The organism is Anabaena sp. UHCC 0187 (assembly GCF_009712035.1).
Classification (GTDB): Bacteria; Cyanobacteriota; Cyanobacteriia; order Cyanobacteriales; family Nostocaceae; genus Dolichospermum.
Genome location: NZ_VILB01000004.1, coordinates 1 through 115,343 on the forward strand (window position 1 = coordinate 1; position 115,343 = coordinate 115,343).

99 protein-coding genes and 3 tRNA genes (1 of these 102 running past the window's edge) are annotated in these 115,343 nt (G+C 37.4%); 56 read left to right on the top strand and 46 right to left on the bottom strand.

Annotated features, from left to right (window positions below; translation table 11 throughout):
• Positions 1 to 279: 279 nt before the first annotated feature.
• Both FJR11_RS03730 and mnmE read right to left on the bottom strand, forming a co-directional pair.
• Entirely contained in the window at positions 280 to 1,356 is a 1,077-nt protein-coding gene (locus FJR11_RS03730) for a site-specific integrase (protein ID WP_168502384.1), read from the bottom strand.
• Positions 1,357 to 1,596: 240 nt separating this feature from the next.
• Positions 1,597 to 2,991 carry a tRNA uridine-5-carboxymethylaminomethyl(34) synthesis GTPase MnmE gene (gene mnmE, locus FJR11_RS03735; protein ID WP_168502385.1) on the bottom strand — a complete coding sequence of 465 codons (1,395 nt, stop codon included), beginning with the start codon at positions 2,989 to 2,991 and terminating at the stop codon, positions 1,597 to 1,599.
• 121 nt (positions 2,992 to 3,112) lie between these two features.
• Here mnmE and FJR11_RS03740 point away from each other — a divergent pair, with 121 nt between their 5' ends.
• Both FJR11_RS03740 and FJR11_RS03745 read left to right on the top strand, forming a co-directional pair.
• On the top strand, positions 3,113 to 3,313 hold the full coding sequence (locus FJR11_RS03740; protein ID WP_168502386.1) for a hypothetical protein: 201 nt from the start codon (positions 3,113 to 3,115) through the stop codon (positions 3,311 to 3,313).
• 254 nt (positions 3,314 to 3,567) lie between these two features.
• The gene (locus FJR11_RS03745; RefSeq protein WP_168502387.1) at positions 3,568 to 4,401 is read left to right on the top strand and encodes a DUF4007 family protein; all 834 of its coding nucleotides are present in this window, start codon (positions 3,568 to 3,570) and stop codon (positions 4,399 to 4,401) included.
• A gap of 23 nt (positions 4,402 to 4,424) precedes the next feature.
• Here the strand turns inward: FJR11_RS03745 and FJR11_RS23385 are convergent, their stop codons facing one another.
• The gene (locus tag FJR11_RS23385; RefSeq protein ID WP_217358207.1) at positions 4,425 to 8,438 is read right to left on the bottom strand and encodes an Eco57I restriction-modification methylase domain-containing protein; all 4,014 of its coding nucleotides are present in this window, start codon (positions 8,436 to 8,438) and stop codon (positions 4,425 to 4,427) included.
• An 11-nt stretch (positions 8,439 to 8,449) separates the two neighbouring features.
• Between FJR11_RS23385 and brxL the strand changes: the two genes are divergently transcribed.
• Positions 8,450 to 9,454 carry a BREX system Lon protease-like protein BrxL gene (gene brxL / locus FJR11_RS03770; protein ID WP_168502549.1) on the top strand — a complete coding sequence of 335 codons (1,005 nt, stop codon included), beginning with the start codon at positions 8,450 to 8,452 and terminating at the stop codon, positions 9,452 to 9,454.
• Positions 9,455 to 9,485: 31 nt separating this feature from the next.
• On the opposite strand, the gene FJR11_RS03775 is transcribed toward brxL, so the two are convergent.
• The 7 genes from FJR11_RS03775 to pstS all read right to left on the bottom strand — a co-directional run bounded on the left by FJR11_RS03775 (position 9,486) and on the right by pstS (position 15,004).
• Positions 9,486 to 10,103: a 2OG-Fe(II) oxygenase gene (locus tag FJR11_RS03775; RefSeq protein WP_168502388.1), complete on the bottom strand. Its 618-nt coding sequence runs from the start codon at positions 10,101 to 10,103 to the stop codon at positions 9,486 to 9,488.
• Positions 10,104 to 10,219: 116 nt separating this feature from the next.
• Positions 10,220 to 10,291: transfer RNA gene (locus FJR11_RS03780), tRNA-Cys, on the bottom strand.
• 121 nt (positions 10,292 to 10,412) lie between these two features.
• Positions 10,413 to 11,009: a chromophore lyase CpcT/CpeT gene (locus tag FJR11_RS03785; protein ID WP_168502389.1), complete on the bottom strand. Its 597-nt coding sequence runs from the start codon at positions 11,007 to 11,009 to the stop codon at positions 10,413 to 10,415.
• Between the two features lie 78 nt (positions 11,010 to 11,087).
• A complete protein-coding gene (pstB, locus tag FJR11_RS03790) occupies positions 11,088 to 11,867 on the bottom strand; it encodes a phosphate ABC transporter ATP-binding protein PstB (protein ID WP_168502390.1) in 780 nt (259 codons plus the stop codon).
• 24 nt (positions 11,868 to 11,891) lie between these two features.
• The gene (gene pstA / locus FJR11_RS03795) at positions 11,892 to 12,773 is read right to left on the bottom strand and encodes a phosphate ABC transporter permease PstA (RefSeq protein ID WP_168502391.1); all 882 of its coding nucleotides are present in this window, start codon (positions 12,771 to 12,773) and stop codon (positions 11,892 to 11,894) included.
• Between the two features lie 45 nt (positions 12,774 to 12,818).
• Positions 12,819 to 13,811, bottom strand: a complete 993-nt coding sequence (pstC, locus tag FJR11_RS03800; protein ID WP_168502392.1) for a phosphate ABC transporter permease subunit PstC — start codon at positions 13,809 to 13,811, stop codon at positions 12,819 to 12,821.
• Between the two features lie 152 nt (positions 13,812 to 13,963).
• Entirely contained in the window at positions 13,964 to 15,004 is a 1,041-nt protein-coding gene (pstS, locus tag FJR11_RS03805; protein ID WP_168502393.1) for a phosphate ABC transporter substrate-binding protein PstS, read from the bottom strand.
• Between the two features lie 324 nt (positions 15,005 to 15,328).
• Between pstS and FJR11_RS03810 the strand changes: the two genes are divergently transcribed.
• From FJR11_RS03810 to FJR11_RS03825, 4 genes are all read left to right on the top strand, one after another.
• Positions 15,329 to 17,128 carry an aspartate kinase gene (locus FJR11_RS03810; RefSeq protein ID WP_168502394.1) on the top strand — a complete coding sequence of 600 codons (1,800 nt, stop codon included), beginning with the start codon at positions 15,329 to 15,331 and terminating at the stop codon, positions 17,126 to 17,128.
• Positions 17,129 to 17,349: 221 nt separating this feature from the next.
• Entirely contained in the window at positions 17,350 to 18,639 is a 1,290-nt protein-coding gene (locus tag FJR11_RS03815; RefSeq protein WP_168502395.1) for a glucose-1-phosphate adenylyltransferase, read from the top strand.
• A gap of 68 nt (positions 18,640 to 18,707) precedes the next feature.
• Positions 18,708 to 19,163 carry an AAA family ATPase gene (locus FJR11_RS03820; RefSeq protein WP_168502396.1) on the top strand — a complete coding sequence of 152 codons (456 nt, stop codon included), beginning with the start codon at positions 18,708 to 18,710 and terminating at the stop codon, positions 19,161 to 19,163.
• Positions 19,164 to 19,337: 174 nt separating this feature from the next.
• Positions 19,338 to 20,318: a DnaJ C-terminal domain-containing protein gene (locus FJR11_RS03825; RefSeq protein WP_168502397.1), complete on the top strand. Its 981-nt coding sequence runs from the start codon at positions 19,338 to 19,340 to the stop codon at positions 20,316 to 20,318.
• Positions 20,319 to 20,480: 162 nt separating this feature from the next.
• On the opposite strand, the gene FJR11_RS03830 is transcribed toward FJR11_RS03825, so the two are convergent.
• The 3 genes from FJR11_RS03830 to FJR11_RS03840 all read right to left on the bottom strand — a co-directional run bounded on the left by FJR11_RS03830 (position 20,481) and on the right by FJR11_RS03840 (position 22,331).
• Entirely contained in the window at positions 20,481 to 21,029 is a 549-nt protein-coding gene (locus tag FJR11_RS03830) for a peroxiredoxin (protein ID WP_168502398.1), read from the bottom strand.
• Between the two features lie 53 nt (positions 21,030 to 21,082).
• The gene (locus tag FJR11_RS03835) at positions 21,083 to 21,694 is read right to left on the bottom strand and encodes a peroxiredoxin (protein WP_168502399.1); all 612 of its coding nucleotides are present in this window, start codon (positions 21,692 to 21,694) and stop codon (positions 21,083 to 21,085) included.
• Between the two features lie 199 nt (positions 21,695 to 21,893).
• The gene (locus FJR11_RS03840) at positions 21,894 to 22,331 is read right to left on the bottom strand and encodes a hypothetical protein (RefSeq protein WP_168502400.1); all 438 of its coding nucleotides are present in this window, start codon (positions 22,329 to 22,331) and stop codon (positions 21,894 to 21,896) included.
• A 329-nt stretch (positions 22,332 to 22,660) separates the two neighbouring features.
• Between FJR11_RS03840 and FJR11_RS03845 the strand changes: the two genes are divergently transcribed.
• The 3 genes from FJR11_RS03845 to FJR11_RS03855 all read left to right on the top strand — a co-directional run bounded on the left by FJR11_RS03845 (position 22,661) and on the right by FJR11_RS03855 (position 28,146).
• Complete coding sequence (locus FJR11_RS03845; RefSeq protein WP_371417447.1) at positions 22,661 to 24,667, top strand: amylo-alpha-1,6-glucosidase; 2,007 nt, start codon at positions 22,661 to 22,663, stop codon at positions 24,665 to 24,667.
• A 303-nt stretch (positions 24,668 to 24,970) separates the two neighbouring features.
• Positions 24,971 to 26,347: a hypothetical protein gene (locus tag FJR11_RS03850; protein ID WP_168502401.1), complete on the top strand. Its 1,377-nt coding sequence runs from the start codon at positions 24,971 to 24,973 to the stop codon at positions 26,345 to 26,347.
• A 257-nt stretch (positions 26,348 to 26,604) separates the two neighbouring features.
• Positions 26,605 to 28,146: a tetratricopeptide repeat protein gene (locus tag FJR11_RS03855; RefSeq protein ID WP_168502402.1), complete on the top strand. Its 1,542-nt coding sequence runs from the start codon at positions 26,605 to 26,607 to the stop codon at positions 28,144 to 28,146.
• 247 nt (positions 28,147 to 28,393) lie between these two features.
• On the opposite strand, the gene FJR11_RS03860 is transcribed toward FJR11_RS03855, so the two are convergent.
• The gene (locus FJR11_RS03860; RefSeq protein WP_168502403.1) at positions 28,394 to 29,191 is read right to left on the bottom strand and encodes a 7-carboxy-7-deazaguanine synthase QueE; all 798 of its coding nucleotides are present in this window, start codon (positions 29,189 to 29,191) and stop codon (positions 28,394 to 28,396) included.
• Positions 29,192 to 29,388: 197 nt separating this feature from the next.
• Between FJR11_RS03860 and FJR11_RS03865 the strand changes: the two genes are divergently transcribed.
• The 6 genes from FJR11_RS03865 (at position 29,389) to FJR11_RS03890 (ending at position 34,383) form a co-directional block, all read left to right on the top strand.
• Positions 29,389 to 30,438, top strand: a complete 1,050-nt coding sequence (locus tag FJR11_RS03865; protein WP_168502404.1) for a sugar transferase — start codon at positions 29,389 to 29,391, stop codon at positions 30,436 to 30,438.
• A 368-nt stretch (positions 30,439 to 30,806) separates the two neighbouring features.
• The gene (locus FJR11_RS03870) at positions 30,807 to 32,078 is read left to right on the top strand and encodes a WcaI family glycosyltransferase (protein WP_168502405.1); all 1,272 of its coding nucleotides are present in this window, start codon (positions 30,807 to 30,809) and stop codon (positions 32,076 to 32,078) included.
• A 180-nt stretch (positions 32,079 to 32,258) separates the two neighbouring features.
• Positions 32,259 to 32,696 (top strand): ribosome silencing factor, encoded by a 438-nt coding sequence (rsfS, locus tag FJR11_RS03875; protein WP_168502406.1) that lies wholly within the window; start codon positions 32,259 to 32,261, stop codon positions 32,694 to 32,696.
• Between the two features lie 5 nt (positions 32,697 to 32,701).
• Positions 32,702 to 33,202: a CGLD27 family protein gene (locus FJR11_RS03880; protein WP_168502407.1), complete on the top strand. Its 501-nt coding sequence runs from the start codon at positions 32,702 to 32,704 to the stop codon at positions 33,200 to 33,202.
• Positions 33,203 to 33,292: 90 nt separating this feature from the next.
• Positions 33,293 to 34,246 (top strand): asparaginase, encoded by a 954-nt coding sequence (locus FJR11_RS03885; protein ID WP_168502408.1) that lies wholly within the window; start codon positions 33,293 to 33,295, stop codon positions 34,244 to 34,246.
• A 60-nt stretch (positions 34,247 to 34,306) separates the two neighbouring features.
• Positions 34,307 to 34,383: transfer RNA gene (locus FJR11_RS03890), tRNA-Met, on the top strand.
• Between the two features lie 222 nt (positions 34,384 to 34,605).
• Here FJR11_RS03890 and FJR11_RS03895 read toward each other — a convergent pair.
• From FJR11_RS03895 to FJR11_RS03905, 3 genes are all read right to left on the bottom strand, one after another.
• Positions 34,606 to 34,920, bottom strand: a complete 315-nt coding sequence (locus FJR11_RS03895) for a helix-turn-helix transcriptional regulator (protein ID WP_168502409.1) — start codon at positions 34,918 to 34,920, stop codon at positions 34,606 to 34,608.
• Between the two features lie 71 nt (positions 34,921 to 34,991).
• Positions 34,992 to 35,312: a DUF5615 family PIN-like protein gene (locus FJR11_RS03900; protein WP_168502410.1), complete on the bottom strand. Its 321-nt coding sequence runs from the start codon at positions 35,310 to 35,312 to the stop codon at positions 34,992 to 34,994.
• Between the two features lie 2 nt (positions 35,313 to 35,314).
• Positions 35,315 to 35,530, bottom strand: coding sequence for a DUF433 domain-containing protein (locus tag FJR11_RS03905; RefSeq protein ID WP_027404792.1), 216 nt, complete (start codon positions 35,528 to 35,530; stop codon positions 35,315 to 35,317).
• Positions 35,531 to 35,893: 363 nt separating this feature from the next.
• On the opposite strand from FJR11_RS03905, the gene FJR11_RS03910 reads away from it, so the two are divergent.
• Positions 35,894 to 38,242: a dynamin family protein gene (locus FJR11_RS03910; protein ID WP_168502411.1), complete on the top strand. Its 2,349-nt coding sequence runs from the start codon at positions 35,894 to 35,896 to the stop codon at positions 38,240 to 38,242.
• A gap of 152 nt (positions 38,243 to 38,394) precedes the next feature.
• Here the strand turns inward: FJR11_RS03910 and FJR11_RS03915 are convergent, their stop codons facing one another.
• The 3 genes from FJR11_RS03915 to FJR11_RS03925 form a co-directional block, all read right to left on the bottom strand.
• Positions 38,395 to 39,600 (bottom strand): aspartate aminotransferase, encoded by a 1,206-nt coding sequence (locus FJR11_RS03915; protein ID WP_168502412.1) that lies wholly within the window; start codon positions 39,598 to 39,600, stop codon positions 38,395 to 38,397.
• 121 nt (positions 39,601 to 39,721) lie between these two features.
• Complete coding sequence (locus tag FJR11_RS03920; RefSeq protein WP_168502413.1) at positions 39,722 to 40,870, bottom strand: iron-containing alcohol dehydrogenase family protein; 1,149 nt, start codon at positions 40,868 to 40,870, stop codon at positions 39,722 to 39,724.
• 216 nt (positions 40,871 to 41,086) lie between these two features.
• On the bottom strand, positions 41,087 to 41,611 hold the full coding sequence (locus tag FJR11_RS03925; protein ID WP_168502414.1) for a Ycf51 family protein: 525 nt from the start codon (positions 41,609 to 41,611) through the stop codon (positions 41,087 to 41,089).
• 207 nt (positions 41,612 to 41,818) lie between these two features.
• Between FJR11_RS03925 and FJR11_RS03930 the strand changes: the two genes are divergently transcribed.
• From FJR11_RS03930 to FJR11_RS03945, 4 genes are all read left to right on the top strand, one after another.
• Entirely contained in the window at positions 41,819 to 42,310 is a 492-nt protein-coding gene (locus FJR11_RS03930; RefSeq protein ID WP_168502415.1) for a hypothetical protein, read from the top strand.
• A gap of 187 nt (positions 42,311 to 42,497) precedes the next feature.
• Positions 42,498 to 43,148, top strand: coding sequence for a pentapeptide repeat-containing protein (locus tag FJR11_RS03935; RefSeq protein ID WP_168502416.1), 651 nt, complete (start codon positions 42,498 to 42,500; stop codon positions 43,146 to 43,148).
• Between the two features lie 380 nt (positions 43,149 to 43,528).
• The gene (locus tag FJR11_RS03940) at positions 43,529 to 44,353 is read left to right on the top strand and encodes an SDR family oxidoreductase (protein ID WP_168502417.1); all 825 of its coding nucleotides are present in this window, start codon (positions 43,529 to 43,531) and stop codon (positions 44,351 to 44,353) included.
• Between the two features lie 20 nt (positions 44,354 to 44,373).
• Positions 44,374 to 45,300, top strand: coding sequence for an alpha/beta fold hydrolase (locus tag FJR11_RS03945; RefSeq protein ID WP_168502418.1), 927 nt, complete (start codon positions 44,374 to 44,376; stop codon positions 45,298 to 45,300).
• A gap of 35 nt (positions 45,301 to 45,335) precedes the next feature.
• On the opposite strand, the gene FJR11_RS03950 is transcribed toward FJR11_RS03945, so the two are convergent.
• Entirely contained in the window at positions 45,336 to 46,229 is an 894-nt protein-coding gene (locus FJR11_RS03950; RefSeq protein ID WP_168502419.1) for a bestrophin family protein, read from the bottom strand.
• A 113-nt stretch (positions 46,230 to 46,342) separates the two neighbouring features.
• On the opposite strand from FJR11_RS03950, the gene FJR11_RS03955 reads away from it, so the two are divergent.
• Entirely contained in the window at positions 46,343 to 49,984 is a 3,642-nt protein-coding gene (locus tag FJR11_RS03955; RefSeq protein ID WP_168502420.1) for a hydantoinase B/oxoprolinase family protein, read from the top strand.
• Positions 49,985 to 50,066: 82 nt separating this feature from the next.
• On the opposite strand, the gene FJR11_RS03960 is transcribed toward FJR11_RS03955, so the two are convergent.
• From FJR11_RS03960 to FJR11_RS03980, 5 genes are all read right to left on the bottom strand, one after another.
• Positions 50,067 to 50,456, bottom strand: coding sequence for an IS630 transposase-related protein (locus tag FJR11_RS03960; RefSeq protein WP_168502421.1), 390 nt, complete (start codon positions 50,454 to 50,456; stop codon positions 50,067 to 50,069).
• Positions 50,457 to 50,515: 59 nt separating this feature from the next.
• Positions 50,516 to 51,487 carry a hormogonium polysaccharide biosynthesis glycosyltransferase HpsE gene (hpsE, locus tag FJR11_RS03965; RefSeq protein ID WP_168502422.1) on the bottom strand — a complete coding sequence of 324 codons (972 nt, stop codon included), beginning with the start codon at positions 51,485 to 51,487 and terminating at the stop codon, positions 50,516 to 50,518.
• 10 nt (positions 51,488 to 51,497) lie between these two features.
• Positions 51,498 to 52,127, bottom strand: a complete 630-nt coding sequence (locus tag FJR11_RS03970; protein ID WP_168502423.1) for a bifunctional 2-polyprenyl-6-hydroxyphenol methylase/3-demethylubiquinol 3-O-methyltransferase UbiG — start codon at positions 52,125 to 52,127, stop codon at positions 51,498 to 51,500.
• A 196-nt stretch (positions 52,128 to 52,323) separates the two neighbouring features.
• The gene (locus FJR11_RS03975) at positions 52,324 to 52,701 is read right to left on the bottom strand and encodes an STAS/SEC14 domain-containing protein (protein WP_168502424.1); all 378 of its coding nucleotides are present in this window, start codon (positions 52,699 to 52,701) and stop codon (positions 52,324 to 52,326) included.
• A gap of 202 nt (positions 52,702 to 52,903) precedes the next feature.
• Complete coding sequence (locus FJR11_RS03980; RefSeq protein ID WP_168502425.1) at positions 52,904 to 53,278, bottom strand: hypothetical protein; 375 nt, start codon at positions 53,276 to 53,278, stop codon at positions 52,904 to 52,906.
• Between the two features lie 596 nt (positions 53,279 to 53,874).
• Between FJR11_RS03980 and FJR11_RS03985 the strand changes: the two genes are divergently transcribed.
• The 9 genes from FJR11_RS03985 to FJR11_RS04025 all read left to right on the top strand — a co-directional run bounded on the left by FJR11_RS03985 (position 53,875) and on the right by FJR11_RS04025 (position 65,971).
• On the top strand, positions 53,875 to 54,717 hold the full coding sequence (locus FJR11_RS03985) for a YaaW family protein (protein ID WP_168502426.1): 843 nt from the start codon (positions 53,875 to 53,877) through the stop codon (positions 54,715 to 54,717).
• Entirely contained in the window at positions 54,699 to 56,042 is a 1,344-nt protein-coding gene (locus FJR11_RS03990; protein ID WP_168502427.1) for an O-antigen ligase, read from the top strand. Before FJR11_RS03985 ends, FJR11_RS03990 begins: the two co-directional genes overlap by 19 nt.
• An 87-nt stretch (positions 56,043 to 56,129) precedes the next feature.
• On the top strand, positions 56,130 to 56,612 hold the full coding sequence (locus FJR11_RS03995; RefSeq protein ID WP_168502428.1) for a chemotaxis protein CheW: 483 nt from the start codon (positions 56,130 to 56,132) through the stop codon (positions 56,610 to 56,612).
• Positions 56,593 to 57,876, top strand: a complete 1,284-nt coding sequence (locus tag FJR11_RS04000; RefSeq protein WP_168502429.1) for a protein-glutamate O-methyltransferase CheR — start codon at positions 56,593 to 56,595, stop codon at positions 57,874 to 57,876. The genes FJR11_RS03995 and FJR11_RS04000 overlap by 20 nt, the downstream gene beginning before the upstream one ends.
• A 50-nt stretch (positions 57,877 to 57,926) precedes the next feature.
• Positions 57,927 to 59,786, top strand: coding sequence for a methyl-accepting chemotaxis protein (locus FJR11_RS04005; RefSeq protein ID WP_168502430.1), 1,860 nt, complete (start codon positions 57,927 to 57,929; stop codon positions 59,784 to 59,786).
• Positions 59,787 to 59,805: 19 nt separating this feature from the next.
• Entirely contained in the window at positions 59,806 to 60,600 is a 795-nt protein-coding gene (locus tag FJR11_RS04010; RefSeq protein ID WP_168502431.1) for a chemotaxis protein CheW, read from the top strand.
• Positions 60,601 to 60,648: 48 nt separating this feature from the next.
• A complete protein-coding gene (locus FJR11_RS04015; protein ID WP_168502432.1) occupies positions 60,649 to 63,360 on the top strand; it encodes a hybrid sensor histidine kinase/response regulator in 2,712 nt (903 codons plus the stop codon).
• Between the two features lie 24 nt (positions 63,361 to 63,384).
• Positions 63,385 to 64,425, top strand: coding sequence for a chemotaxis response regulator protein-glutamate methylesterase (locus tag FJR11_RS04020; protein ID WP_371417449.1), 1,041 nt, complete (start codon positions 63,385 to 63,387; stop codon positions 64,423 to 64,425).
• Positions 64,426 to 64,459: 34 nt separating this feature from the next.
• A complete protein-coding gene (locus FJR11_RS04025; protein ID WP_168502434.1) occupies positions 64,460 to 65,971 on the top strand; it encodes a response regulator in 1,512 nt (503 codons plus the stop codon).
• A 141-nt stretch (positions 65,972 to 66,112) separates the two neighbouring features.
• Here FJR11_RS04025 and FJR11_RS04030 read toward each other — a convergent pair whose 3' ends face one another.
• From FJR11_RS04030 to FJR11_RS04040, 3 genes are all read right to left on the bottom strand, one after another.
• Positions 66,113 to 66,418 (bottom strand): hypothetical protein, encoded by a 306-nt coding sequence (locus FJR11_RS04030; protein ID WP_168502435.1) that lies wholly within the window; start codon positions 66,416 to 66,418, stop codon positions 66,113 to 66,115.
• Between the two features lie 290 nt (positions 66,419 to 66,708).
• Entirely contained in the window at positions 66,709 to 67,116 is a 408-nt protein-coding gene (locus FJR11_RS04035; protein WP_168502436.1) for a hypothetical protein, read from the bottom strand.
• Positions 67,117 to 67,153: 37 nt separating this feature from the next.
• Positions 67,154 to 67,414 carry a MoaD/ThiS family protein gene (locus FJR11_RS04040; RefSeq protein WP_168502437.1) on the bottom strand — a complete coding sequence of 87 codons (261 nt, stop codon included), beginning with the start codon at positions 67,412 to 67,414 and terminating at the stop codon, positions 67,154 to 67,156.
• A gap of 87 nt (positions 67,415 to 67,501) precedes the next feature.
• Between FJR11_RS04040 and FJR11_RS04045 the strand changes: the two genes are divergently transcribed.
• The gene (locus FJR11_RS04045; RefSeq protein WP_168502438.1) at positions 67,502 to 68,833 is read left to right on the top strand and encodes a Rieske 2Fe-2S domain-containing protein; all 1,332 of its coding nucleotides are present in this window, start codon (positions 67,502 to 67,504) and stop codon (positions 68,831 to 68,833) included.
• Between the two features lie 43 nt (positions 68,834 to 68,876).
• On the opposite strand, the gene FJR11_RS04050 is transcribed toward FJR11_RS04045, so the two are convergent.
• The 5 genes from FJR11_RS04050 to FJR11_RS04070 form a co-directional block, all read right to left on the bottom strand.
• Complete coding sequence (locus FJR11_RS04050; RefSeq protein ID WP_168502439.1) at positions 68,877 to 69,482, bottom strand: J domain-containing protein; 606 nt, start codon at positions 69,480 to 69,482, stop codon at positions 68,877 to 68,879.
• 104 nt (positions 69,483 to 69,586) lie between these two features.
• Positions 69,587 to 70,180 (bottom strand): ATP-dependent Clp protease proteolytic subunit, encoded by a 594-nt coding sequence (locus FJR11_RS04055; protein ID WP_015083128.1) that lies wholly within the window; start codon positions 70,178 to 70,180, stop codon positions 69,587 to 69,589.
• Positions 70,181 to 70,309: 129 nt separating this feature from the next.
• Positions 70,310 to 70,972, bottom strand: a complete 663-nt coding sequence (locus FJR11_RS04060; protein ID WP_168502440.1) for an ATP-dependent Clp protease proteolytic subunit — start codon at positions 70,970 to 70,972, stop codon at positions 70,310 to 70,312.
• Between the two features lie 546 nt (positions 70,973 to 71,518).
• On the bottom strand, positions 71,519 to 71,920 hold the full coding sequence (locus FJR11_RS04065) for a type II toxin-antitoxin system HicB family antitoxin (RefSeq protein WP_168502441.1): 402 nt from the start codon (positions 71,918 to 71,920) through the stop codon (positions 71,519 to 71,521).
• Position 71,921: 1 nt separating this feature from the next.
• On the bottom strand, positions 71,922 to 72,158 hold the full coding sequence (locus tag FJR11_RS04070; RefSeq protein ID WP_168502442.1) for a type II toxin-antitoxin system HicA family toxin: 237 nt from the start codon (positions 72,156 to 72,158) through the stop codon (positions 71,922 to 71,924).
• A gap of 367 nt (positions 72,159 to 72,525) precedes the next feature.
• On the opposite strand from FJR11_RS04070, the gene FJR11_RS04075 reads away from it, so the two are divergent.
• The 5 genes from FJR11_RS04075 to FJR11_RS04095 all read left to right on the top strand — a co-directional run bounded on the left by FJR11_RS04075 (position 72,526) and on the right by FJR11_RS04095 (position 76,285).
• Positions 72,526 to 73,782 (top strand): VWA domain-containing protein, encoded by a 1,257-nt coding sequence (locus FJR11_RS04075; RefSeq protein ID WP_168502443.1) that lies wholly within the window; start codon positions 72,526 to 72,528, stop codon positions 73,780 to 73,782.
• Positions 73,779 to 75,059, top strand: a complete 1,281-nt coding sequence (locus FJR11_RS04080) for a VWA domain-containing protein (protein ID WP_168502444.1) — start codon at positions 73,779 to 73,781, stop codon at positions 75,057 to 75,059. Before FJR11_RS04075 ends, FJR11_RS04080 begins: the two co-directional genes overlap by 4 nt.
• Before the next feature lie 79 nt (positions 75,060 to 75,138).
• The gene (locus FJR11_RS04085; RefSeq protein WP_168502445.1) at positions 75,139 to 75,471 is read left to right on the top strand and encodes a hypothetical protein; all 333 of its coding nucleotides are present in this window, start codon (positions 75,139 to 75,141) and stop codon (positions 75,469 to 75,471) included.
• Positions 75,468 to 75,896: a HEPN domain-containing protein gene (locus tag FJR11_RS04090; RefSeq protein WP_168502446.1), complete on the top strand. Its 429-nt coding sequence runs from the start codon at positions 75,468 to 75,470 to the stop codon at positions 75,894 to 75,896. Before FJR11_RS04085 ends, FJR11_RS04090 begins: the two co-directional genes overlap by 4 nt.
• On the top strand, positions 75,893 to 76,285 hold the full coding sequence (locus FJR11_RS04095; protein WP_168502447.1) for a VOC family protein: 393 nt from the start codon (positions 75,893 to 75,895) through the stop codon (positions 76,283 to 76,285). The genes FJR11_RS04090 and FJR11_RS04095 overlap by 4 nt, the downstream gene beginning before the upstream one ends.
• A 46-nt stretch (positions 76,286 to 76,331) precedes the next feature.
• Here FJR11_RS04095 and mrdA read toward each other — a convergent pair whose 3' ends face one another.
• Complete coding sequence (gene mrdA / locus FJR11_RS04100; RefSeq protein ID WP_168502551.1) at positions 76,332 to 78,110, bottom strand: penicillin-binding protein 2; 1,779 nt, start codon at positions 78,108 to 78,110, stop codon at positions 76,332 to 76,334.
• Between the two features lie 82 nt (positions 78,111 to 78,192).
• On the opposite strand from mrdA, the gene FJR11_RS04105 reads away from it, so the two are divergent.
• The 11 genes from FJR11_RS04105 to FJR11_RS04155 all read left to right on the top strand — a co-directional run bounded on the left by FJR11_RS04105 (position 78,193) and on the right by FJR11_RS04155 (position 89,070).
• Positions 78,193 to 79,329, top strand: a complete 1,137-nt coding sequence (locus FJR11_RS04105; RefSeq protein ID WP_168502448.1) for an ABC transporter ATP-binding protein — start codon at positions 78,193 to 78,195, stop codon at positions 79,327 to 79,329.
• Positions 79,330 to 80,412, top strand: coding sequence for a spermidine/putrescine ABC transporter substrate-binding protein (locus FJR11_RS04110; protein WP_168502449.1), 1,083 nt, complete (start codon positions 79,330 to 79,332; stop codon positions 80,410 to 80,412).
• Between the two features lie 129 nt (positions 80,413 to 80,541).
• The gene (locus FJR11_RS04115; RefSeq protein ID WP_168502450.1) at positions 80,542 to 81,432 is read left to right on the top strand and encodes an ABC transporter permease; all 891 of its coding nucleotides are present in this window, start codon (positions 80,542 to 80,544) and stop codon (positions 81,430 to 81,432) included.
• A gap of 51 nt (positions 81,433 to 81,483) precedes the next feature.
• Positions 81,484 to 82,719: a nucleotidyltransferase family protein gene (locus tag FJR11_RS04120; protein ID WP_168502451.1), complete on the top strand. Its 1,236-nt coding sequence runs from the start codon at positions 81,484 to 81,486 to the stop codon at positions 82,717 to 82,719.
• A 214-nt stretch (positions 82,720 to 82,933) separates the two neighbouring features.
• Positions 82,934 to 83,386 carry a PqqD family protein gene (locus FJR11_RS04125; RefSeq protein WP_168502452.1) on the top strand — a complete coding sequence of 151 codons (453 nt, stop codon included), beginning with the start codon at positions 82,934 to 82,936 and terminating at the stop codon, positions 83,384 to 83,386.
• Between the two features lie 80 nt (positions 83,387 to 83,466).
• Positions 83,467 to 84,555 carry a serine kinase gene (locus tag FJR11_RS04130; RefSeq protein ID WP_168502453.1) on the top strand — a complete coding sequence of 363 codons (1,089 nt, stop codon included), beginning with the start codon at positions 83,467 to 83,469 and terminating at the stop codon, positions 84,553 to 84,555.
• A 3-nt stretch (positions 84,556 to 84,558) separates the two neighbouring features.
• Positions 84,559 to 85,311, top strand: coding sequence for a glycosyltransferase (locus tag FJR11_RS04135; RefSeq protein ID WP_168502454.1), 753 nt, complete (start codon positions 84,559 to 84,561; stop codon positions 85,309 to 85,311).
• A gap of 60 nt (positions 85,312 to 85,371) precedes the next feature.
• Positions 85,372 to 86,061, top strand: a complete 690-nt coding sequence (locus tag FJR11_RS04140; protein ID WP_168502455.1) for a glycosyltransferase family A protein — start codon at positions 85,372 to 85,374, stop codon at positions 86,059 to 86,061.
• Positions 86,062 to 86,074: 13 nt separating this feature from the next.
• Positions 86,075 to 86,968: an SDR family NAD(P)-dependent oxidoreductase gene (locus FJR11_RS04145; RefSeq protein WP_168502456.1), complete on the top strand. Its 894-nt coding sequence runs from the start codon at positions 86,075 to 86,077 to the stop codon at positions 86,966 to 86,968.
• Between the two features lie 33 nt (positions 86,969 to 87,001).
• A complete protein-coding gene (locus FJR11_RS04150; protein ID WP_168502457.1) occupies positions 87,002 to 87,946 on the top strand; it encodes an SMP-30/gluconolactonase/LRE family protein in 945 nt (314 codons plus the stop codon).
• A 2-nt stretch (positions 87,947 to 87,948) separates the two neighbouring features.
• Positions 87,949 to 89,070 carry a nucleotidyltransferase family protein gene (locus FJR11_RS04155; RefSeq protein WP_168502458.1) on the top strand — a complete coding sequence of 374 codons (1,122 nt, stop codon included), beginning with the start codon at positions 87,949 to 87,951 and terminating at the stop codon, positions 89,068 to 89,070.
• 45 nt (positions 89,071 to 89,115) lie between these two features.
• On the opposite strand, the gene FJR11_RS04160 is transcribed toward FJR11_RS04155, so the two are convergent.
• The 8 genes from FJR11_RS04160 to FJR11_RS23730 form a co-directional block, all read right to left on the bottom strand.
• Positions 89,116 to 92,790, bottom strand: a complete 3,675-nt coding sequence (locus FJR11_RS04160; protein ID WP_168502459.1) for a hybrid sensor histidine kinase/response regulator — start codon at positions 92,788 to 92,790, stop codon at positions 89,116 to 89,118.
• Between the two features lie 139 nt (positions 92,791 to 92,929).
• Complete coding sequence (locus tag FJR11_RS04165) at positions 92,930 to 97,333, bottom strand: GAF domain-containing protein (protein WP_168502460.1); 4,404 nt, start codon at positions 97,331 to 97,333, stop codon at positions 92,930 to 92,932.
• 122 nt (positions 97,334 to 97,455) lie between these two features.
• Positions 97,456 to 97,929 (bottom strand): chemotaxis protein CheW, encoded by a 474-nt coding sequence (locus FJR11_RS04170; protein ID WP_168502461.1) that lies wholly within the window; start codon positions 97,927 to 97,929, stop codon positions 97,456 to 97,458.
• 64 nt (positions 97,930 to 97,993) lie between these two features.
• A complete protein-coding gene (locus tag FJR11_RS04175; RefSeq protein WP_168502462.1) occupies positions 97,994 to 98,359 on the bottom strand; it encodes a response regulator transcription factor in 366 nt (121 codons plus the stop codon).
• Positions 98,360 to 98,739: 380 nt separating this feature from the next.
• A complete protein-coding gene (locus tag FJR11_RS04180) occupies positions 98,740 to 99,951 on the bottom strand; it encodes a response regulator (protein ID WP_168502552.1) in 1,212 nt (403 codons plus the stop codon).
• A gap of 474 nt (positions 99,952 to 100,425) precedes the next feature.
• Positions 100,426 to 101,352 carry an N-acetylmuramic acid 6-phosphate etherase gene (gene murQ, locus FJR11_RS04185; RefSeq protein ID WP_168502463.1) on the bottom strand — a complete coding sequence of 309 codons (927 nt, stop codon included), beginning with the start codon at positions 101,350 to 101,352 and terminating at the stop codon, positions 100,426 to 100,428.
• Positions 101,353 to 101,428: 76 nt separating this feature from the next.
• Complete coding sequence (locus FJR11_RS04190) at positions 101,429 to 101,848, bottom strand: DUF3110 domain-containing protein (protein ID WP_168502464.1); 420 nt, start codon at positions 101,846 to 101,848, stop codon at positions 101,429 to 101,431.
• A gap of 530 nt (positions 101,849 to 102,378) precedes the next feature.
• Complete coding sequence (locus FJR11_RS23730) at positions 102,379 to 102,513, bottom strand: hypothetical protein (RefSeq protein ID WP_256366768.1); 135 nt, start codon at positions 102,511 to 102,513, stop codon at positions 102,379 to 102,381.
• 138 nt (positions 102,514 to 102,651) lie between these two features.
• On the opposite strand from FJR11_RS23730, the gene FJR11_RS04195 reads away from it, so the two are divergent.
• Positions 102,652 to 108,081 carry a translocation/assembly module TamB gene (locus FJR11_RS04195; protein WP_168502465.1) on the top strand — a complete coding sequence of 1,810 codons (5,430 nt, stop codon included), beginning with the start codon at positions 102,652 to 102,654 and terminating at the stop codon, positions 108,079 to 108,081.
• 167 nt (positions 108,082 to 108,248) lie between these two features.
• Here FJR11_RS04195 and FJR11_RS04200 read toward each other — a convergent pair whose 3' ends face one another.
• Both FJR11_RS04200 and psbN read right to left on the bottom strand, forming a co-directional pair.
• A complete protein-coding gene (locus FJR11_RS04200) occupies positions 108,249 to 108,524 on the bottom strand; it encodes a hypothetical protein (protein WP_254444679.1) in 276 nt (91 codons plus the stop codon).
• Positions 108,525 to 108,732: 208 nt separating this feature from the next.
• Positions 108,733 to 108,870 (bottom strand): photosystem II reaction center protein PsbN, encoded by a 138-nt coding sequence (gene psbN, locus FJR11_RS04205; RefSeq protein ID WP_168502466.1) that lies wholly within the window; start codon positions 108,868 to 108,870, stop codon positions 108,733 to 108,735.
• Between the two features lie 474 nt (positions 108,871 to 109,344).
• Here psbN and psbH point away from each other — a divergent pair, with 474 nt between their 5' ends.
• The 3 genes from psbH (at position 109,345) to pth (ending at position 110,600) form a co-directional block, all read left to right on the top strand.
• Complete coding sequence (gene psbH, locus FJR11_RS04210) at positions 109,345 to 109,548, top strand: photosystem II reaction center phosphoprotein PsbH (protein WP_168502467.1); 204 nt, start codon at positions 109,345 to 109,347, stop codon at positions 109,546 to 109,548.
• Positions 109,549 to 109,698: 150 nt separating this feature from the next.
• On the top strand, positions 109,699 to 109,959 hold the full coding sequence (locus FJR11_RS04215) for a TatA/E family twin arginine-targeting protein translocase (RefSeq protein ID WP_168502468.1): 261 nt from the start codon (positions 109,699 to 109,701) through the stop codon (positions 109,957 to 109,959).
• Positions 109,956 to 110,600, top strand: a complete 645-nt coding sequence (pth, locus tag FJR11_RS04220) for an aminoacyl-tRNA hydrolase (RefSeq protein ID WP_168502469.1) — start codon at positions 109,956 to 109,958, stop codon at positions 110,598 to 110,600. Before FJR11_RS04215 ends, pth begins: the two co-directional genes overlap by 4 nt.
• A 71-nt stretch (positions 110,601 to 110,671) precedes the next feature.
• Here pth and FJR11_RS04225 read toward each other — a convergent pair.
• Positions 110,672 to 110,743, bottom strand: a tRNA-Gly gene (locus tag FJR11_RS04225).
• Positions 110,744 to 110,977: 234 nt separating this feature from the next.
• Between FJR11_RS04225 and FJR11_RS04230 the strand changes: the two genes are divergently transcribed.
• From FJR11_RS04230 to FJR11_RS04245, 4 genes are all read left to right on the top strand, one after another.
• Positions 110,978 to 111,853: an Npun_R2479 family HD domain-containing metalloprotein gene (locus tag FJR11_RS04230; protein WP_168502470.1), complete on the top strand. Its 876-nt coding sequence runs from the start codon at positions 110,978 to 110,980 to the stop codon at positions 111,851 to 111,853.
• Positions 111,854 to 111,970: 117 nt separating this feature from the next.
• A complete protein-coding gene (locus FJR11_RS04235) occupies positions 111,971 to 113,413 on the top strand; it encodes a TM0106 family RecB-like putative nuclease (protein ID WP_168502471.1) in 1,443 nt (480 codons plus the stop codon).
• A 33-nt stretch (positions 113,414 to 113,446) separates the two neighbouring features.
• Positions 113,447 to 114,631, top strand: coding sequence for an esterase-like activity of phytase family protein (locus FJR11_RS04240; protein WP_168502472.1), 1,185 nt, complete (start codon positions 113,447 to 113,449; stop codon positions 114,629 to 114,631).
• A 301-nt stretch (positions 114,632 to 114,932) separates the two neighbouring features.
• Positions 114,933 to 115,343 carry the 5' portion of a serine/threonine-protein kinase gene (locus tag FJR11_RS04245; protein ID WP_168502473.1) on the top strand. It continues 1,239 nt past the right edge of the window, so 411 of the gene's 1,650 nt are visible here — the first part of the coding sequence; the start codon lies at positions 114,933 to 114,935; its stop codon lies beyond the right edge, outside the window.

Consider the following 115,343-nt stretch of genomic DNA (forward strand, 5'->3'; position numbering starts at 1 on the left):
GGGTTCTTATCTATTCCTCCTGTGCAGACTAAGGCTTATTTGCAGGGAATCTAACCTTTTGTAGACGCTAGAGAAAGTATCATTAAGACTCTCAGAGGCAATCCTTAATGCGATTTCTGGGGTCTCTTTGAGGTAAGTGTCAACTAGCGTTATAAGTCTCACAGTTGAAGATAACTCCTCTATGCAAGCCTCTATGTCTTCGGCCATTTCTATAAGAATTGGGTCTTCCATTTTCTGTTTCCTTATTTAAGGTTCTAGAGAAAAAAGAGAAATATGAGATCATAATTCAGGTAGGTGAGATTTCTTCACAGAACCCAGATAATGATCTAAAAGCACTTTAGGGTTATGCCCAGTAATTGAAGCAACCTCAGCCACAGTTAACCCGCTATCAACACAGTGGCTAACAAATGTATGCCTAGTGGTATATAAAGCCCTATGTTCAATATTTAAAGCCTTGAGAGTATTTCTCCAGCATCTTTGACTTAGGGTGTGGTCATCTATCGGTAGACCTTTTAAAGAAGTAAATACCAACTCATCCTTACCTCCTTTAGGTCTTTTAATTAACATTTGATAAACATTGTTGTTAATTGGTACAACCCTATATTTACCAGTTTTAGTAGTCTTGCGCTCCCTCCTGTTGCTACTACCTTTACTTCTGCCTAGAGATTCATAGATGTGCAGCTCTCTTTTGGTCAGATCAATATTCTTCCACTGCAAACCTATAGCTTCAGAAGTTCTAAGCCCTGTGTTGAAAAGTAGAAGTATAAAGTCATGATAGATGGAGTAATGTTTACTATCTCGAAGATAAGCCAGTATCCTTGTGACCTCAGCTTTTGTGAATGGTTTAGCCATTGGAGTTTGAGGAACCTTTACTTCTAGTTCCCCAAATATGTCTCTTCGAGTTGCTTGCAGAATAGCTAGATATCTTTTTCTACTAGAGGGTTTTAGTTCTCTAGTATCCGATAGCCATTTCATAAAAGCTTTGGCATCTACTTTAGTCTTAATTTCCTTCCCATAAGCTTTAATCAGCTTTATTAAAGCAAAATCAGCATTGTTATAGGCTTCTACAAGACGCTCTTCAAGTAAGGAAACCAAGGGAGGGAAGTTCGGTTCAGCAGGCTTTGAGTCACCATTACCGGAGTAAGTGATTCCTTGTAGCCACAAGTTGTACCTATTAAGACTGGTATCAAACTGATTTAAAAGGCAATCCTGGTATATTAACTTACCACAATACTCTAGCCTTGCCCTTTCTACTTTATCAGACCACTTTCCCCAAGTTAGGGAATAATCTTTTTCTTGGTAAGTCCACCTCAGCAGGCATCTATTACCATTCTTTCTGACTTTAAGTTCTTTCATTACCCTCTATGCAAGTTTATGCAAACTGCATGAAGGCACTTCTATTCAACTAACCAAAGAATCAGGCTTCTAGCTCTTAAACCCTCTTAAACCCCTCAATGCCATTGAGGTGCGCTACCAACTGCGCTATAACCCCGAAAAATCATAACTCCACCATGATAGCACAGATCACCGGAATTAAGTCAAGAGGTTTGGGGAAAAATGGGAAATTTATTTTCAGTCACAGCTAAAGCCTAGCTATTATTTCCCGATACAGAACCTACTGAAAATCCGATCTAAGACTGATTCTGTGACTTCTTCACCGGTGATTTCTCCCAATGCTTGAATTGCTCCTCTTAAATCAATTGTCCAAAAATCTAAGGGTAATTTGTCGGTAATTGTAAATTGCACTTGTTCTAGATCAATCTTGGCTTTTGTTAAAGCTGCTGCTTGTCGTTGATTTATTGCTAAATCCATATCTGCGGCTTGGACTCTTCCCTGTTGAACTATTTCTAAAATCGCTATTTCTAAACTATCAATTCCTTGATTTATCGCTGCGGCTGTGACAATTTTAGATTTTGGATTTTGGATTTTGGATTTCAGGTTTTCTGTTTCTGCTGATGAAATTAGGTCAATTTTATTAATGACTAAAATTACCGGACGGTGTTTAACTTGTTCATAAATTTCTGCATCTGCTGGAGTCCAACCAGTGGCAGCATCTATAGTCAATAATACCAAATCAGCGGCACTAGCAGCCCGATGTGATCGCTCTACACCAATCTTTTCTACTTGATCTGCTGTTTCCCGTATCCCGGCTGTATCAAGCACCTGGATAGGAATTCCGCCCACAACTAACTGCGATTCTACCACGTCGCGAGTTGTTCCTGGTAAATCTGTGACAATAGCGCGATCGCTCTGACTCCAAGCATTTAATAAGCTGGATTTTCCCACATTTGGCCGCCCAACTATGGCCACTTTTAAACCAGTTCGCAGTAATTCACCTTTGTCTTTTGTGGCTAATAATTTGCTAATTTCCGCCGTCACTTGATCAATGTCTGCAATAATTCTTTGTTCGTCTAAAGGTGGTAAATCTTCTTCAAAATCAATTCTAGCTTCAATTTCTGCCAAAATATCTAAACAGTTAGCGCGTAATTTGCGGATAGGTTGGGCTAATTTACCCTGTAACCCAGCTAAAGCCGTTTGAGCAGCTTGAGGTGATTTTGCTCCCACTAAATCGGCGATACTTTCCGCTTGGGTTAAATCTAATCTACCATTTAAAAATGCTCTTAATGTAAATTCTCCCGGTTGGGCTAATCTTGCGCCATTTTCTAAGCATAATTGCAATACTTGTTGTACCGCCATAATTCCCCCATGACAATGGAACTCTACCACGTCTTCACGAGTAAAAGAACGGGGGGCGTTCATGATTAGCAATAAAGCTTCATCAATAATTTGCTTGGTTTGGGGTTGACGGATATAACCGTAAATAATGCGGTGACTTTGCCAAATTTGTCGCCCTGGGGCATAAAATAGGGTTTGAGCGATGGCCATTGCCTGATCACCAGAAACCCGCACAATACCTACACTACCTTGTTGAGGGACAACAGCAGTAGCGATCGCCGCAATAGTTCCAGTGTTAGCCAATAATTCCGACATGGACAGTTTTTGAGAAATTCAGAAGGGCGAGTCAAGCTTAATGTTAAACCCTTACAGTACAATAGTTTAAGGAAAAAATTAGGTAAAATTTTTATACACCTAAATTAGAGAGGAATTAACTGTGGAGCAAAAAATTAACTGTGCTGAAGCCTGTGTTAACGGCTGCGTTTTAGGTGATAAGTGTCCCAATATCGAGTTTAGAGAATCAACTTCAAAGTTTATTGAAGAAACTTCCCTAGACAAAATGCTAGAAATGGCTGAAGAAAGATTGCGGAAAAAAATGACAGAACCACCTAAATGGGTGTTTCCAGAAGATTCTTAATAACCTGGAATTTGGCTAGACAAGTTAACAACATCCGAAGTTATCAAGCAAAACATCGCTTTTGCTTGCACTTATTTTTATGCTCGACTATTTATAACGTTATAATAGACACTATACTAAAACCAGCACAAGCACTCAAACAGGTCTGAGAATATTACAATCTCAGTCAACGAAAACTAGCAGTTTTTAGAGTGAATTGACTTTTATTCAGTAAAATCACTGAAAATTTCATATTATTCAATACTTGATAGACTATGGCTAAGATGCAACTACATTTCAACGGTAATTTTCCTCTCAAAAAAGAAGAAATTAAGAGAATACTTGACGCTACTGCTGAGAAAGAAGGTTTAAAAGATTCTTTAGCAAATCTCATGACCAGAACAGGGTTAGGTAATGCAAAAGTTGGTAAAATTAAAAGTTGGTCAATTAGAGCAGGTTTAGTTAAAGATAATTATTTGAGTCCAGAAGGAAAAATAGTTTTAAAACATGATCCTTATTTAAAATCAATTACTACTGATTGGTTAATGCACTTTTATTTAAGTTTTGGTACTCAAGGTTTAAAGCAAATCCCAGAAAATCCTGCTGAATGGGGAGGGTGGACTTATTTTATTTATACTTTTCTTCCTGAAAATTCAACTTTCACTAAAAATGATTTATTTCAAAATAGTATTCCTATATTTGAAGAACTAGATAAAGAAATTCCTAAAAGAATTAAGTATATTTTAAAAGCATATACTCAAGAACAAGCATTAGCTAATTGTCAATTTATCAAAGAAATCAAACCAGATACATATCAAACAGGGAATTCTAAACTTCCTAATTCTTATTTGATAGGTTATTTCCTAGCTAAACTGTGGGAACGAGATTTTAACAAGGAAACTTCTGTATTAACTGATGATATTTTTTCCCAAAAGATGGGAATTATCCCCGTTTTAGGTATTCAATCTGAAACTTTACAACAACACCTGAATAGGATGGAATCTTTGGGAATTATTGAACAAAGACGCACAGTTTCACCTTATCAAATTATCCGTCGTTGGGATCAACCTATCAAATTATTAGAAAAAGCTTATGGTAACAATCAATAATTTATCATTTGTAGATATAAAACCTAGAGATTACCCTCAATGATCGCTTTTTCTGCTTCTGTTAACCCATACAACAAATAAACTATTTCATCAATTAAACAATCACATCTTTGCAGTTGCTGTTTGATTGGTAAGAGAATATTTAAACTTGATTGATATTCTTTACCTAATGTTTCCTGTTCTTTTCTGGTGGTAAGATCAATTTTGATTTTCTTCTTATTTTTCTTGAGAATATCAATTAATTCATCTAAGGTTAAATGATTATCTCCTTGTTTTTGTTTATAATAATCACCTAAATAATTTTGAATTTTCGATTTATTGGTAAGATTGTCAATTTCAGTACCGATTAATCTCTCTAACCATGTTAAAAAGCCTTTAATTTCTGTTTGTTTTTGTTTATTTAATTCTATCATTTGTTCGGCTAAATATGCGAGGAAATCATGAATTACATCTGCTTCTGATGGTTGTTGGTGGATATGATGGAAATTCTGTAGAAGTAATGATCCTAATTGGTGTAAACCAATTTGTATAAGTAAAGGATATAAAAAAACAATCACTAATTCTTTACTACTACTAAGGTGAAGAATAATGTGAGTAAGTAAGATATCAGCATTTTGATTATTTTGGAATTGTTGGTAAAGGTTAATTGTGTTTTCTAAATATTCTTGATGTTTTTCTGGGGGAGTGATAAAGGAGATTTTAGGAATTGGTATTCTCTTTAGTGTATTTTCAAAATATTCATAGCGATAATCTTTAGGTTTAGCAATAAAGCGATAACGATAATTGAGAAGGTTAGAATTAAGAAGCGCAAGGATAAACTTAATATCAAGTTCTACTTCAGGAATAGGAAAAATAACAGTTGTGTCAGTTAAACTAATGTATTCAGCTTTTTCATCAAGTGCAAATCTATTTTCTGGTGCAATATATGGGACAATTATTTTAGGTAGATGATATTTGTCTTTATGTAGAGGCCAAGTGTACTTAAACCATTCACAGTTTCTTCTAATATATGCTGCTCTAGATGTTAAAATATCCTTTTTTTCTTGTAAATACTTTCCAACTCCTTCATCACATTTTAATTCATCCAAATCATTAGGATAAATAATATACAAATCTCTAAAATCTAGACTATATTGTTTAATATCTTGATTTTTAATTAGATTTTTAATGCAATTAGATTCAATAGCATATTCTTTGACTGTTTTCTCATCTACTATAAAAACTTCGTTAGATCCAGTTTGCATTCCCTGTCCAATGAATGTTATTTCACCTAAAGGTATACAATTATCATCAATAATATCTATTATTTTTATATTCTTCAAATAGCCAAGATTCCAATTATCAGATTCCAGCTTTGATTGTTCAACTTCTGCAAAATCTTCAGATATAGAACTATTATCTAATAAATCTTCAACTTCTTGTAATTTGATTTCTCTTTCTAATTGAATAAAACGTACTATTTCTTCTAATTTATTGGTTTGTTGTGCTATTTTTTGTAAAACTGTTATACAGGTTTTAATACCCAGATTTTCAAATACTACAAAATTACCAAAATCAATAATTTCTTGAATGTGCGTATTTTGAAACAAGAAATTTCTTAAACTATTCGCAAAATGAGCTTCAAGAAAGTAGCGTGATGTAATAAAAGATGAATAACAGTTATTTTTTACAATATCAATTCCGCGTTTGAAGAAGAAATAGAATATATCATTTTTACCCATCCATATTTCAGGATAAGAAAGCCGCAAATAATCAGCGTTCATCTTTTCAGGGTTAGTAGTCATCGCATTTGTACCATAAACCCGTAAAAAATGATCAGCACGTTTCAAACCAAAATATTTAGAAACATAAATATCTAATAACCGTTTATAAGGTTTCGCAGCCTTATCAAATTCCTTAAATAACCTTTCGCTAGTTTCCACTTCCGCAAAAGTTGCATCACTTAACGTACTCACACCGCGCATAATTTCCGCAGCACGCAATAACCCCACAAATGGACCAGTTAATAAATTTAATTGAAAAGCAGATTGTTTTACTTGAAAACCAGATTGGCCACTTTTCTCTTGTTGCATTTTCGCTTCCGCTTCTTTTGCGGTTGTACCAATAAGCGAATTTCCACAACGTAAATGATGATCTAAAAAACTCAAAGGTGCGCCAATTGTAAAAGAATGTAACCATAAACTCACCTTTGCTAATTCTACCGCCATCGGGTTTAAATCAACACCATAAATACAGCGTTTCATTACCACCCTTTGTAAAAGTTGAGTGTCTTCTAATTTATTGACATCAATAGTAATTCCCTGTTGTTGCAAATTCTCTAAAATACTATTGCGGGTAATTTCTAACATCTCCAAAACAGGGTTATGTTCAGGATATTCATTTAAAATATTGATTAATTCATCAGTTAAAAAATCAACTGCTTCTACTAAAAAATGTCCGCTTCCCATTGCTGGATCACAAATTTTAATATCTAACAGTGTATTTTGTGCAGTTCTTTCTAAACGTTGTAAATCTTTTTGTAAACCGTTGCGACTTTGTACACCTAACCTACCATCCTTGAAATTTTCTTGAACTTGATTAATTTGCGTCATTAAATCAGCAAACCTTTGTTTTCTCTCTGCTAAAATTGGTTTGAGGGTATGACTAACAATATATTTAACAATATAATCTGGTGTGTAATAAGAACCTGTAGCTTTGCGTTCACCTTTATCATTTTCTAAATGGACTTTTACCGTATTTCCATCTTCAACAACTACTCGATATTCTAATAAACCTTCATAAATTGATCCTAATTGTCGCACACCTAAAAAGCTGTAGTCAATGGGTAATTTTTCAAACCTTGCTAATTTATCTAAAGCAGGTGCTAACACTGCATCTGATAATTGATGTTCATACAAAAAATGATTATCTGGATAATCTTTAATATCTTGGTTTTCATGAAAATCAAAATGAAATAAACCGCCATTATAACGAGGTACTTCTAAAGCTGCATCACCTCTATCCACTATTTCAAATAAACCTAATAAACTTCTATAAATTTTGGTGGAAGTTTGACTCAATGTTCTTTGTTTATCAACACTTTCCGCTATTTCTTGGGTAATTTTAATCAAACTATAATCACGGTAAGCAGTGTTTATTGGTAATAAATTTCTGGCTTCGGCATATAATAGAAATAATAATTTATATAAAAATGATAAAGTTGCCGCATAAACTTGTTTTTCTTGGATGGTTTTTCCCCTTCTTACTGCATCTGCAACAAAACCTCCTGCTAAGTCAGGAAATATCTGATCAAATACTAATGTTTTTAGTTCGTTTCCTACTTGAGTCGCGTAGGTTGTACTTCCTTCTCTGACTCGTTCTAAAAAGTTTTTATTATAGCTATCTTTTTCAAAAGCTGCACGTCTAAAAAATAACCAAAAATATTTAAAGTTTTCTAATTTATCTACATTTTCACTTTCTAATAATTCTACCAAATCAATGGGATAAAATTCTGTTGCAGTAGAAGACGCTAACCGATAATATAACCGCCATTCTCTCCCATTGGTTAAAATTCCCCAATCAACATTTGTACCTGTTAAATAACTGGAAATTTGAAAAGATGGGTTTTCATTTTTGAAAATATCCCGCTTATCATTAGCAGAAACTTTACTTAACTGTCTTTCCCAATATTTAGCTTCTGCTATGGCTAATACTTGAGTATAAAAAGCAGTTTCATTAGTTTGTAATGTGTAAGCAATATCTCTTGTTTCTGTGTTAGAAAATAAGGCATAATCAGGACGTTGGGATCTACCTTTTCCACGAGTGACTACTTGAGTAATGTATTTAAACCCTAATATTTTTAATACAGGTTTAATAAACTCTTCTTCTGTTTGGGATTCGTTTAATGTGGGTAAAATGGCTTTTTTGGCAAAATAGAGTTTATTTAATTGCTCAAATTCTGAGGTAATATCTAATTGCCATTCTGGTAATTCTTGAATCCGAAATTTTAAATAATGTTGAGAAAATAAGGGTTTATTGGGTTTTTGTGTATCTGTCATGATCCCGACTCCTGAACAATGGTAATTTTAAAGTATCTGTTACTGATTTTGATCCCTTCCAATCATCGGAAGTTGATCTACAAGAATATGTAGAATGTCATTCTCATTTTACCACAGAACAATGGCGAAATTTGATGTTTTGTTCAATGGGTTTTAATCCCAATCATCCGAGTTATAATTATCGAGCAAAAACCTGGATTTTAACTCGGTTACTTCCCTTAGTAGAATCTAATTATCACCTCATAGAATTAGCTCCGAAAGGAACAGGAAAAAGTTTTGTTTATGAAAATATTAATAATAAAGTTTCTGTAATTAGTGGAGGTAAAATCACTCCTGCTAAACTATTCATTGATGGTAAAACTAAATCAGTTGGTTTATTAGGTCGTTACGATGTAGTAGTTTTAGATGAAATTCAAAGTTTAACATTTGATAATCCTGATGAAATTATCGGACCATTAAAAACCTATCTTGCGAATGGAAGTTATAATCGTTCAGGGTTTTCTGATATTCCTATTTCTAGTGATTGTTCTTTAGTATTATTAGGTAATATTGAACTTGATGAATATCAACGTCCTAAAGATACATATAATTTAATGGCTAAGTTACCGAAATTCTTCTCAGAAACAGCATTTTTAGATCGGTTTGCTGGTGTTTTACCTGGTTGGGAAATTCCTAAATTTCAAAGAGATATGATTGCTAATCAAATAGGCTTAAAAATGGACTTTTTTGGGGAAGCATTATTATCTTTAAGAAAAGATGGGAGTTTTTACCAATATGCTCAACAACATACTCAATTTGATCATCATACTACCATTAGAGATCAACAAGCAATTCTCAAAACAGCATCAGGTTTTCTCAAATTACTTTATCCTCATCTTCAATTAACTTTACAAGATTATCAACGCGATTGTTTAGAACCTGCGAGAGAACTTCGTCAACAAATTCGTAATTTATTATATAATCTTGATGATGAATTTAAGCAATCTGAAAAAGATATTTATGTTGATATTAAATGATTTTTAAATTTAAAGACGAAAGCTAATAATACTAAGTCTTCCGTTGTTTTTTCCCATTCCCTTGATTAGCCCTAGATTCTAATGTAAACTGTGGTATTTCCTCAAGTTCATCTTCACTCAAACAATACTGTTCACACACAAGACTTAAGCGATTTCCCACAGTTGTCACTGCATTTACAGAATGAGTTAAATCACCCTGAAAGTAAATTAAAGAATTGGTTTGCGGTTTAACTTGTCCAACTTGGCGTTTTTGCGATTTTAGCACCAATTCTCCCCCCTCCATTTCCTCTGGTACGCGCACATAAAGCACGCTTACAAATGCAGGTGGTTCAACAGTTTTACAATAGGAACGCAAAGACCTGTCAATATGGGGGTCAACGCGCGAACCTGCTTTGAGGAGTAAAGGATTCAGATAAAAAGCATTACAATTAGGCAAAAGTGCCAAATCTAAATAAGGCTTGAAATAGGGAAATTTTTGGGTAACTTCTGCTAAACCCTGACGCTGAAATACTACAGAAAAGCCTTTAGTATTAATAAAATCTCGATTAAGGTTATTAATAGCAAAATAGGGACAAGCTTGGATTTCTCCCCACAAGTCCTGGAGATATTGAAGAGGAAAGGCGTTAGGATGTTGTTGATAGTATTTCACGGTCAGTTAAATTAATTCTCGTCTGATAGCGTAGCGTGGCGCAAGCCATATCAAGATTTACAGTTACTTCGACTTCGCTCAGTAACCGTATATTCTGACTCAGACAATATAAATAAAGGCGACACCCGGATTTGAACCGGGGGATGGAGGTTTTGCAGACCTCTGCCTTACCACTTGGCTATGTCGCCGCACTCACAATTACTAATAGTAGCACCATTTTTCCTAATTTGCACCATCTAGGAGAAATTTTTTTGAATATTCATTTTTTTCATGGACTGGACAGACCCAAAGCCTGTCCTCCCGTGAATCTTAGGGATTTAATTTCACCTCTTCGGCAAAATTCCCCCAGCGCGTAAAGTAAAATGGCCCTGCGACAGAACCCCAAATATGCTCATCTGTGTCGGGATTTCGCCCTCTGTCGCGGCTGATGAACTGTTCACCATCAAGTTCAAAATCACTATCTAAATAGGTTCTTTGCCCGTCACGGATGACAATGCAGCCCTTTCCAGGCTCGACTGTACCTTTGAACTTGTTACCAGTCCACTCTACAATCATGTTACAACCACAAAGCCTTTCCAAGCGATCGCTGGTTAACCTTTGCAACCTTGGTAAATCACGGGAAGCACCGTAAAAGTCTTTTTCTTCCTTGACAGTATAGTTTTCAATATGGATTTTATCCCCCACAGTCGTCAGATGTAACACCCGCACCCGATAGGGCTTATTCAGCATATAGTCATAAGCTTGTTCCACAAACAAACTTACTCCTGATAATACTCCCCAATCAAGGGGACGCATACATACACGAATATGGGCAAAAAAAGCCGGATTCTCGAAAACTTGGGCTTGATTGCTAAAATCAGCCGCCATCCACCGGGCTAAGGTAGTAATATCTGTAGAATGAGTCATACCAATTTTGGATTTTGGATTAGGAATCCTATTGATTTTAAATCCTGATTACCCTCAAACTACGCTTTTCTCATATATTTAACCGAAGCGTCCAGAAACATAGTCATGAGTCCGAGTATCTAGAGGACTACGAAAGATTTGACCAGTCTCCCCGAATTCCACCATTTGACCAATGCGACTTTCATCGGTACTAAAAAAGGCAGTAAAATCAGAAACGCGAGTTGCTTGCTGCATATTATGGGTAACAATCACAATTGTGAATTCTGTTCGCAATTTATGAATTAATTCTTCTACTTTCATAGTAGCGATCGGATCAAGCGCTGAACAAGGTTCATCCATTAGTAAAACCTTGGGTTTAACTGCTAAAGCCCTAGCGATACAGAGACGTTGTTGTTGTCCCCCAGAAAGACCTAAAGCCGATTGATTTAGCTTATCTTTAACTTCATCCCATAGAGCCGCACCTTTCAGGGCAGATTCTACAATTTCATCTAATACTACTTTCGGGTGTCTCCCGGCAATTCTTACACCATAAGCTACATTTTCATAAATGCTCATCGGAAAAGGATTTGGTTTTTGGAATACCATGCCAATTTCTCGACGCAGACGATTAATATTAATCCGAGAATCGTAGATATTTTGACCAAAAAATTCTATCCGACCTTCAACTTTGACTTTTCCTTCTAATTCACTAATTCGATTAATGGTTTTGATGAATGTTGATTTACCACAACCACTAGGACCAATTAACGCCGTAACTTGGTTTTTATAGATATCTAATGATATCCCTTCAATAGCTTTATAGTTTCCGTAGTAAAAGCTAAGATTTTTGACTTTGATAGCAGTGGTTAGATTACCCATGATTGAAGATACAAAAGAAAATTTTTAGTTAACCTTACTTTTCTTGGCAATTAAGCGAGACAGTAAGCTGAAAAACAAAACCAAAGTCAGGAGAATTATAGAAGTAGTCCACACTAATTGGTTTACTGCTGGGTCAGGATTATTATACAGATTAAAAATCAATACTGGTAACGAAGCAGTGGGACTCAATAAACTATCTGACCAATTCTGACTAAATAAAGCGGTAAAAAGTAGTGGTGCTGTTTCGCCAGAAGCACGGGCTATAGCTAAGGAAATACCCGTAGTAATCCCTGGGATAGCCGAACTAACAATAACACGAAAGGTAGTTTGAAAACGAGTTCCTCCCAAAGCTGCGGAAGCGAGACGCTGGGGAACGGGAATTAGCTTTAAAGCCTCTTCTGTTGTCAATACTATCACTGGTAGCATAATTACAGCTAAAGCAAAGCCCCCAGCGATCGCACTAAATCCCTTAGTTAGTAAAACAACTACACCATAAGCAAACATTCCCACGACAATGGAAGGAACACCTGTAATAATGCTAGTAATAAACCGAACATACTGTGTAAATGGATTGGTTTGACTAAATTCTGCTAAAAATATTCCTGTAATTACCCCCAGTGGAATACTGAGTGATGCACCGATACCTACCATAAGTATAGTACCAAGAATAGCATTAGCAAAACCATTTTCAATTAAAGGACTAAATAACATTTCTAGCTTGAAGCCAGAAAGTCCTCGTGACATAATTGCCCACAATATGGATAATAATGGCAGGAGTGCTAACGCCGTCAAACCAAAGGCAATCCCATTCATTAAGTATGTAAATACTTGCCTTGCCGTGGGTAAAGGCTGATATAATTCAGCCGCTATGGATTGATCTATTTCTGAATTGAGAGAATCGCTCATATTAATTTTAGTTATCAGTTGTCAGTGGGAAAAATCTGCTTTCTTTTATCTATTCTTTTTACCAACCCACTCCACTATTAATACAGCCATAATATTTATAGCTAAAGTTAAAGCAAATAAAATTAAGCCTAAATAACTTAATGATCCAATATGTAATCCTGCACCAGCTTCAGCAAATTCATTAGCTAAAATAGCGGGAATTGTATATGCTGGGTCTAGCAAAGATAAACTAATTTGAGCAGAGTTACCAATTACCATAGTTACGGCCATTGTTTCTCCTAAAGCCCTACCCAGAGATAACATGGCTGCGCTGACCATTCCCGAAAATCCTGCTGGTAATAAAACCCGAAAAACTGTTTCCCAACGAGTTCCCCCTAAAGCCATAGATGAGCTACGTAACTCTTTAGGAATAACAATTAATACATCGCGTGAAATAGCTGCCATCGTCGGCAAAATCATAATTGCCAGAATAATTCCCGCCGTCAACATATTATTAGCGGCTGGGTATTCGGTATTAAATAGGGGGATGAATCCAAAGTTTTTACCTAACCAATTTTCTAGGGGTTCGATAATGGGAATAAATACAAAAATTCCCCATAAACCAATAATGACGCTGGGGATAGCTGCAATTAATTCCACTACAAAAGCTAGGGTTGTTTTGACTGAATTGGGTAAGAAGTCTTCACTGGTGACTAAAGCTATGGATATGCCTACAGGTATAGTTAATAAAATAGCGATCGCACTACTTACTAAAGTTCCATAAATATAAGGTAATGCACCAAAAATTTCTGCGCCTGTATCCCAATCTTGACCCCATAAAAAGCCTAATCCAAATTCATTAATAGCTGGTTTTGCTTCTTTAAAAATCACCCAAGTCATCAGAAATAGGATGAGTACAGTAATACTAGCAAAGCTATATACTAGCCATGTAAATCCTTTGTCAAACCAAAAGTTAACGCCACCAGTGGATGTTAAATCAATATTTCCTTCACTTAAACTAGGCGAACTATCATCCTGAGATTGAAATAAATTAGCCATGATCAATAAAAAATTTATGGAAGTGGAAATTACCAACCTTCAGACAGAATTAAGAGCATTTTCTTTCTAGGAATACTCTAAGTTGAATTATACAAGGAGAAATCAGCGGAACGAATCGTTTATCCGTTCCCTATTCCCTTTCTTTTTGAAAATTATTTGACGGTGCTATTTACTGTATTTAGCACACGGTTTACAACATCACTAGGTATTTTAGTGTAGTTGAGGTCATCATTAAATTGTTGACCGTCTTTGAGAACCCAGTTAATCCATTTTTTCACAGCTTCAGCTTTCGCAGGATTGGAATACTGCTTGTAAACCATCATCCATGTTAGACCAACAATAGGATAACCTTGTCCTGGATCTCCTACAAATACACGGTAGTTAGCGGGAAAAGTTACATTGGATAAAGCTGCGTTAGCAGATGCTAAAGTAGGAGCTACAAATTCTCCCTTTTTATTTTGTATTGCTGCTGAATTTAGTTTGTTTTTAGTAGCGTAGTCATATTCAACATAACCAATAGATCCGGGGGTGCTTCTCACTAAAGCTGCTACTCCAGGATTACCTTTACCTTTGAGGGCGTTTGGTAAAGTCCATTTAGGTGCAGTATTAGCTCCAATCCTACCTTTAAAATAACCATTAATAGCACTTAAATGATTAGTAAAAATGAATGTTGTCCCACTACCATCAGCGCGAACCACAAATTTAATCGGTTGACTTGGTAGATTCACACCAGGGTTATCTGCTTTAATTTTTGGATCATTCCAGTTTTTAATTTGTCCAGAGAAAATTGCTGGTAATGTCGCTCTAGATAATCTCAGTTTGCTGACACCAGGTAAATTATAAACGACGGAAACAGCACCACCAGCAGTGGGGACTAAGATCACACCATTCTTAACTTTAGCGATTTCTGCATCTGTCATTGCTGCATCACTACCACCAAAGTCAACAGTTCCCGCAGTGATTTGACGAATACCACCACTACTACCAATTCCTTGGTAGTTAACTTTTAATTCGGGGTGTTTTTTCTTAACTTCACGAGCATATCTTTCGTAAAGAGGAGCGGGAAAAGTTGCTCCAGCACCGTTGATAGTTTGAGCTTGAGTAGTCGCACTCAACAATGGACTCAATGCAACAGCCCCAGTTATGACTGAAGTAGCAACAACACGATTCAAAATAGTGGATAAAAAAGCCATACTGCCTCTTAAAGTTATCAGAAATACTTATTTAGGGAATTACATCCTTGTATTAATTTGATTTTTAATTATTAATAATAGATTAAGGAAATGCTGCTATTAGTTTAAAATAAAATTAAAAATTGAATACTAGGCATGAATATATAAAATATCCTAGCAGTGCTATGTAAATACACGGTTTGCTAGGAATAGATAAAATTCTTGCCATGTTTAAGCGGATTAGTTTTTATTTATTTAACCATAAATACTTCCTTATCCCTAGATAGAATAAACAAACAAGGTGTATAAATTGGTTAAGATAATTCATCTATTAAAGAGAATGTTATGGCGCTCATAGTTCAAAAATACGGTGGTACATCTGTTGGTTCAGTCGAACGGATTCAAGCCGTTGCTCAAAGAGTTGAAAAAACTGTAAAAGCTGGAAACTCAGTAGTAGTAGTGGTTTCCGCTATGGGGAAAACCACCGACGGATTAGTTAAACTAGCCAATGATATCTCTAAAAATCCTAGCCGTCGGGAAATGGATATGCTGCTTTCTACGGGAGAGCAAGTTACCATTGCTTTATTAAGTATGGCATTACAGGAAATTGGCCAACCCGCGATTTCGATGACTGGCGCTCAGGTAGGTATTGTTACAGAAGCCGAACATAGCCGCGCTCGGATTTTAAATATTCAAACAGAACGCTTAATGCGGCAGATAAATAGCGGTAAAGTCGTTGTTGTTGCCGGGTTCCAAGGGATTAGCAGCACCGAAGAATTAGAAATTACTACTTTGGGGCGTGGTGGTTCTGACACTTCTGCGGTAGCTTTAGCCGCCGCAATCGGGGCAGATTTTTGTGAAATTTATACAGATGTACCAGGGATTTTAACTACAGATCCGCGCCTTGTTCCCGAAGCCCAATTATTAACAGAAATCACCAGTGATGAAATGCTGGAATTGGCGAGTTTAGGGGCGAAAGTATTACATCCTAGGGCTGTGGAAATTGCCCGCAATTATGGCGTTCCCTTGGTGGTGCGTTCTAGTTGGACAGATCAACCCGGAACTTGGGTAACAACGCCGCAAAGACAAGATAGAGCTTTAGTAAATTTAGAATTAGCCCGTCCTGTAGATGCGGTAGAATTTGATATTCAACAGGCCAAGGTGGCTTTATTGCGTGTTCCTGATAAACCAGGGGTAGCAGCCCAGTTATTTGGGGAAATTTCCCAGCAAAATGTTGATGTGGATTTAATTATTCAGTCTATTCATGAAGGTAATAGTAATGATATTGCTTTTACAGTCAATACATCAATATTAAAACGAGCAGAAGCCGTATCATCGGCTATAGCCCCCGCATTGAGAAATTATCCGACTTCAGATGAAGCGGAAGTTATAGTCGAGAAAGATACGGCAAAAGTTAGTATTGTCGGTGCAGGGATGATTGGTAGACCAGGGGTAGCAGCGCAGATGTTTAAAACCTTGGCTGCGGCTGGTGTGAATATTCAAATGATTTCTACCAGTGAAGTCAAAGTGAGTTGTGTCGTTGATGCTGTAGATTGCGATCGCGCCATAGCTGCCCTCTGTCACACCTTTGAAATCAACTCTTCCTCTACTTCCCTCGCCTCTCCTACCGCTGAATCTCCTGCTGTGCGTGGTGTCGCTTTAGACATGAACCAAGCCCGGATTGCAATTCGCCAATTAGCAGATCATCCAGGTATAGCTGCCAAATTGTTTGGATTTTTGGCAGAACATAATATTAGTGTGGATATGATCATTCAATCCCAACGTTGCCGAATAGTAGATGGTGTCCCGCGTCGGGATATTGCCTTTACTGTAGCGAGAATGGACGCAGAAAACGCCCAACAGAAATTACAACAAGTTGCAGCAGAGTTTGATTGGGGTGAAGTAGTATTAGATCGGGCGATCGCTAAAGTTAGTATAGTTGGTTCTGGAATGGTGGGACAACCAGGTATTGCCGCAAAAATGTTTACAGCTTTAGCCCAAAATCAAATCAACATTCAAATGATTGCTACTTCAGAAATTAAAATTAGTTGTGTTGTGACACAAGATGAAGGTGTCAAAGCTTTACAAGTCATTCACTCCGCTTTTGATTTAGCCGGCACTGAAAAATTTGTAGTCCCAGTGTGAACATAGGTAAATAGGTTTGCTGAAGTTCCCCAGGAACGGGGAAAAACTCTTCCCCAACCTTAGATTGTGTTGGAATATACTATTAATACATCAGTTCTATTTTCCCAAGTTGACCGCGAAATCCAAAATTCATCCCTAAGATTTTTTGATCCCCCTTACTCAGTTGCTACATACAGTCCTAAACTGTAGATGAGAGTTGAAAGGCAGTTGGGAGAAATTCTGTGAAAAAAGTTTTAGCAATTATTCTGGGTGGGGGTGCGGGGACTCGGCTTTATCCGTTAACTAAACTCCGCGCTAAACCAGCAGTACCAGTGGCTGGGAAGTATCGTTTAATAGATATCCCTGTTAGCAACTGCATCAATTCGGAAATATTCAAAATCTACGTTCTGACTCAATTTAACTCAGCTTCTCTGAACCGGCACATCGCCCGTGCTTACAACTTCAGTGGGTTCAGTGATGGGTTTGTGGAAGTGTTAGCAGCACAACAAACTCCAGAAAACCCCAACTGGTTTCAAGGTACGGCTGATGCTGTGCGTCAGTACATCTGGATGTTACAGGATTGGGATGTAGAGGAATTTCTAATTCTTTCCGGTGATCACCTCTACCGCATGGATTACCGGCAGTTTATCCAGCGGCACAGAGATACAAACGCTGATATTACACTTTCCGTAATTCCCATGGATGATCGTCGGGCCTCGGATTTTGGCTTGATGAAAATCAATGAATCGGGTAGGGTAATTGACTTTAGCGAAAAACCCAAGGGTGAAGATTTAGCGCAAATGCGTGTTGATACCACCATATTGGGATTGACAAAAGAACAAGCCGAATTACAACCATATATCGCCTCCATGGGGATTTATGTCTTTAAAAAAGATGTTTTAATCAAGTTGTTGAAACAATCTTTAGAACAAACTGATTTTGGTAAAGAGATTATTCCCGAAGCAGCTAAGGATCACAACGTTCAAGCCTTCTTGTTTGATGACTACTGGGAAGATATTGGGACAATTGAATCTTTTTATGAAGCCAATTTAGCGCTAACTAAGCAACCTCTCCCTCCCTTTAGCTTCTACGATGAAGCAGCACCAATTTATACTCGCGCTCGTTATTTACCACCCTCAAAATTGCTGAATTGCCAAATCACAGAATCTATGATTGGCGACGGTTGTATTTTGAAAGATTGCCGCATTCAACATTCAGTTTTGGGAGTGCGATCGCGGATAGAATCAGGATCTGTAATTGAAGAAACCCTGATCATGGGTGCTGACTATTACCAACCATCTGTGGAAAGACAAGGCAGCTTAGAAGGAAATGATATCCCCGTCGGTATTGGTACAGACACCATTATTCGCCGGGCCATCATTGATAAAAATGCCCGCATTGGTAACAATGTGAAAATTATCAATAAAGACAACATCCAAGAAGCAGAACGGGAAAAGCAAGGCTTCTACATCCGTAGTGGTATTGTCGTTGTTCTCAAAAATGCTACAATTCCCCATGAAACAATCATTTAGTTAGTCAGTTGTTCGTTGTTCGTTGTCCGTTGTTTTGCCACTGACCACTGACCACTGACCAATAACCAATGACTAAATTAATTTTGCTGATTGGTCTTCCTGGTAGCGGTAAATCTACTTTAGCAACGCAATTACTCAGAGAATGCCCCCAGATGCAGTTAATTTCTACAGATGTCATCCGGGGGCAACTTTTTGGTTCAGAAGCCATTCAAGGCCCTTGGCTGCTAATTTGGCGGGAACTGGAACGACAATTGCAACAAGCCATAACCGCAGATCAAGGGGTGATTTTCGATGCTACCAACGCCCAAAGGAAAAATCGCCGGGAAGTGATTACCCTCGCCCATGATTGTGGCTTTAGTCATATCACCGGGATTTGGGTGCAAACTCCAGTTTGGTTATGTTTGACAAGGAATCAAAACCGGATTCGTCAAGTTCCCGAAGATATAATTCTCCGAATGCACCGCCAACTCCGGGATGCTCCCCCTAGCCTAGAAGAAGGAATAGATGAGCTTATTTCTGTTTGATCATGGCAAGAGTACGGGAATTGCGCTGGTACATTCAGCAAGAACCACACTTGATTTTGGCGATTGTTTGTTAATTTAATATCAGAATCTTTTTGCCTGGCATTAGACCAAATAGAAAGTAAATCTCATATCTTAGCAGAAAACATAACGTAAATTTCTACAGGAGGCTGGTAGATGGCTGCAACCGACTTTAAAGACTATTATGCAATGTTAGGAATTAGTAAAACTGCCACCTCAGAAGAAATTAAACAAGCTTTTCGGAAACTAGCCCGCAAATATCATCCTGATGTTAACCCCAATAACAAACAGGCTGAAGCAAAATTTAAAGAAGTTAATGAAGCTTATGAGGTGCTATCTGATCCAGATAAACGCAAAAAATACGACCAATTTGGTCAATATTGGAAACAAGCTGGTCAAGGTTTTCCCTCTGGTGGTTCTGGTGTGGACATGGGTGGGGTTGATTTCGGTCAATACGGCAGTTTTAATGACTTTTTAACTGAATTATTTGGTGGCGCAGGGCCCCGCAGTGGGCGACAAAGTTACTCTTATCGTAGTTCCACAGGTCGAGCAGGTGGCGGTTTTAACGATTTTGGTTTTCAAGATGCTGGCGCTGGTGGCACACAAGATACAGAAGCTATTATTACTTTGACTTTCGCTGAAGCATTTTCTGGTGTCCAAAAACGCTTTAGTTTAGGAACTGAAACTATTGATGTGCGGATTCCTGGTGGTGCTAAAGCTGGTACTCGCTTACGGGTGAAGGGAAAAGGACAAATTAACCCCATGAATCAACAACGGGGAGATTTATATTTAAAGGTGGAATTACAACCCCATACTTTTTTCCAAATTGAAGGGGATAATCTCGTTTGCGAAGTGTTAATTACCCCTGATGAAGCCACATTAGGCGCGGCTATAGATGTACCAACACCCGATGGTCATGTTAATGTCAAATTACCGGCGGGAGTCCGTTCTGGTCAATCTCTGCGCCTACGTGGTAAGGGTTGGCCGATAGCTAAAGGTGGACGTGGTGATCAATTTGTGAAAGTAGCGATCGCTCCCCCAAAAGACCTCAGCCCCCAAGAGAGAGAATACTATGAAAAAATCCGGGCTATCCGTACTTATAATCCCCGCAGTCATTTGGAGAAAGTTAAATTGTAACTATCTCCTAAATTTATCCAGATAAAGACGGGAAATTTCCCGTCTTTGTCTTTGACTATGCCGTTCTTGCCATTAACATAGTTCTAAATCTTTCTATGATTTCTGGTGTCGCTTGGGTAGTTTGCCATGATGGACGGATAAGTAAGCGATCGCACCAAGCACTCAGTTTTGGATATAATTGAATTGCTCTAACAATCTTTCTATAGTGGCATTATGATCTAAAAAGGAAAATAAATGCCTGTAGATTAATCTCCCATCTTTATCTAACACAAATTGCGCTGGCAAAGGCGCTCCTAATGCTTGTCCAGTATTATAATTACGGAATGTATGGCAACTAGAATCACTTAATAATGGCATTTTTAAACCCAAATCTTGCACGATTATTTGACTTTGCTTTTTGTCGGTACTAGTAATTAATAAAACTTCAATTCCCCGATTTTTAAACTGTTCATAGTTCTCATTTAAAGCCTTAATATGGGGATAGCAAAATGGGCAATATTGCTTTTCTGTAAAAATTCTAGTAAAAGCCAGTAATACAGGTTGTTTACCGCGAAAATCAGATAATTTGACTACAGTATTCTTAGTAATATCCGATAATTTAAAATCCGGTGTTCCTACACCTAATCGGAAATTATCTAAGGCAGGTATGGGTAAAAAATTATGAAAAAATCGCTCATTAAATAAGCCTGTAAAATCAGTTGAAGTCAGCATAAAAAATAATTTGTAATTCGTAAAATTATTCCCGATTCCCAATTCCCAATTCCCTAAATAGCAGAGAAATAAATTTTAGACTTCACAGGATCAGGATTCATCGTTTTATCACCAGGTTGCCAATCAACAGGACAAACTTCATCAGCATGAGATTGCACATACTGAATTGCTTGTAAATTTCGCAGAGTTTCATCAACACTGCGACCAAAGGCTAGATTATTGATAGTAGCGTGTTGAATGATGCCATCTTTATCGAGAATAAATAAACCACGTAAAGCAATACCGGCTGCGGTATCAAGAACGTTGTAAGCAGCGCTAATTTCTTTTTTGATGTCAGAAACTAAGGGATAATTTAAATCACCCACACCACCGGATTTACGATCTGTTTGAATCCAAGCCAGGTGAGAAAATTCACTATCAACGGAAATACCAAAAAACTCTGTATTTAGTTTGCTAAATTCTTCATAACGATCGCTAAATGCTGTCACTTCAGTTGGACAAACAAAGGTAAAGTCTAAGGGGTAAAAAAACAGAACAACGTATTTACCGCGATAATCAGACAATTTAATGGATTTAAACTCCTGATCTACCACGGCTGTTGCTGTAAAATCGGGAGCCTGTTGACCAACGCGAAGCCATCCTTCTGTTCCATAGCTGAGAGTCATTAACCTAATTCTCCTTCAACTTCATACTTGTATTCATTATTCAGTGCAAGTATATCTACTAAGATTAACTTACGTGTTAATACTACTATTATTTAATTTTGAAAATCCCAGCGTCTTTAAACACTGAGATTCTTGGCTCAAGGACGGACTGGAAAACCCAGCGGGAAACCTTTTGAGTCTATATCCAATGCCTATTTAGCTAGTTATTAGCATACTTGCCAAGTATCTTAGCTAAGTCTGGTACCGCTTCTTCCACGTGTTTTTTAGCAGAATTACGGAATTTATCATAGGTTCCTCGGACAACTTGGCGCTTGGTATTCTTGATCCTTGCGTCAGTAACACCCAGCAGCGCGTCCGCAGTCTGAGAGCTATTAGCGATGAGATATTCTACTGGTTCGCCTTGCTTCATTCCTTCACTCCAAATGGGGTCAAGGGAGGTGAAGCATGGTGGTAGGAGGGATTCAACGACATCCGGGATATACCCTGGTTTAACGCCCTTAAGGGCAGCAAAGGCAGCTTTCAGGGCAATGCCGCTCACGCCTGACTTAGATGCTATCTGTAATTCTATCATCTTGCAGCAGTCTTCTACGATCAATACCTTGTTGTTAGAATTCAACATTTCGTCGCTCAGTCCCATCTCGATTCTCCTAAATATCAAATTGCTTGATTTATCAGTTTCTAATTAGTTTCACTTCTGACAACAATAGTTCCGCTAAAATAAGAGCATACAAAAATTTTGTCAACCCTAGCAAAATAACCTTCATTGATTAGTCATTAAGTAGCCATCATGAACTGTGTACACCATTACCCATGAAACAACTTCTTATTCCCCTCTCGAAGAGCGGGGAGGGGTTAGGGGAGGGGTCTTATTTTCAAGTCAGGTTTTGAAAAAATAGTCAAAACTTGATATGATCTATAGGTAATTTGCTCACAGCATTGGTTAATAATATTCAGGAAATTGCGGGCGTGAATATATCAGAATGGTTACTGACTAATGGCTTGGGTAGTTTTGCCAGTGGTACTATTTCTGATGTCCGTACCCGCACCTATCACGGTTGGTTATTTGCTACTACAAATCCACCGTCAGAGCGAAAACTTTTGCTTTCTCACTTAGAAGCAAGTTTAGAAGTTGGTGAAAGGGTAATAGCACTGGGAACAAATTTCTGGAGTAGTGGTGAAATTGATCCCCAAGGCTATAAAATGTTGTCTTCTTTCGAGCTTTATCCTCTTCCTAAATGGACTTGGGGTAAAGAGAATTGGCAGTTAACTAGACAGTTGATTATGCCCTATGGTTTGGTAGAAAAAGAGTCTAGTCCATCTATATCTTTTGACCAAAGGCTGTTAATTCAGTATCGGTATGAGGGGAAAGAATCAGCAGTTTTAAAGTTGCGGTTATTAATAGGAGATCGCGATTTTCATCACCAACAAACTCATAGCCAAGAATTACATTTTTCCCAATTATTGGGCAAACAAGAAGTTTGTCTACAAGCAATTAATTCTGACCAATTTGGTACACCTTGGCATCTCCGGTGGACACAAGGAGAGTATAAAGCGGATGCAGTTTGGTATTGGAATTATGGCTTATCAGAAGAGACAAAACGAGGATTAGGTGATCGGGAAGACCTTTACAGTCCTGGATATTTAACTGTTCATCTCCAACCAGGAGATACTGTCACCCTCGAAGCAAAAGTAGGTTTACCTAACTCCCTACAAACTATACTTTTACCCGAAAGCTTTGCAGAAGCAGTAGATAAAGAACAAGAAAGACTGACACAAATTTTTAGCCGAAGTCAAAATCAAGAAGAATCATTTCATTTTCTATCACCGACTAAACAGCAACTTATCAAAGCCGGTGATCAGTTTATAGTTTATCGCGCTTCCATTGCTGGTCCTACCATCATTGCTGGGTATCACTGGTTTAATGATTGGGGTAGAGATACCTTAATTGCCTTACCAGGATTGGCACTTGTTCCCCAGCGATTTGACTTAGCAAAAGGAGTGTTAAATACTTTTGGGCTTTATTGTCGTCATGGGCTAATTCCTAATGCTTTTCCTGATCGGGATGGCGAACCTTTTTATAATAGTATTGATGCTACTCTGTGGTGGATTGAAACTTTAGGGCTTTACTTAGAAGCAACCGCAGATTGGCAGTTTTTAGCCGCACAATTTCCCATTGCCCAGCAAATTCATAAAGCCTTTGTCGGTGGTACTCGCTATAATATCCAAGTTGATGCTATTGATGGGCTAGTAAGTTGGGATACCTACGGTGTAGCTTTAACTTGGATGGATGCTGTAGTTGATGGATTACCTGTTACACCCCGTCGCGGTAAACCAGTGGAAATCAATGCTTTGTGGTATTCAGCATTATGTTGGTTGAGTCAGTGGGCTGAAAAATTGAGTCAATTGGATGTTGGTGATGCTGTCCGTCTATCTAAACAGGGACAACGTTATGCTCAACAAGCAGAACAGGTAAAAGCCTCATTGCAACAATTTTGGCATCATCAGCTAGGCTATTTATACGACACCATTGAACCAGATGATCGCCGTAATTCCCAGATTCGTCCTAATGCAGTTTTAGCCTTATCACTACATCATTGCGGTTTTTCCCAATGTCAAGGACAACAGGTTTTGGATTTGGCAACTGCTAGGTTACTTACACCCTATGGCTTGCGTAGTCTTGATCCTCAAGATCCGCAATATATAGGTAAATATGAAGGCAGTCCTCACAAACGCGATCGCGCCTATCATCAAGGTACAGTTTGGAGTTGGCTAATTGGTGCTTATATCCGCGCTTGGCAACGTTTTTACCCAGAAAAGCCATTACCTTTTGACTGGCAACCATTATTAGATCACTTTCTCTATAGTGCTTGTCTTGGCTCAATTTCCGAAATTTTTGATGGTGATGCACCCCATCCACCCAGAGGGGCGATCGCTCAAGCTTGGTCTGTCGCTGAAATCATTCGTCATATTTAGCAAATCACGAATTGATGAGACAAAAACTTTAAATATCATGAATTTTCCTGTTGAAATTGTTCAGTTCGGAAGTTATTATGTATGGTAATAAGGTGCAATTCGTAAATATGAAGATAGTCTAAACAATAAAAATAATTCAAAAGACACAAATTCAGGAGTTAATCAATTTTGGTTTGAGCATTATTATTCTCCTTTCTCATGTTGATAATACTGTGGGATATTAACCTCATTGAGATAAATCTTGAATTCTTTGTTGATAAAATTTCTATTCAACTTTAACCGAGCCGAGTAAACAATAACAATATGTCTTACGTATCCCTTTTGAGAAACATACCAGAACTCCTCAGCCAACCAACGGGAATAGCTGCTATAGCCTCCCTTGGTATCCACGGTGCTATTGCTTTAATTGTGCCATTTATGCCAGCGAACTCTGGTGCATCTTCAAAGGCTGACTCAGCAAAACCCGTGGGAATCATGGAATTGAGTGCGGCTGATCAAAGCCGATTACCACAAGCCCCCAATACATCCCAGTTAGCATTGCAGCAACCTCAACTACCGCTACAGCAATCACTTCCGGGTTTTAATTTGGGCAACCCATCAACGATCTATCCTGCTGTACAACCAGAATTATCTAGTCAGCCAGTATTACCAGCTATTCCTAGCTCACCAACCAATTATAACCTCTCTTATCTGCCCAGCCGACAATCTATTCAGAGATTGACTGGTAACAATTTACAAACTCAAATTTCTAGATTACCAAGCAGAAGTACATATAATCCTACAACTTCTCCTTTTGTCCATGATCTAGATAGAAAAATCCGAGAAACCGAATCCCTAGGTATTAATAGGTTGCCAGAACTTCGGCAGAATAATGAAATCCCTGGAGAACCACTCATTAATCCATCCGCTGAACCTATTGATATTGGCAGTACAACAGTAGCGGGAATTTCACCACCACAAACAATCGAAGCAGAAAATAATGCCGTTAAAATTCCTCAAGGTGGGGAAAAATTAGCTCTTGCAGATACTTCTAGCAGAAAATTACCAGAAACCCTCCCCAGTCAGCAGGAATCAACAGGTAAAAAAACGGATCAATTACTGGCTAAACTGAACTCATACAACACTCTCAGACAAAATATTCGCCAAGAATATCCGAATGTCAAAGAAAAAGGGGTAATTCGTGAAACCATCTCTACAGATACATCAGAGATGGAAGGTACAGTTTTGGGTAGATTGGTTGTAGATCCAGATGGTAAAGTTTTAGATATTAAGTTCCAAGAAGGAACAGGATCTCCAAAATTACAATCTAAAGTTCGGGAATTTTTCAGCGCTAATCCACCTCAAGCAGATAAGCGGCTAACTAGTTCTTATTCTTTCCAACTGAAGTTCCAAAATAATCAGAATCCTTCTGGAGTGAGTTCTAAGATCAAACCTTTAGAAACTCCAAATGGTGAAAAAGTATTTACACCCCGAATACAACCGTCACAAACTCCAAATCCTGAAAAAGTATTTGTCCCCCAAGATGCTGAGAATCGCCCGGAAAGTCCATCAGCAAATACTCTTAATCCTGTGCCTTCAGCAACGCCAACCAATAATCCATCTACTGTATCTACTGAGTCTAATCAACAACTCATCCAAAAGTTACGTCAAATCAAGGAAGAGAGAAAAAATTCTCAATAATCATCTGTCAGAGGTTGTTTGAAAAGTATTAGATGAAACCGATAATATCGAGAAACCTAACCCCCCTTCCCCCTTCCCTAGGAGGGAATGGGGGTTTCAAAGCCTCTCCCCGCGTCGGGGAGAGGTTTGGAGAGGGGTTTATCTATACATTAAAAACTTTTCAAACATCCTCTCAGATGGTAAGGGGTAAAGTTAGCTTTATCAATTACCAATTCTGATAGATCCAAGTTAATTAAAAGACCGCAGAAATATCATAAATGGACTGGATTACCCTCCTGCGATCCCTACAGTCTGACTTTCTTAAAAGGTTAACATCTGGTTGTCTACTCCACTGTGAAATAGAAAGCCAACATAGTGAATTAACTATTATTTCCGGTGATAGATTAAAAACATTACGGGAATTTTGCTGGTTGATGGCGGAAAAATATAAACGCACTTCCCCAGTCCGTGACGTTTTTATTAATAATCTGAAAGGTAAATTAGGTGAAGAAGTTGTTAAAGAACGATTAGCTGATTTTATTACGGAAATAGATTATGAAAAACGCTTTGGTGGTGATGGTAAAAGTGATTTTACTCTCACCGCTAATTCTTTGGTAGGTGTTGAAGTCAAATCTCGTCACGGTAGTATTGATAGAGTGAGATGGTCAGTTAGTGCCGAAGAAGTGGAAAAGAATGCGGTAATTGTCTGTATTTTGATTCAAGAAGAAGTTAATGAAGCGCAATCTGCATATCACCTTTTTTTAGCTGGATTTCTGCCCACTCAAATGATTAAATTGAAAACTGGAAAAATTTCCTTTGGTATTAATCAATTATTATATGGTGGTGGGTTATTTTCCTATTTAGAACAGTTTCAAGTTTCCCAAAATTCTCATAAATCTTATTTATCTCAAAATCAATTTATTAAATCCGAATCTACTCCTTATTTAACTCTCGGTGATGAATATTTTCAAAAAGGGGAGTATGCAGCCGCAATTAATAGTTATAATCAAGCTTTACAGCTTAATAATCATGATGCTGAAATTTATTATAAACTAGGTTTAGTTAATTATCAATTAGGTGATTATCACACAGCAATTACTAATTATAGTCAAGCAATAACTATTAATATTAATTATGATAAAGCTTACAACCAAAGAGGTTTAGCACATTATCAAATAGGTAATTATCAAATAGCTATAGAAGATTACACCCAAGCCATTAGAATTAATCCTCATCTTGCTATTCATTATAAAAACCGTGCTGATGTTCGTTCTCATCTTGGTGATAATCAAGGGGCAATAGAGGATTATAATCAGGCAATTAAGATTAATCCTCATTATGCAACAACCCAGAAGAATAAACAAATAGCTCGTTATTTATTAGATAATCAACAGCAATTAAAGCAAGTAATCAATATTGATCCTGATGATGCTATAGGTTATAAAAATCGTGGATATAATCGGGCTGAATTAGGAGATTATCAAGGAGCAATTGCCGATTATAATCAAGCAATTAAAATTAATCCTGATTATATTGATGCTTATTATTATCGAGGTAATGCTCACTATGATTTAGGAAAATATGAAGCAGCAATTACCGATTATACCCAAGCAATTCAAATTAATTCTCACTATGTTGATGCTTATTACAATCGGGGAAATTCCCGGTTAGAAATTGCAGATAAACAGGGAGGAATTGAGGATTTTCATAAAGCAGCAAATTTATATTGGCAAGAGGGAAAATTGGCAAAATATAAAGATATACAAGCTAGAATTATAGAATTAGAAATAGAAGCATCTTTAGATATTTTAAATTTCTAACAATTACATTGGAGTCAGGAGTCAGGAGTCAGGAGTCAGGAGTCAGGAGTCAGGAAGAAAGAAGAAAGAAGAAATAAAGAAAGAAGAAGTTTCATGAATATCTACGGTATACTAATACGAAAAGTTGATACTTCTAATCTCCTTTTCTGTTGCTGGATCAGAAAAAGTTTAATGAAAATCAATTTACTCAATGGTAGATCAGAAATTCATAAACTTTATGCTTTTCTTGATGAAAACTTTTTAAATCCTACATCTGGGTTAACATTTTATGGGTTTGGGGAATCACACGCACGGATTTAACAAATCGCTTCATTAAAACTTGCCATTCTAAAACCTGCTCTGGAGTTGGTGCGAGCATGGCCACAGAACTAAATTGTTGAGAAGGCGTTAAAGGTGTCACAGGTTGTAAAAATACCGGAATATCCTGACTTACCTCCGCAACTAGTAAAGCTGCCCGTTCCAACTCTTCAACAACTGTACTTTGAGAGACAATTATTTTTACAAATACCTCTAACTTAGTGTTAGAGCATAGTTGAAGAAATTTTGTATGTTCTGCCCAATAAGTTTCACCACTTACACTGGGTAATTTCAAATCCATCCCCACAGAGTCTAAATAGGGGATAATTATTTCCAACTGTTCTGGGCGATGTCCGCCAGTTTCCAGATAAATTGGTAAACTAGTAAGTGATCGCACCGCTGGCAGAAATTCCGCCAAAAATGGTGCATGAAGCAAAGGCTCTCCTCCAGTTAAGCTAATGCTATCGTGGATGTATGGGAGGTTTTGTCTGGCAATCCATTCTAGTAATATAGGTAATTGAACAGGATTTGAATGAACTTCAAAATCCCGTAATCCAGGAGAACACTCAATTCGGCAAGTAGGGGGTGCATTCCAAGTATGGGCGCTGTCGCAAAAATGACAACGCAAATCACAAAAAGCAAAGCGAATAAAAATCTGACGTGTTCCGACGTTGAGACCTTCCCCTTGAATGGCAGAAAAAACTTCAATCAGGCGTGCAGTAGAGTTAACTTTATTTTTAGTAATCATATGATCATAGGAAGTAACGAGTTAATTCACCTATTCACAACGGCAAAAATCTTGGGCGTTTCTTCTATTGTGAAGCTTTCTTGGTGATATTCTCGCTGATCTTTAAAAATCTACCAACTTGTACTTCATCATACAGATTAAAAATAAGGTTAATTGTGTTTTTAAGACAAAATAACGTTTAGCAGATTAGATTGTAGATGGCAACTAAAGTGCAGAGCTTCATGAGTAGCCAACCCATATCAGTAGATTTTCCAATTACTTACCTAGAAGGCGCGGCAATCTTGCAGGTGCCAGTTCGGTTAACCGTGATTGAGGCTGTAAGTTTTAAACAAACTTGCCAAAACTTAATCCAAGCAGATTCACCACCGGGGCAAATTTTCATTGATTTCCAAAATACTACCTTTATGGATAGTAGTGGTTTAGGTTCTCTGGTGAGTAACTTTAAAAATTCTCAAGAAAAGGGAATTAGTATTGTACTGCGTCATGTCACGCCCCAAGTGATGGCAGTCTTAAATCTGACGGGACTAGATCAGGTGTTTCCCATTGAGTCTCTTCAGACTCTAGCACCAGTGCTAACGGATCAACCTCCAGATACAGGAAAAAATAATTCTCGAAAAGTAGATCCACTCCCTCAAACTCATCCTTCTGTGGCATCTTTGATGAAACGGCTGATTGATATTGTTGGATCATTAGTCGGGTTAGTAATTACATTTATTTTATTAATTCCCATAGCGATCTCCATTCAAATGGATGATCCTGGCCCAATTTTCTTTAAGCAAACCCGTTGTGGTTGGATGGGTAAGCGTTTTGCTATTTGGAAATTCCGGTCTATGTGTGTAGATGCGGAAGCTAGAAAATCCCAAATCAAAAACCAAGTAGAAGGTGCTTTCTTCAAAAATGACAATGATCCCAGAATCACTAAAGTCGGCAACTTCTTACGCCGTACCAGTCTCGATGAACTACCACAATTTTGGAACGTCCTTAAAGGTGAAATGAGTTTAGTCGGAACTCGACCACCTACGCCTGATGAAGTAGAACGCTATGAAGTCCCAGAATGGCAACGTTTAGATGTTAAACCTGGCATGACTGGTGAATGGCAAGTCAATGGACGCTCTAAAGTGCGGAGCTTTGAAGATGTGATTCGTTTAGACCTACAGTATCAGGAAAATTGGAGCTTAGTTTACGATTTAAAGTTAATTTTCAAAACGATAACCATTTTGTTTAATAAAAACAGTGGGGCTGTTTAGTTAATTTTTATTGCCTGGTCATAGGCATACTCAGTAAGCAGCGCTAGAATTTGCCTATTTAATTTACCCAAGCTTCCTTTTGGCTTGGGTTTATTTTTGTGGTTCATAAAATACAACAGCTTTCAGCGGTGAGCGGTGAGCCATAAAACCCTTGTGGTGCAGGCATCTTGCCCGCTACGGGTGTACCTGATTCATGCAAAATTTACTGTATCAAAATTTACTAAATCTTTAACGAAAAGTTACTGAAAATAAAAGAGTCTAAAAAGACAATATAATTATGTATACCTTACTCACTTAACAAGTGAGATTGAAAATTAAGTATTGACTTTCGTTAAACGAACCACCAGGGTATTCTGATAAATTTTGTTATGCGAATTTTAATTTACTCCTACAACTATCACCCCGAACCCATTGGTATAGCCCCACTCATGACTGAGTTAGCAGAGGGACTAGTCAAACGTGGACACCAAGTCCGTGTAGTTACAGCTATGCCTAACTACCCCGAACGACAAATTTATGAGGAATATCGAGGTAAATTTTATGTGGACGAAAATATTAATGGTGTGCAAATTCAACGTAGTTATGTATGGATTCGTCCCCAACCAAATCTTTTAGATCGAGTATTGTTAGATGCTAGTTTTGTTGTTACCAGTTTCTTTCCCGCCTTGATGGGTTGGCGACCGGAAATAATTCTTTTAACTTCACCATCTCTACCAGTCTGTATTCCTGCGACTTTCTTAGGCTTCTTACGTTCCTGTCCTGTAGTCCTCAACTTACAAGACATTTTACCAGAAGCAGCAGTGGCGATGGGTCTACTAAAAAATAAATTACTGATTAAAGTATTTACAGCCTTAGAAAAATTTGCTTACGCTTCTGCGAATAAGATTAGTGTCATTACCGAAGGGTTTGCTGATAATCTAGTCGCTAAAGGTGTACCAGCCCAAAAAATTGTGCAAATTCCCAATTGGGTTGATGTCAATTTTATCCGTCCCTTATCCAAGGAAGAGAATCCTTTCCGGGCTATACATAACCTCAAGGGGAAATTTGTAGTTTTGTATTCTGGTAATATAGCCTTAACCCAAGGTTTAGAAACTGTGATTCAAGCCGCTGCTAAACTGCGAGATATTCAAGATATTGCCTTTGTAATTGTGGGAGAAGCCAAAGGTTTACAGCGATTACAACAGGAATGTTTAAACTATGGTGCAGATAACGTTTTATTATTACCTTTTCAAGCCCGTCAAGAGTTACCACAAATGTTAGCTGCTGCTGATGTTGGCTTGGTGGTGCAAAAGAAAAATGTGATATCTTTCAATATGCCATCAAAAATCCAAGTGCTACTGGCCAGCGGTAGAGCCTTAGTAGCGTCTGTTCCTGAAAATGGCACTGCATTTAAAGCCATCAAAAAAAGTGGTGGTGGGGTGTTAGTTCCCCCAGAAGATCCTCAAGCTTTAGCTACAGCAATTTTGGATTTATCTCAAAATCCTGAAAAGGTGAAAGAATTAGGGGATAAAAGTCGCCAGTATGCGGTTGATTATTATGCTTTTGAGCAAACCTTAAATCAGTATGAGACATTATTTAACTCAATGACAGCAAATGGTAAAGCAATCAAGTCTTCAACCATCACCAAACAGGAAGTTTAACAAAATTTGGCAAATAAACATGAGGACTTATATAGCAGCCTGCATTGTGCAGATTGCAGTGTAGGATATGTTACTATTCAGAAAAAACCTATTCACACAATTGCAGTTAAGTTATTTGTTAGATATTTGTAAGTAAGTTGAACAAGTAGTTCCTTCCATGAAAAAAGCACTTGAGGTTGAATGACTGAATCTTTTTCCAGAAATTTCCCATTGACACAGAACCCTGTGAACAGACCTAAAACTGCCACAGAAGCTACGAGCCACAATTTAGCTCTAACCATTGCCGAAGCAGCTTTAGACCGCAAAGCTGTAGAAATTATCTTGCTCAACGTGGCAGAGATTTCTTCCCTGTCTGATTACTTTGTGATGATGACCGGTTATTCTAAGGTCCAAGTTAGAGCGATCGCTGACGCAATTCAAGGACAAGTTGACATTGACTGGCAACGACGACCGATTAGAACAGAAGGAAAAGCGGAAGGAACTTGGGTATTGCAAGATTATGGTGATGTTATCGTCCATATCATGATGCCAAGGGAACGGGAGTTTTATAATTTAGAAGCGTTCTGGGGACACGCGGAACGTATTTCCATACCAAGCTCCGATAATATTGGGGGTTAACCAGTATGACGCGATCCTCCCTGGAGAATTGCCCTGTTCCTACAGAACAACAACCGCTAAACGAGTACGAAGAGTTAAAAAATGCTTGGCTATTTCGGGATAGTACCTTAAGCTTAAGCCACTACACCAAGAAGATTTTTTGGGTTTGGGCTTGGTCTTGGTTGGTAGCCGGACCTGTAGCAGCAGCCAGTTTTCCGCCACAAAAACAGATTTTTAATTTTCTCCTTTGTGGATCTGGTGCTGCTAGTGTAGCTGTAGTGCTGGTATTGGTGCGTTTGTATTTGGGTTGGTTCTATGTGCGCGATCGCCTTTACAGTCCCACCGTATTCTATGAAGAATCTGGTTGGTACGACGGACAGACTTGGACAAAACCCCAAGCAGTCATTAGCCGCGATCGCTTAATTGTTACCTACGAAATCAAACCCATTTTCCAACGCTTGCAAATTACCTTTGCTGTCTTGGCTCTCACGTATCTTATTGGTACTATAGTTTGGCATTTCTTGTAAATAGTCATTGGTCATTGGTAAAACAACTGACAACTGACAACCGACAACTGACAACCGACAACTGACAATTCACAACATAGATATAAACCCATGATAATGGGAAAACGAACTCAAGCCGCAGCATTGGAAGTCCGGTTGCTGCGGGAAGGTATTATCGAATCTCGGCATATAGTCCAGGCTGTGGTTAGCGACGACAGGGGACGGGTACTTTCCGTTGCTGGTAACGCTGAAACTGCTACATTTGTCCGTTCTGCCCTCAAACCATTTCAAGCCCTGGCTGTCACCAGTACAGGCACAATGGAACGCTATGGTTTGAGCGATAGAGACTTAGCCATTATCACCAGTTCCCACAAAGGCAGCATGGAACAGGTGAGACAGGTATTTAACATCCTGTGGCGGGCAGATATTGACATAAATGCTTTACACTGTCCAATCCCTCAAGGCAAACGTAGCTCTCTAGAATATAACTGCTCTGGTAAACACGCGGGAATGTTAGCTGTTTGTCAGCAACGCCATTGGCCGTTAACTAACTACTTGGATCGTAAACACCCAGTCCAGCAGTTAATTATCTCCAAAGTAGCAGAATTGCTGCGAATGCCCGCAGAAGAATTTCTCACGGCCCATGATGACTGTGGCGCACCCACATATCTGATGCAGCTTAGTCAAATGGCCTCTTTATATGCTGTGTTGGCTTCTAGTAATAGCGTGGATATGGAAAGGATTGTTCGCGCTATGAACCATCATCCCACGATGGTAGCTGGAGATGGAGAATTCGATACAGAGTTGATGCGTTTAACTCCTAGCGAATTGGTTAGTAAATCTGGGGCGGAAGGGGTACAATGCGTTGGCAGACTTGGTGAAGGTATGGGATTAGCTATTAAGGTTATGGATGGCTCAAAACGCGCTAAATATGCCGTAGCTATTCACATCCTCCAACAAATGGGTTGGATTAGTCCCAGCATTGCCCAAAGCCTCTCCGAAAAGTTTATGAACCTAGGGAAATACAAGCGTTTGGAAGTAATTGGAGAATTATCGCTTTTGTAGTTGACAAACTTTTGACTTCGCGCTATATTAAAGGAGTCGAGAGAAACGCGACACAAGCGACGCGGGATAGAGCAGCCTGGTAGCTCGTCGGGCTCATAACCCGAAGGTCAGTGGTTCAAATCCACTTCCCGCCACCAAATGAAAAAAATGAGTCCCTGTAATCTGAAAAGGTTGCAGGGATTTGTTTTATGAAAAAAAGAAGTCATAATTTCATCTCGTTCCCAGTCTCTGACTGGGAATGCTATCACAGAGGCTCTGCCTCTACTATATCTTGAAGGCAGAGCCTTCTGTAATTCATTCCCATACAGAGTATGGGAACGAGAAATTAATTTGCTTTAACTGACTGCTATAGAAATCAACTACTCACAACAGGAACGAGGGGATAAAAGTCCGGAATTGAGGCGAAATTCTGCTAGGTATGTTTCTAAAATCTGAAATTGGGAAATATTCAAGCTGTAATAAATCCAGCGTCCTTCTTGACGGGAATTTACTAAACTTGCTTCTTTGAGGGTTTTGAGATGAAAAGAAAGTTTTGACTGATTTATTTTTAAAGCATCACATAAGTCACATACACATAGTTCGCGCTGACGCAGGAGTTCTATAACACTGATTCTAATGGGATCTGATAGGGCATGAAAACCCGATACTATTAAATTGTGAGTGGCAATTGGCATTATTTTAAATTGAAGCCTAATTTTTATCTTGTGTAGTGTGGTGCGCTATAGACATCACTTAATAAACTGAACTAGATTAGAGAAATTTCTTTATAATCACTAGATTCAGTTGTATTGATAATAGAACAAATTTTATCAACTTGTGTCCGAATTTTTGGCCATGAAGTTGACAGTAAAACAATAATTGCAATTTGGCGTTCGCTCAAATTCTGTTGATAACGCAAATTCTGATCCGTTGTAACAAGTATTTTATATCCTTTATTTTCAGCAGCTTTTAGTAAATCTCCATTTGATAAATTAGACCATCCTTCTTCATAAGCTGTTGTTACAGAATGGTTTATTAAATATTTTCGTAGTGGTACAGGAGTTCCCTGATCAAAAAGAATTTTCATATCTAAGCAGCTAATTTTTCAAGCTCATAATTAAGTACAGCTTCAACTTGCGATCTTTGCACAGGTGGAAACCATTCCAAAAATTCATCTACTGTTGCACCATCACGTAAATTTTCAAATAATGCAGCAACGGGAACTCTTGTTCCTCGAAATACCCATGCACCACTTACTTTATCAGGTTGTCTTTCTATAGCATCTAAAGTTTCCCATCCTTTCATCGCTTATTCCTCTTTGGTAAATGGAAAAGTTACACTTGGATTAATTATAAACTAGCAATTGTCAGAATCAGGATATCCAGGATTTGAGGATTTTCAGGATGTGATTGTTAAATGTTCCCTCAGTAAATTAGACTAGATTCTAGTCGGTTTTAACCGACTTTGGCTTTGAGACAGGGAATTTATTCCCTGGATTATTAAAATAATTTAATTTTTATGTATTTAATTTAAAAAAGTATCAGAAAAATTAATAAAACAAGTATTGACAATTACACTTAAACATAGTTGCATTGGTATTGTAAGCGTCTTGTTTATGTCCGTGTTTTCAATATTAGTTGTTTTTACTTTGATAGTTAAAGGGTTAATATGTCTTCCAAACAATTCCAATCAGCACATGGCAGTATTTACAAACTCGGTACAAGGCTTTTAAAATATATTGAGGAAATTCGCCAAAGTCGTCTTAGCGAAGGTGATGATACCAAAAGTTTAGAAAGTGTAGAAAATAATATAAATAAAGCATTAAACGCCCTAAAGGAACAAAAATATCAAGTAGCTGTTATTGCAGCTATGAAAGCTGGTAAAAGTACATTTCTTAACGCTGTTATTGGTGCAGATGTTTTAGCTAGTGAAACCGCAGCTTGTACTATTTGTCGTACTGATGTCCGTCACATTCCCTCTAATCAAGATTCCAGACTGTTAGAATATCAAGCAGGAGCAAGAAAACCCATTGTGATAGCTGAAGGGGATGAAGGAGAAATTCAACACAAATTTTTACTGAGAACCCGTAAAATTAGAGAAACCGGAAATCCTGATAATACCATCCGGTTTGAAATAGAACATCATATAGAAGCAATTAGTGGACTTTCTTCCCTTGATGGTTTTACCTTAGTAGATACACCTGGACCAAATGAATGGGAATCAGCTAATTTTAACACAGTTGCATTAAAACAAACAGCATTAGAAGCATTAAGAACTTGTAACGCCATTTTATTTGTTTTAAATTACGCATCTTACAAAGATAGTGCTGTTTCTGACTTATTTAAAGAGGTCTTAGAAAATCGCCAGGAAATTTTAGAACAGGAAAAAGGTAAGATTTACTTTATCCTTAATAAAGTTGATCAGAAAACTGAAAGAGATAGAGAAATTGAAGATGTAATTCAAGATTTACAACGGGAATTATCTAATTTTGGTTTTCCCAACCCCATTATTTATCCTGCAAGTTCCAGACAAGGATTATTAGCAAAATTAATTCAACAACAAAAAGCTACAGAAAGTCAAACCAAAGACTTTAAAAAATTCTTTAGTGCGAGATATGCAATTGAAGATGAAGAAGGAACTCAAACTATTCCAGCACCTCGGAAAATAGCACCACAAGCATTAATAGATAGTGGTATTCCTACTATTCAAGAAACAGTCATTGAAACTATTACTAAAAATGCAGGTTGGAATCTTTTGAGTGATGTTTTAGCAATAATTGATAAATCAGCTAAAACAGTTGAAGATACTCTCAACACAAAAATTAGTGGTTGGGAAATGGATATTGCATCATTAAAGAAAAAAATTGAAGAATACAAAAAACGTTCTGATAATGCTAGAAGTAAAGTAGAGAATGTAAAAAAGTCCGTAGATAGACAAAAACAAATACTCATCAATGGTTTTAGTCAAGGTATTGATATATTTGCAGAAGAAACTAAAGCAGAAATTCAATATCAAATTGATCAAATTGCTGAATCTCAATCTACAAAATTATCTACCACCCAAAAAGTGAAAGCTCATCGCTCACCAATTATGAAGACAAGTCAAAATATTGATTGGGGTAATATTGGTGATATTGTTGCTGATGTGGGAGGCGGTATTTTGGAACTTTTTAGTAAACGTTTGGGAAGTATATTTAAAGCAGGTGTAAAAGGAGGTACATCTTTACTGTCATCTCTTTCTAAAGAAACACCTCAAGTTTTCAATTCTTCTTCAAATGATGATATGGGTGAAATACAAAAAAATTCTGATCCATATATCATTAGAGTTCGCAGTAAAAATGAAGCTGAGAAGATTAGTAAAACAATTAATGAATCTTGCGCTTCTCTAATTCAAAAGTTCTGGTTAGATACTCAAGATACATTGGTAAGAGATGGTACTAATATTCGTGAAATTCTGGCTTTGAAAATTGAAAATGATATCCAAGAGATATCAAATGAACTATCTGATTATCTGGGGAAAGAATTACAAGTCAAATTAAATATTAATAAAATTCAATTTCCTAAATTTGAATTTCCCGGTATTGACGCAAGAATTAAACAACAGCAAGGAGTATTTAAAAGGACAAAAACAGAAGAGAAGAAAAAGTGTTGTTCTGAAGAAACTTACACTGTTAGTATTCCGTCTGAAGAAAAAGGAGAATTGCATGAAGTATATTTACGTGAAACAACAAAGTTAATTCATCAAAAAATTGATGAACAAGTTTTAAATAATCGAGAATTACTACAAAGGGTGATTGAAAAACAGATTGCAGATGATTTCAAAAAAGCGGAACAACAAATTAATGAGTATATTAAGAAATTTCAGGATGATTTTGATAGTCTACTAAAAAAAAGAGAGACAAAAGAAGCAGAATCAGATAAAATCATTAATAGCTTGAATCTGCAAAAAGAGAAATTGAATGAATATCTACAGGAATTAATATTAATTCGTCAATCTCTCAACAGTTGGAAACCTTAATCGTAAACCTGAAAACTGATTTTACTTACCTATGTCAGAAAATTTCAACTTGGAAAAAGCATTTTCTCTATATGTAAGATTATCACTAATTTAAACAGATTTGAGGTGATTGGTAATTGGTGATTTCCCCCTATCCCATATCACCTTAATGATCACGCAGAAACAGAAACTTCCGACTGATAGCAAATACCCGCTTCCTTGAATCTTTGTAAAGCTTCACCCAAGCGATCGCAATCTGCAATTAAACTAATTCTCACATAGCCTTCACCACCCACACCAAAGGCATTTCCAGGAGTCAGAACCACCCCAGTTTGCTGTAAAACATTTAAAGCAAAATCTGTAGAATTCATTCCCACCGGACATTTTATCCACAAATACATAGTTGCTTCCGTTTTGGGAATATTCCACCCCAATTTACCCAAACCATCAATTAAAAAATCTCGACGGGTGCGGTAACGTTGTTGAACTTCATGTAAATAAGAATCAGGGAGACTAAGGGCAGTTTCTGCTGCTGTTTGCAAAGCCGAAAAAATGCCATAATCTAAATTGGTTTTGAGAGTTCGCAAACCTTGGATAACGTGACGATTTCCCACCACAAAGCCAACGCGCCAACCTGCCATATTATAGGTTTTAGAGAGTGTGTGAAACTCTACACCAATCTCCTTTGCACCAGGAATTTCTAATAAGCTAGTGGGTTGATAACCATCAAAAGCTAATTCTGCATAACATAAATCATGGACTAAAAGGATTTCATACTTCCGCGCAAAGGCCACAATTTCTTCAAAAAATTCGCGGGGGGCAGTTGCAGCGGTTGGATTACTGGGATAATTGAAATAGAGGATTTTCGCTTTTCTGGCTACTTCGTCAGGAATAGCCGCTAAATCAATTAACCAATTGTTTTCTTCCTTGAGAATTAAATTATGGATAACTCCCCCAGCAATAATCGGACCACGAAAATGCACAGGGTAAGATGGTGAAGGTACTAATACAGTATCACCAGGATTAATATAGGCGATCGCTAAATGCCCCAAACCTTCCTTAGAACCGAGTAACGGTAAAGCCTCACTATCAGGATCAAGAGTCACACCATAACGGCGATGATACCATTGGGTAATAGACTTACGGAAACTAGCAGTTCCTTCAAATGGGGGATAACCGTGATTAGCCGGATTTTGCATAGCTGCTATGGCTGCATCTATGACTGGTTGAGGTGTGGGGCCATCAGGATTACCCATACCCAAATCAATTAAATCTAATCCCTGTTCTCTAGCCTTAGCTTTTAATTCGTCCAAACGGGCAAACACATAAGGCGGCAATTTTTGTATCCGTTCTGCGGGAGAAATCCAACTTAAACTCATTCTTTCACCTCGAAATAGGGAACAGGGAGGGGGCAGGGGGTAGGGAGCAGGGGGCAGGGGGCAGGGGGAAAATAATTTACCTATTACCCGTTACCAATCACCAATTACCCATTTTTAACTTTTAATTTTTAACTTTTAATTGATTTGGTGCAGTGGTGGAAACCATTGCGGCCATCAAATGTTCCAACGCTACGTTAAAGGGTAAACGGTGGATATCGGAATTAGGTTCTAAACTAATTTCTGCTGCTGTTTGTAACTCACCTAGAGTGATATTACCTAATCCCAAATCTGCTAATTTTTGGGGTAATCCAATCTCTGCATAGAATTTCAATAATTGCTGTCTTGCTGACGCTGCTAATTGATTTCCCTGGATCATTTCTTCTAACCGCAGTTGTACCAGGATACCATAAGCGACCTTTTCCCCGTGAATACTCCCATGTCCAGAAAGATGGGTTAAGCCATTATGGACTGCATGGGCGGCAACTGTGCGACATTGCGCCCCTCCTAGTCCCCCAATTACACCAGCTAGGAGTACAGTTGCATCTACAACTTGTTGCCAAACTTCGCTACCGGGAGACTGTAAAGCATCAGCAGACTTTTGTAATAAAATATCTCGTAAAACTCGCGCTTGTTGGACTGCGGCAATAATGAGAGTTTGTTGTAAATGTCCACTACTCACTGAGGCTTCATACCATTTAGCGATCGCATCCCCAATTCCTGCTATTAATGTTCTTTGGGGTGCAGTCTGAATTAAATCATAATCCAAAATTAGTAAATCAGGACAGCGAGATAAAGTCACATCATACAAAAACGCCCCCGTCTCTGAATAGACATTAGAAAGGGCAGTCCAAGCCGCACAGGTAGCCCCAGAAGTGGGAATGGTCACAACGGGTAATGTCAATTGGTGGGCGACTAATTTAGCCGTATCCAGGGCTTTACCACCGCCAATCCCGATAATCAGATCAGCTTTATGTTCTTTAGCCGCTTTGCGTAAAGTCTTCAAACTAACTTCACAACAATCAGCACCATAAGAAACCAAAATAGGATGCAATTCTGAAGATTGGAAAAGAGGTTGTAAACTCTCTTGACTCAGATTGAGAGTCTGATTTCCAGCAATAATTAACGGACGAGTTCCCAAATTAGCGACTTCACCCGCAATGGTTGATAACACACCCGCACCGCGAATCACTTTTCCAGGGGAAACAGAAAGGCTGAAGAATGAGTTAGGGGTTTGGGTAGATAAAGTTTCAGTAGAATGTTGATTAGGCATGATCTCTATTTTGCCAAAACTATTGATATTTCTTAATCAAATTTTAAAATAATCCTTATTGTATTGTATATAGCAAAAAAATTGTGTAATAGGGAACAGGGAAAAATATACAGCAGGAGGAAAGAGGTAGGGGAGCAGGGAGCAGGGAGCAGGGGGAAATAATTTGCCAATTACCAATTTACTGTCACCTGTCACCTGTCACCTGTCATCTGTTACCTATGAAGCTGTAGGTTTTGGTAATGAGGCAAACTTGTCTAGATAAACTTCTACTGCCATTGCTGGGTCTTCACGACTGACTAAAGTGCGGTTGACTTGACCCAAGTACAGGGGTACAGATAACCCGATTTCTGGGTGGATAATGGTGCGGGCGCGGACTGTTAATTGCTTGTTTCCACCGCTACCTAAGCGACCATAGGAATAAAGGTTACTAGCTGCTTGACGTAAAGTGGCTTCTAATTCTGTGGGAGTGATTTGTGGTGTGACTGCAATTACTGTTTGGTTAGAACCGTTGTCATAAACTAGGGTGTACTTGACAGCACCGGGAATAATTGTGCGACTCAGGGGAACGAGGGAAAGTGAAAATAACCCCCCTGTCAGTACCAGCATAAAGCCAGTTGCACCCACCAGCCGAAAGCGAAAGCCCCATTTGAGAATGAAAGCCAAGATTGTCAGAACTGCAAATACTATTGTCGCAATACCACACCATTCGGTGTATTGCAGAAAATTAGCTGTACTAGGCATAAGGTTTTAATTACGGACATTCCCATTTTACCTATTGTTTACACCAGTATTGCAGGACGGAATAAAAAAAGAAAGATTGTTAATTATTTTTAATTGCTTTTTATGAATCATTGCCATCTATAATAGCCGATTATGTTACCCTTTTTCCGATATTCAAGATTTGTGACAATTACCTATTAACAATGTTAAAAAAGTAGTAGTTTGATTATGGAAAATTCTCCAATTTTCTCGAAGTCTTTAAACTTTCAAGAAGATTATCCATGTCCAGTATGTCGCATTGGTAAAGTTTCTCAAATGCCGATGATGGAGTCAATGTATTGTGATTTTTGCAACGAAATTTTTACAATCAACTTAGAACTACAGCAAATCAAAATGCCTTCCAGAGAACCAGCATTAGTTTGGAAATGGAATGGATTTAAGTGGACACAATCCCAATTAGTTGGTGTAGATTTAGGTTGGGGTTATGGTTTAGCTGCCATGGCTTTTATTATTTTACCAACTACTTTAATCGGTGTTACCGCATATTATTTTCCCCCTCAGTCTCATGTTCCCCTTTCATGGATTCCATCTATTTGGACAGGGCTAACTTTTATATCGCACTTAGCAATTATTGTTTGGATTTTTATTGAAGTTTATCAGATTCCCTTTATAGCATATTGGCGAGGGATAACTCGCTGGCGAGATGAATTAATTAGGTAGAAAAATTTGGACAAACATGAGGAAATACTGGTATCAAAACCAAGCTGTAAATAATTTTGCGGTATGATCTTAATAAAGCAAAAGTCAGAGTTAAAAGGATAGCAGTAGCAATCAATCGTTATACTGAACAAATGACTGCATAAATCATCATTTGTTCAATTATTATATTAATATTCACGAATACACCATGACGAGCGAACTGGAGCGGTACTACAGAATCTTAGAATTAGAGCTAGGGGCCACACTCGAAGAAATTAACCAGGCTTATAAAGATTTAGTGTTTGTTTGGCATCCGGACCGCCTCCCCAAAGATAACCTGCGTTTGCAAAATAAAGCACAGGAAAAGCTAAAATCATTTAATGAAGCTCGTGATAAATTGCGCTCTTTACGAGATAAACAGCCTACTCCCTCTTATTCTCCACCACATCACACGGATAAATCCTCCTCTACCCATGCTTACTCACCACAGGCAAATTCAGATTTAAGTGGTAAAGATTTTAGCCGCGCCAATTTGAGTAATCGGGATCTATCAGGAAGAAACTTGAGTTATGCAAATTTAAGCGGTTCTAATCTCAGTGACACTTTTATGCACAAGGTGATTCTCAGAGGTGCGGATTTGTCAGAAGCCAATTTATTTAGAGCTAACTTACTGTTAGCAGATTTAAGAGATGCCAATTTACGCTCGGCAAATTTGATTGGTGCGGATCTTAGCGGTGCTGACTTGCGGGGTGCTGACTTGACAGGAGCGAGAATTCGTTCAGGCGATCGCCTGCTGGTAAAATTGATTGGTGCTAAATTAGCTGGAGCTATCATGCCTGATGGTATAATTCATACCTGAAAACAATTCCCAGGGCTAAAAAGCAAGTTAGCATTACCTATAATATACAAAACTTAGTAATATTGCTTGCTAACTAGATTACCAGTGAGTAACATAGTAGTTAATAGTCACTAAAAATAATAATATAGCCATGCTCCATGATCTGTGAGAGAATCTACTTCCTGCTCGTTGACTCCATAAGTCGAGTTTACATACAAAATAGGAATGCTATGTTAACAAAATTTAATTATTAATGTGGCTTCCTCCTAGCGTTATATAGCTAAATAGGCAGAAACAACAAGTTAAACTAATACCTATTAGTCAAAAAATCTGTATTCCTGTACTATTGATGATTGAGCGGTAATTGTTAAAAATAATTTATTTTAGTTCTATTAATGATCATGAACATTGCAATTATTGGCTGTGGTTATGTGGGTTATGCAGTTAGCAAATATTGGCAGTTAAACAGTAATTTCAAACTAACTGTAACTACAACTAGCCCAGAACGTATCCCCACCTTAGAAACAGTAGCACAAAGAGTTATCGTCACTTCAGGTAATGATTCAGAAAGTCTCAAAGCCGTATTAAAAAATCAAGAAGTTGTCTTATTAAGTGTTGGTGCAAAAAATGCAGATTCTTATGAAGAAACTTATATAAATACTGCTAAAACTTTAGTTTCTATTTTACCCCAATTCCCTAATATTCACCAAGTCATATATACAGGTAGTTATTCAATTTATGGAGATAGAAATGGTGTATGGGTAGACGAAGAAACTCCACCCGCGCCAGCTAATCGCAATTCTCAACTACTACGCAAAACAGAGGATATATTATTATCAGCAAATAATGATAATACCCGTGTTTGTATTTTACGTTTAGGGGGTATTTATGGACCGGGTAGAGAACTGGTAAAAATATTTGGTAGAGCCGCAGGAACAACCCGTCCCGGTAACGGGGAAGATATCACCAATTGGATTCATCTTGATGATATTGTTGGCAGTATAGAATTTGCCCGTGAGCATCGCTTACAAGGTATTTATAATCTTGTAGATGATAGTCATCTCACAAATAAAGAATTACTTGATAATGTGATGACAAAAAATAATTTACCTCATGTTACTTGGGATGCAGATAATAAAAATACCCGCCCATATAATGCCTGGGTGTCTAATCAAAAACTGAAAGATGCAGGATATAAATTTATTCATCCTCGCATAATTTTTTAGTTACTATTAAAATTGCCATCATGTCATCATCTACAGTCAGCAACAAAACAGCCTCTCCAACCCAGTATTATACTTGGGGAAAATACCGCTGTGCTTACGAAATTCATCAACCTCTCAATTCTCCTGCAACGGGCATTCCTTTACTTTTAATTCATCCCATTGGTGTCGGATTATCACGGCAATTTTGGCAGCGATTTTGCCGAGAATGGTATGATAAAAATCACCAAAATCCTATTTACAATCCCGACTTATTGGGATGTGGTGAAAGTGATATGCCAGCCTTAGCGCATACACCAATTAATTGGGCAAAACAGTTACAATATTTCTTGCAAACTGTGGTGAAACAACCCGTGATTATCGTCGTGCAAGGAGCTTTGTTACCAGTTGCCATTGAATTAGTGAAACTGGAAAAAGACTTAGTTTCAGGGTTAGTATTATCTGATCCTACATCTCGTCCCGTTATTACTAAAAATGCCCCTAAATGGCAACAAAAACTACTTTGGAGTATTTTCACATCTCCTATAGGTAATGCTTTTTTCCGCTATGCCCGTACCCGCAAATTTTTGTATTCTTTCTCGGTTGAAAAATTATTTGCTGTCCGTGAAAATGTTGATGACGAATGGTTAAATACGCTCATGGCAGATGCTAAAAACATGAAAGGGCGTTATGCGGTATTTGCTTTTTTAGCGAGATTTTGGCAAAGAGATTACAGTAGTGATATTGCCTCAATTCCCCAGCGAACATTATTAGTGGTGGGAGAACAAGCTCGCGGTATTAGTAAAGAAAGCAAACCAGAAGCTCCCGATGAAAGATTAGCATATTATCTGAATTGCTTACCTCAAAGTCAGGGAGTAAAAATCATTGGGAAAAATGTCATGCCCTATGAATATACTCAGGCATTCGTTGAGGCTATATCACCATTTATCGCTGCTATTTCCCATAATTAAGATGGGATTTTTAATGGCCATTGCTATTGAAAATTTCAGGATTTATGCACAGTAGGAGTTAAGCTGATTAAATCATCAATATTCCGTTTCATAGTTTTACAAATTGCGTCTAAAGGTAAGTCATTTTCATCATGTCCAAAGGGATTTTCTATTTCTAACCCAATGGCTTCAATCCCTAACAAAGTAAAGCTAATCAAAGCAGAAATTAACCCAGTCCACCAGCCAAGACTCTGGACTATTTGAAATGGTAAAAGGAAGCAGTATAGTAATAATAATTGTTTGAGGTGAATAGAATAAGCTAGAGGTATTGGTGTTTTTAAAATTCGTTCACAAGCACCTAAATTATCTACCAGCATATCCAATAATTTTTGCATAGATGCTAGTTGATAACTATTAATACAATTACGGTTATATTGCTGTTGTAAATAATCGCTAATCCAGAAAGCCACTTCTAAAGGAGGATTATTCATAATCTTGAGAGTGATATATTTAGAATCTGGCATTAATGCTTCTAAATCACTATTTATAGGTTCACCTCGTAAATGTAGTTTTGTGGATACTCCAAAAGCCACAAGTAAGTTTAAGGCATCAATTTTATTATCTTTATCTTCTGGTTCTTTTTCATCAATAGATACCCAAATTTGTCTGGCTAAATTACGGATAGTATTGACTATTGCACCCCAGCATTTTCTCCCTTCCCAAAAGCGGTCATAAGCTGTATTTGTGCGAAATACTAATAATAAACCTAAAACGATACTGGGAATAACAGTCCCTAAAATTGGTTGGGAAACGGGTACTTTAAAATGATAAAGTATAGAAATTAATACTCCAAAAGCACCACACAAAAGCACCCGTTTGTAAATAGCAGCAATGACTGAACCTTTGACTTGTAAAGCGATTTCAAACCATTGCGGTTTTTTCTCTACCATAAAATCCTCTAATATATTGAATATGAGATAAAATATACAGGCAACCGCTACACCTGCCAATACCTAATTAACGTTTTAAAATATTATAAATGTTGCAAAGGGTGTAATCTAACATGACTTGGGAATTTTGGATTGATAGGGGTGGTACATTTACTGATATTGTCGCTAAACGCCCCGATGGCAAGTTACAAATTTACAAACTATTATCCGAAAATCCCGAACGTTACACCGATGCAGCAATCCAGGGAATTCGGGAAATATTAGGCATTTCTGATCATGCAACTATTCCTGCTGAGGAAATCGCCGTTGTCAAAATGGGAACAACAGTAGCCACAAATGCCCTACTGGAAAAAAAAGGGGATAGAACAGTTTTAGTCATCACCAAAGGCTTTGGGGATGCTTTAAAAATCGCCTATCAAAACCGTCCTGACATTTTTGCCCGGCAGATTATTTTACCAGAAATGTTGTATGAGCAAGTCATTGAAGTAGAAGAACGTTATAGCGCCCAAGGTGAAGTATTAATAAATTTAAATTTAGATGATATTTATCCCCAACTGCAAAGAGCTTATCATAGCGGTATTCGTTCCTGTGCAATTGTGTTTATGCACGGTTATCGCTACACCAATCACGAAAAACAGGTTGCTAACCTAGCGAAGAACATTGGCTTTACTCAAGTTTCCGTATCTCATGAAGTTACTCCGTTAATGAAATTAGTGAGTCGGGGTGATACAACGGTAGTTGATGCTTATTTATCGCCGATTTTACGAAGATATGTCAATCAGGTAGCGAGTCAGTTGGGAAAAAACGTCACTCTCCAGTTTATGCAATCTCATGGGGGCTTAACTGACGCGGAAACTTTTCTTGGTAAAGATAGTATCTTATCTGGCCCTGCGGGGGGCATTGTTGGGGCGGTGCAAACTAGCCTTATGGAAGGATTCCATAAAATTATTAGTTTTGATATGGGTGGTACATCTACGGATGTAGCTCATTACAATGGTGAATATGAACGCACATTAGAAACAGAAGTAGCTGGAGTGAGATTGCGGACTCCAATGATGGCTATTCATACCGTCGCCGCAGGTGGTGGTTCAATTTTACACTTCGATGGTTCTCGTTATCGCGTTGGACCAGAATCAGCCGGTGCAAATCCCGGACCTGCTTCCTATTCCAAAGGCGGACCGCTGACGGTGACAGATTGTAATGTGATGGTAGGTAAGTTGCAACCGGCTTTTTTCCCCCAGGTATTTGGCGCAAATGCTGACAAATTATTAAATACAGAAATTGTCAAGGGTAAATTTGCGGAATTAATAGAGAAAATTGGTGATGATCGCACAGCGGAAGAAGTAGCAACCGGTTTTCTTACCATTGCTGTTGATAAAATGGCCAATGCGATTAAAAAAATCTCCCTCCAGCGGGGTTATGACGTATCTGAGTATACTCTATGCTGTTTTGGTGGTGCAGGTGGGCAACACGCTTGTTTAATTGCTGACGCTTTGGGAATGAAGCAGGTATTTATTCATCCCTATTCTGGGGTTTTATCTGCCTATGGTATGGGTTTAGCAGATGTGAGGGTGTTAAAAGAAAAAGCTATTGAAGCAATTTTAGAATTAGGGTTATTGTCAGATTTAAAAGTAGTATTCACGGAATTAGCCGCAGCAGGAAAACAAGAATTAAACCGCCAAGATCCTGGTAATCCTCAAATAAAGTTGTATCAAAAACTGCTTTTAAGATATGAAGGAACAGATGCACCTTTAGTTGTGGATTTCGGCGATTTAGCAGCAATGCAGAATCAGTTTGCAGAGTTACATCGTCAGCGTTATGGCTTTATTGCGCCGGAAAAAAGGTTAATTGTGGAAGCGGTGACAGTGGAGTTAGTATTACATCATCAGGCCCCATCTACATCTGTAATTTCTCGGATAAATGATGATTTGCCTGTTGCGGAGACAACCGTGCAGATGTTTACCGCTGGGAAATGGTGGGATACTCCAGTTTATCGTCGGGAGAATTTACAACCGGGAGACTGTATTTCTGGGCCTGCAATTATTGTCGAAGCGACGGGTACAAATATTATTGAACCCCACTGGAAAGCGGAATTAACTAATATTCAAAACTTAGTTTTGTCAGTTGTCAGTTGTCAGTTGTCAGTGGCAAATACAAATGAGAAAATTGAAAATCCTGATGCTGTCATGTTGGAAATTTTCAATAATTTGTTTCGGGCAATTGCTGAACAAATGGGGATAACATTACAAAATACTAGTTCTTCTGTAAATATCAAAGAAAGGCTAGATTTTTCCTGTGCAATTTTTGATCATCATGGACAATTGGTAGCAAATGCCCCCCATATTCCTGTACATTTAGGTTCTATGAGTGAAAGTGTCCAGGCTTTAATTTCCACCCATGAAAATAATATTCAACCTGGTGATGTTTTCGCTGCTAATAATCCCTACAATGGGGGAACTCATCTTCCAGATATTACAGTGATTACTCCTGTATTTCTAAATTCCCATCTTCCTATTTTTTATGTGGCTTCACGGGGACATCATGCAGATATTGGTGGAATAACTCCCGGTTCTATGCCACCTTATAGTACAAGCATCACAGAAGAAGGAATTTTATTAGATAATTTTCAATTAGTTAATTCTGGGATTTTCTGTGAACAGGAATTAATTAATTTACTCAGCAGTGAACCTTACCCAGCTAGGAATATTCCCCAAAATATCGCCGATTTAAAAGCGCAAATTGCTGCGAATGAACTGGGAGTTAAAGAATTATTGAAAATGGTAGAACACTATAGTTTAGAAACTGTCCAAGCTTATATGGGTTTTGTGCAAGATAATGCTGAATCCTCAGTGCGTCGGGTAATTGAAGTTTTAAAAGATGGTAGTTTTAGTTATGCTTTGGATGATAAAAGTATGATTAAAGTGAAAATTACGATTGATAAAAAACTCAGAAATGCCAAAATAGATTTTACTGGAACTTCACCCCAATTAAATAATAACTTTAACGCGCCGTCAGCAGTTTGTAAAGCAGCAGTTTTATATGTTTTCCGCACTTTGGTAAATGATGATATTCCTTTAAATGCAGGATGTATGAAACCTTTAGAAGTGATTATTCCTGAAGGTTGTATGTTAAATCCCCATTATCCGGCTGCGGTAGTTGCAGGAAATGTGGAAACTTCCCAAGCAATTACTGATGCTTTATATGGTGCTTTGGGTGTGTTAGCTGCTTCCCAAGGAACAATGAATAATTTCACTTTTGGTAATGAAAAATATCAATATTATGAAACTATTTGCGGTGGTTCTGGTGCGGGTGCAGATTTTCATGGAACAGACGCAGTTCATACCCACATGACTAATTCTAGATTAACAGATCCTGAAGTTTTAGAATGGCGTTTTCCAGTGATTTTAGAAAGTTTTTCCATTCGTAAACATAGCGGAGGAAAAGGTAAATATCACGGTGGAAATGGTGTAATTCGGCGTTTGCGGTTTTTGGAAAATATGACAGCGGGAATTTTAGCAAATCATCGCGTTATTCCTCCTTTTGGTTTATGTGGTGGGGAAGCAGGTATGATAGGTAAAAATTATGTGGAAAGAAATAATGGAACTGTGGAAGAATTTGGAAGTAAAGCTGTGGTGGAAATGAATTCTGGGGATATATTTGTGATTGAAACTCCTGGGGGTGGTGGTTATGGGGAGATAAATGCAGACTTTGTACACTCTGTCTCCCTTTTTACTTCTGCCCCTTCCTCTCATTAGTCCTAGTAATATTCACATTTCATCCAGGAAAACCAGGTCATCTGCCAGAACATCTCGGATGCTTGTTCAGTAATTCAACCGTTTATTTTGTGTAATTTCTGTCCCTGCTTGACTGCTTCGTACTGTTTTTTTTGATGGTGAGCTTCTGTTTTTGAAGAAATCTGCACATTGCACTTTCACTTAGTCTTACCCCGGTTTTTTCTCCCCAATACTCACAGTATTCGGCTAGGGTATAGTCTAGATGTTCTGCTACCATTTCCTCTATCTGTTGTTCATAACCAGATAGTTGGCTCGGTTTTCCTCCAGTCGCTACACTTGGCTCTAGTGTCCCTTGTTCTCGTTTTCGCTTCACTAGGTCTTGTACTGTATTTTTATTTACCTTGAATCTTTCTGCTACTTTCCTAATAGATGTATTTCCCGCTTCGTAAACGCTAATAATTTTCTCCCGCAGATCTATTGAGTAGGGTTTCATCTTATTTTTACTTTTATCTTCTCAACTATTGTACCAAACCGTTGCACAAAGTGCTGTAATTACGTGATGAATTTTTGGAAAAATCTTCTAATTTTTAAAGTTTCTAAATAAAAAGGACTAATTATAGTAGCTCTTAATCGTTCCATTTCACAAGCGGTAACAGTATCACTATTTATTAAACTATGGTAACGAATATAATATAACACAAATTTGCGTATATCATTAATAAGATAGGTAAAAAAAGCAAAAGGTCTTTGCCAATTTGGTAATATTAGCATTCGTAAATGATGACGAGTTAAACCAACGGATTGCATGAGAGAAATTAAGTAATTTCGTTCTAACCGTGATGCTGGGATAAGATGCTCTATTTGCATAGCTGGATTATACCAAATTTCCCACCCAGCTTTTTGGATATAACATAAAGCTTCTGCATCTTCACTACCTAACATTGATGAACCAATTCTACCAATAAAAAAAGGTTTTTTGGGAACGTTATCTTGCCATGCTTGACGACGCACTACCAACCCAGCAGTTGGGGGAAACCCCTGTTTTCGAGGTTGAAATAAATGGGGATTTTCACCTCTTTCCGTAATTGCTAAATAAAATATGATTGGTTTAATGTTTTCTGGGGGATTTACTTCAAAATCACCCTTAATTCTGCTGGCTATAGCTCCAGATTGGGGATTATTGACAGCAAATTTATAAGCTTCTAAAATCCAATTTTGTGCGGGTAAATTATCATCATCTAAGAAACAGATAATTTCACTTTGAGCTTCTTGAATAGCTTTAGCTCTAGCAAAGGCTGCACCTTGTTGGCTCTCTGATAAATACTTTAACAAATATGGCTGATTCCAGTTAGTTTGGTAATTTTTAACTAACTGTGCTGTGCTATCTATACTGTTATTATCAACAACTAAAATTTCCCAATTCAGGTTTTCTATACCTTGTTGCTTTTGCAAATGCTCTATAACTTTGGGTAAACGGCTTTCCCCATTATAGGTAGGTATGGCAACAGTCAAGTCAAAAGACATAATTAAAAACTCAGTTTTTTTGTAAAATTAAGAAATAATGGTATGGATTGGTAGGGTCTATAAATTCGTGTTTTACAGTTAAACCAGCTTTGACAACGGAATTTAAAAACCGCTGTTTGGAATATCCTTTCAGTCCAATTTCCCAATAGTGTTGGTCACATAAAGGCTTTTTAGTCCAAAACTTAGGAACATTAATTAATAAATGCCTTGACCTACGCAGAAAAGAAAATTTTACTTGTATTGCTAAGTGTTCAGTATTATAGGGAATAGAGATCAACAAGTATTTTTTTGTTGACACTGCGAGTTTTTCCAATGCCAATTCTGATTGCTCATAGGGAAGATGTTCTAGAACCTGAAACAGGACAATCACATCAAATGTGTCTTTTGGTAGTGTAAAATCCTGTGTAAGATCCAAAATTATGTCTGGGTTAAGATGAGGATCAATATCAGCGGTAGTGACCTTATAGTCATTCCTTTTCAGAATATCTGTGAACAGAGAATTAAAAATTCCGATTTCCAGGACGTTTTTCACCTGTTTACCAAGTGAAAATAATAGGCGTAACTGGTGATGGTAACTAATAAACCTATGTTTAGAAAAGTATTCTGAGTTTCTAAGGTTTAGAGACGTGATTAATTCCATAATACAACACTTTGCTCAACTATCTGGTACAAAACAAAATCAACTCTTTCCACTCGTAGCAAGTTACATATCGCTCTATAAGTTACTACAATTTACAGTTTTGATCAAACTTCTAACAATTTTATACTAGCAAGTACGGATATGTGTGCTTTTGTATTAAAACTTAACTCAGTCTCACCAATTACCTATTAAATCTCTACTCAAGTCCTAAATTTTCCATGAGTTTAGTTAAAGAAATACCATGTATTTTTGCCAATTCTGCCATATATTCTATGCGTTGTGCTTGTAGTCTATCTATTTGCTCACCTAGATATAATAAGGCTTTATATTCTTCTTTGGTTAATGATTCTACTTCTGTTTTGTCTATCAATTTTTCATTATTATCTATAATCATATGTTGATGTGACTGCACAAATAATTGTGATTCATTTTCCACCAAAGAGGCTGCTGCTTTGTGAGTATACAAAACCACAATTTGAGAGAGAAACTGCTCTAAATTTGGTTGGGTTAATTGTTCAACAGCTTTAAACAGTTGCTCTGAAGATAATTGCACTTCAACGTTTATACTTGGCATTGTTTTTAACTCAGCAGCTATATTGCCAATATCTTATCAAGTTTCTGGTATCTTTACCAAGAGAAAATCAGTGCGATGTGGTAGTTCTCTTGTAATAATGGAAACCTGGGATTGATGAAAGTTCAAGCACACCGCACTAAAAAATTAAATGTTAAGTAAAGTCTTTTTTTTGTAAATTAATGTTAAGTTTGGGACGCAGACTTTATCCAAACCAATAGGAGGTTTGACAATTTGGTTCAATTGTTTCACAAAGGTAATTACTAATCCAATCTGATTTGTCTCTGATAATCGAGGAAATACCTTGATGAATTAACTTTTGTAAGTGTATTTTTTGCTCTAAAGGATGACGAGATAACTTGTTATGAAAAGAGTTAACTTTGTCATCATCATTTATTAGTAAACTATCAGCAATTTGGCTGTTAAAGCCAGGAAGACGCTGAATAACAAAGGAAATTAGCTCTTGACGTAAATCAGGAATTGCAAAAGTCTGTTGATACGGTTGGTATGGATATGTATCTAACACACTATTAATTTCACCGATAACTGATTGTTCCGTGAGTTTAACTACTGTTTCCATAATTTGTATCTCCTGTTTTCTTGAAGTGAATAAAATTGGACAACAAAGTTTTTACTGCCATTACCCCAAATGTATAGCAAAGGCTTAATGACTAGATTTTGTACTTCCGTCGTTAAGCTATTGTGAATTCTACCCTATGGTACTAGTCCATCATTAATGTTTTAGTTAAACTGATGAATATTTATACTTCTTATTTAAAAGAAACCTAAGTATTAACCAATTTTTTCACAAATATGATGGTTTTATGCCCACAATAGTAATTATTGCAAATTCCTATGAATTTGCCAAAAAACTATACAAAACGCAGTATTAACCATTAGGGATCAATTTTCAGCAACAATCATCTATCTTAATAATAGTCAAAATCACAGTGATTTCCAACTCATTATGTACGTTACATTACTTATATAAATTACGAAAATTTCTGATTTATTTTTGAATTGTTGAATCATGAATTGACCCTTGATAATAACCAAAAACTCAGAAATATTTTTCTGATACCCGATAGCCTAAACCTAGTGGTTATGGAAAAATTTTTGATTGACAAGATAGTAGAATAGGTTACAGATCAGCTGCACCGAAGAGAGGAAGGGAAATTGGAAGAACTCAGGGCGGTATTGGAACTAGCCACCGAAGAGGAACTACAGGACTTAACAGCAATTCTGTTTAGTCGCAAGTTTAACCCCTTAGATTATGTTCGCACACCCGAACCCATGACAGTGCAAAGCCAAGATCGTCAAGCTTGGTTAGATACAATAGAAAATCGCTTTCGTTTTTTAGCTGCTGACGGGATAACAGTATTACGGGGACGCACTAATCAAGTAACTTACCGACAAGCTTTAATTCAAGTATGTAAATATTTGAAAATTCAATATTATCAAGAACTAACAACAATTGATTTAGAAGCAGAAGTATTTTTGCATCTCCTGGGAAAAGTTTGGAAAAAGCTACCAAAACAGGAAAAGCAACAACTAACTATTAATGTCCAACGTCAATTAGCACAATCAAAACTTAAACAACCATTACCATTATCATTACAACGTGATCCTTTAGGATTAATATTTAAAGGTGGTAGTGCCTTGGCTGTAACTTCTGTAATCCAACCTTTTGTTTTGCAACAAATCGCCCGTCAATTTGCTATTCATTTTGCTACCTATCAAGTAGCTAAAGAAGCAGCAATTACAGGTACAGGATTAGCAACCAAACAGTTTCAAAACTATCTAGCTTTACAAATGTCCCGTCGGGGTATGACCATGAGTGCAGCCCGTTATGGTGCGGTTCGCAGTGCGTTTGCTTTTGTCGGTCCAGTGATGTGGGCTTGGTTTTTTGCTGATTTAGGTTGGAAAGCGATCGCCACAAACTATGGGAGAATTATTCCTACAGTCTTCACCCTCGCGCAAATTCGTCTTACCCGTACAGAATGTTGGGAACTAGCTTAAATAAAAGTTTTTATCATCCAAATTATCGCTTACAAACCCCTTGGAATTGGCTGCAATTTGGATTACTATCTTTCCCCCTGAGTCCATTTTTGGGCGGTATTTCTATAGTTGTGGCATCATTGCTAACTTGGCGCAAACAACACCATATTATTAGTAACCGCCCAATTCACAAGGGATTTGCTATTTTGAGTATCTTACTACTCATTACCACCGGATTTGCCTCTCACAAATTAGAGGCTTTTTTAGGTTTATTTAACTTATTACCCTTCTTTTTCTTTTTTACGGGACTCACTTCCCTGGTGCAAACACCTGCTCAATTACGACAAATTTCTTGGATAATGGTGTTTGGTTCTGTACCTATTTTAATAATAGGTTTTGGGCAATTATTTCTCGGTTGGAATTTCCAATTTCAGGTTTTATGGATTGTCTTTGATTGGATAGTTGCCCCTGAAAAATCATTATCAGGACGCATGGCTTCTAACTTCATGCACCCGAATATTTTAGCTGCATATTTAGTAACTATTTTTATTTTGGGTTTAGGCTTATGGCTAGAAAATTTTCACAAACTCAAGCAAAAAAATCGCCTGATTATCTTTTTGACAATCACGGTATTTGCTAACTTTATCGCCATAGTTTTAACCAATTCTCGGAATGGTTGGGGAATAACTATTTTTGCCTGTTTAGCATACACTTTATATCAAGGTTGGCGATTAATTGTGGCTGCGGTTGTCAGTATTACCAGTAGTTTTTTCTTGGCAGCTTTTGCACCTTTACCTATAGCCCAATTTTTCCGCAACTTTGTTCCCTACGGCATTTGGGCGCGGTTAAATGATGATATGTTTCCTGGTAGACCAGTGGCATTAATGCGGAAAACCCAATGGGAATTTGCCTGGAATTTAACTCAGCAACACCCTATAACTGGTTCGGGTTTACGTAGTTTTGGTGGACTGTATAAAACCCAAATGCAAATTGATGTCAACCATCCCCATAACCTATTTTTAATGCTGTCTGCGGAAACTGGTTTAATTACTACTTTGATATTTTGTGGTTTATTAACTTGGATATTAATTACCGCTAGTCAACTTTTATTTATTAACAAGATCCCCGACTTTTTCAAGAAGTCGGAAATCTCTGCATCTTTAGAACCAGAAAATCGCTTAATCTTTTTTAGTTATCTGATCACCTTTATAGGATGGATATTATTTAATACTGTTGATGTCACTACTTTTGATATTCGGTTAAATACTCTTTCCTGGGTTTTTGTCGCTGCATTATGCGGAGTTATCTATCAATATCAATCCCGTCATCAATCGAGAGATAATTAAAATTACACTCTTGCCGCTATATAGGGAAAAGTAGTATAAGAAACATACTATGATAGTATATTTACAATTACCTTCAGTTTGACTATCATGTTAATGCTGCTTTTCTACATTGGTAAAGATTTATATGCTATCGAAAGTTCTCGTGTAGTGGAAGTTATCCCTAGAGTAGCGTTAAGAAAAGTACATCATGTCCCCGAATATGTTGCTGGTTTATTTAATTACCGGAGTAAAATTGTCCCGGTCATAGATTTGTGTCATTTAATTCGTGGTACACTTAGCCGCTTTTGTCTCAGTACCCGCATTATTATGGTAAGCTACCCTAGTCAGCATGATGGACAACAATACTTAGGATTAATTGCTGAAAAGATTACAGAAACTTTAAATAAACCAGAAACCGCTTTTGTAGATTCTGGTATTCGGGTGAAAGAAGCACCATATTTAGGTGGAATATTAATGGATGAAAAAGGAATAATTCAGCGCATTCACTTGGAACAATTGTTTACTGATGTTCAAAATACCTACTTATTAACAGGGGGAGAAGGTTTTATAAATGAGTTGTCTAGAAATTGAGAACTTATTACGCAAAAAAATCGGCATTGATGCCAATATTATTGGTTCTAGAAAAATTGTTAAAGCTGTGGAAACTCGTCGTGTTATCTGTGGTGTCAGTAATATAAATGATTATTTACAAATTTTACAGAACTCCACCGAAGAATTTAATGAATTAGTGGAATTGATAGTTGTTCCTGAAACTTGGTTTTTTCGTGATAGTCAACCTTATCATGCTCTGATCAACTATGTTAATTCTCAATGGTTAAATAAATTTCACCACAGCAAACTTCGCTTATTAAGTGTTCCTTGTTCTACTGGAGAAGAACCTTATTCTCTGGCTATGACATTATTAGATTTAGGCTTAAAACCAACTCAGTTTCATATTGATGCCATAGATATTAGTAACAAATCTTTAGCTAAAGCAAGAAGAGGAATTTATAGTTGTAATTCTTTTAGAGGACATAACTTAGAATTTCAAAGCCGCTACTTTAAACCTATAAATAAAGAGTATCAAATATCTGATTATGTAAAAACTAGTGTTAACTTTAGTCAAGGTAATTTGCTTGATTCTCAGTTTTTATTGAATAGACAATCCTATGATATTATTTTGTGTCGGAATGTTTTAATTTATTTTGATTCATTATCTAGAAAAATAACTTTAAAAAGTTTAAATCGTTTATTAAAGACGGCAGGTTTAATCTTAGTTGGAGCATCAGAAACAGGAGAATTAGCTAATTTAGGCTTAGAAATAATTCGGTTAGATGGTGTGTTTGTAGGACGAAAAAAACTCACAAATACAGAAAATACCAATTTACATTACTCATCTCTAGATGATCACAAGCCAAAAGAGCATAAAAAATATCTAACACCAGCAATTAAATCCACACAAATACCTCAAGTTTCACTTGAAAACTCCCAAATCAATAATAACCAAAATATAGAAAATAAAAATATAGCAACCAAGGTAACAGAAAGAATTGATCATACTCTAAATACAATTCGTAATTTAGCTAATGAAGGTAATTTAACAGAAGCTGCATCACAATGTCAAAGCTATTTATACAACAATTCAACCAATGCAGAAGCATATCTTTTGCTTGGCGAGATTTATCAGGCTCAAAAACGAGAATTACAAGCAGAAGAATGCTTCCAAAAAGCCATTTACCTTGATCCAAAAAACTCAGAGGCTTTACTACATTTAACTTTACTCACAGAAGAAAGAGGAGATATAAGCAAAGCAAAAATTTTACGGCAAAGATTACAAAGATTACAACAATTGTGAGATAATGAATCTCAATAAATTTCATTTAAACTAAAAAATTAGGGTATTTTATGCTAAAGAATTTAAGTTTACAAGCTCGTTTAATTAGTGGATTTTTATTTATTGGTTTAATTGTTTTAATTGTAGCTATAATCGGCTGGAGTGTGAATACACGCCTAAGTCATGCTATCAATGTTTTAAGTACAAATACTGTTCCCAGTATTTCAGGGTTGTGGAAAATAAATGAAGGGCAAACCCAGATCCAATCTTCAGAACGGGCTTTACTAAAAGACCATCTCAACCTAGAACAAAGAAATGCTCAAGTAATAAGAATAAAGAAAGCATGGGAACAAATTGATGGGGGATTTAAAGAATACGAAGTAACAGATAAAACTGATGAAGAAAAGAAATTATATGCTCAATTCCAGAATATTTGGGATGAGTGGAAAAAGAATCATGAAACATTGATGGAAATGAATCAACAGTTTCAAAGCATGGGTATTCTTAGTCCACTTGCTAGGGAGCTAGAATTAATTAAATCAAATCAAGCCAATAGTCCAGAAATACAATTAGTTAGAAGAGCAAATAATTTTTTATCACAATTAAGAGAAAAAGCTCTGGGTAATCGCCCTTTATTTGATGGAGCTAAAGAATTACTCATTAAAAATATCCAACTTAATGAAAAAGTTGGTATGGAAACTTATCAACAAGCACAGAAAGATGCAGCATCTGGTTCATTTTTGTTGTTACTTGCATTGGTAATTGGTCCTATAACTGCCGTTGTCTTTGGATTTGTTTTTAGTAAACCAATTGTCAAAAATGTGGAAGAATTAGTCAAAGTTTCTAAGTCTATAGCTAATAGTAATTCTCCCGCACAGATGCAATTAGCTGATGGACAAGATGAAATAGGTAAACTACAAACTGCTTTTTACACAGTCGCATCTAAGATTGGTGAGTTAGTGAATATTGCCCAAACAATATCCAGTGGTGATTTAACAACACAAATTCAGCCAGCAGAAGGAACAGATGAAATAGGTAAATTACAAAATGCCTTTTACACCATGAACAAGGATTTAAATTCTTTGATTCGCCGGATTCAACATTCAGGGGTGCAAATTACCACTTCCAGTACACAAATTGCCGCTTCTGGAAAACAATTAGAAGCCACAGTCACAGAACAATTAGCTTCTACAAATGAGGTTGCTGCTACTGCTCAAGAAATTGCTGCTACCTCCAGAAATTTAGTGAAAATGATGGATCAAGTAGCAGATATGACAAAACTAACTGCTGCTGGTGCAAGTGAAAGCCGCAATGAATTACAAGAAATGGAAAACACCATGCGGCAATTAACAGAAGCGACAAATTCGATTACTTCCAAATTAGGAATAATGAATAAAAAAGCCGGCAATATTAATAATGTCATTGTCACAATTACTAAAGTTGCCGATCAAACCAGTATTTTGTCCTTAAACGCCGCTATAGAAGCAGAAAAAGCGGGAGAATATGGTGCAGGTTTTGCAGTAGTAGCGCGAGAAATTCGGCGGTTAGCAAATCAAACTGCGGTGGCAACTTTAGAAATTGAGCAAATTGTTAAAGATATGCAATCGGCTGTTTCTGTGGGTGTAATGGAAATGGATAAATTCAACAACTCTGTGAATAATAGTGTTGAACAGGTAAATAGAATTAGTAACCAAATTGGTAAAGTTATCAATCAAGTACAAAGCTTACCACCGCAATTTATCCAAGTAAGTGAAAGTATGGAAGAACAGTCTCAGGGAGCAACACAAATTAGTGAAGCAATGGAACAATTAACGGATGCTTCCCAACAAACTGTTGATGCTTTGCGAGAAACTAATGGTGCTTTGGAACAATTGGAAGAAGCAGCACAATTATTACGCTCAGAAATTTCACATTTTCACGTGAAAAATTAAGTAAAAAAAGGAAATGCTGATGAAAGAAGATAGCTATGTCAGCAATGCTAAAGAAAACAATGGTTCAATATTAAATACTGTCAATATTGAACCACCAGTTTTCAATGATTGCTGGAACCAAATTGGCGTAAAAGGCGATCGCACTTGTGGCGAGTTAAAAACCGTTATTCATTGCTATGAATGTCCAGTTTATGCCGCAGTGGGTGATAGTTTATTAGAAAGAGAACCACCAGCAGATTATCTAGAAAACTGGATTAACATTCTCGAAGAAACATCCATAACTCCTCATATTTCCGACAGTAATGAAGCAATTATTCGCACTGCCGAAGCTGTTTCTATCATTATATTTCGACTCGGAAAAGAGCAATTAGGCTTACCAGTTAAAATGTTGCAAGAAGTTACCCATCCTTGCATCATTCAACCTCTACCCCATCGCAGCAACGAATTATTTTTAGGTTTGGTAAACATTCGTGGGGAAACCTTACTTTGTGCTTCTCTAAGTTATCTTTTACATATCCAACCAACTCAGGAGAATATTAACAATAAACCAAATCAAGAACCTAAATCCCCAGTTAAACCAATTAATCTGCAACGGATGATTGTCGCTGGACAAGGAGAGGATAAATGGGTATTTCCAGTAGATGAAGTCCATGGAATTTTCCGCTTTCACCTTAACGAATTGCAAGATGTACCCGTTGTTATTAGCAAATCCGAAGCAGGTTACACCAAAGGAATTGTCTACTGGGAAGGTAAGAAAATAAATTATCTTGATTCTGATTTATTATTTTATACCCTCAATCACAAAATTTTGTAATTCGTAATTCATAAACTTCTATTCCTAATCCCCAATACCCACATACTTATGAGCGAATACACCATTTTGGAACTGTTTCGTCAGGAAGTAGAAACTAATATTACTATCCTGAAACAATGTCTTTCTTTATTAAAAACTCAGCCAGTTTCTCAGCATGAAATTGAGCAAGGAATAAAAACGGCTCATTCTCTGTGGGGAACTAACCGCATTGTGGAAATGGAAGCAGCTTCCCACTTAGTGCAATTAATAAAAGATTGCTTAATTGCTGTTCAAAAACAAAGTATTACCTTAAAAGAAGAAGAAATTGATACCTTACTTCATGCCAGCGATTTACTTTTGGATATGAGTAAAGCGGCTAAAGGTAATTTAGATACATGGATAACAGATCGCGCTTGGGATTGGCAAACTACTCAGAAAACAATTGCTAATTTACTTACAAAGGAACAGATAATAGATAATTCTCCTCCTGCTGTTCCTACTCCTGTAGAAGTACCACAGATGAGTAGCGATAATGATTCGATGATGGATTTATTCAAGTTGGAGGCTGAAGCACAAGTTACCATCCTCAATCATGGATTATTAGTAATAGAAAACAAGCCTCAATCAGTACAGGAATTAGAAGCATTGATGCGAGCGGCTCATTCTATCAAAGGTGCAGCCAGAATTGTTGGGTTAGATGAAGTAGTAGAATTAGCCCACGTCATGGAAGATTGTTTTGTAGCAGCCCAAGAGAAAACCATTAATTTAACTCCCAATGATGTAGATTTATTGTTGCAAGGTGTGGATTTGTTGCAAAGTATTAGTCAACTGAATAATGCAGAACTACTAGGTTGGTTAAGACAACATCAAGCCGATTTCAGAAATATTCGTGATCATGTAGCCGCAATTTTACAACCGGGAGTCAGAAATCACAAGGCACAGATACTTGATATCCAATCCCCCATTCCCAGTTCTCAATCCCTAGTCCCTAATTCTCAATCCCCAGTTGCTACTCGTGAAGTGGAAAATACTGAAAACAATCAAGACCGTGTGGTGCGGGTAAGTGCTGATAATTTGAATCGGATTATGGGTTTAGCGGGAGAATCATTAATTGAGGCTAACTGGTTACAACCTTTTGCTGATTCGATGATGTCTCTAAAGTCGCGGATGTTAGAAATTTCCCGCAGTTTAGAACAATTACAAGAATCTCTTGATCAGAACTTATATGAGCAAGAGGGAAAAGAATATTTAGTGCAAGCGCGACAGCAAAAACAGGAATGTATTGATTATATCGGCGATCAATTAGGTGAATTAGAGTTATATGTGCGTCGGACTGCTAGTTTATCAGATCGTCTTTATCGGGAAGTAATTAATTCCCACATGAGACCTTTTGAAGACGGGTTACAAAGTTTTCCTCGCATGATTCGGGATTTAGCACGAAACTTAAATAAACAGATAAAGTTAGAAATTCTCGGCAAATCTACACCTGTTGATCGGGATATTCTCAAAAAATTAGAAGCACCTTTAACTCATATTCTTAGAAATGCTCTAGATCATGGCATTGAACCTCCAGAAAACCGCATTTCCTCCGGTAAATCCCCTGAAGGGACAATTCGTTTAGAAGCCTTTCATCGTGGGGGAATGTTAGCAATTACTATTAGTGATGATGGCAAAGGTATCAATCATGAAGAATTACGTCAGAAAATCATTCATAAGAATTTACTCACATTAGATATGGCTGCCCAACTCTCAGATGCAGAGTTGATAGAATTTCTATTTTTACCTGGTTTCTCCACAACTAAACAGGTAACGGAAATTTCTGGACGGGGTGTAGGTTTGGATATTGCCAAAAGTATGGCACAAGATGTAGGGGGAACAGTCCGGGCAACTTCTCAACTGGGAAAAGGCACAAGTTTTCATTTTCAACTGCCGCTGACTTTGTCAGTAGTTAGAACACTATTAGTAGAAATTTCTGGCAAACCCTATGCTATTCCTTTGGCGCGAATTGACCAAATCGTTACTTTAGAAAGATCCGAAATTACTGATGTAGAAAATCGGCAATATTTCACTATGAATAACCAAAATATTGGATTGATTGCTGCTCATCAGGTGTTAGAATTACCAACACCAAAACAGCAAAATGGCGCAGTTTCTATTGTTGTGATTAGTGATCAAAATAGTACCTATGGCTTAGTAGTAGATAAGTTTTTAGGTGAGCGAGATTTAGTTGTTAGACCCCTAGATCCCCGCTTAGGTAAAGTTCCTGATATTAGTGCTACTGCTTTATTAGGAGATGGTTCACCTATTTTGATAGTTGATATTTCTGATATAGTCCGTTCTATGGATGCCATCCTCAAAGATGGGAATTTATCTAAGGTGATGATGCAAGCTGAATTAGAAAGCTTTACTGAACCGCGCAAAATTTTGGTTGTTGATGACTCTATTACTGTGCGAGAAATGGAACGCAAACTATTAGAAAATCGTGGTTATCAAGTAGATACTGCTGTTAATGGTGTGGAAGGTTGGAATGCAGTTCGTACTAAGGAATATGATTTAGTCATTAGTGATATTGATATGCCCCGAATGAATGGCATTGAATTAGTCAAGCAAATCAAAAATAATCCCCGTTTACATGATTTACCTGTGATTATTATTTCTTATCGTGACAGAGAAGAAGATAGAATGCAGGGTTTAGAAGCTGGGGCTGATTATTATTTAACTAAGAGTAGTTTTCATGACGATACTTTAATTAATGCAGTAATTGATTTAATTGGTCAATAGTCAGTTGTCAGTTGTCAGTTGTTAGTGACCAATTACAAATTACTAATTCCCTATATGAAAATTGCCATTGTTAATGATACAGTTATCTCTCTAAACACACTACGGCGGATTGTCCAATCTGTACCATACTATCAATTAATTTGGACTGCTAAAAATGGTAAAGAAGCTATTAGTAAATGTCAAGAAAATACCCCTGATTTAATCTTGATGGCTTTACTAATGCCGGTGATGGATGGGGTAGCAGCAACCCAACATATTATGAAATATTCTCCTTGTGCCATTCTTATTGTCACTAAAAGTACAAAAGATAATATTTCGCACGTTTATGCAGCAATGGGTTACGGGGCTTTAGATGTTGTTGATACTCCAGTAATGGATACAGAAAAATATGCAGATATGACTGATAAATTACTAAATAAAATAGCTAGAATTGCCAAGTTAATTAAAAAGAGTTCAACAATCAGCAAAATAAAATCAGGAAGTCAAAATCCAATATTTACATCACTGGAATTAGTGGCAATTGGTTCTTCCACTGGCGGACCTAAAGCACTAGCTACGATTTTATCAAAACTACCAACTAATTTTAATGCTGCTGTTGCTATTGTCCAGCACGTTGATGGCCATTTTTCTAGCAGTTTTGCCGACTGGTTAAACCAGCAAACACCTTTACCAGTAAGGTTAGCAGTAGCAGGCGATCGCTTGCAAAAAGGTACGGTTTTAATAGCAGGAACAAATGATCATCTCTGCTTAAAACCAGATTTAACCTTAGCCTATACCAAAAATCCCCTTGATTACCCTTATCGTCCTTCTGTAGATGTATTTTTCCACAGTCTTGCCCAACATTGGCAAAAGAAAGGAACAGGAATTTTACTCACAGGTATGGGTAAAGACGGTGCAGAAGGATTAAATGCGTTAAAACTCCAAGGTTGGCATACAATTGCCCAAAATCAAGAAAGTTGTATTGTCTACGGAATGCCCAAAGCCGCTGTAGAATTAAATGCTGCTGTTCAGGTATTATCTTTAGAGGGGATAGCCACAAATTTACAAAAATTTTCAAATAAATGACAGATAAATTTTCTTAATTACCAATTACCTAACTATGGAAGAACAAATTACAGTTTTACTCATAGACGATCAATCTATCATCGGTGAAGCCATTCATCGAATGCTTAAACCTGAATCCGATATCGTTTTTCACTACTGTAACGACCCTACCAAAGCCATCAAAACCGCTAAAGAATGTCAGCCTACAGTTATTCTTCAAGATTTAGTAATGCCCCAAATGGAAGGGTTATTATTAGTCAAATTTTTGCGCTCTAAAGATTGTTCTACTGCTCATATTCCCTTAATTGTTCTTTCCAGTAAAGAAGATCCAACTATCAAAGCTAAAGCATTTGAATTAGGGGCAAATGACTACTTGGTAAAACTGCCAAATGCCATGGAATTAATCGCTCGAATTCGTTATCATTCCAAAGCTTATATTAACTTTCTCAAACGTCAAGAAGCAGAGGCTTTATTTAAAGCAGAAATTATGCGTCAAGCTGCATATATTGAGCAAGTTGGTAAGGTGACAACTGCCGCTTCTGATGTGGAAAAAGATGCTTTTCAACCTGATATTTTAGAAGAGGTTGCTAAACGTAGCGACGAATTAGGACAACTAGCCAGGGTGTTTACTAATATGGTGAAAACAGTAAAGACAAGGGAAAAAGAACTCACCAATGCTAACACCCAATTAGAGTCTTTATTAAAAGCTTATGGACGGTATGTACCTAATGAATATCTACGATTTTTGCGTAAAGAAAGCATTACTGATGTGAAATTAGGTGATCATGTTAGTAAAAGCATGGCTGTCATGTTTAGTGATATTCGTTCCTTTACCACTCTTTCTGAAGGAATGACACCCCAGGATAATTTTAATTTTGTTAATGCTTACCTCAAACGAGTTAGTCCCGAAATTCGTAATAACTATGGATTGATAGTAAAATTTTTAGGTGATGGCATGATGGCAGTTTTTCCTGATGGTGCTGATGATGCTATAGCTGCTGGTGTTTCTAAACTTAAACGGGTAGAAGAATATAATAAAAAGCGGGTAGAAAATGGTTATATTCCTATTAAAATTGGGATTGGTATTCATGTTGGACACATGATGTTAGGAATGGTTGGGGAAGAAAACCGAATGCAGGGAGATGCCTTTTCTGATAATGTGAATTTAACAGCCCGTTTGGAAGGATTGACAAAATTTTATGGTGTCTCTTTATTGATTTCTGAACAGGCGTTAGATAATCTCAGTAACCCTGGTAAATACCAAATTCGCTTTTTAGATCAGGTAGTTGTGAAAGGGAGAAGTGAAGCAATTGCTGTTTATGAAGTATTAGATGCAGAAATTGATACGGTGAGATTTATTAAACTCCAAACTCAGCCAAGTTTTGAACAAGGATTAGAATATTATCGTACTGGTAATTTTGACAAAGCAAAAGAATATTTTGAAAAGGTTTTAACTATGAATACTGCTGATAAAACCGCCGATTTATATTTAAGTCGGGTAAATTATTTGTTAGAAAATGGTAAGCCAGAAAATTGGGATGGTATTTGGTACTTTACGGAAAAATAACTGCATCTATTTTAGATATTTACCCAATAAAAAAACCTAGTTTATTGATAAAACTAGGTTGAGAAAAATATAGTCACAATAATTAGTAATTCCAGAATTCAGAATGTTGGATAATTCACTCCTGAATTCTTAACTTTGTAACTAATCTAGAAAACCCATCAAAATTTCGGAATCATCAAAGGTATTTGGCGCTATTGGCCGATTTCCGAATACAGAATAGTTGTCAGCAACTACCAATGCACTAGAAGCAATGGGACGAATACCAGACAAGTTAATACTATCAACTACTTGAAATGTGTTTGCACCTATGGGACGAATTCCCATCGAGTTGAAGGTATCAACTACTTGCAATGTCCCGGTGGTAATGGGACGCATTCCAGCAACTATGATAGTTCCCTGAGAAGTTTCTTCAGTATTACCACTCTGATCCTGATTATTTTCTGTCACTGTTATTTCTCCTTTGTATTTGATAGCACTGTCTCAAACTAAATCTTTGTTTGTTAAGTGAATTTTACAATAATTAAGGAAAGAAGTATTTTTTTCCCATATATTTAGAGTCTAACCTTAAACAAGCATATATCACAGGTTAAATCTGAGATTGATATATTTTTTAATGCGGTTAGAATACTGATCATATCAGCTAATGTACATTTATTTTAATACAAATAGGCTACATCAAGTTATAAAATTATTTTATATTTTTGATAAGATAAATACCATAACCAAAAATAATCAAATCAAAGAATTAAGTAACTATGCCATTTTGATTGAGGATCTTGACGGTTTTTTTCTGGTATTAATAACCGCCAACTTTTACCTTCTTTCTGAATTTGTAGATAAACTTCAAAGTGTTTTTGAACTTGTTTAAAACTACGTTTTGGTAATTTCACAGTAAAATCATAATTTCCCTGTACCCGATAAGCTGGTAAGTTTTCAATGGTGAGGGGTTGTTCTTGAGTAATAGATATCCGTTGAATATTAAATTTTTGGAAGTTTAAATCTAGTTGTTGGTTAAGTTGCTGTTGGGTTTGTTCTAGTTGCAGTGCGATCGCTTTTTGCACTAACTCCGGTGTTGGTAATAAAGCAATACTACTACAAGCTGTTAAGCAAATTATTAAAATTGTTGTAAAAATCCACTTAATCATATTTTATCTTTTATCAATGTATTTGAATTGATCATCATTAACCACCACTGACAGGAGGAATTAACACAACTTCATCATGATTTTGTAATATTGTTTGCGGTGACACAAATTGTAAATTGATACCAAATCTGGTAAGATCACGCCAGGGAGTTAGCCGAGGATGTTCATTAATTAAGCGATCGCACACAGCTTGAACAGATGTACCATGGGGAAAATCCCACATTAACTCGTTCACCCCATAAACTTCTTGATAAATCGCAAATAACTTTACAGTTACAGTAATTGCCGCATTAGACATAATATCAACTTGTCCACATTTTTTTATATAATTAATTTATAGCAGAGAATAGGATAAACTTACTTATTTAATTAAAACCCAGAAACAATGACAGAACAATTTAACTTTTTTCAACAGTGGTATCCTCTCATCCCCATAGAAGACTTAGAACCCCAAAAACCAAAGCCTATCACATTATTAGGCAAAAGATTAGTAATTTGGAAACCTAGCAAATCGGAAACATATCGAGTATTTTTAGATCAATGTCCTCACCGTCTCGCACCATTAAGCGAAGGCAGAATCGAAGATAAAACAGGTAACTTAATGTGTAGTTATCATGGTTGGGAATTTAATGAAAATGGTATTTGTCAACGCATTCCCCAAGCAGAAAACCCAGAAATTCTCACCAAAAATCCAGAAAATTTTTGTGTGATTTCCTTTCCAGTTCGTCAACAACAGGAAATACTTTGGGTTTGGCCAGATGAAACAACAGCAGCAATAGCTGAAAATACACCTTTACCTTTATCACCACAAATAGACGCAGAAAAAGGATTTGTTTGGTCTAGTTATGTTCGAGATTTAGCATACGATTGGCAAACATTAATAGAAAATGTAGCAGATCCTGCTCATGTACCCTTTTCTCATCATGGAGTCCAAGGTAATAGAGACAAAGCTAGACCTATACCTATTAACATAGTTAAATCAACTATGGATTTAATTGAAGTAGATATTGCGAGAGGTTTACCCACAACAATTACATTTGAACCACCTTGTAGATTAGAATATGCAATTAGTATTGGTAATACGGGAAAGAAACTAGGTTTAGTTGTTTATTGTATTCCCGTATCTCCTGGTAAATCGAGAATTGTTGCTCAATTTCCCCGCAACTTTGCTAAAACCCTACATCGGATTATACCCCGTTGGTGGAATCATATTAATGAGAGACATCTAGTATTAGATGGAGATATGATTTTTCTGCAACAACAAGAATACTATTTACAACAAAAACAATTAACCCAAAGTTGGAAAACAGCTTATAAATTACCCACAAATGCTGATAAATTAGTAATTGAATTTCGCAATTGGTTTGATAAACATTGTCAAAGTAAATTACCTTGGCAAGAAATAGGAATTAATGGTAGTGAACCTACAACTATTAATGAAAATCGGGCTGAAGTTCTCGATAGATATAAACAACATACCCAGCATTGTAGTAGTTGTAAAACAGCAGTTAAAAATTTAGAACGGTTACAAATAGGACTTTTAGCATATTTTGTAATTATTATATCTGGAGTTGCTGTATTACCTGATCATTGGCGTTTTCAGCTAGGTTTCCCATTAGTAATTACCGGACTTTTAGGTTTAGCAGCTTACAGTTGGCTGAAATTTTCTCTCATTCCTAAATTCTATTTTGTAGATTATATCCACGCTGAGAAATAAAGAATGAATAATAAACTCTTACCAATTACCCATTAACAATTATCTAAAGTTTCAATTCCAAACGTTGAAAGTCTCGCTGAACTTCATTCCACAAAGCTTTATTATATGGATCGGTTTTCAGGGCTTTTTTCAGATAAATTCTGGCTTTTGGAAGTTGCTTTTCTGTAATTAAAGCTCGTCCCCAGATTTGATAAGCGATCGCTAACCATTGACGCACTTCCGCATCTGCTGGTAAACGTGCCATTAAAGCCTCTGCTAGAGCGATCGCTTGGGGAAAACGTCTTTCCTGTAAAAATCGCTGTAACTGTTCATAAGTCTTCCACTTTAACCGTTGTTCTATATCCTCTAAATTTGGTGGGTGAGATATAACCGTTGTTTTTGCTGCTGCTGGTTGAGTTTTAACTTCTGTAGCACTAGAAACATTAATTTTTATCTCACTAGGCTGTGGCTTAATTTCCTCCGGTGGTAAAACCATTTGCAGAAATTTATAAGCCTCAGTCACCGCAATAAATTTGTCTTTAGCTTTGAGATCATTTGGATTAATATCAGGATGATATTGCTGTACCAATCGGCGATAGGACGCTTTAATATCAGCAAAAGAAGCTCCCGACCTTAAACCTAATATCCGGTAATAATCTTGAAGATCCATGTTGCTTTGCTTGACTCCAATTCAAAATTCAAAACTAAAAATTCAAAATGAGAAACTCATATTTTTGAACTTTACATCTTGAATTTTGAATCATTTTGCCCTATTTAAATACGTTCTTCAATCACACGATCAATTAAACCGTATTCCTTAGCCTCTTGAGCAGACATAAAAAAGTCACGATCCATGTCTTTTTCAATCTTGCTTAAAGGTTGAGTAGTATTATCAGCATAAATCTGATTTAACTGACTCCGAATTCGCAGAATTTCTCTAGCTTCGATTTCGATATCAGAAGCTTGTCCGCGAGTTCCACCAGAAGGTTGGTGAATCATAATCCGGGAGTGAGGTAAGGCCATGCGTTTACCCTTTGTTCCCGCAGCCAACAGGAAAGATCCCATGGAAGCAGCTAAACCGACACAGATTGTCACCACATCAGACTTGATATGTTGCATGGTGTCATAAATTGCCAAACCAGATGTCACCATCCCACCGGGGGAATTGATATACAAATAAATATCCTTCCCTGGATCATCGGAATCCAGATACAGCATGACAGCAATGATTTGGTTAGCAATTTCGTCATCTACATCTCTTCCTAGGAAAATAATTCTTTCCCGATAAAGACGGTCATAAATGCTAATCCAATCTGTATATTGTCCACCGGGCATCCGATAAGGAACTTTAGGCACGCCTATAGGCATTTGCGGTACTCCGTTTGTAATTAGTTAATTGTCAGTGGTCAGTTGTCAGTGGTTAGTGGTTAATGGTCAGATGAAGCTATATCTTCTTACCAATCACCAATTACCCATTACCCATTACCCATTACCTATTTAAAGCACACTTGCAGGGAGTGGGGGATTAGCGAGTTCATCCTTCCTAAAAACTCTGTCAATCAAACCATACTCCTTAGCTTCGTCAGGGGTCATGTAGAACAGACGATCCATGTCCTTGCTAATTTTCGCCATGTCTTGTTCAGTCGTCCGGGCGAGAATTTCCAGCATTGAAGCTTTATTTGCCAAAACTTCCTTAGCACGAATTTGAATATCCGTCGCCTGTCCTTGGGCGTAGCTCTTAGGCTGATGCAGGATAATAGAAGAATTGGGCAAACTAGCACGACAGCCTTTTGTCCCCGCACTAAGAATCATCGCCGCCATACCCATAGCCGAACCAATACAAATGGTGTGGATAGGAGGCTTGATATATTTCATAGTGTCATAGATAGCGAAGGCTTCGGTTTCAAAACCGATAGGTTCGCCACTGTAACCAGAAGTACCTGTAGAGTTGATGTAGATTTTAATTGGTTTTTCGGGATCATCGGACTGCAAATACAGCAATTGAGCGACGATTAATTCCGTAACAGACGGAACAAGTGGCATACCCAGATACACAATCCGCTCCTTCAATAGTAGGGACGGTAAATCTGGCGGCGGTGTCCGGTAGGAACTATCGCCGGAATAGGGGGCTTGCACAGCCTTGAGGTGAGAAATATCCATAGCAACTAATCGCCTGAAACTATGCCGTTAATGTATTACATCCTAGCGCGATGCTCACCCAATTTAGGGTGTGGATTTCTCCCTGATGGTGAAAAAAGCTAAATTTTAAAATATTTGGGTATTGAGTACCAATTATGCCAATTACAACAGAATGTAGGGGCGCAGGGTCTGCGCCCTCAATTGTATGGCATCCCACCAAGAACCGCTATATTTTCTCTACCTTTGGGTGTGGCTAGTTTTTATACCTAAAATTGCCAATAAGTAGGTAAACAGAAAAAATTAAATGTATATGACGAAATGTAAATTCAACAAATGCCTTGCAAATATGTCGTTTCACGGTTTTCACAAAACTAAACATATATCGTTTTTATTATGTTTACCTACTTACTTGGATTTTAACCTAATTTCATTAAGCTCAGAATGCAATAAACAAAGTTTAATCAAAATAGCGATCGCATTTGGTGTTAACTAGCGATCGCTATTAGTATTCATCAAATTTTTGAGAGTGAAAGTTTAACCAAAATCTTAACTTAGATCAAAAGATTTCTACTTAACATTTACCATTTTCAGAGACTTAACAGCATTTCTTTCACTTAACAAAAACACAAGATATTGATTAAGACTAACTCCTTCTTTATCTGCATTTTCTGTTAATCTCTCATGCAATGATCGAGGTATACGTAATAAAACCTTACCACTGTATTGAACTTGAGTTGAGGGTAAGGGAATTTCATCCCCATATTCGTAGGCTGTTTCTATCCACAAACTACGTGCTTCTTCAATATTAAATAACGTTTCGTCTGTTGTTTCTCCCTGAGTCATACATCCAGGAAGGTCTTTAACTTCTGCTACATATCCCCCATCAGGATCAGGATAAAGTGTAACTGGATATTTCAAATTCAAGTAAAATTCCAGTGACTCACGTTCAGTTTTATTTTTCTTAGACATACTACTCCTCTAATCTGAGCAGTTTTACAATCTGCTTAATATAAATTCCTTTTACTTTTTGCCCATCTTTCTTGGGTACAACTTGTATCCGTCCATCCTCATGACGGAAAGTATGATGACTTCCTTTAGATCGAACTTCTTCAAAACCGAATGCTATTAAAATACGTCTTACGTCTTCAAATCTTATTTCAACAGGATAAGAGAGAAATAATTGAATTAGTTTGTCTAACTGAGTCATAGGTTAAACACCTGGTAATTTTAAATTTTTTCATGTTTGTGTCCTTCGCTGGCAGGTTTATTTTGCTATTCTGATGATATCATATATAGTATCAATTTCAATATAGAATTTTAATTTATGTTACTTAGGTAAATGTAATTATTACAGCATTAATGTTAAGAATACTTAAAGCATCACATCGGTGTTTATCTAAAACGCCGTAAAGTCATGGATGCCTGAATAACTCTTTCCCCGATATATTGAGGAGATACCATTATTTATCTGCAATATACTCTATGTCATTAACTGATTTTCCGTAGTATAGAGGATGCGGTTTGAAGTTATCTATAAAATTATGTATGTCTAAACTAGATAGGAAATAGAAATTATGAAAGTAAATTTACAACTGGCTTTAAATGATGCAGGTATTGACGCAAATCAAGCCAGCACTCAACGTCAACTAGCAATTTCCGTTTCTGCTAGTGGTGAAACAATAGATCGGACTGTACCCTTGAACTTATGCTTAATTCTCGATCATAGCGGTTCCATGATGGGGAAATCCGTGGAAACCGTCAAAAATGCCGCTTGTTTATTAGTAGATCGTTTGACTCCTGAAGATCGTCTCAGTGTAGTTGTTTTTGATCACCGTGCCAAGGTTTTAGTCCCCAATCAGTTAATTACAGATCGAGAACATATTAAAAAGCAAATTAAACAACTTACCGCTGATGGAGGAACTGCCATTGATGAGGGTTTACGCTTAGGAATTGAGGAATTAGCCAAGGGTAAACATGATACCGTTTCCCAAGCATTTTTACTCACTGATGGGGAAAATGAACATGGTGATAATGATCGCTGTTTGAAATTTGCCCAATTAGCTGCTGGCTATAACTTAACCCTGAATACATTGGGATTTGGTGACAATTGGAATGATAAAGTTTTAGAAAAAATCGCTGATGCTGGCATGGGGACATTGTCTTATATTCAACACCCAGATCAGGCTGTATCGGAATTTGGTCGCTTATTTAGTCGAATGCAAACAGTGGGATTGACTAACGCTCAACTATTATTATCCTTAATGCCTAATGTGCGGTTAGCAGAACTCAAACCCATTGCCCAAGTTTCCCCAGATACCATTGAGTTACCAGTACAACCCGAAAGCGATGGACGGTTGGTGGTGAGGTTGGGCGATTTAATGAAAGACGGGGAACGGGTAGTTTTAGTTAATATTTATGTGGGACAGTTGCCAGAAGGTAAACAGGCGATCGCTAATCTGCAAGTCCGCTACGATGACCCCGCCGCTAACCAAATCGGGCTATACTCCCCCAATCTACCAATTTACGTCCACGCCACCAGGGAATACCAACCAGCCCCCAATCTCCAGGTGCAACAGTCGGTTTTAGCTTTAGCCAAATATCGTCAAACCCAGTTAGCAGAAACAAGATTACAGCAGGGTGATCGGGCTGGTGCAGCGACGATGTTACAAACGGCGGCGAAAACTGCTTTGCAAATGGGTGATGCTAATGCGGCAACGGTGTTACAAATTTCTGCCACACGCTTACAAGCCGGGGAAGAGTTATCAGAAAGCGATCGCAAGAAAACCAGAATTGTCTCAAAAACTATTTTGCAAGATGCTTCTCCTCAATGAAAGTTCAACTAACATCGGCTCTAAATGATACTAACGTTGATGCTGCCCAACAAAGTAATCAACGTCAACTCTCAATTTCTATTTCCGCCACTCCGTCCGAGTTTGAACAAAATTTGCCCTTGAATCTCTGCTTGATTCTCGATCAAAGTGGTTCTATGTCCGGTGAACCCATGAATATCGTCATTCAAGCAGTTGAGCAATTATTAGATCAGTTAAAAGTTGGTGACAGGATTTCCGTCATCGCTTTTGCTGGTACTTCGGGAGTCATTATCCCCAACCAAATCGTCCAAGATATCGAAAGCATCAAAACCCAACTCAAAGCCAAGCTCAAGGCTGCTGGTGGGACTGTCATTGCCGAGGGTTTATCTTTGGGGATTACAGAACTACTCAAAGGCACAAAGGGGGCTGTTTCCCAAGCTTTCCTGCTGACAGATGGCCATGGGGATAATGGCTTAAAAATTTGGAAATGGCAAATTGGCCCCAATGACAATAAACGTTGTTTGCAACTTGCCCAAAAAGCTGCCAAACTCAATCTGACAATCAATACCCTGGGTTTTGGTCATGACTGGAATCCAGATTTATTGGAAAAGATTGCTGATGCTGGTGGTGGGACTCTCGCTTATATCGAGAACCCCGAACAAGCTGTAACCCAATTTGCCAGGCTGTTTCGGCGCATACAGTCTGTGGGGTTAACAAATGCCCACTTACTTCTATCTTTCGTGCCGGCTGTGCGTCTAGCGGAACTCAAACCCGTTGCCCAAGTTTCCCCAGATACCATTGAGTTACCAGTAAACACAGATGCCAATGGGACTTTGGTGGTGCGGTTGGGGGACTTAATGAAAGATGCTGAACGGGTTGTTTTAGCTAATATTTATCTGGGACAATTACCAGAAGGGAAACAAGTTATTGGCCATATCCAAATTCGCTACGATGACCCATCTTTGAATAAACAGGGTTTACTTTCCCCGTTAGTGCCAATATACGCTAATTTCACCAAGAGCTATGAACCTGCTCTCAATTCCCAGGTGCTAAATTCAATTTTGCTATTAGCTAAATATCGCCAAACTCAATTAGCCGAGGCAAAATTAGAACAAGGCGATCGCATTGGTGCAGCCACCATGTTACAAACTGCTGCTAACACTGCTTTACAAATCGGTGACACCAATGCAGCCACGGTGTTACAAGTTTCTGCTACTCGCTTACAAGCTGGAGAAGAACTAACTGAGAGCGATCGCAAAAAGACAAGAATGGCATCAAAGACTGTTTTGAAAGAATAGCTGGAGGGTGGGCTAAAAGCCTGCCCTTGAGAATATAATAGGATCATCTTGTGATGTCTAAACAAATCAGGAGTTAATAATGCTTGCTCAAAGTCAAACAATTAATGACTTCTACATAATAGAAAACACTGTTGATGTCAACAGATTTTTGCAAAATCATTCAAATCTGATAGATGTAATTCTAGAAGCTCATCCACAAATCAGAAAGTATTTCCCAACCGAGAAATTACGGTTAAAGTTGTATATTGATCCTGAATCTTCAGAATGGGAATATCTGATTATTTCTATCTGTGCTAGTCCAGAATCTGTTGATGAAGCTTTAAATCAACTAGATGAATTTGATGAAAATTGGTGGATAGACGCTTCATTAGGAGTTGCTGTAAATCTTTGTATTCATTTGGAATTTGAATGAAATTTGATTGGTTAAGTTATTTAGAGGTTGCACAAACTTTATATAATGAAGTAATTAATACCTCAAATCAGGGAAATAGTGCATCAATTGATGAAGCTAAAATACGCTCTTGTATTAGTAGAGCGTATTACTCGGCTTTTTGTTCAACTAGAAACTACTTAAGAGATTTTGAGGGATATAGTAATTTAATAGGACTTACAAGAGGTGTACATGAATATGTAATTCAAGAATTAAAAAGTAGTAAAGAACGTGATTTTATAATTTTAGGACAAACTTTAGAACGGTTACGATCGTTAAGAAATGAAGTTGACTATGAAGATAGTATAGTTTCTTATCGTCTTATTCCTAAAGCAGAACAAGCTCTTAAGAACGCAAAAAACCTATTCCAATTATTAGATAAGTTGACCAGTAATAAAAAAACATGAAAATTTCCGGTATTCATCACATTGCTATTATTTGTTCTGATTACAAAAAATCCAAACATTTCTATGTTGAAATTTTAGGATTTGAGATTATTCACGAAACATTTCGGGCTGAAAGAAATTCCTATAAATTAGATTTAAAAGTAGGAAATACCCAAATTGAACTTTTTTCTTTTCCTAATCCTCCTAAAAGAGTTGGTTATCCTGAAGCCTGTGGTTTAAGACATTTGGCTTTTGCAGTTGAGGAAATTGAAGAAAGTGTAAATTACTTAAACTCTCATCATATCGAAGTTGAAAATGTCAGAGTTGATGAAATTACAGGCAAAAAGTTTACCTTCTTTCAAGACCCTGATAATTTACCCTTAGAAATTTATGAATTTAGTGCAATTTAATCCGAATTCAGGATTACCAATTACCAATTACCCAATCCCCAATTACCTATTTTTTAGCAAAATGTTTTTCCATTATTTCTAAAATCATAGGTGCAGCAACACTACCACCACCACCACCAGAGTGTTCAGCAAAAGCCACCACTAAAATTTCTGGCTTATCCGCAGGTGCATAAGCGCCAAACCAAGCATGATTTTCTTTAACTCTTCCCCTCCAAGCTTCAGCAGTGCCACTTTTACCAGCTATAGGAGGAAGAGAAGGGACATTTAATACCTTACCCGTACCTTCAGTAATTACCTTCCGCAAGCCATCACGCAAAATTTTAATGGTTATGGGTTTGAGGTTTAATGATTCTCTCCAGCTTCTAGCTTCTTCATTATCCTTAAGTAAATGGGGTTGAACTCGATAACCACCATTGGCAGGTACAGCAAACATCACAGCGACTTGTAAAGGACTAGCTTGTAAAGCCCCCTGGCCAATAGACATATTCACGGTGTCACCAACACTCCAAGGTATCTTCCATGTTTTCTGTTTCCATTTATCATCAGGAACTAAACCTTTGGCTTCTTCCGTTGTAAATTCAAACCCGGTTTTTTGACCAAATCCATATTTACGAGTCCATTCAATCAGTGTTGGTCCACCAACTCGCTTGGCAACTTGATAAAAGAAAGTATCGCTACTCCACTGCATCGCTCCTACAAAACCCAATGGTCCAAAACCAGCATGATTCCATTCACCAAACCTAGTCCCACCAATAGTTAAAGAACCGTAGGTTTGCAATACTGTATCAGGAGAAAATTTACCTGATTCTAGTGCAGCCGTTGTCGTGACGATTTTAAAGGTACTCGCTGGAGGAAAGACGCTAATAGCCCGGTTAACTAAAGGATGTTCAGAACCTTGGACGCTTTTCCAATCTTTTTGAGAAAGTTTTTGTTTAGAAAAGATATTGGGGTCAAAGGTAGGATGAGACACCATTGCTAAAACAGCCCCATTTTTGGGGTCAAGTGCAACTATTGAACCATTACGATTACCCAAAGCTTTTTCTGCGGCCATTTGCATATCTAAATCTATGGTCAGGTGCAGATCATTTCCAGCTTTAGCTTGTTTGCTTCCCAATACGCGTAATGGTCTACCGCTACCATCTACTTCTACTTGTTGTCCTCCCCATTCACCTCTTAATAATTTTTCATAAGCTTTTTCTACCCCCATTTGACCCATAACATCTCCCAATCGGTAGCCATCAGCTTTCTTTTTTTCTAACTGTTCGGCAGTGATTTCACGAGTGTATCCAAGTATATGTGCTAACTCTTTACCATGGGGATAATAACGAACAGCTTCCGTATTTATTTCTACTCCTGGTAGTTCATTTTCATACTCTCTTAATGCTGTAATTTGTGCTTCATTTAAGTTGCGAGCAATGCGAATTAGGGAGGAAGGATTGACAGCAGATTGTTCAAGGATTTTTTCAATATCTTCTTGGGGCGTGTCGAGTATTTTTGCTAGACGTGGGCCAACCACCGACCATGAGGGTTTTGTATGTGCCATTGGCCACAAATATACAGACCGAGGATAACGGGTGCTGGCTAATAATTTACCATTCCTGTCAAAAATATTACCTCTTTCTGGTTGTTTAGGAATAATCCGAATGCGGTTGGATTCTGCGCGAAGTCTGTGGTTTTTTCCTTCCACAATTTGTAAATAAATTAACCGAGCGCCAATTCCAGATAACATTAATAATGTGAATAAAATTACAAATGTAGATTGGACACCACGTCCAACTGTGCGTGTATTTTTTTGACTACTAAGTAATGGTGGTAAAATAGCCATAGGGACTTGGGGACTGGGGACTGGGGACTGGGGACTAGGGACAACTGACAATATTAAATATCAGGGCATTCTACTGAAGATTATGGCTCAAACTGTGATGCAGAATCAAAGAGGTTTAAAAACATTACAGCCACTTGATGTTGAATTGCGTAATGTATTCAAGTTTTTTAACCAAGAACCCGCAGTACACGGAGTGGATTTAGATGTTAGACAGGGGGAGTTTTTTAGTATTTTAGGCCCTTCTGGTTGTGGAAAGACAACCACACTTCGTTTAATTGCTGGGTTTGAGAAGGTTGACGCTGGGAAGTTACTAATTCAAGGTCAGTTAATGACCGATGTTCCTCCTTATCAACGACCTGTGAATACTGTATTTCAAAGTTACGCTTTATTTAATCATTTGAATGTCTGGGAAAACATTGCTTTTGGACTGCGATTAAAAAAAATATCCAAATCAGAAATTGCTAGTCGAGTTACGGAAGCTTTAAAGCTCGTAAAAATGGAAAGTTTGCGATCGCGTGTTCCCAGTCAACTATCAGGTGGTCAACAACAACGGGTAGCCTTAGCCAGGGCTTTGGTTAATCGTCCCGCAGTTATCCTTCTAGATGAACCTTTGGGAGCATTAGATTTGAAACTTCGCAAGGAGATGCAAGTTGAATTATCCAATCTTCACAAAGATTTAGGGTTAACCTTTGTTATGGTGACACATGATCAGGAAGAAGCACTATGTTTATCTGATCGCATTGCCGTAATGAATCAAGGCAAAATAGAACAAATTGGTACTCCCAGCCAAATTTATGACCGTCCCCAAACAACTTTCGTCGCTGATTTTATTGGTGATACCAATCTATTTAGTGGTGAAATTGCGGAAGTAGATGCAGAATGTGTCAAAATTTCTACTAAAACTGGATTAACCATTATTGTGAGACGCTGTGAACAAACACCCCTAGAAATATCCCAAAGTGTTGTTGTCAGTGTCCGTCCTGAGAAAATTCAACTTTCTCTCTATCAACCTAATATACCAATAAACTGTTTTGAAGGACGATTAATTAATGTCATGTATTTAGGTGCTTATGTTAATTATGTTGTGCAATTAATCAACGGTATTAACATCAATGTTTTACAACCTAATACATTCGGTAACTTACCAGACCGGAATACAACTATTTATGCTTGGTGGGAAACAACTGACTGTTTAGCTATTAGTCAAGATGCAAATTAGATGACTAACAGACGTAAATTTCTCAAAAAGATGGCGGCTTTTTCTACCTTATCTTTAGGTAGTTGTGGCTGGCGACTGGCTAATGTAGGGTCTAACTATATTAGCTCTAACCAAAGCGACCAACTATATATTTATACCTGGACGCAATATACAGATAAAGAATTACTAACTACCTTTACTACTCAAACGGGGATGAAAGTAATAGCTGATGTATATGAATCCAATGATGTGATGTTGGCTAAGTTGCAAGCTGGAGGTGCTGGTACTTATAGCATCATCTACCCATCTGACTATATGGTCCAGAAAATGGCAGAAAAAGGTTTATTAACAGAAATAAATCATAGCCGCTTAATTGGCTTAGATAATTTATTTCCACAATTTAATAATCCTACTTATGACCCTAATAACCGTTATAGTATTCCCTTTAATTGGGGAACAACGGGTTTATTATATAACTCAGAAAAACTGCCAAATCCACCTGAAGATTGGGAATATCTTTGGCAAAACACAGATAAGCTAAATAAACGCATTACCTTACTCAATGATGTGCGGGAGGTAATGGGGGCAACATTGCGGATGTTGGGTTATTCCTATAATTCACAAAATGAAAATGAAGTTAAAGAAGCATATGAGAAATTAAAATTATTAAAACCTGCCATTGCTGCCTTTGATACTGATGCTTGGCAAAATAAAATTCTGGCAGGGGATTTATCAATTGCTATGTGTTATTCTGCTGATGCAGTCAAAATTTCTCAAGAAAACCCCAAACTGAAATTTGTAATTCCTCGCAGTGGTTCTTCATTATGGACTGATACTATTGTCATTCCTAAATCTAATCCTAATATAGCTGGTGCTTATGCCTGGATTAATTTAATTTTGGAACCAGAAATAGCAGCGAAAATTTCCGAAAGACTATATATTTCTACTCCTAATCGAGCAGGATTTGAACAATTACCAAAGACAATTCAAGAAAATACTAATTTATTTCCCCCTGAATCAATTTTAGCCAAGTGTGAACGGCTGACTCCTCTGGGAAAATTTGAAGAAGTTTATGACCGCTATTGGACTCAATTACTAACTTAAAAAAGGGGTAATTGGTAATTAAAAATGAAGATGGACGGGCAGGATGCCCACACCACAATAAATATATAACTCTTGTGGGGTTGGCTTCTAGCCCGCCCTAGTAAACAATCACCAATCCCTAATTCTTAAATGGAATCTCCTAGCAATCTCAACAAAACAAATAAATTAGCTCATGTCTGGGCAAATTGGCTACCTCCCTTCGCATTACTAGCACCATCTGGTATTTGGTTATTAATATTGTTAGTTTTGCCAACACTAATAATTTTTGAGTTAAGTTTAGTACCGGATATTCGCCCAGGTGATCTAGTAAATCCTAGTGGTTTTAGTAACTATATTCGCATTTTTGAACCGCTTTATTTAAAAGTTATCTTCAATTCACTTTTCTTGGCATTTGGTACTACTATTATTACTTTAATTCTAGGTTTTCCTGTTGCCTATTGGATTGCTCAGATCGTGCCAAAGCGGTGGCAAAATTTGTTGGTATTAGCTTTTGTTTTGCCTTTATGGACTTCTTCTTTATTGCGTTCTTACGCATGGATTACAATTTTACGTCCCACGGGATTATTAAATAGTTTATTAACTTCTGTCGGTTTACCTACGTTAGATATTCTCAACAGTAATTCAGCGGTATTAATTGGCATGAGTTACAGCTTGTTACCCTACATGGTGTTAATTTTATATGCTTCTTTAGAAAAGTTAGATAAACAGTTATTAGAAGCTGCTGCTGATTTGGGTGCAAATCCAGTACAAACTTTTTTGAAAGTGACTGTACCCCAAGTTTTACCAGGAATTGCTGCTGGTTCGCTGCTAGTTTTTATTACTGGATTGGGGGATTTTATAGACCCTGAATTACTTGGTGGTGCGTCGAGTATGACAGCAGCAAGGTTAGTTTATAACCAGTTTCTGGGTGCTACTCAAAATTGGGGTTTTGGTTCGGCTTTGAGTATGACATTGATTTTAATGGTGAGTATGGCTATCACTCTGGTGATTAAATTTGGTGAAGCAACACCGAAAAAATAAAAATTATTTGCAATAATTGGAAAATTTGAATTTTATAAATGGAGACGGAGATTGCACAATTTAACTGTTGAAACTGCATTATCACAGACCAGTATTGAAATTGAGGTACTGCTTTGCTGTGCCAAAACCGTCATAGAATCAGAAACTGCTGATCATATTAGAGAACTTCTGGCAAAAAATATAAATTGGGATAAATTGATAGAAATAGCGCAACAGCAACGAGTGTTGCCTCTATTGTATTCTAGTCTTTCCAAAAATTTTTCAGAAGTAGTTCCCAAAGCGATTTTGAGCAAATTACGACTTGATTTTTTAGCTCAAACTCGGCGTAGTTTACTTTTAAGCGGGGAATTGGTACGGCTACTAAATTTATTTGCAGAAGAAAAAATATCAGTTCTTCCCTTTAAAGGACCAGTTTTAGCTGCGAGTGCCTATGGCAATTTATCACTACGACAGTTTAGTGATTTAGATATTTTAGTTCACCCCAAAGATGTGGAAAAGGCCAAACAAATTTTCCTGTCTCAGGGGTATAACATGAAAATTGAACGCATCGAAGTTACTCAAGAGCAAAAAGCTGCATTTGTGCGATCGCAAAGTATTCATAAATTGGTTCGTGAAGCTGCTTATCCTTTTATTCATCCCGAAACAGAATTGGTGGTAGAACTCCACTGGGGAGTAATGCCAAACTATTTTTCCTTCCCCATTGATTCTGAGGCATTGTGGCAAGATTTAGAGCCAGTTACTATTGCTGGTAAAAGTGTTCCCAATCTTTCTCCAGAAAATACGCTGTTGATGTTAGCTGGACATGGAACGAAAGACTGTTGGACAAATTTGGCTCGCATTTGTGATGTGGCTGAATTAATTCGCTCTCATCCCCAATTAAATTGGCAGAAATTGATGGAGATAGCAAGAATTAAAGGTGGTCAAAGAATCTTATTTTTAGCTTTAACACTAGCGCGAAATATTTTAGGAACTGCTTTACCTAATGAAGTTTGGCAGAAAATCCAGACAGATCCAAAAGTTAGTTTACTGGCAGTTGAAGTTAGCCAAAATCTGTTCCAAAATACTGATGACTCATTGAAAGATGGGAAAGTAACTCGCTTTCATTTGAGTATCAGAGAACGTGTACAAGATAAAATACTTTATTCTTTGCGTTTAGCCACAACGCCAACTACTTCGGATTGGTTAGTATTGCCTTTGGTAGAGTTCCCCGCTTTTGTTTACTATTTATTGCGACCAATACGCTTAGTGGGAGGGCAATTGTTAAAAAAAATTAACCACAATTCCTGATTTTTCCATAGCAATTTTGAACAACAATATCCCTGAATTCCCTAGCAATTAGGGCATTTTAGCATGAGTCAGGAATATACAAATCAAATTGCTATATTATCTATCTTTAAGAAAATGTAAACTTCTTTATTAAATCTTTAAAAAAGATGTGATCGAATTTACATTATGATTAAATCTGGATTAAGCAAACAATCTCATTCCGTTTCAAAGCACAATGAATTTATCTGAAAAATTTAAAATCAATGTCCCAAAGGTTGTCCACGAAATGATTGAGGGTGAAGTAGTCATCGTCAATCTAGATGGGGGAGAGTATTATAGTTTGGTGACAGTCGGAGCAGATATTTGGGAAAAACTAGCTAGAGGTCTTTCCAGAGGTGAGATTTTGGCAGAAATGGTTAGTTGCTACGACAGTAACAGCGAAACAATTGCCACCGCTGTTAACAATTTGATTACAGAATTGCAGCGCGAAAGTTTGATTAGTATTGACGCAACAGATTCAGAAAATCAAACGCATACAAATAATGATGATCTGCCAACTCAAGCTATAGAAAAGCTGAAATTTGAACCACCAACTTTAAACAAATATACAGACATGGAAGAATTGCTGGCTTTAGATCCTATCCATGATGTAGAGCCAGAAATGGGTTGGCCAAGTGCTAAGGTCTAAATTAGTAAATAGCATTTGTATAGGTTGGGTTGAGATCACAAAACCCAACATGATCAGGGTAAAAATACCAATAAAACAAAATGATTAAAACTGATATTGAAGAATCAGAAAATTCAATTCAAACAGAGCAAAAAGACCCAATTGCTTTTTTTAATTCAATTTATAAACTATACGAAAAAGCGGAAGCATCTGTAGGGGGTGCGGTTAATCGGTTTTATAATATTGGTGGGTTTAAAATTCAGTTGCGGTTTGCAGGTTCGGCTTTAATTCCTTATCAAACTCCGGCTTTAGGACATTTAGAAATTGAGCCTGTTGTTAATCCCGATTTAACAGTTTGTTTGTGGGATAGCACCTCAACCAATACTATTATGCCTCCTCCACCTTGGGGGAGAAATCATCATCATCCCAAGCGCGGAGAAATTCACGGATTTAATACTGATCGCATTCATACGAGTTTTCAATGGGGTGCATTTGCATTGAGTCTGTTGGATAGCGATCGCAATTTAGGTATTTATTGGGTAGATACAACGGAACAAATTCCCTATTGGGAAACAGGTTCACCATTAAGGACAATTTTAAATGTCTGGATGAGTAAACGGGGAATACAACTGGTTCATGGTGGTGCTGTGGGACTCCCTAGCGGGGGTGTGTTGTTGGTAGGAAAGGGAGGATCTGGAAAATCAACAACGGCTTTAACCTGTATTAATTCAGAGCTTTTTTATGCCAGTGACGATTACAGTTTGATTACCTGTGAACCAACACCAACAGTTTTTAGTATTTACAACACAGGCAAAAAAAATGCCGATGATGTAAATAGATTACCATTTTTGGCTGAAGCTATCAGTAATAGCGATCGCTTGGATTCAGAAAAAGCCGTTTATTTTATTAACGAGCATTTTCCTGAAAAAATATTGAAAAGTTGTCCCATTCGTGCAGTTTTAGTTCCGCGTATTACGGGAAAAACAGATACTTCTTTAACAGCTACTTCTGCTGCTGCTGCTTTAGCTTCACTCGTACCAAGTACGATGATTCAATTAGCGGGTGCAGGGAAAGAAGCTTGTCAAATAATGATGCAAGTCTTGAAACAAGTTCCTTGTTATTATTTAGAACTGGGGACTGATTTAGAGCAAATTCCTCAAGTGATTTTTAATCTGCTTACAAAACAATAGAAAATGGAAAATCAGAAATTATTTATTAGCGTTATTATCCCAGTTTACAACGGAGAAAAATATCTAGCTGAAGCCATTGAAAATGTCAAAAATCAGGATTATCAACCATTAGAAATTATTGTCATTGATGATGGTTCTACAGATAAAACTGGGGAAGTTGCTGCCGAATTTAAAGATAATATCCGCTATATTTATCAGGAAAATAGTGGTCCATCTGCGGCAAGAAACCGTGGGATAAAGATGGCAAAAGGTGATGTAATTGCTTTTTTGGATGTTGACGATCTTTGGTCGGATGATAAACTGCAACTACAAACAAATTACTTAGTAGAGAATCCGTTGATAGATATTGTTCAAGGGTTAATTCAACAAATGAATTTATCACAACTAACATCTGCGGAAAAACCTACTTTTGAACCTGTCTATAAACCTTACAACTATATTAATTTAGGAAGTGCAATTTATCGAAAATCAGTATTTGAGAAAATTGGTTATTTTGACGAAACTCTCAACTATGCTGAAGATGTTGATTGGTTTGTCAGAGCCTGGGAAAATGGTATACCTAAACTTCTTATAGATCAGGTAATGCTATTTTATCGAAAGCATCAAAAAAATATGACCGGGGGTAAAAATTTAGTTGAACTGGGATTCATCAAAATATACAAAAAACGTTTAGATAGAATCCGAAAAAAAGAACTATCTCCAACCAATTTTTTATTAGATATGCCAATTAATGAATACATTGGTAATCCTCCTTAAATTCAACTGCTAAAAGATTATGAAACAATCAATTGAACGTAAAGAAAATCAAAAATAAGTATGAAAAATAATCCTTTAATCAGCGTCATTATTCCCGTTTACAATTGTGAAAAATATCTATCCCAAGCCATCGAAAGTGTACTAGCTCAAACCTATCAACCCCTAGAAATTATCGTCATAGATGATGGTTCAACTGATGCTAGTGCAGAAATAGCCAAGGGATTTGGTTCTGCGGTGCAATATTGTTGTCAAGTCAACAGTGGTACTGCTGCGGCTCGTAATCGCGGCATAGAATTAGCCAAAGGTGATTTTTTTGCCTTTCTTGATGCAGATGACCTTTGGGTAGATGATAAATTAACGCGCCAAATGCTAACGTTTATAAATAACCCCAATCTTGATGTTGTATTCGGACAAGTTGAACAGTTTATTAGTCCAGAATTGGCAGAAAATCTCAAAGCCAAACTGTACGTCCCTAATAAGTTAATGCCGGGACATATTCCTTCAGCACTGCTGATAAAAAAGGACTCCTTTTTTCGGGTTGGTTTATTTGAAACTCATTGGAAATTAGCCGAATTTGCTAGTTGGCAAGTGCGTCTTACAGAGATAGGACTCCAAACAATGATGTTACCCGATTTAGTAGCAAAGCGAAGACTACATGAAACCAATAAAGGAATTCAGAAAAAACAATATCAAACTGAATATATTCAGATTCTCAAAGCATCACTAGATCGCCGACGCGCTAAGAGTTAGGATATTCAAGATTATGATAAAGACTAAGCTAAACAACATTAAAACTCGTTTCAAAGCCGCATTACAAGCCTTCCTTGACCCAGTTCCTACTCTCAAACCAAAAGTCTTTGTCAAAATAGTAGAGCCTTCAGTAGTTTTAGATAATCAGCTTTTAGCTGGAAAAAATGTCCTAATTACCGGAGCGGCAAAAAATATTGGCAGAAGTATCGCTATTGAAATGGCTAAACAAGGTGCAAATATTTTCTTTACCGATATCCATGAGGAAGGATGTTTAAACTTAGAAAAAGAATTAAATACCTATGCAGTTAAGGTAAGAGGCTTTGTTTCAGACATATCAAAACCTGAAGATATTGATTATTTATATAGCATTTTGGAAGAAAACAAAATCATAATTGATATTCTTGTCAATAATGTAGGCATTCAATTTGAAACAATGGGAATCAATAACTTAGATTTAGGAGAATGGCATCAAACTTTTCAAACTAATATATTTGGTCCTATGTATCTCACTAAACTTATCTCTAAAATGATGGTGAATAATTCTATTCAGGGTTCTATTATTTTTATGACTTCTATCCACCAAGAAACCGTTGTTCGTTGGCCTAGTTATAGTTCTTCAAAAGCAGCATTAGGCATGATTATCAAGGAATTAGCAGTAGACTTAGCCGCAGACAAAATAAGAGTCAATGGAATTGCTCCCGCTTGGGTAGCAGAAGATGAGCAAAAACAACCATTGAATATTAAGTATAGCCTGTTGCATGGTTGTAGTATCTCTCCTTGTTATATAGGTAGAGCGGCTGTTTATTTAGCCTCAGATTACTTTTCAAAATTTACGACGGGAACAGTTCTTAAAATTGATGGTGGCACAACATTATATAATTATCGTGTTGCTCAAAATCCACTTTAATAAAAAACTATTTATGGTCTTTTTCTAAACATAATGTTTCATTTTATTCAACGAATTAATAGAAAAATAAAACGAATAGCTGCAATTTTGCCCAAAAAATTAGCATCAGGTAGATTAGAGGCAAAATCTCCAACATTTAAAACCCTCTTTCCTAAAAATGCGAAAATTGAGCGCGTAGCTACAGGATTTAAATTTACAGAAGGCCCGATTTGGTTTTGTGAAGAAAAATATCTGCTATTTAGCGATATTCCTGCTAATAAAATATATAAGCTTAACCCTAATGGTCAATTAAGAATATTTAGAGAACCTAGCCATAATTCTAACGGTTTAACTAAAGATAAACAAGAACGATTGATTGCTTGTGAACACGGCACACGTCGAGTTACTCGCACAGAAAAAGATGGCTCAATTACTATTTTAGCTGATACATTTCAAGGGAAAAAATTTAATAGTCCTAATGATGTTGTTGTTAAAAGTGACGGGTTTATTTATTTTACAGATCCACCTTATGGTATCAAACCCGAACAACAGGAGCAACCAATTCAAGGAGTATATCAAATTTCACCAGATAACAATGAAATTATTATTGTTGCTGATGATTTTATCAAACCAAATGGTTTAGCATTTTCACCTGATGAAAAAAAGCTGTATATAGATGATTCAGAACGTCGTCATATCCGAGTTTTCGATGTTCAACCTGATGGAAAACTTACCAATGGACGGATTTTTTATGATATGAAAGTCGAAAAACCCGGTTTACCAGATGGAATGAAAGTAGACACACAAGGAAACATTTACTGCACAGGTGGTGGTGGTGTGTGGGTATTCAATCCTGAAGGTAATCATTTAGGAACAATTGTCACTCCAGAAGTACCTGCAAATTGTGCTTGGGGAGATGAAGATTACCAAAGTCTTTATATTACAGCTTCTACCTCTGTTTACAAAATTAGAGTTAATATTCCAGGTGTCAAAATATGATCATGAATAAGCAAGAAAAATCTGGACTTTCCCATGAGAAAATATGGCTTTTGCAAGCAGCATTATTGTCAGATAAAACGGGTTTAAATTCCTGGCAACAATGGAGAGAAACCGTTGATATTGAAAATATAGATACTGAATCTTATCGCTTATTACCTTTACTTTATCGGAATTTATCTGCACAAGAAGTGATAGATGTGCATATAGCCAGACTCAAGGGAGTTTACCGACGGACTTGGGTAGAAAACCAAGTTCTATTTCAAGTGATTACTCCCATTTTAAAATCTTTTCAAGACAAAGGAATTAAATCTTTATTGCTTAAAGATGCAGCGTTAAATCTTCATTATTACTGCGATAATGGATTACGAATGATTTCTAATTTAGAACTGTTGATTCAGCCATCAGATGCTTTAATAGGGATTAATTTATTGCAGAATCTTGGTTGGCAAGTAACAGGAAAAGTACCTCAAGAAATTCTTCCATTTTCCCAAGCGATAGGATTTAAAAACAGTTCCAATCAATCTTTTATTTTGCGGTGGCATTTATTCGCAGATGGGTTTGCAGAAAAAGCCGAACATGATTTCTGGAAAAATACAATAATTACTCAATTGGGGGAATTATCAATACATATTTTAAATCCAACAGATCAATTATTGTATATTTGTGGGGCTTTGAAAAATCAGGTGATCTCAAGTAATAGACTAGCTGATGCGGCAATTATTATCAATACTTCAGAAAATCAAATTGACTGGAAGCAATTAATTATCAAAGCTCAAGAATACCGCTTGGTTTTAGTGCTAAAAAATATGATCACAGCTTTACAGGAAATTTTAAATATTTCTATACCGTCTTCGATTTTGACAGAGATAATGAACTTATCAATTTCCCGCTTTGAAGATCGTGAATATCAGATTATGACTCAGGAGAATAATAGCGTATTAGATCGTTTGAATCTAAGATACTACCAATATGCAAGAATGGTATCTGATGAAAATGGGAAATCAAATTTTTTAGGATTTACTCAATATTTACAATATCTTTGGGGTTTAGAAAATTTGTGGCAAGTTCCTTACCATGCAACGATTAAAGGTATAAAAAGGCTAGTAGAAAAGGCTGAATCATAAAATAAAGAAACTGATAATTCAACCTTTTTGTGATTTATCCTAAATTTACTTACCTGCTGTTATTAAACCCTGATTTAAATCTTCCTTATTTCTATTAACCAAACTATTAACAGTAGAGAGAAACTCATGCTCCAAATAAGGCTTAGTTAAATAATAATTTGCCCCTAATTCATAAGCTAACTGACGATGTTTCTCCGCGCTGCGAGAAGTGAGAACCACAACTGGTTTTTTAGCAATATCTGGGTTTTGACGGATATGGCTTAATAATTCAAATCCGTTCATCCTTGGCATCTCTAAATCAGAGATAATTACTTCAATTTCTGGATGTAATTGCAATTGTTCTAAAGCCTCTACACCATTTTGCGCTTGTAATACTTGATAGCCAGATTTTTGCAAAGTCAGAGAGAGAGTTTGCCGCAGACTAATAGCATCATCTACCACTAAAATTACTTTTGGTAATTTGCTATTTCCTGACACATTAGCAGTTAGCTGTTTTTGGCTATTAGTTGCGGGAGTAGATGTAGTAATTAGAGGTGTAGAGGCAATTGCCTCTTCTGACATTGGCAAAGCTTGTTGAGTTGATGGGGGTGTCATGGGTAGCTTCATGACATCCAATGTGGCTTGCATTTCCTTAGTATCAATCAACAGAGTGCCATCAATAATTAAGATCAAGTTACCATTAGCTAAACTGCTACAACCGTAAACATATTTTGGTGGAGTAATGGAACTGCCTAAAGGTCTAATTACTAATTCTTGTTCCCCAATAATTTGGTCAACTTCTACTCCCACCATTCCCTGATTACGACGGAGTAAAATGATGGGATTTTTCAACATTCCTGCTTCTGAATTATCGGGTAAATTTTGCAGATTATTTGTACTTAGAACTGCACCATTGTAATACATTAAATTTTCTAATTTTTGCAGATTTACCATCAATTCATCGTCATCTGTATGCCAATGTAAAAATTGTTTGCCTTCAAATTCTTTGATTTGTTGAGCAGAGGGAATAACTATTTTTTCAATACTATCTTGTAGTAAAGCATAAATAACACCACCTGCCTGAACTAACATGAGTTTATCTGTAGTCATAGAAAAAGGAATTTTGAGGATAAATGTTGTTCCCTGATGAGGAGATGATTGCACAGAAATTGAGCCATTCAGTGATTGCATTTGGGTACGCACAATATCTAAACCCATACCCCGTCCAGAGATTTCACTGACTTTACCGGCTGTAGAAAATCCCGGAGCAAACATCATTTCTATCAGTTCAGACTCGCTGAGATGATGAACATAATCTTTACTATTATCATCGGGAATCAGATTCAGTTCTATGGCTCTACTGCGAACCTTTTCTAAGTTTAAACCTTGTCCATCATCATGGATTTCAATAACAGTTTGACTACCTTGATTATAGGCACGAATTTCAATAATACCTTGTGCAGATTTACCTCTTTCATGACGAATTTCTGGAAGTTCAATCCCATGATCAAAAGAATTACGTACCAGTTGTAATAGAGGATCATACAGCTTTTCCGCGATCGCTTTATCAACTAGAACCTGTGTACCAGTAAGCTTTAATTCTACCTGTTTTCCATAAACATTGGCTAAATTCTGCACCATTTGGGGAAAGCGACTCAGAATAGTTCCTAAAGGTAACATTCTCGCTTCTACCAAGTTATCTATAATATTTAGGGTTAAAGTCTGTTTTTTCTCACTGATTTGAGCAGCTTGTCTCATCAATAATTCCAGAGATTCAGAAGTTTCTTGGATTTGCAAAGTTTCTTCCATTGCTGAGTGCAATGTTAATTGAAACTCTGAATATACATCCATTTCCAAAGAATCAAAATTTACTGTACTGACTGCTTGGGTGTTGTGAGATGTGACATGATTCCCTTGTAATGGTAAATCACGTAATTGATATAAAGTAAGTTGGTGTTGGTTAAGTTGCTGACTTAATCTATCAATTAATTCTACAATTTGATCATCGTATAAAGTCCGTCTTTTTTGGTAAATTAGTAATTCACCTGTGAGGTAATTCAGCCTTTGTAGTCCTTCAACATCTACCCGCACAAAGGAAGCTTGACGGGAACTTCTATTCACAGCATCAGTAGTTTTTTCTTCTACTTGCTGATTAATATTTGGAGTATCATCTGCTGTGATTACCTCTTCACTGACTGCTGATGATGTGACACTTTCTAAATAACTATTATTTTTAACAGCTTCTCCTGTTTCTACAATTGGTATTGCGACTATTTCATCATCAGCATCTAAGATAACGTCCCCTCCCCATATTGATTCTAGAAGATTATTATTATCTTCAATTAACAAGGAAGGAACTATTTCTTTGATCACTAACAAATCCTGTAACTTAGGATGATCAAGCCAGTTTTTTTCAGCCTCAGTCACTGGTGGGTAATTTTTATATTTTTTACCTAATTCACGGATTTGCTGTCTTAAGTTTTTTATAATGGGGATAGCACTATTATAGTGTTCAACAGTATATTGGAATTTGGCAATTGCTAGAAGAATAATTAAAATGACACCACGACGATAAAGACATAAAGCTTGGTTATCTCCTTCATTTTCTATAAAGTAAAGAAATTGTTGTAGCCAATCTTCTAAATAATTTACGGGATATTTTTGAGTAAGTGGAGGAATTAATAAAGATAGATTCAGTTCTAATTCTGGTATTTCTTTGTAGTGGTTAAACCAGCCAAAAATATAGCGAATTACTTTTAAATAAAACTTGGCATGAACTGGTTTTAAAGGTTCATGATTACCATTACTAAGTGTAATTAGAAACTGATAGAATTCAGTGGTAATATTAAAAAATCTCTCAGCATAAGATTTATCTATAGATGTAATTGCCGACTCATGTTTTGGTATTCTTGCCAAAGAACTGGTTGTTGTGACAGAAGACGAATAATCATCGTTGACATTTACCAGCGCTTGCAATTCTAGAGATGGTGAGCCTCCAGAGGTACGATCTCCTTCTAAAACAGCTATTTGTGCGGCTTTTAAATCAGTAAAAGCGATTTTTGCAATTTCTAATATATTTTGGGGATTTGCATCTACAGCCGCCATAATTGTGCGTGCTAGTGATTGCAATCCTGGGAGATTTAAAGATTCTGCCAAACCGATAAATACTTCACTTTGAGAATGTAATAATTCACAAAACTCAGGATTATTTGGTGGATGACTAAGAGCTTGACTCAGAATATCTAGACGTTGTTTTACTCCAACTTCAAAAATAGATTTAACAATATCAAATCCCAACTCTTCCGATGTCGGAATATGGGTTTCAGTCCCAAAAGCATCCCCTAACTTTTCTTGAATTTGGGCAAATGCTGTAGTAGCTCGATTTAAAAGCCCGTCAGCATTAATATTACTGTTGGTAAGTTCGGCTGTAACTGCTAATTGCAAACATTCATAACCTTCTACAAGCATAGCTTGTAATTCACCATCAATAACTACATTGGGATTATATAAAGCCTTAAATATATCTTCTAAAGAATGGGCAATTGTCATGATGGTATCGAGTCCAACATTGGCTGCTCCACCCTTAATTGTGTGTGTTGCCCGCATTAAATTATGTACTTTAGCTGTACTAGAACTTTCAACTAAAGTAAATAAATCTTGTTCAATAGTTTGTAACAATTCTGGTGCTTCACCCAGGAAATAGGCATAGCCTTGTTCACGAATTGCTGGATCTGTAATCATAATTTTTGCTTTTAGATTTTAGTAATTATTTTAAATTGGGGACTGGGGGACTGGGGACTGGGGACTGGGGATTGGGGATTGGTAATAATTTCTTACCAATTACCAATTACCCATTACCAATTACCAATTACCCAATCCCTTACTTGACTTTAAACTTACTAGCAGTTGCTAATAAATCCTGTGCCATTCCGGTTAAGCTTTGGAAGACATGGGCAATTTCTTGAGATTCTCCAAAGGTTTTGTTAGCAATTTCAGCCACATCATTCATGGATTTAGTAACTGTACCAGATTGCTGCATTTGGATTTGGGTGGCTTCAGTAATGCGTTCAATTAATTGACTAATTTCCGCAGTAGCTGAAACGATAGCATTAAGGTTTTGGCGAGTTTCATTAACTAAGTTTGTTCCTTCGACAACTTGCTGAATCCCTGTTTCCATTGCCACTGCAACTTCCCCAGTTTCTGCTTGAATCTCCTGAACTAATTTTTCAATTTCGATGGTTGCTGATGCTGACTGACGAGATAAAGACCGCACTTCATCAGCTACCACTGCAAAGCCTTTACCATATTCACCAGCCCTAGTGGCTTCAATAGCCGCATTCAAAGCCAGAACGTTGGTTTGAGTCGCAAAGCTACTAATCAAATTTACCACTTTGGAGATTTTTTGAGATGACTCACTCAGCCGTTTAATCTTTTTGCTGGTTTGAGCTACGGTTTCTCGAATGGCTTGAATAGCATTGACTGTTTCATTCATAGCGGTATCGCCAGAATCTACAGTTTTGTTGGCTTGTTGAACAGCTATCTGCACTAATTGGGCGTTGTTAACTACCCCTTGGGTAGAGTTTACCATCTGTTGCAAATCACTCAAAGCCTTAGTGATTTCGTCAGATTGTTGTTTAGCTAAACCAGTCAATCCTACTAGGGAGGTACTGCTGTTAGTAGAGGTTTCGGCTACTTTTTGGGAAGATGACTGTACCTGAATAACGATTTGCTGTAGTGCTTTGAGAGTCCCGTTATAAGCATCAGCAATTGTTCCTATTTCGTCCTCTGTAATGGGAGCGCGGACTGTTAAATCTCCTTTGAGAGCAGGGCTGACAGCCATGAGCAGTTGAATGGAACGTTGTTGGAGTAGTTCTTTAGCTGCTTTTTCTCTAGTTGCTGCGTCTGATAGTTTGGCGGATTGGGTTTGTAGTTGTTGCAAGAATTCTGTTTGTTGCAAAGCTAATCCTAATTGATCACCAATCCGCGCTAACAAGTTGGTTTCTGACTCTTGCCAATGACGGGTACTAGAGTTTTGATAAACCGCCAATAATCCCCAAAGTTTTTCCCCAAATAGGATGGGGACAATTGCATAGGCTTTGGCTTCAAACCCTTCGAGGATTTCAATGTAGCAAGTATCAAAGCTGGCTTGATAAATGTCACTGACTATTAATTTTTGACCTTTCTTATAATCACCGCCGTTCATTGCTTGTAAACAGGGGTCATCAAAGGCGGTTTTATGTTCAGGTGTAACTAGTTTTATCCAACCTGTAGCGACTGATTCAGCGACAAAGTGACCACCCCAATCAGATGTGAATTTATAGACAGCGGTGCGATCACATTTGAATAGTTGGCGGATATCCTGAGTTGTGGATTTGAAAATTTCCTCAATTCCTGAAGTTAAGGATTGACGAATTTGGTTAACTATCTTGGAGAAAGTTTTTTCCTGTTCAAGTATTTGAGCGATTTTTGCAGATTGCTGCTTTAATCTATCTAAATAATCAACTTGGGATTTAGCCAGGCTAAATTGTAACCCGATTTGAATTAAAAAGTTGACTTCTGAAGGTTGCCATTCACGGGGTGCAGAATTTTGATAAGCTGCTAATAAGCCCCATAATTTTTCTTCAAAGAAGATTGGCACGATCATGTAGGCTTTAGCTTCAATCTGTTCTAAAATTTCCACGTGACATTGAGCATGGCCGACTTGGTAGATGTCATTCACAACAAAGGTTTCACCCTTAGCATATCTACCACCTTGGGTTTCTTGCAGGTGGGTATCTGGCCACACCATTTGGAATTCTGGTGTAACTATTTTTGTCCAACCACTAGCCACTGATTCAGCGATAAATATACCACTCCAATCAGGGTGAAATTGATAGACTCCGACGCGATCGCATTTTAACGCTTGACGAATTTCTTGAGTGGTGTTTCTGAAGATTTCTTCTACATTTGTCGCTTGTCTAATCCGGTTAACAATTTTATTAACCGCTTTTTCTTGTTCGACTAATTTAGCTAATTCTTCTGATTGATCCTGTACTTTTTGCACAAAATCAACTTGTGATTTTGCTAGGCTAAATTGCAAGCCAATTTGATTCAAAAAGTTAACTTCTGAGGTTTTCCATTCACGAACACCAGTATTTTGATACGCTGCTAACAAACCCCATAATTTATCACCAAAGATAATAGGGACAATCACATAAGCTTTGGCTTCAAATTGTTCCAATATCTGAATATGGCAATCAGCCAACCCTATGGCATAGGTGTCATTGACAACAAAGGTTTCGCCCTTGGCATATCTACCACCTTTAGTGTCCTGTAAGTAAGTATCGTCCAAAACCGTTTTGATATTTGGTCCGACTAATTGCGTCCAACCCACACCTACTGACTCGTAGACAAATTCACCACCCCAGTCTGGTTTAAATTGATAGACTGCGACACGATCACATTGCAGAGCCTGGCGAATTTCTTGGGTAGTTGTTTTGAATATTTCTTCTACATCTAAGGATTGACGAATGCGGTTAACAATCCTATTGATGGCTTTTTCCTGTTCAGCCGCTCGTGCTAATTTTTGTACATAATCTATTTGGGTTTTAGCCTGGCTAAATTGCAAACTGACTTGAGATAAAAAGCTAACTTCTGAAGGTTGCCATTCACGAGGTTCAAAGTTTTGATAAGCTGCCAATAAACCCCACAATTGATCCTCAAAGAAAATCGGCACATTGATATAGGCTTTGGCTTCAAACTGCTCTAATAATTCCAAGTAGCAAGGGGTAATATTTGCTGTGTAGATATCATTGACTGCAATGGTTTCCCCTTTAGCAAACCGCGCTCCTTTGGTTTCTTGAAAATAAGTATCTTCGATGATATCTTTGGGGTCTGTAGTAACTAATTTATTCCAACCACTACTAACTGATTCCGCCACAAACTTACCGCTAAAGTCAGGGTGAAATTGATAAACTGCAACCCGATCACACCGCAAAGCTTGACGCATTTCCTGGGTAGCAATTTTAAAGATTTCCCCCATATCGGAAGACTGACGGATGCGGTTAACAATCTTAGTTAAAGCCTTTTCTTGTTTGCTAATCTGAGTTATTTGTTCATTTTGCTTTTGTACTTGTCCCAGATATTCACCTTGGGAAACAGCCACACCAAACTGTGAACCAATCTGATTTAAAAAGCTAACTTCCCAATCTTGCCATTCCCGCGCTCCAGTATTTTGATAAGCTGCGAGTAAACCCCATAATTTTTCCCCAGAGAAGATGGGAGAAATTATATAAGCTTTGGCTTCAAACTGTTCTAAAATATCAATGTGACATTGGGCTAAACCTACTTTATAGGTGTCATTAACAACAAAGGTTTCTCCTTGAGCATATCTGCCACCTTTGGTTTCTTGCAGGTGGGTATCTTCCCAGACCATTTTATAACCGGGAGTTACCACTTTTACCCAATTATTTCCCACTGCTTCGGAGACAAATTGACCACTCCAATCATCATTAAAACGATAGACACCAACGCGATCACATTTCAACAATTGGCGGACTTCTTGAGTGGTGGTTTGAAAGATTTTTTCTACATCTGGCTGTTGTAAAATCTTGGTAATAACTTTCGCTGCTGATTGCTTGGCTAGGGAAGATTGTTTGAGTTCTTTTTGTAACTTAAATCCCTGGACTCTATAAGTAATTTCTGTGGCAATTTGTGATAAAAGTGTGGTTTCTGTTTCTTGCCATTGTCGGGGTAATCCACAACTATGAACTACCAATAAACCCCAAACTTTACTATCAACAAAAATTGGTAAACTTAAACTAGCTCTAACTTGAAATTTTTCTAGTAGCTGCTTTTGGTAGGGGGTAACTTGAATTTGATTGATATCGTCAATAACTACAGGTTCTAGATAATCTAGACTTGTATAAACACCAAACAAAATAGCTGCCAGATTTTCATTAATAGCCGGAGTCCAACCGGTGGCTCTTGATTCAGCTAATACTGTTCCGATATCATCTGTGGTAAACTGATAAATTAAGACGCGATCGCACAATAATTTCTCTCTAACTTCTGCCACTGTTACAGGTAATAACTTCTCGATATCTGCAACTTGACGCATTCGGGTTGTTATTTCCTGAAACCGCTGTCTCCAGATTTTGAATTCTTGAGCAATTAAACTTTTACTAGATGAATCATAATTAGCACCGTTGCCTAAATTGCCATTATCTTTTTTCTTTTCTTCGCTTTGTGCTGTACTAAAAACATTTCCAGCATCTTCATTTTGATTTTGATATAAAGTCGTCATGCCATTAACCTCAATAATTATATTAGTGAACTGGGGATTGGGGACTGGGGACTGGGAACTGGGGACTGGTAGTTTTATTCCTTCTTCTTCCTCTTTCTTTCTCCTGACTCCTGACTCCTTCTTCAGTTATGTGTTGTCCACATAGCAGTTTGCAGAATTGCTGAAGCATCTAAATTGAAAATCATTTGTTCAGAATCATTAATAAAATACCCCCGCAAGAATGGTGTCATTTCTGGATAGAATACCTCTCCAGATGGTTGTTTCATTTGCTGAGTATCCAACCAATCAATATCTATGAGTTGACGGATTAATATTCCCAAATACTTGCCTTCATTCTCTAAAACTAACACCATCATTTTTGAGAGAAAATTTGACCCTTGTAAAAGTGGTGGATAACCTAGCATTTCTTCTAAATCAACCAACCACAACATTTCACCCCGCCAGTTATAAATCCCCACAACACAATTAGGCATTTGTGGAACACCACATATTTCTGTTAGTGGTATTTGCACAACTTCTGTAATTTGTTCTAGGGGAATTATCGCTGTATCTCTGACTCCCAAAGAAAAGCTTAAAAATTTTTGTTTGGTTTCCAAAATTAATTTCCCTTGCCCTAGATAATTCTTTTTAGTCACTATCAATTAGTGACTAATCAACAATTTACGATTTAATCAATCCTTTCAAAGTCCGCATCAATTCTTCCTTATCTACTGGTTTAGCTAAATAAGCATCTGCACCTAACATATTTCCCCACATTTTATCTACATCACTACTTTTAGTAGAACAAAAAACTATAGGAATGTTTCTAGTTTCGGCATTATCTTTTAATTCCCGACAAATTTCATAACCGCTTTTGTCAGGTAAAATTACATCTAAAACTATTACATCTGGTTTAGTGCTACCTAGTTTAGATTGTGCTTCTGCACTACTCGTGGCACAAACCACAGAATAACCAGCCTTTTGTAAGTATAGACTGATAACTTCCATATCAGTTATGCCATCTTCCACCACTAGAACCGTACTCATGATAATTACCTATTTAATTCTTTTAAGAATGTTAACAAAAATTGAAATATGTCCTTAGACAGATCAAATATACACTCTTTAGTGTTTTATTCTATCCCATTTTATACATTGTATAGATATTTCTCCATTAGAGATAAGTATTCAACATAAATTAACACACCTAATCATGAATTTAGGTTTGATAAATTATTCTTAAAAAGACTTGATGCTGGTTGTAACCAGGAAAATTATCACTAATTAACACTGTTAATCTTAACACCATTTTATCAGGACTATCTCCGTAAAAATCATGATTTTTTCCAGATATCTAAAATATAAAAGATAAAAGTCTGTAAATACTGACCATCAGGTATATTGCCTACTGTAGAGAATGATTAAGGTTATAAATTGTTTTCACTGGCAATTTCTACATTAGCTTCATTGTTATTGTTTGATAAAGTCGGCATACGTAAATATTTACGGACTACATTCATAACCCGATCAGCCACTATTGGTTTAGAAATAAAGTCTGTGGAACCAACCACTTTGGCACGCACCCGATCTACTAAGCCATCATTACCAGTTAAGATAACTACTGGTGTCTCCGCAAAGGCGGAAATTCGGCGTAATTGTGTACAAATTTCATAACCACTGGCTATGGGCATAATTAAATCCAGGAAAATCAAATCTGGCTTTTCTTGGATAATAATCGGTAAGGCTTGGACAGCGTCTTGAATTTTAATAAATCTCAGTCCATGAGCCGTCATAATTTCTTCTAAAATTTTACACACCTGGGGACTGTCATCAACACAGGCTACCAGCGGCGGAACTTCATTTCTGCGACGCTTGGGGGTGGAACTACCAGGTTCAGTAACTATTAAGGGTAAATCAGGTACTTTTACTAATTCAATGATGCCTTTCAGGATATAGGGAAGCAGGGAGCGAGCAACAGGCATCACATCTTGTTTCATTCTCAGTGCTAACTCCCGCAAGGTGAATTTACCATTGATTAAACTGACAAAATTCCTGTATACGGATGGATTTACCAGTTGCTGTAGTTGTTCAGGTCGGCGTAGAATTGGCGAGAAATTGGGAGAAATATTTGCTAATCCAGCTTGTGACCAAATTGACCATGTTTCTTGCATTTGCTTGATGGACATATCGGCACTTGTGAAGCTCATAGGCATTTCTAAGATTACCTCCTGACTGCGACTACAAGTCATCGAGGCAAAATCTACTTCCTGGGCGAGATCAAAAAATAACTCGGCTATAGTGCTTTCGACAATGGCATGAATTTTTTCTCTTTGGATTTTCTGTCTTTTGTATAAAATCTCTAAAAGATTATAATCCCAATAGTCTATGGCTATGTCTTCATAACGACAGCGCATTTTATCTAAATCAATCCCAGGAGAATATTGAGCTATATTTCTGCGCCAACGTCTGAAGGGGTGATCGCTACCTGTAGCCCAGACTATTCGTCCCAGACGATAATAAAAAGTCCATCGCCGCCCTTTAGAACTCTGGATATTTAATTGTCCGTTGTATTGTAACTGAGTACACTTTTTAAACTCATTGAATAGGTTTTGCGTTTCTATTACATCTAGGTTGGTCATCATTATTTTCCTAAGAATTTACTGATTAATTTTTGGTAGAAATAAATACTGAATTTTTGAGTGAAAATCTGATAATTTAATCAAGGTATTAACAACACCCAACTGAACTGTCATCTAGATTTTGCTTATATATAACATTCTCTAACCTTTAGGATACCAGTAAATATTAAAAAGTATAAGAAAGTATAACATTGATATAATCCTTGACACTTAGTGTGCTAATGTGGCAGATAGCAACAGGAAGATACACTGATTTATAATTTATTTTACTAAATTCCCATGTAACATTATATTCATTTTTGCCCTGGGATTATATCCGTAAAAATGCTTATTTTGAAACCTTGGGGCATGGGGACACAGAGTAAAATGATTACAGACAGTGATCATAAAACATAGCTCTAGCCTAAGCTGTCGCAGATATACGCCATCCTGCGCTATTAAACGCCCTGATATCTTGTAACTCTGTCCCCTGTTCTAGTTATTCAAATCATGATTATAGGTGGTAACAGCTAGTCTGAGATTGCCCAGATGATCGGCTAGTAGTTGTTTTCCAGCTTCTTGGTCTAAACCAGTCCAGTGCATTAATAATGCTAACTTAACCCATTTACCACTACGTTCTAGTAAAAAACCAGCGGCTTCTCTACTTAAACCCGTGAGGTCTTGTAAGATACGCAAGGCGCGATCGCGTAATTTTTGATTAGTGACAGCGACATCAACCATCCGATTACCATACACCTTGCCTAGTTTCACCATTACCCCTGTCGAAAGGGTATTTAAAGCTAATTTTGTGACTGTTCCCGCTTTTAAGCGAGTAGAACCAGCTAAAATTTCTGGCCCTGTTAACAAGCGAATGTCAATATCAGCTTCGATACTAACTTGTTCTGCGGGAACACAGGCTATAAAAATAGTGATTGCCCCCCGTTGACGAGCCGCATTAATAGCACCGTGAACAAAAGGCGTTGTTCCCCCAGCCGTGATGCCAACGACTACATCCAGTTGGGTGATTTGTCGTTGAGCGATCGCTGTTTCCCCATCTTCCGACCGATCTTCTAAATCCTCGGAACTGCGGACTAATGCTCCAGCACCACCGGCAATAATCCCTTGGACTAATTCGCTCGGAGTGCAGAAAGTAGGGGGACACTCGGCAGCATCTAATACCCCTAATCTCCCACTTGTTCCTGCACCCACATAAAATAACCGTCCCCCTTGACGCAGCCTTGCCGCTGTCAGGTCAATAGCTGCTGCTAACTGAACTTTAGCTCCTGCTACCGCTGCTACAGCTTTTTGGTCTTCGCTATTAAATAACTCCACCAATTCTAAAGAGTTGAGTTGGTCTAAATTGAGACTATTGGGATTAACTTGTTCGGTGAGCAGATGCCCGCGTTCCTGGAAATTTGTCATGTCTTATGTATCCTCTGTCAGTGGTCAGTAGTCATTTGTCATTTGCCCATGACTAGTGACTAATGACAAATTAAAATTATAATAAGCCTTCTAGCTGGCGACGAATGCTGTCTAAATCAGAATTAGCAACTTCTGGAGCAGACGGAATGGGAGGGAAGAAGTCTTCATTAGTATCCTCTATTTCTGGTTCAGCTTGCCAATCTGTTTGTTCTACATTCGTTTCTGGTGGAATCACTAATTCACTGTTTTCATTGACAATTTCCCATTCATAGCCAGTGCTTTCGCAAAATTCCTTCACATCATCAGCATTCATCATCTCCACTGTAGGGACAGCGAAGTCTTGAGCTTCTAACATCAAAGCATAGCGAGTGGCATCGTCTTCTGTTTCAAACATGAGGATTTTATTGCCTTCTATCCCTTGAGCATTGCTAATCCGAATGCTGTGAATCCCCTCATTATCAGTACCAGCATTGAAAATCAGTACAAAAACACGCATTATCCATCCTTTAATCAGTTCTATAACTTATAAGAAACTAGGCTGAAAACCCCGGAATTGACACCTGAAAATCCAAAAAGTTTTTAGGTGTCAATGTCTTTTAAGCCGGGGATGAAAGCCAATTAGAGGCTTTAGCCTCCAGTGACTTGTGTTATACTATTTGTAACAGGAAAGGTAATCAACCTGTCTAAAAACCTAACTGCTTAACGGCAATCTGTACCTTGACAATTAAATCTATGCGGTTCTACTGCATTATTCTAGTTTCCTCCTAGCAGTAGGTAAAAGATTTATAGGGGCTAGACGAATCAGAATTTTGAAACAGGAAAGTTTCATCCTCAACAGGACTTGCAGTCATGCAACTACGGTCGGGCAGACCGAAAGTTAACGCTTGGAAGCCAGTGCGTTGGGCGGGTTTCCCGACTTGAAGCAACTGGCGTGGAGAGTCCCACCTCTGAGCTAGATAACGCAAGGAGTCTAGTTTAAGTGGTCTCGTTGAACCAAGAATCCCCGTTTCTTTAGACCGGGGAGTGTCAAATTAAAGTTCTAGGTTGTCCATTCATGAAAATCTCCAAATAATTTTTGTGCGCTTGTCGAAAATTAGGCATAGACCAAAAGATATAATTCTCCGCTTTTACAAAAATCCCGGCGGCAATTTTTGCCATCATGCCGCTATACTCTAATAGTTAAACGCAAAATGATGTCAAAATTAATTTATATCCCCAGCACTGTAGACAAAACTGAGTGTTGTATTGTTCCAGTATTTTGTATTTTGCCGGGTATCTGCTAATCAAAGAGCGAAAACCATGTCTAACTCTCCTAGTCAACATCCTCGTCCGGCAAATTCTGGGATTCAGCGCCTATTATTCATGATATTTAGCCGTGGTGGACTGGCTATAGGTGCTTTGTTGCTGCTGGGAATTATTGCTGGTATTTGGCGATTAAGGAATTTTGTTTACCAGGAGTTAGTACCATTAGCAAGCCAAAGTCTCACTACTACTCTTAACCGTCCAGTAAAACTGGGAGCAGTTAAGTCGTTTTCCCTGACTGGGGTAAAATTTGCCGCTTCAGAAATTCCCCCTACAGCTACGGATCCAGATCGGGCGAGTATCAAAGCAGTAGATGTAGGATTTGATATTTGGAAGTTAGTTACTAACCGCAATCTTCGATTAGATGTAACTTTAATTAATCCCGATGTTTATGTTGAACAGGATCGTCAAGGGAGTTGGTTAACGACTACTATCGCCCCAGCTACGGGTGAGGGATTGATTAAAACTGATTTGGATAAGTTGCGGTTTCGGGATGCTAATTTGGTATTAGTTCCAAAAGTCCGTGAGGGGGAGAAAAATTCTTTACGAGTTCCTGTAGAATTTTCAGGCATTAATGGGACGGCTCAACTCTTAAATAAAAATAAACTAATTAAATTAGAATTGGCTGGGAAGGCAGTAAGTGGGGGTGATATTTCCATTGTTGGAGATTTGATTCCTCAGAAAACTTTAGCTGGAGATTTTCGACTAAAGGCACAAAATCTTCTCGCCGCAGATATTACCCGGATTGTAACTTTACCACTGGCTTTACAAACTGGGAGAGTGAATGGTGATTTGCAAATTAAGGTAGTACCCCGGCAAAAAACCTTAATATACGGTAATGCTGCCATGGAAGGGGTGACGGTGCAAATCCCTAAAATCCCCCAATTATTCAATAATAGTCAGGGGAATCTCAGTTTTGACGGACTGATCATTAAATTAGATAATATAGTTACCAACTACGGACAAATCCCTGTTACAGCATCGGGTATTATTGATCAGCAAGCAGGATTTAATTTAAAAGCCCGTGTGAATGCGGTAAGTTTAGCCAATGCCCAAGCAACTCTGAAGGTAAAGTTACCAGTTCCCGTGAGTGGAATAGCTGAAGCTGATTTGCAGATATTGGGAGGAATTGCTCAACCAGTGCTATCGGGTAATGTTAGTACCCGGAAAACTGCCCGAATTGATAAAGTTGATTTTCAGAAAGTTAGTAGTAAATTTGAGCTAATCAGTAGTAAATCTCTCCTGAGAATTACGGATATTCAAGGGCAAACTATTTATGGTGGTGAGGTTAAAGGTGCGGGAATAATTAAACTTGGTAAAGTATCCGCACTGAATTTTCAACTCCGCGCCGAAAATATGCCGGGGGATGCCATCGCTCAAGCATATAATATCAAAATGGGATTCCCCATTGGCAAAATGACAGCCACCGCAGAGGTAAAAGGTGTGGCTGATGATACCCGTACTGTAGTTAAATGGCAAGCACCCCAAGCCAAATACCCAGCGACAGGGGTAGCTATTATTAATCCCGACCGGACAGTTTCTTTCCGTGATACAGTTGCCAGTGTGGGTGGTGGTGTAGTTAGGGGTAGTGGTAGTTATCGTCATGATAATGGGCGTTGGCAAGCTTTAGCCCAAGCTGACAGGATTAAATTAACATCTTTTGTTGATGAGAAACAACAGGAAAATATTTCTTTAGCTGGGGCAGAATTTAACGGTGATTTGCGGTTATCAGGCAATTCTTCACCATTTCAAATAGAGACAATTATTCCTAACAATGCCAATGTCAACATTGCTGGTGGTAAAGTTAATATTTCTCAAATCAATTTACAAAACAAAAACTTTACAGCCCTATTGGTAGGCAAAGATTTACGTTTAGGAACAATATTAAAACGAGCTAACCCGGTTTTAAATAATCCCCTGGCAGGTAATTTCATGATTGCCGGTAATCAGGAAAATTTCAGCCTCAAAACCTTTTCAGGAATTGGTGAAGCCTTTCTATCTGTGGGTAGGGGGACAATTAAAGCTGCGAATATTCAGGTTGCTGAGGGTCGCTATCAGGCGAAAATTCAAGCTGATAATGTACCTTTGACAAAGTTAGCATCTGTACCAACTCAATTACAAGGAAATATAGTTGGTGAGTTGCAGGTAAATGGTTCGCTAGAGTCATTTCAACCGGAAACTATTCAAGGTTTGGGTGAAGGTAGGTTAAAACTTTCCAGTGGTATAGTTACAGCTTCTTATATTCAACTTAATCAGGGAAGCTATCAAGCATTGTTGGCTACTTCTGGTTTGGAATTGCGTCCTTTTAATGAGCAGTTACAAGGACAGTTGGGAGGAAAGTTACAAGTATCAGGAACTTTAGATTCTACTAAATTAGCAGATGTGGCTGCTGTTGGTCAGGTGCGATTTAGTCGCGGTTTACAAGGAATGGATTTACCTATTCAAGCTGATATTGGTTGGAATGGAGAAAAGCTGACTATTGATAGTTCTAATAACGCAAAATTTCAAGCGAAAGGTTATTTATTAGCTAATGCTAAAAAAGCAGGTATCCCAGAAATTACTAATGTCAATCTGAATGTCCAAACCAAAAATTATAGTCTTCAACAATTGCCAATTAAACTCCCTAATACTGGAGATATTGCTGGTAATCTAGATTTTAATGGACAGTTAACCGGAAAACCTACCGCACTTAATATTATAGGTAAGTTGGGGTTACGGGATTTCAAAGTTCAGGAATTTGCTTTTGAACCGTTGTTAACTGGTAATGTTAATTCTATATCAGGACAGGGTTTAAGTTTAGATGTTAGAGGCAAAAGTGAACGCATAGCAGTTAATTTAGATAGTAAAAATCGCCCCAAATCATTTTTAGTGCAGTGGCAACAAGCATTATTATCAGGTGTAGCAACGGGAGTTAACTGGGCAGTAAATGTGACTAATTTCCCCTTACAAGCTGTAAATATAGCTTTACCTGCGAATACTCCTTTAAGTCCAGGAGGAGTGACAGGATTATTAACTGGAAATTTGCAATTTAATTCGCAGACATTAGCCACAGCCGGAAATATAGCCGTTGACAAACCAGAAATTGGCCGCATTAAAGGCGATCGCTTTACTACTCAATTCCGTTACAATCATGATACAGCCACCCTCATGAATAGTGAATTCCTCAAGGGTGAAAGTAGATATACCGGGAATGCAAGCATCAAACAAGCAACAAAAAAACCCCAACTACAAGCAAACATCAATATTGATAAAGGTAATATTCAAGACGTTCTTAATGCGGCTCAAATTTTTGATATTCAAGACTTGCAACGGGGTTTAAAAGCACCTATTTATGGTACATCTGCGGATTTAACCACCAACTCCCAAGGATTACCGACAGAGTCCCTATTCACCCAAATTCAACGGTTATCGGAAATTGATTCCCTCCTGACTACCCAAGAACAACAACGAGCTAATGCTAATCCTATACCAGATTTAAGAGACTTAAAGGGAATTTTTAATGGTGATATTGCTATTAATACTGCCACAAACAACGAACCAACGATAACATTTAACCTGCAAGGACAAAATTTTATTTGGGGTAAACCAACAGAACCCAGCCGTTTTTATCGTGCAGAAGAAATTCTAGCCAAAGGTAGTTTTGAACAAGGAATTTTGCGTTTACAACCTTTACGGTTTCAATCTCAAGATAAGCTAATTGCCTTTACAGGTAACATTGGGGGTAAGCAACAATCGGGTCAATTAAAAATCGAAAACTTTTTGATTGAAAGATTGAATAATTTAGTCAAACTCCCAGTGGGAATTACAGGTAAACTGAATCTGACAGCAGCCATAGCTGGTAGTATTAGCAATCCTCAAACTACAGGAGAATTAAATATTACAGAAGGAAAAATTGATCAAAAATCAGTAGAATCAGCTACTGCTAGTTTCAGTTATGCTAATGGACGTTTGAACTTTGGTAGCAACGTCTTAGGAGTGGGAGATGAACCTGCAAAGATTAATGCTAGTATTCCCTATCAATTACCCTTTGCTTCTCAAAAATCAGACAGTGATCAAATTACTTTAGATGTTAAAGTCAAAAATGAAGGGTTAGCACTTTTAAATCTCTTTACTAATGAAATAGCTTTTGAAAATGGACAAGGAGAATTAAATTTAAAAGTTGCGGGAACTAAAGAACAACCAGAGGTTGTAGGTATTGCTTCTTTAAATAATGCTACTTTTAGCGCCCAAGCCTTACCAGGAAAGTTGACAAATGTGACTGGTAGTGCCAAGTTCGATTTAAATCGTGTGTTTGTAGAAAGTCTTGAAGGTAGATTTAGTGATGGTAAAGTTGAGGCTGTTGGTGAATTGCCAATTTTTAGTCAAGATATTCAAATAGATCAGCCTCTGACTGTTAATTTAGAACAATTGGCTTTGAATCTTAAGGGATTATATCAAGGAGGTGCTAGTGGTAATTTAGAAATTACTGGCTCTCTTCTTAAACCAATAATTGGCGGTAATATTGAATTATTTGATGGTCAAGTATTGTTAGCAGAATCTACAAATGGTAATTCATCAAATACTAAAATTGGCAATCCCGATAAAACAGATATAGAAAATAAAATTACCAGGTTAAATAAGTTAGAATTAAAATTAGGTAAAAATGTCCAAATTGCCAGACCACCAGTTTTTAAATTTCAAGCTACTGGGGATTTAATTGTTAATGGTTCTGTCGCTGAACCCATACCAGAAGGAACTATCAAGTTAACTAAAGGTGGAGTGAATTTGTTCACGACTCAATTAAATTTAGCACGAAATTATCAACACACTGCTACTTTTAGCTCCCGTGAACCCCGTGATCCTAACTTGGATATTCGGCTATTTACAAAGATTCTCGATATAACTCAAAATAGTGATATTAGCAGACAAGGTTCTACAGGTTTAGCAGGGTTAGAAACAGTCCGAGTCGAAGCAAGTATTAATGGTTTAGCTAGTCAAATCAATGAGAATTTACAACTAAAAAGCATTCCTTCCCGTTCAGAAACCCAAATTGTCACTTTGTTAGGAGGTGGATTTGTTGATACTCAAGGACGTGGTGACAGTACCCTGGGTTTAATTAATATTGCTGGTTCGGCTGTTTTTAGTAATTTTCAAGGTGCATTTAATCAAATTGGTGATGCTTTTGGTTTAAGTGAACTGCGGATATTTCCCACTATTCTTTCTGAAAGACCAGAAGCAGGGAGAAATAACTCATCTTTAGAATTAGCTTTAGAAGCAGGAATTGATATTTCTCCAAAATTTTCTATTTCTACTATCAAGATTTTGACAGCGGGTGATCCTTTACAGTTGGGGATTAATTACCGGATAAATAATGAATTTCGTCTGCGTTCTTCTACTAATTTCACTGATGATAGTCGCGCTGTACTTGAGTTTGAACGGAGATTTTGAAGAAGTCAGGAGTCAGGAGTCAGGAGTCAGGAGTCAGGAGTTTAGAAAGAAGAAGGAGTTTGGTAATCATAATTTTTATTACCAATTACCAATCACCAATCACCAATCACCAATCACCAATCACCAATCACCAATTACCAATTACCAATCACCAATCACCAATTACCTTACAAATAATATCTAACAGTTGTGACAATGCGACTTTTTTTCGCTCGTAAAGCATTCTTCAAAAACAAAGTGGTTTGGAGAGACAAGCCAAGAGCGCCACTACCTGCTGCCACTAAAACTAGTAAAATCTCTTCCGTTGCATAAGCTACAGAGGAAAGAGCATCAGAAGAAAGCACCGCTAAAGCCGCGCCATTACTCAATCGCTCTTCGCTATGGGCACTAGTTGGTAAGGATTTACCGAGGAAAAATTGCTTAATCTGGGGGTAGAAGGACATAAAGAGTCCACCTGACAATTGTATTTATTTTTACTCAGTTGAGAATAAACTCAAATCTAAGGTTTATAGAATATAGCAATTTTGGCAGCTTTGTTACAAATTAAAATATTGACGGCGAATATATTCGCCGTTGGCACTTACATCCTAGGATAGTGATAAAACAAAAGACAAAAATAAACTTTCAACTCAGTCATCTGCTACCACCTGATCAATCCTCGTGATCATCAAAGGGATCATCTAATTCCTGGCTCGGTGGTCCAAAAGATGTGTAAATTGCCATACCAGTAATAGCAACTAGTGCCGAACAAAAGCAAATTCCAAGCACCGTAGCGGGTTCTAAGTCCATAAATTTAGATACATATTATCAAAGCTATGTTTATAGAATATTACAAAATTTAACTTAAAAAACATTTCCATAATTATCGAATTCAGACAAACTAGCCAAGCAATGGTATTCTAGTGAAAATTGAACCATAAGCATCAAAGTAGTACTGCAGTATTAGTTCAGGAAAAATAGTGTATTTTTGTAAATGTAGCGAAAACCTCCATCAATATAGCTAAACAAAGATCACAAACTGCGATAATTTAAGAAAAGCTTTTGGATTAATCCGCGTACCGTGAGACAAACGGGAACTTATCCGCCAACGGATAAAAGCTTGGGTAATTATTCGTGAAAATTACACGAGTAAGCACGAACTGTTAAACCTGTGATTAGTCCAATCTAAAACAGGTAAGTTCAATCCAAGAATCCCCAGCCCAAACAGGCTGAGGAATGTCTAAAAAAATTAAAAAAGCTTTGGCAACTGATCTTAGGTGAACTATGGCACAACGGACTAGGTTGGGAGATATTCTCAGACCCTTAAATGCTGAGTATGGTAAAGTATCTCCAGGTTGGGGAACAACACCTTTAATGGGTGGGTTTATGGGTTTATTTCTGGTATTTCTGTTAATTATCCTCCAAGTTTATAACAAGTCACTGTTAATTCAGGATGTCCTTGTTGATTGGCGCAGTTTAGGCGGCTAATAGCTATCCAGCTATCATGACAATTAGCTTTTACCCGGCTTGTCCGGGTTTTTTTATTATTCAGAAAAAACGCCGGAAAATAGCGATAAAATTAGCCTATATAACAGTTGCTGTGTCAGTTTTAAGTCTATAAGTCTACAGGAGAGCAAAATGAATATATTTGGCATCGGTTTACCCGAAATGGGTGTAATTATGGTAGTAGCATTATTAATCTTTGGCCCGAAAAAGTTACCAGAAATTGGGCGCAGTCTAGGGAAAACCATTCGCAGTTTTCAAGAAGCTTCTAATGAATTTCAGAATGAGTTTAAGCGGGAAGCCGAACAATTGAAAGAAACCGTACAAACAACCGCTGAACTAGAAAATAAACACATTGAAGCTGGAAAACACCAGCAGGAAAATATACAAGGATGAAGGATGAATTAGTCAAACAACCGCCATTGGTGATTCCCCAGCTAATTGTCGGACTGGGAAACCCAGAACCTAAATATGATCAAACTCGCCACAATATTGGTTTTGCAGCCATAGATACCCTAGCCAGGGCTTGGCAAATTTCTCTAGCTGAAAATCGCAAATTTCAAGGAGAGTTTGGTGAAGGGACTGCACCAGGTAGCGGTAAAATTCGCTTACTTAAACCCTTAACCTACATGAATCGCTCAGGACAATCCATACAGGCTGTAACCAATTGGTACAAATTACCGCCTGAATCAGTATTAGTCATTTATGATGATTTGGATTTACCCTTGGGCAAAACTCGCTTACGTCTATCTGGTTCTGCCGGTGGACATAACGGCATGAAAAGCATTATTTCCCACCTGAGTACCCAAAACTTTCCCCGGTTACGAATTGGGATAGGTAAACCGAAAGGTGCCATAGATGGGGATAATTCTCATACTGTCTCTCATGTTTTAGGACGATTTTCTGCCACTGAAAACAAAGTCATGTCTCAAGTTTTAGGCTTTGTGGTTGAGTGCGTAGAATTTAGTTTCAAACAGGGCGTAGAAAAAGCGATGAATCGTTGTAATACCCAGAATTTTGAAGGTGTTGAGTCTTAACTGAACTTATTTTATATTCATGGGCAAAGATTCATCCCCATTGCTCTTAATTTGTCAATAACAGGACAAAAAGCGGGCGATGGGACTCGAACCCACGACGTTCACCATGGGAAGATGACATTCTACCACTGAATTACACCCGCATATATCGGCTATTATACCATAACTGAGTAAATATTCAACTTCCAGTAGAAACAGCCGTGATCAAGAATTGCGAATTATCCATCACTAATCGGGTTAGTCAGGTTAAATTGGTCAAAACTAAAGAAAATCATGTAAGCTGGGGACATAACTGTTAATCAGTTATTGATATTGATTTTCCTAAAGTGTCAGCCAAAAACCTGAATATATTAAACATATAGTTTTGAGAATCCCGTATGTTCAATACCACTGAAATTATAATTGATGCTTTCGTCAGTCAAGTTCGAGAAGGATACCGACGCACCTATGGTGGCTTAAACACCAATTATCAAGACATCATTGCCTGGGCTGGTAATATGGCCTTGGAAAATATCGCCAACAGTGATGCTCTCTACCATAACGTTGAACATTCTGTTTTGGTGACGCTGGTGGGACAAGAAATTTTGCGAGGTAAACAAATCCGCGAAGGTGGTGTTTCCTGCGAAGATTGGCTTCATTGCATTATCTCCCTCCTCTGTCATGATATTGGTTATGTCAAGGGAGTTTGTCGCCAAGATCAAGAAGCTGAAGGTTTATATGCTACTGGTCAAGATGGTGGCATGGTTTCACTTCCCTTTGGGGCTTCTGATGCTAGTCTAACTCCCTATCATGTAGACAGAGCTAAACAGTTTATTGATGAACGTTTTGGTGGTCATCCTCTGATTGATGCAGAAGTCATTAAGAGTAATATTGAATTAACTAGATTCCCTGTACCTGCGGTAGATGATCATCACGATTCCCAAAATTTTGCTGGTTTAGTCCGTGCTGCTGATTTAATTGGTCAACTTAGTGACCCCCGTTATTTAAGAAAAATCACCAGTTTATACTATGAGTTTGAAGAAACAGGGGTAACTAAAGTTTTAGGATATCAAAATCCTGGAGATCTACGCAAAAACTACGCCAAGTTTTATTGGAATAGCGTTTATCCCTATATTACAGATGGCTTGCGTTATCTCTCTTTAACTCAGCAAGGTAAACAAGTTATCGCCAATCTTTACTCGAATGTGTTTGTGATTGAACATGAAAAATCGCAACGAGAACCACAGTATTTTGCTGAACAATTCAAGTCTTAATTATTTAGCAAAGCTAATTTTTTGGCTTTGCTGTTTCTTACTTAGTCATGAAAAATATACGTGATTTAGTCGTTCCAGCTACTTCCAGATCCTTTGAATTCTTGTTAGCTTAAAAGGATGTTAATTAATGCTCAACTTTTACTACAATTTCAACGCTGTCAGCGACGACCTTTTTTAGACGTTCATGGTGATTACCTGCAACGAGAAATTCCTAATGAGTTAGTGCTGAAGGTACAACAGGATAAAATTGCTCATCATCAGCGAATAGTCAAAAAGTTAAGTTACTATGAACCTGATTATCCTTCAGGCAATTGGCAAGCAGGAGCAGCAGCTACCCTAGAATTGATGCAGCAAGGAGTTAATTACATTCGTCGTGGTGTGCTATTAACTACTTATGGTGAAAAATATACCTTGCTGAGTCGTCCAGATTTACTTGTCAAACAGCCAGGAAAATCCCGTTTTGGTAATTGGAACTATGTCCCAGTCAATATTGAATTGGGTAAACGTCCTAAACAAGAATATCAAGTAGTTATTGCTTTTCATGCCCAAGTTTTAGCCACAGTTCAGGATGTGATTCTGAGTAAAGCTGGACTGATATTGCGAGATAAAGATAAAACCTATGTGGTGGATTTAGATAAATGGACACCACAAATGTTAGATATTTTACATGAATACACCCAAGTAATTGAGTCAGCAGCACCACCAGAAATTTTTATTTCTCGGCAAAAATGTAATCTTTGTCCTTGGTATAATTACTGTTATGCGAAAGCGAGATCCCAGGAACACCTTTCTCTGTTGCCAGGGGTAACACCAATTCGCTACACTCAACTGCAAAATCTAGCTATTACCACATTAGAAGCACTTGCTCAGACCCATGCCAGCACTTTAGAAAACTTGACAGGATTTGACAGTAATGTGGCGGCTAAATTAGTTGTTCAAGCCCAATCTGTATTCACCAAACAACCTTTAATTCTTCCTAATCCCTGTTCTCCAGAATATCTGACTTTTACAGCCCCTATTGAACTTTATTTTGATATTGAAGCCCAGCCAGATTTAAATTTAAATTATCTTTTAGGTGTTTTAGTGGTGGATAGAGTTACCAACACCGAACAATTTTATTCTTTTTTAGCCGAAACACCAGAGGCAGAACCATTAATTTGGCAGCAATTTCTGAATTTAGTGGATCAATATCCCCAAGCACCAATTTATCATTTTTGTGCTTATGAAGTAGATACCGTTAAACGCCTTGCTAAACTTTACCGCACACCACACTCCCACATTCAGCCCGTACTAAATCGGTTTATAGACATATATGAACAATTAATTCAAAGTGTAGCCTTACCAATAGACAGTTATGCCTTAAAAGCTATTGCCCGTTGGCTAGGATTTGCATGGCGTGATCAAGAAGCCAATGGTGCTAAATGTATTTATTGGTATGATAAATGGTTAGAAACAGGCGATCGCACCTTATTAAAAATTATTCAAGACTACAACGAAGATGATTGTCGCGCCACTCGTACCGTCAAAGATTGGCTAGTCAACTTTTTTATAAGTGCATAATATATTCATAAAACTCCTGACTCCTACTATAATATGCTCCGTCTCCCAAAACCTCGCAAACTATCCCTAATCCTTCTCTTCACTATTCCACTAATTCTCATTAGTTTCTTTTTTAGTAATTTCGCTTCTGCCTCTTTCATCATCAGTAGTGTAGAGTTTATTGGACAAGCTACTTTACCGACCGGCTTATCTTTCCAAAAAACTGAAGTTGGTGGTTTATCGGGAATTACTTATGATGCCAGAAATAACCTATACTACGCAATTTCCGATGATAGAGGGCAAAAAGCACCTGCACGTTTTTACACATTATCAATTGATCTGAGCCAAGGTAAATTAACCAATAACGGTGTTATTCCCGTAGGTGTAACCAACTTATTAAATACAGATAATCAACCTTTTTTACCTAATACCACTGATACAGAAGGGATAGCCCTCACCAATCAAGATACCATATTTGTTGCTTCTGAAGGTGATGTAGACAAACTCATCAACCCCTTTATTAAAGAATTTGCTTTGGCTTCTGGACAAACAATTAGCACCCTACCCATACCAGATAAATTTTTACCAGATCCCCAAAAGCAAAAAGGTATCCGCAATAACTTAGCCTTTGAAAGTCTCACCATTACACCCAATCAGAAATTCCTATTTACAGCCAGCGAAAACGCCCTAATTCAAGATGGTACAGCAGCTAAATCCGGTGTTGGTACTTCTTGCCGTATTTTGCAATATAACCTCTTCACCAAACAGCCAGAACAGGAATTTCTCTACCAAACACAACCAATCACACCGTTGTTTAATCCTACTGGTAAATTTGCCAGCGGCTTACCCGATTTACTAGCCCTCGATAATGAAGGACACTTTCTCAGTATAGAAAGAAGTTTTACAGGTTTGGGATTTACAGTTTTTTTATTTCAGGTTTCCTTAGACAAAGCTACCGACATTCATAGCCTGGAAAGCATTGTAAAAATTAATACTGACAGCATCAAGCCAGTAGAGAAAAAACTCCTCTTAGATTTACGAACTTTAGATGTATCATTAGATAATATTGAGGGATTGACCTTGGGCGCAAAACTACCCGACGGACAACCATCACTGATTCTCATCAGCGATAATAATTTCAATGGGTTACAACAGACCCAAATTCTAGCCTTTAAACTGAAAATTGAATCACCGATGACTAGATTATTACGCCGATTGAGAATACCGAACGTTCAATAATTATCAAGATTTTCCTATTACCGCATATTCACGTATATAATATATACATCTATTTTCCTTGCAGTCTGCTCCCATATAATCATCAATAGGCAACAGTCACAACAACTAAAAATAATGTGGCATTATGTTGTCTTCATTTTAGCCTGTCAGTAATTATAAATGTGATATCAATCTTAGATTTAAAATCTCATCAAAATTATTGAAGTTGATGGATTTTTATAAACTTGATACCGACAACTTTGTGAAAATATTCAGAAGCAAATATACTAACACTTTTTAGTAGCTAAAATCAATTTAAAATATGAATAACAAAACACCTAAATCAGACATTTTTATTGACAAGCTATTAAATAACCGCTATTTAATCAAATATTTACTCGGACAAGGGGGCATGGGAAAAGTTTACCTAGCCGAAGATGTTTCTAAAGGATGTATGCTAGTAGCCGTGAAAATTCTCACCTTGCGTCTTACTAATCAGCAGGTAGCAGAACGGTTTGGGAGAGAAATTTTTGTATCGGCTCAACTGGGTAAGAAAAGTAAAAATATTGTCCGCTTATTAAGCTATGGTGTAACTGAGAATAAAGTTCCCTTTTATGTAATGGAATATCTCAGAGGTAGACCATTAAACGTAATTATTAAAAAAAATTATTTAAATCTGCCAATATTTTTAGAAATTTGTCAACAAATCTGTTTAGGACTGCATTTTGCTCAT

Coding starts and splice junctions, on each gene's coding strand:
- FJR11_RS03730 (WP_168502384.1), bottom strand. CDS start 1,356: ATGAAAGAACTTAAAGTCAGAAAGAATGGTAATAGATGCCTGCTGAGG.
- mnmE (WP_168502385.1), bottom strand. CDS start 2,991: ATGTCGGAATTATTGGCTAACACTGGAACTATTGCGGCGATCGCTACT.
- FJR11_RS03745 (WP_168502387.1), top strand. CDS start 3,568: ATGGCTAAGATGCAACTACATTTCAACGGTAATTTTCCTCTCAAAAAA.
- FJR11_RS23385 (WP_217358207.1), bottom strand. CDS start 8,438: ATGACAGATACACAAAAACCCAATAAACCCTTATTTTCTCAACATTAT.
- FJR11_RS03785 (WP_168502389.1), bottom strand. CDS start 11,009: ATGACTCATTCTACAGATATTACTACCTTAGCCCGGTGGATGGCGGCT.
- pstB (WP_168502390.1), bottom strand. CDS start 11,867: ATGGGTAATCTAACCACTGCTATCAAAGTCAAAAATCTTAGCTTTTAC.
- pstA (WP_168502391.1), bottom strand. CDS start 12,773: ATGAGCGATTCTCTCAATTCAGAAATAGATCAATCCATAGCGGCTGAA.
- pstC (WP_168502392.1), bottom strand. CDS start 13,811: ATGGCTAATTTATTTCAATCTCAGGATGATAGTTCGCCTAGTTTAAGT.
- pstS (WP_168502393.1), bottom strand. CDS start 15,004: ATGGCTTTTTTATCCACTATTTTGAATCGTGTTGTTGCTACTTCAGTC.
- FJR11_RS03810 (WP_168502394.1), top strand. CDS start 15,329: ATGGCGCTCATAGTTCAAAAATACGGTGGTACATCTGTTGGTTCAGTC.
- FJR11_RS03820 (WP_168502396.1), top strand. CDS start 18,708: ATGACTAAATTAATTTTGCTGATTGGTCTTCCTGGTAGCGGTAAATCT.
- FJR11_RS03825 (WP_168502397.1), top strand. CDS start 19,338: ATGGCTGCAACCGACTTTAAAGACTATTATGCAATGTTAGGAATTAGT.
- FJR11_RS03830 (WP_168502398.1), bottom strand. CDS start 21,029: ATGCTGACTTCAACTGATTTTACAGGCTTATTTAATGAGCGATTTTTT.
- FJR11_RS03835 (WP_168502399.1), bottom strand. CDS start 21,694: ATGACTCTCAGCTATGGAACAGAAGGATGGCTTCGCGTTGGTCAACAG.
- FJR11_RS03840 (WP_168502400.1), bottom strand. CDS start 22,331: ATGGGACTGAGCGACGAAATGTTGAATTCTAACAACAAGGTATTGATC.
- FJR11_RS03850 (WP_168502401.1), top strand. CDS start 24,971: ATGTCTTACGTATCCCTTTTGAGAAACATACCAGAACTCCTCAGCCAA.
- FJR11_RS03855 (WP_168502402.1), top strand. CDS start 26,605: ATGGACTGGATTACCCTCCTGCGATCCCTACAGTCTGACTTTCTTAAA.
- FJR11_RS03860 (WP_168502403.1), bottom strand. CDS start 29,191: ATGATTACTAAAAATAAAGTTAACTCTACTGCACGCCTGATTGAAGTT.
- FJR11_RS03865 (WP_168502404.1), top strand. CDS start 29,389: ATGGCAACTAAAGTGCAGAGCTTCATGAGTAGCCAACCCATATCAGTA.
- FJR11_RS03870 (WP_168502405.1), top strand. CDS start 30,807: ATGCGAATTTTAATTTACTCCTACAACTATCACCCCGAACCCATTGGT.
- rsfS (WP_168502406.1), top strand. CDS start 32,259: ATGACTGAATCTTTTTCCAGAAATTTCCCATTGACACAGAACCCTGTG.
- FJR11_RS03880 (WP_168502407.1), top strand. CDS start 32,702: ATGACGCGATCCTCCCTGGAGAATTGCCCTGTTCCTACAGAACAACAA.
- FJR11_RS03885 (WP_168502408.1), top strand. CDS start 33,293: ATGATAATGGGAAAACGAACTCAAGCCGCAGCATTGGAAGTCCGGTTG.
- FJR11_RS03895 (WP_168502409.1), bottom strand. CDS start 34,920: ATGCCAATTGCCACTCACAATTTAATAGTATCGGGTTTTCATGCCCTA.
- FJR11_RS03900 (WP_168502410.1), bottom strand. CDS start 35,312: ATGAAAATTCTTTTTGATCAGGGAACTCCTGTACCACTACGAAAATAT.
- FJR11_RS03905 (WP_027404792.1), bottom strand. CDS start 35,530: ATGAAAGGATGGGAAACTTTAGATGCTATAGAAAGACAACCTGATAAA.
- FJR11_RS03910 (WP_168502411.1), top strand. CDS start 35,894: ATGTCTTCCAAACAATTCCAATCAGCACATGGCAGTATTTACAAACTC.
- FJR11_RS03915 (WP_168502412.1), bottom strand. CDS start 39,600: ATGAGTTTAAGTTGGATTTCTCCCGCAGAACGGATACAAAAATTGCCG.
- FJR11_RS03920 (WP_168502413.1), bottom strand. CDS start 40,870: ATGCCTAATCAACATTCTACTGAAACTTTATCTACCCAAACCCCTAAC.
- FJR11_RS03925 (WP_168502414.1), bottom strand. CDS start 41,611: ATGCCTAGTACAGCTAATTTTCTGCAATACACCGAATGGTGTGGTATT.
- FJR11_RS03930 (WP_168502415.1), top strand. CDS start 41,819: ATGGAAAATTCTCCAATTTTCTCGAAGTCTTTAAACTTTCAAGAAGAT.
- FJR11_RS03935 (WP_168502416.1), top strand. CDS start 42,498: ATGACGAGCGAACTGGAGCGGTACTACAGAATCTTAGAATTAGAGCTA.
- FJR11_RS03940 (WP_168502417.1), top strand. CDS start 43,529: ATGAACATTGCAATTATTGGCTGTGGTTATGTGGGTTATGCAGTTAGC.
- FJR11_RS03945 (WP_168502418.1), top strand. CDS start 44,374: ATGTCATCATCTACAGTCAGCAACAAAACAGCCTCTCCAACCCAGTAT.
- FJR11_RS03950 (WP_168502419.1), bottom strand. CDS start 46,229: ATGGTAGAGAAAAAACCGCAATGGTTTGAAATCGCTTTACAAGTCAAA.
- FJR11_RS03955 (WP_168502420.1), top strand. CDS start 46,343: ATGACTTGGGAATTTTGGATTGATAGGGGTGGTACATTTACTGATATT.
- FJR11_RS03960 (WP_168502421.1), bottom strand. CDS start 50,456: ATGAAACCCTACTCAATAGATCTGCGGGAGAAAATTATTAGCGTTTAC.
- hpsE (WP_168502422.1), bottom strand. CDS start 51,487: ATGTCTTTTGACTTGACTGTTGCCATACCTACCTATAATGGGGAAAGC.
- FJR11_RS03970 (WP_168502423.1), bottom strand. CDS start 52,127: ATGGAATTAATCACGTCTCTAAACCTTAGAAACTCAGAATACTTTTCT.
- FJR11_RS03975 (WP_168502424.1), bottom strand. CDS start 52,701: ATGCCAAGTATAAACGTTGAAGTGCAATTATCTTCAGAGCAACTGTTT.
- FJR11_RS03980 (WP_168502425.1), bottom strand. CDS start 53,278: ATGGAAACAGTAGTTAAACTCACGGAACAATCAGTTATCGGTGAAATT.
- FJR11_RS03990 (WP_168502427.1), top strand. CDS start 54,699: ATGTTGGGAACTAGCTTAAATAAAAGTTTTTATCATCCAAATTATCGC.
- FJR11_RS03995 (WP_168502428.1), top strand. CDS start 56,130: ATGTTAATGCTGCTTTTCTACATTGGTAAAGATTTATATGCTATCGAA.
- FJR11_RS04000 (WP_168502429.1), top strand. CDS start 56,593: ATGAGTTGTCTAGAAATTGAGAACTTATTACGCAAAAAAATCGGCATT.
- FJR11_RS04005 (WP_168502430.1), top strand. CDS start 57,927: ATGCTAAAGAATTTAAGTTTACAAGCTCGTTTAATTAGTGGATTTTTA.
- FJR11_RS04010 (WP_168502431.1), top strand. CDS start 59,806: ATGAAAGAAGATAGCTATGTCAGCAATGCTAAAGAAAACAATGGTTCA.
- FJR11_RS04015 (WP_168502432.1), top strand. CDS start 60,649: ATGAGCGAATACACCATTTTGGAACTGTTTCGTCAGGAAGTAGAAACT.
- FJR11_RS04025 (WP_168502434.1), top strand. CDS start 64,460: ATGGAAGAACAAATTACAGTTTTACTCATAGACGATCAATCTATCATC.
- FJR11_RS04035 (WP_168502436.1), bottom strand. CDS start 67,116: ATGATTAAGTGGATTTTTACAACAATTTTAATAATTTGCTTAACAGCT.
- FJR11_RS04040 (WP_168502437.1), bottom strand. CDS start 67,414: ATGTCTAATGCGGCAATTACTGTAACTGTAAAGTTATTTGCGATTTAT.
- FJR11_RS04045 (WP_168502438.1), top strand. CDS start 67,502: ATGACAGAACAATTTAACTTTTTTCAACAGTGGTATCCTCTCATCCCC.
- FJR11_RS04050 (WP_168502439.1), bottom strand. CDS start 69,482: ATGGATCTTCAAGATTATTACCGGATATTAGGTTTAAGGTCGGGAGCT.
- FJR11_RS04055 (WP_015083128.1), bottom strand. CDS start 70,180: ATGCCTATAGGCGTGCCTAAAGTTCCTTATCGGATGCCCGGTGGACAA.
- FJR11_RS04060 (WP_168502440.1), bottom strand. CDS start 70,972: ATGGATATTTCTCACCTCAAGGCTGTGCAAGCCCCCTATTCCGGCGAT.
- FJR11_RS04065 (WP_168502441.1), bottom strand. CDS start 71,920: ATGTCTAAGAAAAATAAAACTGAACGTGAGTCACTGGAATTTTACTTG.
- FJR11_RS04070 (WP_168502442.1), bottom strand. CDS start 72,158: ATGACTCAGTTAGACAAACTAATTCAATTATTTCTCTCTTATCCTGTT.
- FJR11_RS04075 (WP_168502443.1), top strand. CDS start 72,526: ATGAAAGTAAATTTACAACTGGCTTTAAATGATGCAGGTATTGACGCA.
- FJR11_RS04080 (WP_168502444.1), top strand. CDS start 73,779: ATGAAAGTTCAACTAACATCGGCTCTAAATGATACTAACGTTGATGCT.
- FJR11_RS04085 (WP_168502445.1), top strand. CDS start 75,139: ATGCTTGCTCAAAGTCAAACAATTAATGACTTCTACATAATAGAAAAC.
- FJR11_RS04090 (WP_168502446.1), top strand. CDS start 75,468: ATGAAATTTGATTGGTTAAGTTATTTAGAGGTTGCACAAACTTTATAT.
- FJR11_RS04095 (WP_168502447.1), top strand. CDS start 75,893: ATGAAAATTTCCGGTATTCATCACATTGCTATTATTTGTTCTGATTAC.
- mrdA (WP_168502551.1), bottom strand. CDS start 78,110: ATGGCTATTTTACCACCATTACTTAGTAGTCAAAAAAATACACGCACA.
- FJR11_RS04105 (WP_168502448.1), top strand. CDS start 78,193: ATGGCTCAAACTGTGATGCAGAATCAAAGAGGTTTAAAAACATTACAG.
- FJR11_RS04110 (WP_168502449.1), top strand. CDS start 79,330: ATGACTAACAGACGTAAATTTCTCAAAAAGATGGCGGCTTTTTCTACC.
- FJR11_RS04115 (WP_168502450.1), top strand. CDS start 80,542: ATGGAATCTCCTAGCAATCTCAACAAAACAAATAAATTAGCTCATGTC.
- FJR11_RS04125 (WP_168502452.1), top strand. CDS start 82,934: ATGAATTTATCTGAAAAATTTAAAATCAATGTCCCAAAGGTTGTCCAC.
- FJR11_RS04130 (WP_168502453.1), top strand. CDS start 83,467: ATGATTAAAACTGATATTGAAGAATCAGAAAATTCAATTCAAACAGAG.
- FJR11_RS04135 (WP_168502454.1), top strand. CDS start 84,559: ATGGAAAATCAGAAATTATTTATTAGCGTTATTATCCCAGTTTACAAC.
- FJR11_RS04140 (WP_168502455.1), top strand. CDS start 85,372: ATGAAAAATAATCCTTTAATCAGCGTCATTATTCCCGTTTACAATTGT.
- FJR11_RS04145 (WP_168502456.1), top strand. CDS start 86,075: ATGATAAAGACTAAGCTAAACAACATTAAAACTCGTTTCAAAGCCGCA.
- FJR11_RS04150 (WP_168502457.1), top strand. CDS start 87,002: ATGTTTCATTTTATTCAACGAATTAATAGAAAAATAAAACGAATAGCT.
- FJR11_RS04155 (WP_168502458.1), top strand. CDS start 87,949: ATGAATAAGCAAGAAAAATCTGGACTTTCCCATGAGAAAATATGGCTT.
- FJR11_RS04160 (WP_168502459.1), bottom strand. CDS start 92,790: ATGATTACAGATCCAGCAATTCGTGAACAAGGCTATGCCTATTTCCTG.
- FJR11_RS04165 (WP_168502460.1), bottom strand. CDS start 97,333: ATGACGACTTTATATCAAAATCAAAATGAAGATGCTGGAAATGTTTTT.
- FJR11_RS04175 (WP_168502462.1), bottom strand. CDS start 98,359: ATGAGTACGGTTCTAGTGGTGGAAGATGGCATAACTGATATGGAAGTT.
- FJR11_RS04180 (WP_168502552.1), bottom strand. CDS start 99,951: ATGACCAACCTAGATGTAATAGAAACGCAAAACCTATTCAATGAGTTT.
- murQ (WP_168502463.1), bottom strand. CDS start 101,352: ATGACAAATTTCCAGGAACGCGGGCATCTGCTCACCGAACAAGTTAAT.
- FJR11_RS04190 (WP_168502464.1), bottom strand. CDS start 101,848: ATGCGTGTTTTTGTACTGATTTTCAATGCTGGTACTGATAATGAGGGG.
- FJR11_RS23730 (WP_256366768.1), bottom strand. CDS start 102,513: ATGATGGCAAAAATTGCCGCCGGGATTTTTGTAAAAGCGGAGAATTAT.
- FJR11_RS04195 (WP_168502465.1), top strand. CDS start 102,652: ATGTCTAACTCTCCTAGTCAACATCCTCGTCCGGCAAATTCTGGGATT.
- FJR11_RS04200 (WP_254444679.1), bottom strand. CDS start 108,524: ATGTCCTTCTACCCCCAGATTAAGCAATTTTTCCTCGGTAAATCCTTA.
- psbN (WP_168502466.1), bottom strand. CDS start 108,870: ATGGACTTAGAACCCGCTACGGTGCTTGGAATTTGCTTTTGTTCGGCA.
- psbH (WP_168502467.1), top strand. CDS start 109,345: ATGGCACAACGGACTAGGTTGGGAGATATTCTCAGACCCTTAAATGCT.
- FJR11_RS04215 (WP_168502468.1), top strand. CDS start 109,699: ATGAATATATTTGGCATCGGTTTACCCGAAATGGGTGTAATTATGGTA.
- pth (WP_168502469.1), top strand. CDS start 109,956: ATGAAGGATGAATTAGTCAAACAACCGCCATTGGTGATTCCCCAGCTA.
- FJR11_RS04230 (WP_168502470.1), top strand. CDS start 110,978: ATGTTCAATACCACTGAAATTATAATTGATGCTTTCGTCAGTCAAGTT.
- FJR11_RS04235 (WP_168502471.1), top strand. CDS start 111,971: ATGTTAATTAATGCTCAACTTTTACTACAATTTCAACGCTGTCAGCGA.
- FJR11_RS04240 (WP_168502472.1), top strand. CDS start 113,447: ATGCTCCGTCTCCCAAAACCTCGCAAACTATCCCTAATCCTTCTCTTC.